At 36.4% G+C, this 91,037-nt stretch carries 80 protein-coding genes and 3 pseudogenes (1 of these 83 only partly in view); 25 read left to right on the top strand and 58 right to left on the bottom strand.

Annotated elements, in window-relative coordinates; all coding sequences use genetic code 11:
* Positions 1–222: 222 nt before the first annotated feature.
* A complete protein-coding gene (locus ACXYMZ_RS03160; RefSeq protein WP_458946896.1) occupies positions 223–816 on the top strand; it encodes a Gmad2 immunoglobulin-like domain-containing protein in 594 nt (197 codons plus the stop codon).
* Between the two features lie 466 nt (positions 817–1,282).
* Here the strand turns inward: ACXYMZ_RS03160 and ACXYMZ_RS03155 are convergent, their stop codons facing one another.
* Positions 1,283–2,014 (bottom strand): MBL fold metallo-hydrolase, encoded by a 732-nt coding sequence (locus ACXYMZ_RS03155; protein WP_458946895.1) that lies wholly within the window; start codon positions 2,012–2,014, stop codon positions 1,283–1,285.
* A 121-nt stretch (positions 2,015–2,135) separates the two neighbouring features.
* Between ACXYMZ_RS03155 and ACXYMZ_RS03150 the strand changes: the two genes are divergently transcribed.
* Positions 2,136–3,608: a glycine betaine uptake BCCT transporter gene (locus ACXYMZ_RS03150; protein ID WP_458946894.1), complete on the top strand. Its 1,473-nt coding sequence runs from the start codon at positions 2,136–2,138 to the stop codon at positions 3,606–3,608.
* Between the two features lie 56 nt (positions 3,609–3,664).
* Here ACXYMZ_RS03150 and ACXYMZ_RS03145 read toward each other — a convergent pair whose 3' ends face one another.
* Positions 3,665–6,031 (bottom strand): penicillin acylase family protein, encoded by a 2,367-nt coding sequence (locus tag ACXYMZ_RS03145; RefSeq protein ID WP_458946914.1) that lies wholly within the window; start codon positions 6,029–6,031, stop codon positions 3,665–3,667.
* 247 nt (positions 6,032–6,278) lie between these two features.
* On the opposite strand from ACXYMZ_RS03145, the gene ACXYMZ_RS03140 reads away from it, so the two are divergent.
* Positions 6,279–6,821: a GNAT family N-acetyltransferase gene (locus ACXYMZ_RS03140; protein WP_458946893.1), complete on the top strand. Its 543-nt coding sequence runs from the start codon at positions 6,279–6,281 to the stop codon at positions 6,819–6,821.
* Between the two features lie 49 nt (positions 6,822–6,870).
* Here the strand turns inward: ACXYMZ_RS03140 and ACXYMZ_RS03135 are convergent, their stop codons facing one another.
* From ACXYMZ_RS03135 to ACXYMZ_RS03095, 9 genes are all read right to left on the bottom strand, one after another.
* The gene (locus tag ACXYMZ_RS03135; protein ID WP_458946892.1) at positions 6,871–7,173 is read right to left on the bottom strand and encodes an AbrB/MazE/SpoVT family DNA-binding domain-containing protein; all 303 of its coding nucleotides are present in this window, start codon (positions 7,171–7,173) and stop codon (positions 6,871–6,873) included.
* 70 nt (positions 7,174–7,243) lie between these two features.
* Positions 7,244–8,404, bottom strand: coding sequence for a DUF4317 domain-containing protein (locus ACXYMZ_RS03130; RefSeq protein WP_458946891.1), 1,161 nt, complete (start codon positions 8,402–8,404; stop codon positions 7,244–7,246).
* A 139-nt stretch (positions 8,405–8,543) separates the two neighbouring features.
* Positions 8,544–8,741: a hypothetical protein gene (locus ACXYMZ_RS03125; protein ID WP_458946890.1), complete on the bottom strand. Its 198-nt coding sequence runs from the start codon at positions 8,739–8,741 to the stop codon at positions 8,544–8,546.
* 139 nt (positions 8,742–8,880) lie between these two features.
* Entirely contained in the window at positions 8,881–10,272 is a 1,392-nt protein-coding gene (locus ACXYMZ_RS03120; RefSeq protein ID WP_458946889.1) for an NAD-dependent succinate-semialdehyde dehydrogenase, read from the bottom strand.
* A 104-nt stretch (positions 10,273–10,376) separates the two neighbouring features.
* On the bottom strand, positions 10,377–10,826 hold the full coding sequence (locus ACXYMZ_RS03115; protein WP_458946913.1) for a molybdenum cofactor biosynthesis protein MoaE: 450 nt from the start codon (positions 10,824–10,826) through the stop codon (positions 10,377–10,379).
* Positions 10,827–10,834: 8 nt separating this feature from the next.
* Positions 10,835–12,118, bottom strand: coding sequence for a molybdopterin molybdotransferase MoeA (locus tag ACXYMZ_RS03110; RefSeq protein ID WP_458946888.1), 1,284 nt, complete (start codon positions 12,116–12,118; stop codon positions 10,835–10,837).
* Between the two features lie 12 nt (positions 12,119–12,130).
* Positions 12,131–13,141: a MoeB/ThiF family adenylyltransferase gene (locus ACXYMZ_RS03105; RefSeq protein ID WP_458946887.1), complete on the bottom strand. Its 1,011-nt coding sequence runs from the start codon at positions 13,139–13,141 to the stop codon at positions 12,131–12,133.
* 24 nt (positions 13,142–13,165) lie between these two features.
* Positions 13,166–14,176 carry a GTP 3',8-cyclase MoaA gene (moaA, locus tag ACXYMZ_RS03100; protein WP_458946886.1) on the bottom strand — a complete coding sequence of 337 codons (1,011 nt, stop codon included), beginning with the start codon at positions 14,174–14,176 and terminating at the stop codon, positions 13,166–13,168.
* Positions 14,177–14,416: 240 nt separating this feature from the next.
* Entirely contained in the window at positions 14,417–15,340 is a 924-nt protein-coding gene (locus ACXYMZ_RS03095) for a DsbA family oxidoreductase (RefSeq protein ID WP_458946885.1), read from the bottom strand.
* Between the two features lie 150 nt (positions 15,341–15,490).
* Here ACXYMZ_RS03095 and ACXYMZ_RS03090 point away from each other — a divergent pair, with 150 nt between their 5' ends.
* The gene (locus ACXYMZ_RS03090; protein WP_458946884.1) at positions 15,491–16,033 is read left to right on the top strand and encodes a TetR/AcrR family transcriptional regulator; all 543 of its coding nucleotides are present in this window, start codon (positions 15,491–15,493) and stop codon (positions 16,031–16,033) included.
* A gap of 69 nt (positions 16,034–16,102) precedes the next feature.
* On the opposite strand, the gene ACXYMZ_RS03085 is transcribed toward ACXYMZ_RS03090, so the two are convergent.
* The 4 genes from ACXYMZ_RS03085 to ACXYMZ_RS03070 form a co-directional block, all read right to left on the bottom strand.
* Positions 16,103–17,011, bottom strand: a complete 909-nt coding sequence (locus ACXYMZ_RS03085) for an RluA family pseudouridine synthase (protein ID WP_458946883.1) — start codon at positions 17,009–17,011, stop codon at positions 16,103–16,105.
* A gap of 99 nt (positions 17,012–17,110) precedes the next feature.
* On the bottom strand, positions 17,111–18,988 hold the full coding sequence (locus ACXYMZ_RS03080) for an SEC-C metal-binding domain-containing protein (RefSeq protein WP_458946882.1): 1,878 nt from the start codon (positions 18,986–18,988) through the stop codon (positions 17,111–17,113).
* A gap of 195 nt (positions 18,989–19,183) precedes the next feature.
* The gene (locus tag ACXYMZ_RS03075; protein ID WP_458946881.1) at positions 19,184–20,461 is read right to left on the bottom strand and encodes an Rpn family recombination-promoting nuclease/putative transposase; all 1,278 of its coding nucleotides are present in this window, start codon (positions 20,459–20,461) and stop codon (positions 19,184–19,186) included.
* A gap of 128 nt (positions 20,462–20,589) precedes the next feature.
* Positions 20,590–20,847 (bottom strand): hypothetical protein, encoded by a 258-nt coding sequence (locus ACXYMZ_RS03070; RefSeq protein ID WP_458946880.1) that lies wholly within the window; start codon positions 20,845–20,847, stop codon positions 20,590–20,592.
* A gap of 288 nt (positions 20,848–21,135) precedes the next feature.
* Here ACXYMZ_RS03070 and ACXYMZ_RS03065 point away from each other — a divergent pair, with 288 nt between their 5' ends.
* From ACXYMZ_RS03065 to ACXYMZ_RS03045, 5 genes are all read left to right on the top strand, one after another.
* On the top strand, positions 21,136–23,208 hold the full coding sequence (locus tag ACXYMZ_RS03065) for a methyl-accepting chemotaxis protein (protein ID WP_458946879.1): 2,073 nt from the start codon (positions 21,136–21,138) through the stop codon (positions 23,206–23,208).
* A 161-nt stretch (positions 23,209–23,369) separates the two neighbouring features.
* Complete coding sequence (locus ACXYMZ_RS03060) at positions 23,370–24,137, top strand: polysaccharide deacetylase family protein (RefSeq protein WP_458946878.1); 768 nt, start codon at positions 23,370–23,372, stop codon at positions 24,135–24,137.
* 394 nt (positions 24,138–24,531) lie between these two features.
* Positions 24,532–24,990 (top strand): chemotaxis protein CheX, encoded by a 459-nt coding sequence (locus ACXYMZ_RS03055; protein ID WP_458946877.1) that lies wholly within the window; start codon positions 24,532–24,534, stop codon positions 24,988–24,990.
* Between the two features lie 13 nt (positions 24,991–25,003).
* Positions 25,004–25,459 carry a chemotaxis protein CheW gene (locus tag ACXYMZ_RS03050; protein WP_458946912.1) on the top strand — a complete coding sequence of 152 codons (456 nt, stop codon included), beginning with the start codon at positions 25,004–25,006 and terminating at the stop codon, positions 25,457–25,459.
* A 25-nt stretch (positions 25,460–25,484) separates the two neighbouring features.
* A complete protein-coding gene (locus ACXYMZ_RS03045) occupies positions 25,485–27,182 on the top strand; it encodes a methyl-accepting chemotaxis protein (protein ID WP_458946876.1) in 1,698 nt (565 codons plus the stop codon).
* 146 nt (positions 27,183–27,328) lie between these two features.
* Here the strand turns inward: ACXYMZ_RS03045 and ACXYMZ_RS03040 are convergent, their stop codons facing one another.
* Complete coding sequence (locus tag ACXYMZ_RS03040; RefSeq protein ID WP_458946875.1) at positions 27,329–28,060, bottom strand: RQC-minor-1 family DNA-binding protein; 732 nt, start codon at positions 28,058–28,060, stop codon at positions 27,329–27,331.
* Positions 28,061–28,382: 322 nt separating this feature from the next.
* Here ACXYMZ_RS03040 and ACXYMZ_RS03035 point away from each other — a divergent pair, with 322 nt between their 5' ends.
* Both ACXYMZ_RS03035 and ACXYMZ_RS03030 read left to right on the top strand, forming a co-directional pair.
* Positions 28,383–28,532, top strand: coding sequence for a hypothetical protein (locus ACXYMZ_RS03035; RefSeq protein WP_458946874.1), 150 nt, complete (start codon positions 28,383–28,385; stop codon positions 28,530–28,532).
* Positions 28,516–28,962 (top strand): putative toxin-antitoxin system toxin component, PIN family, encoded by a 447-nt coding sequence (locus ACXYMZ_RS03030; protein ID WP_458946873.1) that lies wholly within the window; start codon positions 28,516–28,518, stop codon positions 28,960–28,962. Before ACXYMZ_RS03035 ends, ACXYMZ_RS03030 begins: the two co-directional genes overlap by 17 nt.
* A 226-nt stretch (positions 28,963–29,188) precedes the next feature.
* On the opposite strand, the gene ACXYMZ_RS03025 is transcribed toward ACXYMZ_RS03030, so the two are convergent.
* Positions 29,189–30,151 carry a DUF3895 domain-containing protein gene (locus tag ACXYMZ_RS03025; protein ID WP_458946872.1) on the bottom strand — a complete coding sequence of 321 codons (963 nt, stop codon included), beginning with the start codon at positions 30,149–30,151 and terminating at the stop codon, positions 29,189–29,191.
* 286 nt (positions 30,152–30,437) lie between these two features.
* Here ACXYMZ_RS03025 and ACXYMZ_RS03020 point away from each other — a divergent pair, with 286 nt between their 5' ends.
* The 3 genes from ACXYMZ_RS03020 to ACXYMZ_RS03010 all read left to right on the top strand — a co-directional run bounded on the left by ACXYMZ_RS03020 (position 30,438) and on the right by ACXYMZ_RS03010 (position 31,362).
* Positions 30,438–30,638, top strand: a complete 201-nt coding sequence (locus ACXYMZ_RS03020; RefSeq protein WP_458946871.1) for a helix-turn-helix transcriptional regulator — start codon at positions 30,438–30,440, stop codon at positions 30,636–30,638.
* Positions 30,638–31,027: a hypothetical protein gene (locus ACXYMZ_RS03015; protein WP_458946870.1), complete on the top strand. Its 390-nt coding sequence runs from the start codon at positions 30,638–30,640 to the stop codon at positions 31,025–31,027. The genes ACXYMZ_RS03020 and ACXYMZ_RS03015 overlap by 1 nt, the downstream gene beginning before the upstream one ends.
* A gap of 143 nt (positions 31,028–31,170) precedes the next feature.
* Positions 31,171–31,362, top strand: coding sequence for a hypothetical protein (locus ACXYMZ_RS03010; RefSeq protein WP_458946869.1), 192 nt, complete (start codon positions 31,171–31,173; stop codon positions 31,360–31,362).
* A 100-nt stretch (positions 31,363–31,462) separates the two neighbouring features.
* Here ACXYMZ_RS03010 and ACXYMZ_RS03005 read toward each other — a convergent pair whose 3' ends face one another.
* The 9 genes and pseudogenes from ACXYMZ_RS03005 to ACXYMZ_RS02965 all read right to left on the bottom strand — a co-directional run bounded on the left by ACXYMZ_RS03005 (position 31,463) and on the right by ACXYMZ_RS02965 (position 39,025).
* Complete coding sequence (locus ACXYMZ_RS03005) at positions 31,463–31,636, bottom strand: hypothetical protein (RefSeq protein WP_458946868.1); 174 nt, start codon at positions 31,634–31,636, stop codon at positions 31,463–31,465.
* A 144-nt stretch (positions 31,637–31,780) separates the two neighbouring features.
* The gene (locus ACXYMZ_RS03000; protein ID WP_458946867.1) at positions 31,781–32,845 is read right to left on the bottom strand and encodes an Rpn family recombination-promoting nuclease/putative transposase; all 1,065 of its coding nucleotides are present in this window, start codon (positions 32,843–32,845) and stop codon (positions 31,781–31,783) included.
* Between the two features lie 631 nt (positions 32,846–33,476).
* Positions 33,477–33,845, bottom strand: a complete 369-nt coding sequence (locus ACXYMZ_RS02995) for a hypothetical protein (RefSeq protein WP_458946866.1) — start codon at positions 33,843–33,845, stop codon at positions 33,477–33,479.
* Positions 33,846–33,895: 50 nt separating this feature from the next.
* Positions 33,896–34,138 (bottom strand): hypothetical protein, encoded by a 243-nt coding sequence (locus ACXYMZ_RS02990; protein ID WP_458946865.1) that lies wholly within the window; start codon positions 34,136–34,138, stop codon positions 33,896–33,898.
* A gap of 215 nt (positions 34,139–34,353) precedes the next feature.
* On the bottom strand, positions 34,354–35,892 hold the full coding sequence (locus ACXYMZ_RS02985; RefSeq protein ID WP_458946864.1) for a hypothetical protein: 1,539 nt from the start codon (positions 35,890–35,892) through the stop codon (positions 34,354–34,356).
* Between the two features lie 532 nt (positions 35,893–36,424).
* Positions 36,425–36,559: a flagellin gene (locus ACXYMZ_RS02980; protein ID WP_458946863.1), complete on the bottom strand. Its 135-nt coding sequence runs from the start codon at positions 36,557–36,559 to the stop codon at positions 36,425–36,427.
* Positions 36,560–36,902: 343 nt separating this feature from the next.
* Positions 36,903–37,400, bottom strand: a pseudogene (locus tag ACXYMZ_RS02975) (flagellin N-terminal helical domain-containing protein); the annotation flags it as partial.
* 282 nt (positions 37,401–37,682) lie between these two features.
* Positions 37,683–37,889: pseudogene (locus tag ACXYMZ_RS02970) on the bottom strand (flagellin N-terminal helical domain-containing protein); the annotation flags it as partial.
* Positions 37,890–38,311: 422 nt separating this feature from the next.
* Positions 38,312–39,025: a ferredoxin reductase domain-containing protein gene (locus ACXYMZ_RS02965; RefSeq protein WP_458946862.1), complete on the bottom strand. Its 714-nt coding sequence runs from the start codon at positions 39,023–39,025 to the stop codon at positions 38,312–38,314.
* A 161-nt stretch (positions 39,026–39,186) separates the two neighbouring features.
* Here ACXYMZ_RS02965 and ACXYMZ_RS02960 point away from each other — a divergent pair, with 161 nt between their 5' ends.
* Positions 39,187–39,510 carry a hypothetical protein gene (locus tag ACXYMZ_RS02960; protein WP_458946861.1) on the top strand — a complete coding sequence of 108 codons (324 nt, stop codon included), beginning with the start codon at positions 39,187–39,189 and terminating at the stop codon, positions 39,508–39,510.
* Positions 39,511–39,531: 21 nt separating this feature from the next.
* On the opposite strand, the gene ACXYMZ_RS02955 is transcribed toward ACXYMZ_RS02960, so the two are convergent.
* The 12 genes from ACXYMZ_RS02955 to ACXYMZ_RS02900 form a co-directional block, all read right to left on the bottom strand.
* Positions 39,532–40,287, bottom strand: coding sequence for a hypothetical protein (locus ACXYMZ_RS02955; RefSeq protein ID WP_458946860.1), 756 nt, complete (start codon positions 40,285–40,287; stop codon positions 39,532–39,534).
* 13 nt (positions 40,288–40,300) lie between these two features.
* Positions 40,301–43,945: a multicopper oxidase domain-containing protein gene (locus tag ACXYMZ_RS02950; protein WP_458946859.1), complete on the bottom strand. Its 3,645-nt coding sequence runs from the start codon at positions 43,943–43,945 to the stop codon at positions 40,301–40,303.
* 31 nt (positions 43,946–43,976) lie between these two features.
* Positions 43,977–44,276: a hypothetical protein gene (locus tag ACXYMZ_RS02945; protein ID WP_458946858.1), complete on the bottom strand. Its 300-nt coding sequence runs from the start codon at positions 44,274–44,276 to the stop codon at positions 43,977–43,979.
* Positions 44,277–44,296: 20 nt separating this feature from the next.
* Positions 44,297–44,593, bottom strand: coding sequence for a hypothetical protein (locus tag ACXYMZ_RS02940; RefSeq protein WP_458946857.1), 297 nt, complete (start codon positions 44,591–44,593; stop codon positions 44,297–44,299).
* 671 nt (positions 44,594–45,264) lie between these two features.
* On the bottom strand, positions 45,265–46,035 hold the full coding sequence (locus tag ACXYMZ_RS02935; protein ID WP_458946856.1) for a hypothetical protein: 771 nt from the start codon (positions 46,033–46,035) through the stop codon (positions 45,265–45,267).
* Between the two features lie 12 nt (positions 46,036–46,047).
* The gene (locus tag ACXYMZ_RS02930; RefSeq protein WP_458946855.1) at positions 46,048–46,647 is read right to left on the bottom strand and encodes an SCO family protein; all 600 of its coding nucleotides are present in this window, start codon (positions 46,645–46,647) and stop codon (positions 46,048–46,050) included.
* An 8-nt stretch (positions 46,648–46,655) separates the two neighbouring features.
* Positions 46,656–47,120: a hypothetical protein gene (locus ACXYMZ_RS02925; protein ID WP_458946854.1), complete on the bottom strand. Its 465-nt coding sequence runs from the start codon at positions 47,118–47,120 to the stop codon at positions 46,656–46,658.
* A gap of 14 nt (positions 47,121–47,134) precedes the next feature.
* Positions 47,135–47,554, bottom strand: coding sequence for a hypothetical protein (locus ACXYMZ_RS02920; RefSeq protein WP_458946853.1), 420 nt, complete (start codon positions 47,552–47,554; stop codon positions 47,135–47,137).
* Between the two features lie 64 nt (positions 47,555–47,618).
* The gene (locus ACXYMZ_RS02915; protein WP_458946852.1) at positions 47,619–48,542 is read right to left on the bottom strand and encodes a prenyltransferase; all 924 of its coding nucleotides are present in this window, start codon (positions 48,540–48,542) and stop codon (positions 47,619–47,621) included.
* A gap of 186 nt (positions 48,543–48,728) precedes the next feature.
* On the bottom strand, positions 48,729–48,941 hold the full coding sequence (locus tag ACXYMZ_RS02910) for a hypothetical protein (RefSeq protein WP_458946851.1): 213 nt from the start codon (positions 48,939–48,941) through the stop codon (positions 48,729–48,731).
* A gap of 115 nt (positions 48,942–49,056) precedes the next feature.
* Positions 49,057–50,466, bottom strand: coding sequence for a hypothetical protein (locus ACXYMZ_RS02905; RefSeq protein ID WP_458946850.1), 1,410 nt, complete (start codon positions 50,464–50,466; stop codon positions 49,057–49,059).
* Between the two features lie 185 nt (positions 50,467–50,651).
* Positions 50,652–52,049, bottom strand: coding sequence for an NAD-dependent succinate-semialdehyde dehydrogenase (locus ACXYMZ_RS02900; RefSeq protein WP_458946849.1), 1,398 nt, complete (start codon positions 52,047–52,049; stop codon positions 50,652–50,654).
* Between the two features lie 241 nt (positions 52,050–52,290).
* On the opposite strand from ACXYMZ_RS02900, the gene ACXYMZ_RS02895 reads away from it, so the two are divergent.
* Positions 52,291–53,289 carry a LacI family DNA-binding transcriptional regulator gene (locus tag ACXYMZ_RS02895; protein WP_458946848.1) on the top strand — a complete coding sequence of 333 codons (999 nt, stop codon included), beginning with the start codon at positions 52,291–52,293 and terminating at the stop codon, positions 53,287–53,289.
* Positions 53,290–53,368: 79 nt separating this feature from the next.
* Here ACXYMZ_RS02895 and ACXYMZ_RS02890 read toward each other — a convergent pair whose 3' ends face one another.
* The 10 genes from ACXYMZ_RS02890 to ACXYMZ_RS02845 form a co-directional block, all read right to left on the bottom strand.
* On the bottom strand, positions 53,369–54,499 hold the full coding sequence (locus ACXYMZ_RS02890; RefSeq protein ID WP_458946911.1) for a zinc-dependent alcohol dehydrogenase family protein: 1,131 nt from the start codon (positions 54,497–54,499) through the stop codon (positions 53,369–53,371).
* A 92-nt stretch (positions 54,500–54,591) separates the two neighbouring features.
* Positions 54,592–56,208: a class I adenylate-forming enzyme family protein gene (locus ACXYMZ_RS02885; RefSeq protein ID WP_458946847.1), complete on the bottom strand. Its 1,617-nt coding sequence runs from the start codon at positions 56,206–56,208 to the stop codon at positions 54,592–54,594.
* A gap of 20 nt (positions 56,209–56,228) precedes the next feature.
* Positions 56,229–57,008: an enoyl-CoA hydratase/isomerase family protein gene (locus ACXYMZ_RS02880; RefSeq protein WP_458946846.1), complete on the bottom strand. Its 780-nt coding sequence runs from the start codon at positions 57,006–57,008 to the stop codon at positions 56,229–56,231.
* Entirely contained in the window at positions 56,998–57,411 is a 414-nt protein-coding gene (locus tag ACXYMZ_RS02875) for an acyl-CoA thioesterase (RefSeq protein ID WP_458946845.1), read from the bottom strand. The genes ACXYMZ_RS02880 and ACXYMZ_RS02875 overlap by 11 nt, the downstream gene beginning before the upstream one ends.
* Positions 57,412–57,429: 18 nt before the next feature.
* A complete protein-coding gene (locus tag ACXYMZ_RS02870; protein ID WP_458946844.1) occupies positions 57,430–57,927 on the bottom strand; it encodes a TRAP transporter small permease in 498 nt (165 codons plus the stop codon).
* A gap of 21 nt (positions 57,928–57,948) precedes the next feature.
* Positions 57,949–59,259: a TRAP transporter large permease gene (locus ACXYMZ_RS02865; RefSeq protein WP_458946843.1), complete on the bottom strand. Its 1,311-nt coding sequence runs from the start codon at positions 59,257–59,259 to the stop codon at positions 57,949–57,951.
* Between the two features lie 171 nt (positions 59,260–59,430).
* On the bottom strand, positions 59,431–60,567 hold the full coding sequence (locus ACXYMZ_RS02860; RefSeq protein WP_458946842.1) for a type 2 periplasmic-binding domain-containing protein: 1,137 nt from the start codon (positions 60,565–60,567) through the stop codon (positions 59,431–59,433).
* A gap of 20 nt (positions 60,568–60,587) precedes the next feature.
* Positions 60,588–61,367 (bottom strand): enoyl-CoA hydratase/isomerase family protein, encoded by a 780-nt coding sequence (locus tag ACXYMZ_RS02855; RefSeq protein WP_458946841.1) that lies wholly within the window; start codon positions 61,365–61,367, stop codon positions 60,588–60,590.
* Between the two features lie 30 nt (positions 61,368–61,397).
* Positions 61,398–62,264, bottom strand: coding sequence for a 3-hydroxyacyl-CoA dehydrogenase family protein (locus ACXYMZ_RS02850; protein ID WP_458946840.1), 867 nt, complete (start codon positions 62,262–62,264; stop codon positions 61,398–61,400).
* A 15-nt stretch (positions 62,265–62,279) separates the two neighbouring features.
* Positions 62,280–63,443: a thiolase family protein gene (locus ACXYMZ_RS02845; protein WP_458946839.1), complete on the bottom strand. Its 1,164-nt coding sequence runs from the start codon at positions 63,441–63,443 to the stop codon at positions 62,280–62,282.
* 487 nt (positions 63,444–63,930) lie between these two features.
* Here ACXYMZ_RS02845 and ACXYMZ_RS02840 point away from each other — a divergent pair, with 487 nt between their 5' ends.
* Positions 63,931–65,115 carry a thiolase family protein gene (locus ACXYMZ_RS02840; RefSeq protein WP_458946838.1) on the top strand — a complete coding sequence of 395 codons (1,185 nt, stop codon included), beginning with the start codon at positions 63,931–63,933 and terminating at the stop codon, positions 65,113–65,115.
* A gap of 131 nt (positions 65,116–65,246) precedes the next feature.
* On the opposite strand, the gene ACXYMZ_RS02835 is transcribed toward ACXYMZ_RS02840, so the two are convergent.
* The 4 genes from ACXYMZ_RS02835 to ACXYMZ_RS02820 form a co-directional block, all read right to left on the bottom strand.
* Complete coding sequence (locus tag ACXYMZ_RS02835) at positions 65,247–66,605, bottom strand: tripartite tricarboxylate transporter permease (protein ID WP_458946837.1); 1,359 nt, start codon at positions 66,603–66,605, stop codon at positions 65,247–65,249.
* Positions 66,602–67,024, bottom strand: coding sequence for a hypothetical protein (locus ACXYMZ_RS02830; protein ID WP_458946836.1), 423 nt, complete (start codon positions 67,022–67,024; stop codon positions 66,602–66,604). The genes ACXYMZ_RS02835 and ACXYMZ_RS02830 overlap by 4 nt, the downstream gene beginning before the upstream one ends.
* 327 nt (positions 67,025–67,351) lie before the next feature.
* The gene (wecB, locus tag ACXYMZ_RS02825; protein WP_458946910.1) at positions 67,352–68,449 is read right to left on the bottom strand and encodes a non-hydrolyzing UDP-N-acetylglucosamine 2-epimerase; all 1,098 of its coding nucleotides are present in this window, start codon (positions 68,447–68,449) and stop codon (positions 67,352–67,354) included.
* Positions 68,450–68,496: 47 nt separating this feature from the next.
* Positions 68,497–69,231: a WecB/TagA/CpsF family glycosyltransferase gene (locus ACXYMZ_RS02820; RefSeq protein WP_458946835.1), complete on the bottom strand. Its 735-nt coding sequence runs from the start codon at positions 69,229–69,231 to the stop codon at positions 68,497–68,499.
* A 184-nt stretch (positions 69,232–69,415) separates the two neighbouring features.
* Between ACXYMZ_RS02820 and ACXYMZ_RS02815 the strand changes: the two genes are divergently transcribed.
* Positions 69,416–70,462 carry an LCP family protein gene (locus tag ACXYMZ_RS02815; protein ID WP_458946834.1) on the top strand — a complete coding sequence of 349 codons (1,047 nt, stop codon included), beginning with the start codon at positions 69,416–69,418 and terminating at the stop codon, positions 70,460–70,462.
* Between the two features lie 93 nt (positions 70,463–70,555).
* A complete protein-coding gene (locus ACXYMZ_RS02810) occupies positions 70,556–71,272 on the top strand; it encodes a glycerophosphodiester phosphodiesterase (RefSeq protein WP_458946833.1) in 717 nt (238 codons plus the stop codon).
* Between the two features lie 46 nt (positions 71,273–71,318).
* On the opposite strand, the gene tagH is transcribed toward ACXYMZ_RS02810, so the two are convergent.
* The 4 genes and pseudogenes from tagH to ACXYMZ_RS02790 all read right to left on the bottom strand — a co-directional run bounded on the left by tagH (position 71,319) and on the right by ACXYMZ_RS02790 (position 76,945).
* Entirely contained in the window at positions 71,319–72,656 is a 1,338-nt protein-coding gene (tagH, locus tag ACXYMZ_RS02805; protein ID WP_458946832.1) for a teichoic acids export ABC transporter ATP-binding subunit TagH, read from the bottom strand.
* Positions 72,643–73,464, bottom strand: a complete 822-nt coding sequence (locus ACXYMZ_RS02800) for an ABC transporter permease (protein WP_458946831.1) — start codon at positions 73,462–73,464, stop codon at positions 72,643–72,645. Before ACXYMZ_RS02800 ends, tagH begins: the two co-directional genes overlap by 14 nt.
* A gap of 127 nt (positions 73,465–73,591) precedes the next feature.
* Positions 73,592–74,767: pseudogene (locus tag ACXYMZ_RS02795) on the bottom strand (CDP-glycerol glycerophosphotransferase family protein); the annotation flags it as partial.
* Positions 74,768–74,809: 42 nt separating this feature from the next.
* The gene (locus ACXYMZ_RS02790; RefSeq protein ID WP_458946830.1) at positions 74,810–76,945 is read right to left on the bottom strand and encodes a bifunctional glycosyltransferase/CDP-glycerol:glycerophosphate glycerophosphotransferase; all 2,136 of its coding nucleotides are present in this window, start codon (positions 76,943–76,945) and stop codon (positions 74,810–74,812) included.
* Positions 76,946–77,112: 167 nt separating this feature from the next.
* Here ACXYMZ_RS02790 and ACXYMZ_RS02785 point away from each other — a divergent pair, with 167 nt between their 5' ends.
* Positions 77,113–78,657, top strand: coding sequence for a glycosyltransferase (locus ACXYMZ_RS02785; protein WP_458946829.1), 1,545 nt, complete (start codon positions 77,113–77,115; stop codon positions 78,655–78,657).
* Positions 78,658–78,734: 77 nt separating this feature from the next.
* Here ACXYMZ_RS02785 and ACXYMZ_RS02780 read toward each other — a convergent pair whose 3' ends face one another.
* On the bottom strand, positions 78,735–81,452 hold the full coding sequence (locus ACXYMZ_RS02780) for a GW dipeptide domain-containing protein (protein ID WP_458946828.1): 2,718 nt from the start codon (positions 81,450–81,452) through the stop codon (positions 78,735–78,737).
* A 152-nt stretch (positions 81,453–81,604) separates the two neighbouring features.
* Entirely contained in the window at positions 81,605–84,286 is a 2,682-nt protein-coding gene (locus tag ACXYMZ_RS02775; RefSeq protein WP_458946827.1) for an N-acetylglucosaminidase, read from the bottom strand.
* Positions 84,287–84,806: 520 nt separating this feature from the next.
* Between ACXYMZ_RS02775 and ACXYMZ_RS02770 the strand changes: the two genes are divergently transcribed.
* From ACXYMZ_RS02770 to ACXYMZ_RS02750, 5 genes are all read left to right on the top strand, one after another.
* Positions 84,807–85,916 (top strand): acyltransferase, encoded by a 1,110-nt coding sequence (locus ACXYMZ_RS02770; RefSeq protein WP_458946826.1) that lies wholly within the window; start codon positions 84,807–84,809, stop codon positions 85,914–85,916.
* Between the two features lie 231 nt (positions 85,917–86,147).
* On the top strand, positions 86,148–86,546 hold the full coding sequence (tagD, locus tag ACXYMZ_RS02765) for a glycerol-3-phosphate cytidylyltransferase (protein WP_458946825.1): 399 nt from the start codon (positions 86,148–86,150) through the stop codon (positions 86,544–86,546).
* Positions 86,539–87,720 carry a CDP-glycerol glycerophosphotransferase family protein gene (locus ACXYMZ_RS02760; RefSeq protein WP_458946824.1) on the top strand — a complete coding sequence of 394 codons (1,182 nt, stop codon included), beginning with the start codon at positions 86,539–86,541 and terminating at the stop codon, positions 87,718–87,720. Before tagD ends, ACXYMZ_RS02760 begins: the two co-directional genes overlap by 8 nt.
* A gap of 181 nt (positions 87,721–87,901) precedes the next feature.
* The gene (locus ACXYMZ_RS02755) at positions 87,902–89,434 is read left to right on the top strand and encodes a putative polysaccharide biosynthesis protein (protein ID WP_458946823.1); all 1,533 of its coding nucleotides are present in this window, start codon (positions 87,902–87,904) and stop codon (positions 89,432–89,434) included.
* 19 nt (positions 89,435–89,453) lie between these two features.
* On the top strand, positions 89,454–91,037 hold the 5' portion of the coding sequence (locus ACXYMZ_RS02750) for a DUF5693 family protein (RefSeq protein WP_458946822.1). Its footprint extends 273 nt past the window's final position; the window shows 1,584 of its 1,857 coding nt (coding positions 1–1,584); it begins with the start codon at positions 89,454–89,456; the stop codon falls past the right edge of the window.

The following is a 91,037-nucleotide window of genomic DNA, read 5'->3' as shown; positions in this document are numbered from 1 at the left end:
GGATTTGGACGGGTTACCACCTGACTATATCCATTATAAAGGACTTTTTCTTTGCATCATAGTAAATTAGTGAAGATTATGGGTATTTTAAATATTTCGTATTAATTAATGCAACGCTAGTGATTAAATTATCATTTAGTATTTCAAAATTCACTGTCGTTCAATACTAATCTGTTATATAATGTAAGTAAGCACTGAATAATTTCACAAGGGGGTTAGACGATGAGAAACAATCGATTATTTATATTACTAGCAAGTCTTCTCTTTGTAGCTTTTTTCTTAGTTGCTTGCGGCACTAGTAACGAACCTACGGAAAACGAACAAGGTAATGCCGATGAAGACGTTGAAGTAGAGGAGCCTGCTGAAGAGGAAGAAGTAGAAGAAGATGCTTCAAACGAAGAAGATACAGATGAAGAAAACACCTCTGAAGAAAGTGAAGAGGTAGATAATGAAGCAGAGGAATCGACAAGTACTGAAGATGAGACAGAGTCTGAACCTCAAGTTGTATTAGAAAATGATGCGTTTAGAATCTTTGAACCAGCACCTAACAGTGAGGTTGGAAATACGTTTACTGTTCGCGGGGAAGCTAGAGTTTTTGAAGCAGTTGTCACTTATGAATTTGAAGATGGTCACTTTATTTTAGACGAAGGAATTGCAATGACAGATCAAGGCGCACCTGACTGGGGAGAATTCGAAATAACGATTTCTTTCGATGAGTTGAGCAACGATCATGGTACAGTATTTCTATACGAACAAAGCCAGAAAGACGGCTCTAGACAGCATGAATTAGCGATACCTGTGAAACATAAAAAGTAAAATATAAAAGCTCCAAGAAAATGAGTAATCATCTTCTTGGAGCTTATTTATTTTCCCCGTCAATTTTATCTAGTTATACTATTTTGTCATAATAGCTTTAAACACAAAGTCACAACACTAGAAAAAAACCGACTAAAGTCTTTAAAAAAAGGAGAAGGACAAGGGAATATAATATGTCCTTGTAGAGGGCTGTTGAGGTCACTATGGGAAAATTCATTCAGGAGGGAAGGGAATCGTCGCGAATTATCCTTTACTAAGTGACTTGTTTTAGGAGCTTGAGGGAGCTTGCCCTTCTCTTAAAGCTAAGATACGAAAATTATAAATATCTGTCAAAAACAGTTTTTAAAATTTCAGAGTCTTTTTATGTCGAATCTTTTTAATTTAAAAATTTCAATAGCCTTTTTTCAATCAAAACTGTCTTTTCATGTCGAAAATAACCCCTATTTATAAAATAATGATGTTTTTTTTATATTTCTACAACCAGGCCTGGCTTCGCCAAAAATACTTCCTGATTTCCTTGACGTCTCGCGCTTTCTACGAGCTCTTCTAACTCACCAAAATGCGGTAAATGCGTTAACATCGTCTTTTTTACTTCTGCTTTTTTTGCGAGAACTCCAACTTCTTCTGCATTCATATGTCCTGCTACTTTCCCGTCCATTCCTTCATAAAAACTTGATTCGGCAATTAATAAATCGACATGCATTGCAAAATCGATATATTCTTCCATGAAGCTTGTATCTGCCGTATAAACGAGGGACTTATCTCCACCAATGATTTTCATTCCATATGTTTCTACGGAATGAATATTTTTTATAAAACTTATTTGGAATGGCCCAATGTTCAACGTTGATGCCTCATCAAAAGATTCGAACGTACTATTAGGAATCGATGTGATTTCTCTTTCCTTATCTTTATCCATTGGCCCGTAGATAGATAATTTTTGATTCGTCTTTCCTAGTTGCGTTTGGACGAGTCTTCCAAACATTAGTGCACCTAAATCACTTACATGATCGTAGTGATAATGGGATATAATAACGTGGTCAACTTCATGCAGCTCAATATGCTTTTGCAGATTCATCGCCACGCCGCTCCCACAATCAATTAATAAGCGAAATCCTTCGTGTTCTAATAAATATCCAGAGCATGCTCCATCACTTTTGGGGAATCCTCCCCATATGCCGACTACTGTTAGCTTCATTTAATTACCATCTTTCTGAATATATTTATTTAAATTATTCGCACCCTTTCAGTTTCTTTCAAATCTTAAAAGGGTATACTGATTTTTATATGTTATTAATTTATCATTAATAGGAGGATTTATGAAGAAAGTATCGATTGTTTTCTACATTGCCTTAGCAATTGTCATTGTGATGGTTATACTAGGAGCTACCTTCCCAGAAGAATTCAAAGATATAACTAGTTATGTACAAGGACTCGTATCCACTACTTTTGGATGGTATTATATGTTACTTATGACAGCTTTAGTAGTTGTCGCCCTAATTATTGCTTTCAGTCGGTTTGGTAAAATTCGCCTAGGAAAAGATAGTGATCGACCTGACTTTTCTACGATTACTTGGATTGGTATGTTATTCTCAGCTGGTATGGGTATTGGTCTTGTTTTCTATGGAGCTGCAGAACCATTAGCTCATTACATAGTTGATTCTCCCAATGCTGAAGTCGGATCAGATCAAGCCTTCAAAGATGCTCTTTCCTATTCCTATTTTCACTGGGGCTTACATGTATGGGCTATGTATGGAGTAGTTGCTTTATCCCTAGCATTTTTTCAGTTTAGAAAAGGTGAACCAGGTTTAATCTCGGCAACATTAAAGCCATTATTTGGAGACAGAATGAATGGACCATTTGGAGTTGCAGTTGATGTTCTTGCCGTATTTGCAACAGTATTTGGAGTTGCGACTTCATTAGGATTTGGTGCTTCTCAAATTAATGGTGGACTTTCGCATTTATTTGGTATTGATGTTGGATTTTGGCCGCAATTGATTATTATTATCGTTGCAACCATGTTATTTATTTTATCCGCATGGTCTGGTTTAAGCCGTGGAATCAGATACTTATCAAATACAAACGTTGTTTTAGCAGTTATTCTATTAATTATTGTTATTATTATTGGACCTACTGTATTAATTATGAATATGTTTACAGAGTCATTTGGTAATTATATTCAAAATATCGTGCAAATGAGTTTCCAAACAGCTCCACTTGCTGGTGATAATCGTGCTTGGCTTGATGGTTGGACAATATTTTATTGGGCATGGTGGGTTTCATGGGCTCCGTTTGTAGGAATGTTTATTGCCCGTGTATCACGCGGAAGAACAATTCGAGAGTTTTTACTTGGTGTGATGATTATACCAACTGTATTTATTTCAATCTGGTTTGCTGCGTTCGGAACTACTGCAGGTTTCTTCCAAGACTCTGGAGTAGATTTAGCGCAACATAGTACAGAGCTTGTGTTATTTAATATGTTTGACCAGCTACCTATGTCGTTTATCCTTTCGATATTAGCGATTCTGTTAATCGCATCATTCTTTATTACATCTGCCGACTCAGCTACATTTGTACTAGGTATGCAAACAAGTTTCGGATCACTAAGTCCTGCGAATACAATTAAAATCATCTGGGGCTTTGCACAGTCTGCTGTTGCTGTCATTTTACTCTATGTCGGCGGGCTTCAAGCTTTGCAGAATTCGATCATTATCGCCGCATTGCCATTCTCATTTGTCATCATTTTAATGGTAATAGCCCTCTATAAAGCATTGAAAAAAGAATTACCTTAATCAAAAAACTGGGTTTTGTGAAGATATATCACATCGCCCAGTTTTTCAATTTTATCTTATTCATTTTTGTTTATAAACCTTAAAACTTTTCCTTCCGTTTCATTTAAATTTGTTTCGTGAAAATTACCTTCCACCCAATCTTCAAACTGATTATGATAATAATCACTCTTAAAATGCCCACTTTGACCAGGCCCATTCAGATGGTAAGCAGTTTCTGTATCTGCAAGATCAATTACATATCGCCATGGTGCACCATGATTTACGATACCTGTTTCTTTATTATAAGCTGCAGCCATTACTGTATGCGCACTTCCATTCATCGGTTGGGGTTTCGTATTATTCAAGAAATATTCTAGGACGGGATGAATGTCTGATAATGGATGTCGGAATGCCACACGATGATGATCACCCCATTGCCAAGCATCCATTTCTTCTCCAAATGTAGTTTCAAGATGAGAGATCGCCTGCTCTAGACCTTGATGAACAACTTCTTGAATTCCCTCATTTTCTGCTAACCAAATGGAATCCTCACCTGTTAAACCTTTACGCAAAATAATATCTGTTGTTTGTCCTTTTACACTAAACATATCCATCATGGGTTCAGGTATATCAACATATAAAATACTTTCGATTTCTGTCATCCAACGTTGGAAGATAAGTGGTTCTGTTGTTTCTGCAAGATCAATATAATTCCATTTTTCTAGCATATCTAAGGCTGCTTGCTCCTTCTCCGTCAATGATGCATTTGAAAGCAACTGCGTAAATGCTGGAATAAACTCACGCGCTTGAAGGTTATGTGCATCCATTTGTAATTGTTGCATATCCTCAACAGCCAATGCTTCGCCTGTTTCTAAAACTTCGGCAATTCTCTCGTATCGGTAAGGTTGTGCCCACACATGACTAATATGATAAGGATAGTCATCTCCTACAACCTTGTTATTTGCGGTTGCTATATAACCTTTATCAGGATTAACTACTCGAGGCAATTCATCAAAAGGAATATAATCATTTAGCTCGTCCTCTGCAAGCCAGCCACGCATTGGCAGTAACGCTTGTTCAGGATTTTCATAAATCGGTATGTTCCCGTTTGCTTTATACGCAATCGTTCCATCATTTCCAGCAAAAACAAAATTCTGTGTTGGAACGAGGAATTTTTCCAAACCTCTTTCAAACTCCTCCCAATTGCTTGCTTTATTCATTTCTAAGATAGCTTCAAGCTCAGTTGTTGGTTCTAATGCCGTCCATTTTAAAGATAGGTCATGAGAGTTCCCTGCCTCCTCAGCAAATTCAGAAATAATAGGTCCGTGCCTTGTAACAACTACTTGATAATCCACCGTTTCTCCATCTTTAACCGCAATTGGTTCATCGATGATTTCTGCCTGCTCCCACTCATCTTCAAATAAAAACTCTTCAGGATTGTCAGGATTTCTTTCTTCAATATAAAGCTGTTGCACGTCTGGCCCTGTGTTTGTTACGCCCCAAGCAATTGATTCGTTATGACCTAGAATAATCCCTGGAACTCCAGCAAAGATAACGCCACTCACATTTACCTCAGGTGCCTCTAAATGCATTTGCAACCAAATCGATGGAGTTGCTAAGCCTAGATGAGGATCATTTGCTAGCAGAGGTTTGCCAGATGTCGTTTTTTCTCCACTAACAACCCAGTTATTACTCCCATTAAATTCATGCGGAATAACTACATGTTCAAAGCTTTTTACAATATCTATTTCCGTGTTATCAATAATTGTCGGTCTATTCTCGGGATAAACCGGAAAGAGCTCATAGGCTTTTTCCTCTGGAAATTGTTGAAGCGCATAATAATTAAATGCTTGCCTCTCCCAATTTCCACCCAAATCAAAGGCCATGAACTTTCCAATTGTTAGCGAATCAATCGGTGTCCATTCACCTGGTTCGATTCCCATCAACATAAATTCAGGCGGCAAACTATTTTGATCGATCGCATCTTCAATAAACGCATTGACTCCCGCCGCAAACCACTCAAGCACTTGCTTGCCTTCTTCACTATAAATTTCATAAGATTCCTCAGCAGCTCGTCTAAGACCTAACGTTCGGAAGTATTTATCCTGCTCAACCGCGCCTTCCCCAATAACTTCACTCAGCGTTCCAGAAGCTTGTCTCCGTGATAATTCCATTTGGAAAATTCGATGTTGCGCTTGCACATAACCTTGTGCCATATATAGATCCTGCTCATTTTCAGCCCTAATATGTGGGACACCACTCCCATCCGTTAAAACAGTAACTTCTTGCTTAAGAATCGGTAACGCAATCTCGCCCTCCACTTTTTCTACGGAACGACCAACATACCAATTTGCAAACAATGCAGCTAAAAGTATGACTAATAAAATAATTCCAAGCGTGATTAATATTATCTTTTTAATTGGTCTTTTTGTTTTTCTATTCATTATAGCTTCTTTGTTTTCCAATCAACTTCCCCCTTTTCCCTATACATTATATTTCTACATAAACTGCCAAGTTCCTTTAATGGAAGAAAAAAGATTATCTTTTCTGATTAGTGGAAGTGCGATAAAATATAGTGGGAGCGTGCCAATTCAGCTTTAATTATTTTCTCCCTAAATATTTTCCGAGGAAAGCCGATTCTATTAATAGAAACGAAAATTTTTGTAGCCTTTAGAAAAGAGGAAAGCCATAATGTATACAGACGAAGATTTAACAATTCGACCAATTAAAGAAAAAGACCTCCCACGTTTATGGGAATTAATTTACAAGGACGAGGCCCCAGAATGGAAGAAGTGGGATGCGCCATATTTTCCTCATCAATCAATGACTTTTGAAAACTTCCAAGCAAAAGCGAAAAACTGGATTGATACCGATGATATTTGGGCAGTAACGGTGAATGAAGAAGTTTGTGGAACTGTTTCTTATTATTACGAGGATGCCCAGAAAAACTGGTTGGAGATGGGAATCGTTCTTCACGAAGCCAAAAGTTGGTCAAAAGGACTTGGTACTCGAGCACTTCAATTATGGATGAAACATATTTTCAGCAATCTACCTGTTGTTCGCGTTGGGTTGACGACATGGTCGGGGAACAAGCGAATGATCCGAGTTGCAGAAAAATTACATATGCAGATGGAAGGCCGTATTCGAAAAGTTAGATTTTATGAAGGTGAATATTATGACTCTATTCGAATGGGGATTCTGCGCGAGGAATGGCAGGAGTTTTCACAGATCTAATCAGAGCATAACAAAAGGGACAGAAGATAATCTTCCATCCCTTTTTATATTAGGTCGTATCAATAATCAACCGATGATTTTCCGAGTCAATCATTTCAACATACGGACAACCTGCAAATAGCTTTCCTTGTTTTCTTAATTCTTTAGGTATGAGAACTTTCTTATCTCGATTAATATATCTTTGATTATTAAAACTTTCTCCCATTGAGGGTTCAATAATAATTTTTCTATCTTCATAATAAATATCAACTAAATCACCCGTCGTTAAATCCACTTCATTTAACCAAGTATTAGGTAGACGAACGAAGCCGTTTTTACTTAAGGTTTTTAATTTATAATCTGTCATCATCATATCCAACACTCCTTGAATTACGATACCCGAGGAGTATGGAATATAACATTAAACATTGATTACAAATATATTATTCTTCCGTTAACATTTCAAAGCCTTCGATAACGGTGTTCTCTTCTAACTCAATTACAAGGCAAAGTTTACCGTCCACTCGCATTTGACGAACGTAGCGAAGTTCTTGTGGACTTAATTTTAAATCAGCAACCTTTGTTTGAATTTTAATAGATTTTGAATTGTATTTTGGCATGACATTATTCGCCTTCAACTCGAAGCGCTCATCATCCGTGATTTTTTTAAAAGCTGCTTCAACACTTTCTGTATCGACGTCTTCCACACCACTGCTTTGTAAGACAGTTTGCACGTCTCGATAATCCAGTTTTGGCGTCTCTTCTGGATCTGTTTCCTCGATGACACGTTGGATTTCCTCGTACACATTCGCAAGTGTTTCCGTTGAAAGTTGATCTCCTGCGATATCTTTTACGACTTCTTCAAAAACAACTTTATCCTCTTCCGCAGTCATTGCTTCTTCAGCATTCAAAACATCCTCGACAAACGCGAAATCAAGTTCTTTGGATTTTCCTGTAGAATATAAAATATGGTTTACATCTGCAGCACCTTCAGAAAAACATGGGAAAAGAAAACCGCTGAGTGGTGCATTTAAATCAATAATTGGATCAACAACAAAATTATATTTGAATTCTTTTTCCACGTAGTCAAAGAGCAGTTCTTTTTTCGGATCCTGCGTGGTATTGATTGTGCACATGAGGAAGGAATGTGAATAAACCTTGTCACGATCGCTTTCTTCTGTGTTTTCACTAATTGGTTTGACCGTTTTTAAATATTCTCCACGAATAAAAGTGATGACGATATCCTGTTCATACTGTTTCACTGCTAGCATCTTATCTACCATTTCCAGCATACGAGCATTCCATTCTTCTGGGCTGTTGCTTTTTAATGCTTGATGTAAAATTAGTTGGCTGCTGTTTTCTACATCTTGGGCAAACTTTAATTCGAAAAGCTTTTGATCAAGCTGTCCTGCAAGTACTTTTTTAAAGTTATTCATAAATAATTCTTGTTGCTCTTTTTCTAGCATTTCAAAAGGAGTCTGGACTTGATGGTAGATTTCACTAGATTCCTTCATAATATATACATTAAAAATTTCTTTTATCGATAATAAATCATTTTCAACCTTCAACTGTCTGCGAAAGCTGGCTATATCTTTCTTATTCACTCAAACACTCCTTCTATAAATATATCTACTATATTATAACTGATTTCTAGAATAAGATAAGGGTGGGATGTGAAATCTTTTAAACTAGAAACATAGAAAAAGAACAAGCGCGTCTACGCCTGCTCCTTCCGTGAAAAGGTTAGTAATGTTTCGATGCTTTGCCGAACAGTGCTTTCAGTGCGAAGAACACAATGACTAGTGAAAACACGATTACGATGATTGTTCCAACGATAAATAGGATAAGCGACAATGTTGGTAACGGGATAAGAAAGCTTAACCCAATCAAAGCAAAGCCTGCAACAAGCGCTGCTAGATATAACCCTAGATAATTTGGCATGTGAATCCCCCTTTCCTTAATAACTTATGGAAATGGGACATGAAATGACTGTGTGAATGTATTCGGATACCAGCCAATATTTTTTTGAGATAAAAAAGACATCAGGAGAATTCCCCAATGCCTTTCATTTATTAAAATATTATAATCCACCAATCGAAAGATACTTTGTTTCTAAATAGGGTTCGATCCCCTCGATGCCGCCTTCTCTGCCAATTCCACTTTCCTTCATGCCACCAAATGGAGCATGCGCTGCGGACGGTGCACCATCATTCCAACCAAGAACTCCGAATTTGAGATGCTCATGCAAATAATTTCCTGTTCGGTAATCATTGGTGAAAAAGTATGCGGCAAGACCGAATGGTGTGCTGTTTGCAATCTCGACTGCTTCTTCAAGTGAGTCAAATGAAGTAAGTGGAAGCACAGGACCAAATGTTTCTTCCTGCATAATTTCCATCTCTGAAGTAACATTTTTTAGCACTGTTGGTTGAACAAAATAATATCCAGCCTCATCATTTGTATTAAATTCATTTCCTGCTAATACAGCTGCGCCTTTAGATACTGCATCTTCGATATGATGAACAACCTTATCAAAACCATCTTTATTTATTACTGGACCGACTTGAACGTCTTCCTCAAGACCGTTCCCTACTTTTAGCTCAGCTACCTTCTCCACAAGTTTTTCTGCAAAGGCCTCAAGAACTTCTTTCGCAACTAAAATTCGATTCGCGCTAATACATGTTTGACCAGCGTTTCTAAATTTCGTCGCAATTGTTTGTTCGACAGCATAATCAAGATCAGCATCCTTAGCGATGATAAGTGGCGCGTGACCACCTAATTCCATCGAAACATGTTTCATCGTATCTGCGCTATTTTTAATCAGATGTTTTCCAACAGATGTTGAGCCTGTAAAAGTAATTTTTCGGATGGTTGGATTGCTTGTGAAAATTTCTCCGACCTTTCTTCCCGAGCCATTCACATATTGTAGGGCATCCTCAGGAATTCCTGCTTCATAAGCTAATTCAACAAACTTTATCGTAGTAAGTGGCGTCTCGACAGCTGCTTTCACAATAAACGTACAACCTGCTGCGAGCGCTGGAGCTGCTTTTCGTGCCATCATCGCTGCTGGGAAATTCCAAGGTGTAATTGCTGCGACAACCCCGATTGGTTCCTTTGTAACAAGGATGCGCTTTGACTCCGTATTCGCTGGAATTGTTCGGCCATAGATGCGCTTCGCTTCTTCCGCATACCAATCAATATAGCTTGTCGCATAATCAACCTCTCCAAGCGACTCTTGCAAAGGCTTGCCACTCTCTAAAGTCATGATCCTAGCAATCTCGTCTTTATGCTTTTGAATATGAGTTGTCCAGTTTCTTAAGAGACGTGCTCGTTCGTGAGCGTTAACCTTTTTCCAGCTTTTAAAACCTGTAGCAACTTTCGCTATTTTCGCTTCGATTTCAGCTGTGGAATGTGCTTCGATTTCTTGGAAAATTTCACCAGTTGCTGGGTTTTTTACTTGAATTTTTTCTGTCATTTAGATACTCCTTTCGGTTGGTTGTTAGTGGATGTATGGGTTGGGAATTTAATTCGCGCATCTTGCGACTCAATTCGAGCAGTTGGCGTGACAATTCGCGCACTTTACTCTAATTCTGGTTTCCCATCTGGATAGCTTTTCTCACCCAATTGGTCGCCAATCCATGTTTCGCCGTCTTCCCAGTGTTCCTTTTTCCAAATAGGTACGATTTGCTTGATTCGTTCGATTACATACTCATTTGCCTCATAAGCAGCTTTTCGATGGGGAGAGGAGACGACGATAACAACTGCGGCTTCTGATATTTCCAAGCGGCCAATGCGATGGCTGATTGCAACGACTGTATCTGACCACTTTTCTTGGACCTCGTCACCTATTTCTGCGAGCTTTTTTACGGCCATTGGAATATATGCTTGATATTCTAAATATATGGTTCGGCGGCCGTGCGTCCATTCGCGCACTGCACCGATAAATGTTGTGATGGCACCTGCTTCAGGGCGTGTCACTTTTGCAATCATTTCTTCTACGTTTATTGGTGACTCAACGATTTGAAACATTTCACTTTTCACTCGCTTGCCTCCTCGATCTGTTCTGAAGAAAGCCATTCGGCGCTTCCATGTTGATCATCTAAAAATAGAGCGATAACTTTTTCTCCTTTTTCATATATGCGTTCCCCACTTGGGAGCACGATTAAACAATCTGCTCCAGCGAGGGAGGTTACGATGTTTGGCTTATCTAATCCTACAGCTGTCGCTTGAATTTCTCCGTTTTCTATATGTAATTGACCTCTGACAAAACGATAAAAGACATTTGGTTGCTTCATTTTTGCTCCAAGCACAACTTTTTCCTGACGTAAGAATGGATTTGATGTTTGGAGAAAACACCTGATAATTGGACGCGCAAATAATTCAAAACCGACATAGCAAGAAGATGGATTTCCCGATAAGCCGAAAAGAAGCTTTTCACCAACTTCTGCAACTGTTGTGACACTTCCAGGGCGCATGGCTACTTTGTTGAATAATACATTTGCATTTAATTTTTCTAACATCGCTGGAATATAATCATAATCACCGACTGAAACACCACCTGTTGTGAGAAGAATATCCACTTTTTCCAAAGACTTTACAACTTGTTCGTAGCAGATATCAAAATCATCGGCAAATTTCCCTAAGATGATCGGCACGCCGCCTGCTCTTTCGATTTGTCCGATTAGCATGGATGTGTTGCTGTCTCTAATTTTTCCCGGTTCTAATGGTTCTTCGACATCTAAAAGTTCACTTCCTGTAGAAAGTATTCCCACTTTTGGTTGCTCACTAACAAGAACTTGGCTGTAGCCAAATGTTGCAAGGAGCGCCATGATACCAGGGTTTATGTATGTACCTTTTTTAACGAGGATTTCACCTTTCTCCGTGTCCTCGCCGATTGGTGTTATGTTTTCCATATGTTTCAGAATTCTATCTATATGTATGAATTTTTTCCCATCGGCTTCCTGCTCTTTTACATCCTCGAGCATAATTACAGCGTCACAGCCTTCAGGAATCTGTGCTCCCGTCATGATACGAACGGCTTCTTGCTCCCCGACAACGCCATCAAAAACACTTCCTGCTCCAATTTCGCCGATTACTTTTAATTTTACGGGAGCTTTTTCCGTGTCGGCTGCTCGCAGTGCAAACCCATCATAAGGCGACCGATTAAAGTTTGGAACGTTGTGCGTAGCGATTAAATCCTCAGCAAGAAAACGCCCGAGACTTTTTTCGAGTCGGACGGTTGTTTTGGTTCCATTTTTTGCATGCTCCATCACTTTTGCTACTGCCTCTTGGACAGGAATTGGTTTTCTGATTTCTACCATAGTAACCTCCCCTTAACCTACAAGCTGGTAATATATTTTTTTCGCCAGCTCTAATGAATCTGTGCCATGAATAAATGCACGGCCATCATGAAAAATCACAACGCGATAGGAGTCATACTCGAGTGACATTAAAAATTCATTCACCTTAACTTCCCCTATATTTTGTAGATGTGCTGCTAATTCTTCAAGGACAACTTCGCGATTTGCTCTGATTTGCACCGTGTTTCTACCGCAGAGCACCTCTGTTTTCGTCTGCTCCTCATAATTTAAATAAGGATAAACAGGAAGTTCGCCACATGTTGGGCATGTATCTTTTTTCGCGCGGTCGACATTAATCATTTGATAATGATTTGACCAAAGATCAAACATGACAAGTTTTGTGCGTAGTGCTTGTTTATCTTCCACAAGAAGTTTCAGTGCTTCTGTCGTTTGATGTGCAACAACCATTTGCACGGCTGAAGAAATGACTCCGACAGAATCACAGGTTGCTCCAGACATTGAGGTTGTGTTCAAAAGACAATAAAGACAAGGAGTTTCACCAGGTAACACTGTATAGCTCATCCCTGTGCTCCCAACGCAGGAACCGAAAATCCAGGGAATATTGTATTTATGAATTAAGTCGTTCATGATAAAACGAATATCGAAATTATCTGTTGCATCGATTAACAAATCAACATCATGTAAAAGTGGGACGAGCGAAAGATTTGTCACGTCCATAACATGCGTAATAATTTCTACTTCTGAATTTATCTGTTGGAGTTTTTCTTTAGCTGCAACAACCTTTGGCACTTGGTTTTCAGCATCAGCTTCAGTAAAAAGTTTTTGCCTTTGTAGATTGCTATACTCCACATAATCACGATCGATCAACGTTATTTTTCCAATTCCAGCACGGACAAGATTATCTGCGTTCGATGTACCAAGCGCACCACAACCGAGAATCATCACATGTTTGTTGCGAATTTTTTCCTGACCTGAAGTGCCGATTGGTTTAAATAAAGACTGTCTCGAATATCTATCTTTCATTGGATTTGCTCCTTACTTCTTTTCTTAACCACCAATATAAGACATTTCAATTTTCTTCTTGTTTTTTGCTGTCATTTCTGTGCGTTCATCCGAGTAGCGGTCGCGACGTTTGCCCCAAATTCCAGCAATCGTTTCTTTTACTTTTGCATCATCTGCTTCTGAACGAACAAGCGCTTTGAGATCTATCCCGCCACTGGCAAATAAGCAAGTATAGAATTTCCCGTCCGCTGCAATTCTTGCCCGTGTGCATGTCGAACAGAAAGACTCCGAAACCGAGGTGATAAAGCCAACTTCTGTATCAGTTCCTTTATAGCGATAGCGCTTCGCAACTTCGCCGAGGTAATCAGGATCAACAGGTTCAAGCTCGAATTCCTCAGAGAGCATCGTGATGATTTCCTTTTTGCTTACGACTTTACTGAAATCCCAGCCATTGGTCGTCCCAACATCCATAAATTCAATATATCTTAGGGTAATCCCTTTTTCTTTGAAAAATTTCGCCATTGGAATGATTTCCTGCTCGTTCATTCCTTTTTTCACAACCATATTTACCTTTACTTCAAGTCCAACTTCCTGGGCCTTCTGAATTCCTTTTAACACGCGTTCTGTACTGATACCGCTATCATTGATAGCTTGGAAAAGATCATTATCGAGCGCGTCCAAGCTTACATTAATGCGTTTTAGCCCAGCTGCTTTGATTGCTTCCGCTTTATTTGGAAGGAGTGAAGCATTTGTCGTGAGCGCAATATCTTCAAGTCCAGGGATATTATTTAGCGCTTCAATCAGCTCTGGAAGGTCACGCCTCAATAGCGGCTCCCCACCTGTTAGTCGAATTTTATTTACTCCAAGCTCAACAAATGCAGTTGCTAATCGCACAATTTCTTCATTATTTAATAAATGCTCCTTTGGTAAGAAAGCATAATTTTTTCCAAAAATTTCTTTAGGCATGCAATACGTACAACGAAAATTACACCGATCCGTCACCGAAATCCGCAAATCCTGCAGTGGCCTACCCAACAAATCCTTAATGACCGACATCCAACCCCTCTTTTCTACCGAGTGATGGTGATACCACGCTTTGCAACGTGAGTGCAACATGGGGACGGTTCTCGTGTTGCAGTCTGCAATGAAACAGGAGAACCGTCCCCATGTTTCATTTTCATTATAAACCTTATGTCTTAAAATATCGAATACTTCGTATAATCGTTATGGAAGTTGGGAAAGGAAAAAGAGCTGAAGGATGGGAAGGGTGTCTTCTTGTCCGTCAGCTCTTGATTTTTATTTTGCTACTATATATTTTTCGCCTAAGATTTCATTTGTTTCGTAATTTGCGGTGTCTAGTTCTTTTGTTAGGAAATCTTCTAGTTGATTTTGTTCTAGGTCATACATTACTTCGATTTCTTTGGAGAATAGTAATTTTTCCTTTTTGATTAAATCAGCTACTGCTGGTGTTTCTTTTGCTTTTGGCTCTTCACCTAATACCTGCTCAAGTCCTTTTACATAATACTCAAACGGACGTCCACCAACAATCAGCACACCTTGATTCTCTTCATTTACAATGATAATTGACGGGAATCCACGTGCACCTAGACTTCTCGTTAGAGCAAAATCTTCTTGAAGTAGCTCATGGCCATTTTCGCCTTCCGCTTCTTTGATAATATCTGCACCTTCAAGTCCCATTTTATCAAGAATTTCAGTAAGCACTTCTGCTTCACCAATATTTTCGTTAAAAGCAAATAACTTTTCACGTGAACGACGAAGATATTCATATGCTTTTTCATCACCATGATGTTTCTGCACAATTTTAAAAACACGTGATGCTGGGAAAGAAGATTGTACAGGATTATCAACCATCAGCGAGCCATCAATCGGCATCCGGGACTGATCACCAACTTCTCTCCAATGTGGCGCGACATCTGCAGGTTTGTAAATTCCATTTGCAGGATCAATCGGGCCATCATGCCACTTCTCAAGCAAGCCACCCATCACCGTTTTCACATTAAAGTAATGACCATATTGTTCGATAAAGCGACGCAGCGTTGGTTCAATCGCCCAGCAATGCGAACAAATTGGGTCTGTCACATAATACAATTCAATCGTTTTCTTTTGTTTATTCAAATCAATCATCTCCATTTCTTCTCCTCCACCTTCTCCACATGTACCCGTTATTGGATCACAAGAAAAGCCATTATTATTTGTCATCTATTTCCCCTCCAATTAATTCTTAATACCGTTTACTTGATTCTAAGTGTAAGTTTAAATGATAATAGGATGAAGAGACACCATTAGCTTGTGCAAAATGTTGGATACCCAACACTTTTAATAGATTGTCGGAAAAGAGGGGGATTTTTCATGTCAGAGGTAAAAACGGACTTAAGAATTTTACGAACGCGAAAATTAATTATGGAATCATTTGTAGATCTATCAGGGAAAATGGAATTCAAAGATATTACAGTAAAAGATATCACAACAAAAGCGATGATAAATCGCTCAACTTTTTATTATCATTTCGAGGATATTTATGACCTCTTGGATAAAGCGTTGACAGAAGTATTGTTTGTTAACTTGAGCAGTGATGACTATGAAGGACGAACATTAAACGAAGAATCGATAACGAGTATATTCGAAGCAATTACAAGCTTTCAAGAATCACTATCGAATCGCTGCCACCGAGGATATGAAGATACCATCGCTCGCATTATTCGGGATCAACTTGAAGTAATTATTTTAAAAATGCTTAAAAGAGAATCTCCAGAAGCAGATGAAATCGCTCTAAATCGAACAGCAAACTTCCTAACATGGGGTCTCTATGGTACCTCAATGGAATGGAGAAAAACCAACCAAACCCAAACCCCCACAGAATTCATCAAACCAATCATGAAAATGTGGAAGTGATAATGCAACATGGGGACGGTTCTCCTGTTGCAATGAGTGCAACAAGAGAACCGTCCCCATGTTTCAGTCCTACCTTGAGTTTTTGAGGAAGGATTTTGGTATTTTTGTTTCGAAGGTCATTAGTTTATTTGTTGTTGGGTGGTGGAAGGCTAGTGTTTTGGCGTGTAGCCCGAGTCTTCCGATTGCATCGCGTTGTTTTGATCCGTATTTTTTATCTCCAACAACTGGATTTCCCATGTCTTGCATATGCACGCGGATTTGATTTTTTCTGCCTGTTTCAAGATTCACTTCTAATAAAGAAAAGTCTTCATTCCCCTGGATAAAGTTATAATACGTTTTAGCAAATAACCCATCATTCGGAGTCTGGCTTGAATACATCAGATGTGTTCTCGTTTCTCTTAACCAAGAAGTAATGTAGCCGGATTTTTTCGCGACTTTTCCTTCTACTAAAGCGACGTACGCTCTCTTTTTAGTAATTTCATGCCAATTGTCTTGTAACTTTCTTTTTATGTCTTCACTTTTAGCAAACATCATGACACCAGATGTATCTTTATCCAAACGGTGAACAACAAAAATGCGATTTTCTGGGTCTTCTTGCTTCACATATTTCATTAATTGATGCAATGCCGTCTGCTTTTTTTCTTTTTCTGTGGCAATTGACAGTAGGCCCGCCTCTTTGTTTATTACGATAATATCTTCATCTTCATGTAGGATTTCCATGCCAATTAATACTTCTTGTTTTACAGCAGCTTTATTCTTTAAAATTGTCACTTTCTGACCTGGACGCAATTGATAATTAAACTGCTTTTCAATATGGTCATCAATTGTCACTTGTCCTCTCGCAAGAATGGACTTAACCGAATTCCTACTTCTTTGATCCATCACGCGTAATAAAAATGCTAGTAACTCTTCAGGTTTTTTTACTTCGATTTGAATTGATTTTGCGTCTTTTCTATAGTTTGATTTATTTTTGGACATACATATTTGCTCCTTAAAAACTATTTGTCTGTATTCATTATGATGTTGTGTGAGGATTTGTACAAGAATTAGTAACCATTTGATTAACTAATGCACCTTTTAATTAGATTTTGCTAACTCATCTAATAATAATTCATGCTCATTCCAAAGATCTAAATGTCGGTCTACATAAGCAACAGCTTCACTTTCTGATCCGAAACCTTCACTTGCTCTTGTATTTTTTTTGAGATAATTATTACCTAATAAATCCTTTACTAATGGATGTTTATCGATAGCTTGCTTTAAAAACTTCTTTGTTTTTGCTGTTAATCCTTCTTGCAAATAAGCTATCAAAACTCGATTAAACATAAAGTTAGCACTAGCATCACCATCATATTGCTTAAGCAATCTTCCTGCAGATTTGATATCTCCTATTTCTAAGTAAATAGTTAATAAATGATACCTATTGCCCATGTTATCATTCGGATTCAATTCCAATAATTCTTTAAAATGCTTTATTGCCGAATCTTCTTCGCCATAATTATAAAGATGAATGGCAAACCCTGATTTCGCTCGCATATAAGGTCTAGTCTCTGTTAGCATCCAGAAATGACCCTTATTCTCTTTAATAAAAGCTTTACCTAGATCTTTTTCACCAGCGATTACTGCTTGATGAAGTAACTGGTATTCTTCATATTGTGATTTAGCGTTGCTAGCCTTCAGTAGATAAGCATCTGGGCTATTTGAATAAATTCTTAATGCGTCATCAATTAGTTTTTCCCGCTCCGCTCCCGTTGATTCAAAAGCTTCATAAAGCTTTTCCTGTGCAATATCTCTTGGGGAAGTCAGTTCCGGTATAAGTTGTTCCTCAGAATTTAATAATTCATCCAAATATGCATGGAGTTCCGCTTCAGATTCAAACTCTTTTTCACTCAAATGACGTTCAATATCACGCATCGATTTTTCCATATCAAATTGGGAAAGTTCCGGCAAATCCTCTGGAGAGTCATCTGCCATCATATGCTCAACAACGTCATAGATTTTATGGGCATTTTTTGAAACTGTAGTTGCGGTTACTCCATACTCATTTGCGAGTTCTTTTTGGGATTGCACATGCCCTTCAAAAAGTGCTTGTTGAATGACATAATCAAGCCCAGCTGCATAGGCCTCTGGTTTTCTTATAATCGGTTCTGCATATGATATGAAATCTTTCCAAAGCTCAATGCCCGTTCGGATATAGTTTTCATCCGAAGTTTTTAGCCGTAAATGCTCGGAAAACATTTCTGCTACAGCTTCATGAGTTCGATGTTCCCACTCATCCTCTTCCACTTGCCCAACTAATAAATCTGCTAATATTTCTGGATATCTTTTCTTAAATTCTAAATCAGTCAAGTTAGAGAATTTTTCATAATTTAGATGATTTTCTTTAAGTAAATGAATTTCCGTGAGTAAAAATTCATGATATTTTACAAAAGGAAGCAGAACACCTGTCAAAACACCATTATCTTCTAAAATGCGTTCTTCATGGGTTCTTAAATAGTAGGTTTCATTAGAACGTATATCTTGGAGGGTATACTTTTCATCTGTCACTTCGATAACCTTAAAGATTGAAAAAACTGCTTCTTTCCAATTAGAAAATGCATTTCTTACACTTTCATATTTTACTTTTTTCTGTTGTTCCTCATTGTAAATATCAAATATTGTTTGCCCATTCTGTACAGGTTGATTTAAAATAAACCAAATCGTGATACCTGAAAAGAACGAATCCACTAGTATTTGATTATCTATTAACCTTGGTTGAGGATGCTCCTGAAGAAAAGCTCCTATTTCAGTTTCGAAATATTCCAATGAGAAATCAATTAGACCCTGATGCAAATTATCTAACTCGTGATTATAGCGGTTAGGATTAATTTCTATTACATTACTAGCTCCATGACATTTTTTATACTTCTTTCCACTTCCGCATGGACACGGATCATTTCTTCCGACATTTTTCATTGATATTCACCTCATAGTGGCTAAGTTACATCCCATTATGAGGGGTAGTATGTATTTCTTCAAGGGTGGTAAAATTTTTCGGCAATTATGTTTGCAATTTATATCAAATCATTTACTTGTTGAAGAAGTCTATTGTTTTTTATGGAAAAAATAGAGAAACCCCTCTGATTAGAAGTTTCTCCGATAAATATCTTCTTATTTAAGTTGAATAGATTTGATTTCCTCGATAGATAATTTGGTAATTCTATGAACAAAGTCAATGTCCATTCCCTCTTGTAAAAGACGTTGAGCAGTTTCAATTTTTACTTCTGTTCTTCCTTTTTCTTGTGACTCACGCTTAGCTGCTTTAATCTTTTCCTTTGACTTGCGCTTGGTTGCTTTAATCTTTTCCTCTGACTCACGATTGGCTACTTTAATCTTTTCCTCTGACTCGCGCTTGGTTGCTTTAATCTTTTCCTCTGACTCACGCTTAGCTGCTTTAATCTTTTCTTCTGACTCACGTTTGGCTGCTTTAATCTTTTCGTCTGACTCGCGCTTGGTTGCTTTAATCATTTCCTCTGATTCACGATTGGCTGCCTCAAGCTTTAATTCTGATTCACGCTTCGCTGCCTCTTCATCTAAAATATGCTTTAATCTAGATTCATAGGCCAAAAACTCTTCTTGAGTCATGCTCAGTTCTTCCCAACCAGTAAATGCAGCCTTTAATGATTCATCCTTCATAGCAATCTCCTCCAATTCTTTATAAATATCGTCATAAATTTTATTGTTTCTGTGATCTACCATGCCAAGCATCAATAGCCAACGAGCAAGCACATCATTCCATGGATCAAGCTTGTCTTGCTTCCATGCTTTTAGCAGTTTTGACATTTCAATATAGTGAAACTCCATTATATTTGTTAGCTTAAATTTATCCTTATCTTCATATAAATGATAAGTTGTATGAAATTCTTCCGTTTGATCGAATAAGTTGAAATTTAAAATATTGATAGAGATTACCGTCTGTAGTTCACTATAAGCCATCGACTTTTGCAGATTACTTCGAAAGATACCAGACCAATAATAAAGAGATCGATTCACCATATCGTATTTGTTCGTAAATTGAATCTCAACATTAATTTTCTCTTGATTATCTGTCGTTACCAATAAATCTAGCCTCGACTGTTTATCATTAGAAAACTCGCCACCAGATTCTATATTTAAAAATGAAATATCCTTAATAGGCTCTCTTCCTGTCTTCTGTAAAATGGCATTTAAAAATACAATCGTAATTTCTTTATTTTTATCGAGACCAAAAAGCTGTTTAAAAGCATAATCAATTTTTAGATCCATTAATCGATGAAGAGGTATTCGTTTTAATAAATCTGTGCTAGATTTCTTCCGTTTACCATTTTTATATTTAGCGGGTTCTTCTAAAATAAATTCTTGAGCAAGAGTTTTTGAGGTGTTTTGTTTAATAAGTGATGTTAAAGGCATTTTAACACATCCCTTTGATTTTGTGAGGAGTATTCGTGAAGTTTATCTAGCTATATTATACCATTTACCAAATAAAAGAACAAGTGTTCTAATTTATATTTTAAAAAAGGACTCTCCTTCAATTAACATCAAGAAGAGTCACATTTATCGTTCTTTTCCAGTGTATTTTTTGTCCCACTGTACAAACCACTTGCTGATAAACCAAGCATTAACCCAACTATTATCCCAGCCCTTATATCACCAGGATAAAGAAAAAAGATGCCTCCAACTAGCCCAAAAACTAGCGAAATAAAGGGGAGATATTTTTTATTTAAGCCTGTTGTTTTTATTAATTGAACTAAGCCAATTATAAGTGGAATTAATGCCACCCCATAAATTTCAAACATAAGCCTCACCACCTAGTAATAAACTATGCATGTACAAGGTTGTAAAGAACGGCAGAAATACTAGGAGAATTTATAAAAGTTAGTGTTCAATAGATGAAGCATCATAACTTCATAATTGTAGCAAATTTGATTATCAGCAAACCTAAAAAAACACTATGTAAATAGATAAATTTCTAGCCCTCATTTTTCGATAACTGATAAATAGAATAAAACAAAACTAACCGATAATTTATATAGTGGATCGTTTACAAACATCCTCCAAACTACATAAGAGAGAAGGAATCACAAATGTCACTAAAACGAGAACCAAAACTTCAGAAAAAAGTTAGTTTTTTTAGAAGAAGTATGTCTACAAAAGTCGCTTCAACACTCTTTGTCGCCATACTCATCATCTTTTCACTTACTGGATTAATTATCTACGAATATACAAAATCTTTAATCCTCGAAAATGTAGAAGTAAATCTTTCCTCAAACAGTGATGCAATTGCTGACCAGGTAGATAGCCTCTTTAAAGACAAGGCAACAATTGTGCGTCAAATGGGTACGAATCAGGAATTGATTAAATTCTTGAATTCTACTAATTCAAGAGATGATGTATTAGAAAATGAATTCCATGATGGTGTCTCGGGTGCATTAGATAGTATTGTAGAAACAGATTCATCGATTGCAATGACTTGGGTTGCAAGTACAGGAGCTAATTTTTTAGTAGGAAGTAATAATGTACTTTCTGACCAGTCATTTAATATTACAGAAAGACCATGGTATGAACATGCAATGGCAGAAGATGATGTTTATTTTACAGCACCATATATGGATGAGATTTTTGGAGAGGTTATTTTAAGTGCGATGATGCCAGTGAAAGATAATGGAACAATTATTGGGATTGCAGCGATAGATATCTTCCTTACCGAACTACCAAATATGATGGAATCCTTTAAAATTGGAGAGACAGGATACTCTTTCCTTGTCACCGATGACGGGACATTCATGCATCATCCAGACCAATCGTATGTATTGGAGCAACAGATTCAACAACTTGACGGTGAACTTGGTAACATTGGAGAAAAGATGGTCACAGGTGAAAATGGATTAGAACTTGTAACTATCGATAATAATAGGGAATATATCGGCTATGCTCCAGTAAATACAACTGGATGGGCAATCGGAACATCTTTATCTGAAGACGAAGCTCTTGCTGGTATGGGTAGTTTTACAATAACCATGATTATTCTTTTCGGAATCTCTTGTTTAATCTTAGTTGTAGCTGTCATTCTTTTACTGAGATATATGCTTCGAGATATACCGAAAATCACTAGAGTTATGAATGAACTTGGCCAGGGGAATTTAGGTGTTGAAAATATAGAAACAAAATCTCAAGATGAGGTTGGTCAATTGGTATTCTCCATTAACCGTATGCAAACACAAATGCGTGAGGTTGTTGGTAAAATAACCGTCGTTTCCCAAACTGTGAGCGATAAGAGTGAAGAATTAACACAATCTGCAAATGATGTAAAAGCTGGCTCCGAACAAGTCGCGACAACGATGCAAGACCTCGCATTTGGTTCTGAAAGCCAAGCGAATACAACGAGTGATTTATCTTCTATCATGAGTTCATTCGCTGAAAAGACTGAGGAAGCTAACGATAACAGCCAGACCGTATACGATTCATCCATCGATGTGCTACACCACACAAATGAAGGTAGTCAGATGATGGAAAACTCTACAAAACAAATGGAAAAAGTTGACCAAGTAATCTATAATTCCGTACAAAAAGTAGAAACATTAGAAACGCACACACAGGAAATTTCACAGCTTATCGCAGTAATTAGAGATATTGCTGACCAAACAAACCTACTCTCACTTAATGCTTCTATCGAGGCCGCTAGAGCTGGTGAAGAAGGAAAAGGCTTTGCCGTTGTTGCAAATGAAGTTGGAAAACTAGCTCAACAAGTTGCAGCATCGATTACTGACATTACTGAAATCGTCAATACCATCCAAAGCGAAACGAGCGATGTTACAGCTACTTTGAATGAAGGATATAATGAAGTAGAGCAAGGAACAGAACAAATCAGAGAGACAAGAAAGACATTTGATATCATCAGTGAAAAAATTAACGATACTGTAGAAGGAATCAAAGTAGTCACAAATAACTTAGAAACAATCTCTCAGGACAGTGACAAAATGAATACATCTATCCAGGAAATCGCTGCAATTTCTGAAGAATCTGCAGCAGGCGTGGAAGAAACATCTGCATCATCTCAAGAAATCAGCAGTTCGATGGAGGAAGTTGCGTCAAGTTCAAATGAACTAGCAAAACTAGCTGAAGAATTAAATGATTTGGTGCAAGGATTTAAATTGTAGGTAAGACAATATTAGAAAGTACGTCAATCAGTTAACTGATTGACGTACTTTTTTTATTATTAAATATTTTTACTTAAAGAACTTTTTCTAACATAGTAACTACACTCACCCAAAAACCATATAGTAAGTTAGGCAAGTATGGAAATGGGGGTTTTATTTTTATGTACAATGATGATGAGCGTCCGTGGTTATTTTCGGAGAGAAGCAGTGTAAACTTTTCTCAAAGGCAGTTAGAAGGCGGACCGGAAAGTATTGGTAGAATGCCAAATTTAGTTTCGAATGCTATTTTGCAACGCGAATATCCTAATACAGTGGTAATCAGAGGTTCCTTGAATAGTAATGAAATTGCGTTAACATTTGATGATGGCCCAGATCCACGTTTCACCCCACAAATTTTAGATATCCTGAATACTTACCAGGCAAAAGCAACGTTTTTTCTCTTGGGAGCTAGGGCGGCAGTACACAGCGATATCGTCAGAAGAATAAATGCAGAAGGGCATGCGATTGGAAACCATACGTATTGGCACCCGAATTTAACAGAAGAAAGTATTGAAAGAGCTCGCTGGGAAATTACCACGGCAGAAGAAGCGATCGAACAAATTGTTGGCTACAGACCTCGGTTATTTCGCCCACCATATGGTGCACTCAACCGAGAAATTGTGGAGTTGAGCGAGCAACTAGGAAATGCCGTCATCCTTTGGAATGTTGATTCCCTAGATTGGACACAACCAGGAGCTGACATGATATCCGATATTATTATGGCAAACACCGCACCAGGCTCCATCATCCTCATGCATGACGGCGGCGATTGGACATTAGACCTATCAGGAACAGTCAACTCCCTCCACGACTTCATCCCCCGCCTCCAAGCAGAAGGCATGAAATTTGTAACCGTACCAGAACTAATCGGCATCAGTAAGGAAAAATGAATGAAACATGGGGACGGTTCTTGTGTTGCAGTGCGTGCAACATGAGAACCGTCCCCATGTTTCACTCTATTCCAAACTGAATAGGAAGTTATAACCATATTATTGACAAGTTTTCAACAAAACTCTGCCGGAATAGATAAAAAACATGCATTTTATACTCTAAGGTATCTAAATAAATTTTAATCTGCCGATATATAGATAGTGGATTGATAAATTAAATTAGAAAATATATTTATACAACCAACACTACATAAGAAAGAAGGCATTATTTCGCGCATTATTTTACATTCCTCTTGATATAGTTCTACTCTCAATCAATCATTCCTAAAGAGAACTATTCTAATTTCAAACCAAGAAATACCATAAAGTTAAAAAACATAAAGGAGCTTCACAAATGACAACGACATCTGTAAGAAATAGAACGATTACTGATTTATTAAATGGTACAAAAATAGCATTAGACGGAATTGTGCCTACGCCGTATCAAATGAGTAAACCTAAATTACTCGGAAAAAGTTTAAACATCCAATTTGGAGTATTGATTGGAGTTACTGGGGATGTTAAGGGGCGCTTGATTTTGGCTGGAGACTCTGTTGTTTTCGCTTCTATTGGAGAATTAATGTTTGGAATGCCAGTCGCAGGCGACATGTTAGCTTCTTTTAGCGGAGAATTAGGCAACATGCTAGCTGGCGGTATTTCGACTTCTATCGCGCAAAACAAACTCAAAACAGACATCACAGCCCCAACAATCATGGAAGGCAACACGACTTTATCCGGGTATGAAAATGCAATCCAGCTAACCGCAACTTTCGAGAACATTGGCGCACTGAATATTTACTTACTACTAAACTAGGAAAGGAAGAAAAATCATCAAAAAGTACATTACATTCAAGTTAAATGATCAATTCTTCGGCATCAAAATCAACTTTATCCGTTCGATTGAACGTCTCCGAACAATTACTCCTTTGCCAAAAACACATAATTACATCAAAGGAATTATCAATCAGCGCGACCAGTTGACACCAATTATTGATTTGAAAAAACGATTAAATATGGCTGAAAGCGAAGCATCAGAGCATAATCGATTCCTAATTGTTCAGAATGAGGACATACAAGTAGGACTACTTGTTGATGCAGCAACTGAAGTAATTGATATTTCAGCCTCTGTCATTCAAGCTGCTCCAGAAATTATCAGCAATGATTCCGAGTCATATATCTATGGCATTGCCAAATTAGAAGACTATTTATTAACTTTAATAGATATCGAACAATTATTAGATTTCAAAAAGATATTCGAAGTAAAAAAAGAATTTGTAGGATAAAACATACTAGAAAGGTGTTAAATAAATGAAGAATAAATTTAGTTTTAAAAGTATACGTTCAAAAATGATATTTGGTTTTTCTATTGTCTTAATCGGCCTGCTTTTCTTAGGGGGCTATACAATATACATTCTAAATAACGTCAATAATGCGACCGAAGAGGTTTTATATGAAGAACTTCCAATATTAATTGGTGATGAAAGACTAGCTTATACGATGGCGAACCGCTTATCTGTAGCTAGAGCATACATGTTAACTGGGGATCCAAACTTTAAGGAATTATTTAATGAATACACTGAGCAAGCAATCGAATATGAAACAATGATAAGAGATGCCGGTGGGAATACGGAAAGATTTAATACACTGATTGACCAGACAGTTGAATGGCGTCAAGACATTATTGATAATGTTTTGGACGTTTATGATAGAGGAAATGAGGAACTCGCAGTCTCTAACTTAAACAGCACTTACATAGTTGCCCGCGAACTCATGCAAGAGTACGAAAGTTTGGCAACAACTAGGGGCGATAATATTATTGACCGTCAAGAGGGAATTCTCGCCGATGGACTAGCAACATTTATCGTAGTAATTGTTGTTGTGTTAATCGTTTTAGTATTAACAGTTGTTACTGCACTATTAACCTCAAACTCTATCTCAAGACCAGTAGGCACCGTAATGAATCGTATGCAATTAATTGCTGACGGAGATTTAACGAGCAAGCCTTTAGAAGTAAAATCTGATGATGAGATAGGAAAACTAACGACTGCGACAAACGAAATGAGTAACAGCATGCGTGAAATCTTGAATCAAATCCAAGTAGTTTCCGAAACAGTTTCAAGTCAAAGTGAAGAGCTAACAAATTCATCGAATGAAGTGATGAATGGTTCAGAACAGATAGCATCCACCATGCAGGAAATTGCAGCAGGAACAGAATCACAAGCTAATAATGCAACAGACCTTTCCAGTAATATGCAGACATTTACCCTAAAAATCCAAGAAACTAATGAGTACGGTGAAAGTGTCCAGGAATCAACAAATGATGTATATGAAATGACAACTGAAGGTGCAGAGTTAATGCGATTATCAGTCGCACAAATGGCTAAAATTGATGAAACCGTTCATCAAGCAGTTGGAAAAGTTGAAGGATTGGACAAGCATACCCAAGAAATAACTGAACTAGTATCCGTGATCCAAGATATTGCCGAGCAAACAAATCTACTTGCATTAAACGCAGCAATTGAAGCAGCACGTGCAGGAGAACATGGAGCAGGCTTCGCAGTGGTTGCTGATGAGGTTAGAAAACTTGCCGAACAATCTTCAAGCTCGGTTACAAACATCACAGATATCGTGAGTCGCATCCAAAGTGAATCCACTCTTGTTGTCGAGTCATTGAAAGATGGATATCAGGATGTTACAGAAGGATCGCAACAAGTAACAACAACCGGAGAAACATTTGGTAGAATTCGCGAGGCTATTACTGAAACAGTAGCTCAAGTCGAACAGATTTCATCCAACCTAAATGAAATCGCAACAAATAACGAAAGAATGAATGGATCCGTCCAGGAAATTGCCGCTATCTCAGAAGAGTCTGCAGCAGGCGTAGAAGAAGTATCCGCATCAACAGAACAAACAAACTCAGCCATGCAAGAAGTCGCAGCAAGCTCCGAAGACCTATCAAAATTAGCAGAAGAACTACACGTACTCGTATCCAGATTTAAAATATAAGAACTTTTGAAACATGGGGACGGTTCTCGTGTTGCAGTGAATGCAAAACGAGAACCGTCCCCATGTTTCATTTTCTGGTAACTTCTGAATCTCTTCCATGAGTTCTTCCTCCTCTTCTTATAATTTTCATATCCAGCTAGCGAATTTCAATAATTTCGCTCTTCTCTGCATTCACCACATCGCTTTGGCAGTTGAAAGCCTTTCTGTTTAAAAAAATTCTGTTCTCCAACAGTAAATACAAAACGATTCCCACACTCCCAACATTTCAAGTGTAAATCTTCAGGAGCTAGTCCAATCAATGCTTCTTCTAATTCAGCTTCTCTTTGCTCAATTAATTCCAAATCAATCGGCGCACCTTCTTCAATTGAAGTAATAGTTTCGCGTATTTTCACACGTACCTTTTTATAATCTATCTTTTCCCATGCTTCTAGAAATGGAATGTACTTTGAATCGGCAGTTTCCCTAACCTTATCAAGGAACAGGAAAATCATATGACGGTTACGATCTTTTAAATATTCCATATTAGGAATTGGAGCATTCTCCAAAATTAACTTATCACATTCTTTTAAAAGTTCAGTTGCGCGTTGGTTTGCTTGAATTAACCAGCCACGTGAAGTGAACACAATCATCGGGAGTCTGCGTGAATACTCTATATCTAGAAAATCATTTTCAATCATCCAGTCTATTTTCTTCGTTATTTTTGCTAATGTTTCTGAGTTAAATGCTCCATATGCCGGAGATTTGTCCAGTTGATGTTGTAAAACTTTCTTATCACGTGACCCCTTTAGAATCTTAGCAAGAAGGCTTCTACCTCCTTGCATAATAATTTCATCTGCAGCCTTTAATATCACCAGTTTTTCATCTCTTGACAGGTTCATGCTAATCTCTCTCCTTTTAGAAAGCGTCTATATATTTATACGCACTTAATCATGTTACTTACAATATAATTTCAACTTCTATTTCTTGCAACTCCATCAATCATGCTAAATCGTTGTATTATATTGGATTACTGTATTCAGTTTCTACTGTTTTTTAAACGTTAGGACAAGGCAACTGTCCCTGAATACTCTCTATAGGTATCACTATTTTAATTTGTTAACACCACTCGGCGATGTTATAATAAACCTAGAAGGTGGAATACTGCATATACATACTAAAAAGGGTGTGATATGCATGTGTAACAATGAGGAGGAGAACAATATGCAAGCCCCTGTAAAAAATCAAACTACTCAGTCAAACTCTTTCTTAAAACTTAGACGAAAAATGCAAAACCAAATGAAGAAAAAAAACGTATCATATGAAGATGTACTAAAATGGACAAAGGAAATCAAAGATGACCAAAACAAATAGAATCGTTATAGATACCAATGTATTTATCGAAGCACTATTTGGTGAAGAGACATCAGATAGTGCTAATTTGTTTGCTTCATTAGATGAAGTCGGAGCCAGAATAGTATTTTCTCAAGAGTTAATTGGAGAGTTAATGTACATAATGAAGCGACATTGTAACAAATTAGAATTTGATTACGAAGAGACTAAAGAAATTCTTATGTTTGTCGTTGATTTCTTCCAGCTGGGCAAATCTATTAATACTAGACATCTAGATAAAAAGAATTTACCTAAGATAAACGATCCTGATGATCAAATGTTAGTTGAAGCCGCATATGCTTCAGATGCAGCCTACTTAATTACTTTAGACAAGAAAAGTGGAATTCTTACTCTAGAGGACACCCCATTTTATTGTTTTACACCAAGCGAATACTTAGCAAAAGATGATTGAACCTCGCAGGGAGAAAGATGCGGGGTATTTTATTTCAACCCTTGAATAATCTTCATAGAAAATTATGCCTTCCCTTCCTGAATTGTGATGAAGTTCTTATATAAATATCCAGTCAATTGATTATTGAGTTTTATCCTACTAAAGTATTAGCCATTGCAAACCGATCTCGTTCTTCTCGTGTTGCGGTATATGCAACACGAGAACCGTCCCCATGTTTCAAACATTTCTAACTCTCGAGTAACTTATATTCCCGATCAATTCCATTTCTTCTTCCAATAAACTCTAATTTCCCTTTAGGTATTAACTTCTCTAAGAATATACAGACATGGGAAAATATTTTATAACTTCCGCTGGAATACCTTTCATTTGAGGCGTCATGATAAGTTATCAAATAATCACAAACATCGCTCGCTAAAAATTGTGGTTCATATAAACTATCTAAATAGACCATAATTCCCGCTTGTAATTCGGCTGAAATCCCCAATTCATAATCCCAGATTTGACTCTGAAGCTTTTTCTTTCTAAGATTGCTTACTTCTAACTTCTTCTTTTCTGTTTCTTCTTTAATTTTCATTCTTTCTTTATGCAATCTCTCTTCTTCTTTATCTCTTAAATAGTCAGCAATTAATCGCTTAAGAGCAGTGATTTGTCGATTAAGAAGTGGAACATTATTATCAAAATGAAACTGTATATCGTTTGGAATCGTCACATCAATTGGAATTTCAAAGATTTGTTCATCTGCTAAGGTCCACCCGTTAGCGATTTTAATAAGAATCTCGTCACCTTCATAATCAATTTTAACGATTCCATTTATAATTTCCTTTACCAAATGTGCCGGAATTCCTATATGTTCTTCAAAATGAGTGATACCAAACTTTTTTACTTCTTTTGTTTGATTATTAAATACTACATATTGATACCTAAGGGCACGTCCACATTCACAAAATAATTGAGCATCCGCTCTCCAACCTGGACCTGCGTCGATAAAGTCCTGAAACTCCCACTCCTGGGCGACCTCCGTTATAGAGGCCTCGTCGACACCTGCAGCTTTATCTCTCGCTAAAACATTTGCAAAAGCTGTTTTCCTACCTCTTCTTAGGTATTCGTGAAAAAATTCCTTTTGCTTTTTATTTAGATTTAGTAATAACTTATCTCTTTCAGTTTGTGTAAGGTATTTGTTCTCGATCATTATTCTCCTCCACTTCAAATTATTGAGATTCATATAAATCTATTGTAATCCATCAGTTATAAAATTCTAGTAATAAATATGAAATCTATCACTCGGCAAATACGATATAACTCTTTGAGTGGCAATCACTTCAAATTAAACACCATCCGACACATCAATTACATCTAATAACTACTTCTAATATATCAAAGAACTTGTAAAACATATTTGACATCTAATCCACCTTATTTTATAATTTACCTGTAAAATAAGTTTTACACTATCTTCACTCAAAGGTGCTGTTCACATGAAAAATAAAATCAAAGAATATCGAGAAAAGAAAAACATTTCGCAGGGGAAATTAGCGGATTTATGTAATGTGAGTAGACAAACAATTAATGCGATTGAAAACAACAAATATGATCCAAGTTTGCAACTAGCATTTAACCTTGCGAAGACATTAGGGACTAAAGTTGATGATTTATTTAATGATGAGGGGGAGCGTTAATGAAGAAAAGAAATATAGGTGCATTTATAGTCGGGGCTGCTACTTTAATTACGATTGGTTTCTCCATTTACAAAATTCTTACAGGACAAGAAGTTGGATTCCAGGAAGTCGTCGCAATGGGAATGTTATTAATGGTTTTCTTTTCTGCAATTACTTGGGGAAGCAAAGAAGAAAAAGACGGAATATTAGTTGACGAAGAACTTGGACAAAAAATTACAGAAAAAAGCTCGAAGATAAGTTATTTTATTTTGATGGTAATAATTCTAGTTGCAGTAGCTGCTGATCAGTGGGTGAATGGAACGGTGAATGTTTTTCTGCTAGCGGTTCTGGGATTAGCAATGGTTGTATTACCTTTGGTTGAGTTTTTGGTGGCTAGGAAGTATCAATAGATTAACGAGAATTGCTACTTGAAACTGTCTGTTTAGTTACATAGAATTTTCGATTTCCTATTAAATGAGGAATAATGCAATTATACCCTGCAAATGCTATACTACTTACAATATACTGGGTAGTAAAAGGGAGTTAAAAGTAGATGAAATATTACACATCTCAAATGAAAAAATTGGTTATGCATAATAAGGAATTACAAGAAGATTTAAAGCGTATCATGAAGGAACATGATCTTGAAAAGAACTATGCGCTTAAAGCTCTATACCATGCGAAGGTTGTTTCAGGTGGAAAATATCAAGAGGCATATCGCGAACTAGACTTGCCCAATAGGTAAGTCTTTTTAATTTGCCAGTAAAAACTATTTTCCAAAGAAATCTCAGCACAAAAAAAGTACCGCCTCATATAAGACAATACTCTTAAAGTCTACTCATTCATTATCCACCCATTTTACGACGCGTTACACTCGGTCTTTTCGAGAGTTGGCTCTGCATTTGCTTTGCTGACCCTTTGCCGTTTATTGGATTATTATTATTTGCTTGTGCTTGTTTTTTACGTTCCAGCTGTTGCAATACAAGATCTCTTGCGCTAAGCTTTTTATCGTTAGACATATATTGTCTCCTTTTTGTTCGTCATATTCTTATTATAATATATTTTTGTTACATATAGCTATCTTTATTAATAAGTTCATTCGGAAGTGGCACCTAACCTATCCCCTAACTTAAGGGAGAAGAGGTTATTATTCTAGTAAAGTTTTATTTTTTCAAGCCTTTTTGAATTTTAATGATGTCTTCTTTTGATAAATCTGTTATTTGCTGCACATATTGAATCTCCGCATCATTTGTTAAGAGGCGTTGCGCGATTAATTCTTTTGTTTCTCTTTCTGCTTTTCTTTCTGCTTTTCTCTCTGCTTCCCTAACTCGTAGTTCCGCTTCCCGCTTTGCTGCTTCTTCATCCATAATGTGTTTCAGGCGTGATTCATAAGCCCAAAATTGTTCTGGGGTCATACTAAGCTCTTCCCAGTTATCAAAAGCCTTCCGTATTGTTTTATCCTCCATTGCAATCATCTCCAATTCATTAAAAATATCTTCATAAACTTTGTTTTTCCGATGATCGACCATACCAAGAAGTAATAACCATCTTGCTAAAATATCATTCCATGGATCTAGTTTATCTTCTTTCCATGACTTTAAAAGTTTAGGCATTTCCACAAAATGAAATTCCATAGCATTTGTTAGTTTGAATTTTTTCTCGTCTTCATATAAGTGATATGTCGTATGAAATTGATTCGTTTGCTCGAAAATATTAAAGTTCAGTATGTTGATTGAAATGACGGGGTTAAGCTCATTATAGCCCATTCCCGTTCTCAACTGATGACGGTAAATTCCTGACCAATAGTAAATAGAGCGTTTAACCATATTGTACTTATCAGTAAATTGTATTTCTACATGAATTCGTTCACCTGATAATGTAATAACTAATAAATTGAGTCTAGACCTTTTATCATCAACATATTCTCCGCCTGCTTCAATATTAGTGAAGGAAATATCTTTTATTGACTCTCGACCAGTTTTTTGCAAGATGGCATTTAAAAAAACGACGGTAATTTGTTTATTCTTTTCATTTCCAAATAGCTGCTTAAAAGCAAAATCGATTTTCAAATCCATTAACCGATGGAGTGCAACTCGTTTTAGTAACTTCAACTTTTTATTACTTTGGGATTTTGATTTATCTTTATTGTAGTCTGCTGGCTCATCTCTGACCTTATCAACCATACCGTAATTTAGAGGACTTTCTCGAAGTGATTTTGCTACTTGCATTATAACACATCCCTATACATTCATGAGGTCTTACTAAGATGTGATTCTAAATATACTATAACAAAATACGCAGAAGAGAACGAGTGTTCCTTCTTTTTATTTTATAAAATATGTACACATAAAGGCTCCATGCCAAGCGCTCGTTCAACTTACCAATAGTCCCCGAAGAAAACTTCTCCTTATTCGATAACTGTCATTCATGTTGTCATCCCTTCCCAAGTTTTATAACGATTAATTCCAAGTAACTTGCGGTCTAAGATTCTCATTGGGCTTTCTTGGATCAACATCTTGAGTTGCAGCCGACTTAATATTAATACGCCAGACTTGTGTCATGCAATTTCCTCCTTGATATTTTATAAAACCCGTGCATATAGACGGATGATCAAAATGCAACGAACAAAATAACAGTAGAATAGTATGCATGATGCATTAGTAATCTCACGAATAGGTTAAGTGTCCCAATTCTTGTTAAGCATATCAAAGCACCTACGCTTAAATAGTCTGGTTTTATTTTGATACAGCAAATAGACATACAACTTACTAATAATTAAGTGCTAAAAATAAAATCATAGGTAAAAAGCACATATTAGTTACTAAGTCGTATATCAATTAAAAACCTTTTATCAAACTCCTAATTCAAAATATACCCACCAAAAATCTCATCCAACAATCCCTTCCACTTCTTAAATTGCGGAATTAAATTAAACTGCATGATCTCCTGGACTGGCCCATACTTTTCATCTTCAAATTCGGTTACTACTAAATCTAATGCTTTACGAACTTTATTCGATTGCTCTTCAATTTGAACAGTTATGACTTCTTCAGCAAGCCTAGTTAAAGAAGATTCAATAGTTGAGAATCCTAACACAATATCACTAAATAGAATGGTTGCCTGCTCATATTTTCCTTCGTTCAATAATTGCTTTGCATGGACTAATCCTTCTTCTACTGTTTCGAGTAATGCACTTGCTTGTTTCATAATTTCAATTTGTTTTTCCACGTTTTATTACTCCCCTATTCATTGACTTACTTCGTGAACATCTTAATAGCTTAGTAATTGATATCAGAGTTCAACTGATTTTCTAAAACCAGTACTTCACCCTTCAAATCTGCCAGTCGCTCATTTAACTTACCAATCACTCCTGAAGAAAGTTTCTCTTCATAAGCGTACTCCGCTATACTTTTCATCTCGTAAAGCTTGAGTTCTATTTCCGCCAAAATATCATCTCGCTCTTTGCACCAGCGAAGTTGATCTTCTAGAATTTCTCTTTGTATTTGATAATTGTCACTCATATAGTCATCCCCCTACTAGTAATTATCACTAAGTAACAATTCAATTTTAATTAATAGACAAGCTCCTTTGCCTATTTATACTCAGCAAGTTAATGTTCTATATATTATATCGGCTATTTTAAACAATTCTTCAGTTTGCTACTGAGATAGAGTGCCACGTATTTACACTCCACTCATTACGACTACGAAGTAACTAGCTTAAAATCAATTTAACTTTAGCTTGTACCTATAAATTCTATAAGCAATGATTCTATCTGGTTCAAATCCTCTGGAAAAATCGCTACAAATTCATATTCCTTCAAACTCTTATAGAACTCTATTTTTCTAACCACTTTCTCTGTGTAACCGGGATAACGATTACTACCATACAGGCCAAAATATTCTACTATAATTTTTCTATTATCATATTGAATCATCCAATCTGGCAAATACACTTCATCATACTTCTCGTTTGTAAAACGATTCCCTTCTCGAGTGACTATTCCGCTTCGGAAAACATGAATTAATTCATTATGGACAAGCAACTCTTCGTGCGAATCACAAATTTGACCATCATCACCTACTAATAAGTTAAAATCTGCTAAAGAGAAATTATGTTCTGGAAATGCCTCGATTATCCACAAATGAATTTTGCTATCATAGTGTCGGTCGAGAACACTAACAAATCTTGGATGGTTCTTATTGAAATAAGCTCTACTTAGCTTGGTCAATTCCTGCTTAGTCTTTCGCTTGCTTTGACAATAAGATCGTAAAGCTTCTATTCTATTCTCTTTGCTATACCAATAACGGTTTGGGAGTCTTTTAAAATCAAGGATATCAAATTCATCTGGGAAGCAAGCTTGTATTATATTTATTGGTGAACCATCATATTGAGCAAGCAATCCACCATAACCTTGTGTCATAAGAAGTTTTTTCGTGAGGTGTTTTGGAATATCTGCATAAGGAATATCAACTTGTTTAATTAACTCTAGGATTGCTTTTCTAGCTATCTCCACATCATGCCAATATCTTTGGGGCTTATTAAAGTCTTTTATAGAAAATGCATTCGGAAACAAGTCCATTATAAATCTTGCGGGTGATTGGTTGTAGTAAGACAATGCACCGTTAAATTTATATTTATAAAGTAATTCTTGGGTAACTAATCTAGGAACGTCGCTGAAGGATATCTTCTCCATTTCAAGCATAATTAAAAAATGTCCTTTGAGTATTTCTTTGTTTTTTGCATAACCATTGGGAATTTTACGGAATTGGAATGGCCTAAAAGTATCTGGATATATTGCATTTATTAATTCAAATGGAGAGTCATGATATCGTTTCAGTGGATTAGAAAATCCCCACTTTATTAGCAAATCATATGTCACTATTTTAGGGACTTCCAATAAAGGGATATTATTATTGCGCAACATTTCTTCAAAACGCAACTTAACATTTTCAATATCTCCCCAATAACCCGCAGGGACACGGTGAAAATGGAATTCGTTAAATTCATTAAGATAAACAAATTGAAGTAATTTTTTTATTGATTTAAAACGGTTTAATGCTCCCCATAGTTTTAATTCCTTAATAGTAGGTCTATTGATTTTCGGAATATCTATTTTATTTAGTCCCTTCTTAATTTCTAAGGCATACCGAATAATAACGATGACATTCTGGTTACTTTGCCACGTTCCTTTGGGAAGACCCTTACGCTTACCAGTAAGTAATTCTTTATATATTAATATAATCGGTTGTATCTTAAGATCATCGTGATTCATCTTCCTATATGTTTTTAACATCTTTATCACCTGATATTATTATAACATATAATAGGAACGTTTGTTCTGTTTATGTGAATTTAATATACCTTATGTAGTTACTAATTAAAAAAAGACCCCAGCCTAAGCCAGAGTCTTTAAATATCAATATTACTGAAGTAACTGTAATACCCCTTGAGGCATTTGGTTGGCTTGCTTCGCCGCTACGTCTTTCAATCGTAGAATAGACTATATCTTCACCCTTAATTTCCTTAAGGGGCTGGGCACTTCGAATGATCGACTTCTGATCACCCTACGAATCTCATTGCCGTGAGCTTGAGCCTTTAGGCAGTGCATTCTAGTCGTTGAACCTTCGCCAGAGTTTCCTCGTAGGCGCTTGGCTGCTGATTATCCATTGTTGCATTGTTTTGTTTTTCGAACCATCACGCTTACCGTTTCCAGTTACGTTGTGGTACAAAACACTTTAGGAACTTCCAGCAATTCACCCAGTGGTAATCTAATCCGTTACCAGATTAGACGCCCTGCTCAACAATTACTGTAAGAGTTGTAATACTCCTTGAGGCATTTGTTGAGATTGAGCTAACATTGATTGTGCCGCTTGTGAAAGGATATTGTTCTTAGTGAACTCCATCATTTCTTTCGCCATCGTGCGAACATTTACTCTCATAAATGACTAGACTATATCTTCACCCTCTAATTCTAGTAGGGGCTGGGAGCTTCGGATTCTGATAGATTTGCGGCTCTATCATTCACCTATGAATTTCATCACCATTGCATTTGCGTTAGGTGGTCTATTCTAGTCGTTGAACCTTCTCCAGAGTTTCCTCACAGGAGCTCGGCTGCTGATTGCCCAATCTCGTCTTTTTTCTGACCTTCACATCTGCTGTTTCCAGCTCTGTTGTGGTAAGACAAGCTCTAAGGGTTTTCCAGCAATTCACCCAGTAGTTATCTCTAACCGTTACCAGTTAGGACGACTGTGACTATTCCTGCTATTAAGCAGCTAAGTCATAATCAACGTCACGGATACGTGATTCTGCAGCAGTTAGGTTTTCTTGAGAAGCACCTAAGTTGTTAATTGTATGTTCTAAACGGTTTTGATTCGCACCTAGTTTTGCACGTTCAGCAGACACAGCACTAATTGCAGCATCAACAAGGTCTAAGTTAGCATCATGCGCTGCTGCTCCAGTAGAAACATTAACACCATCTACTGTCAAATTAGTTGCACCCATATCCGCTATAGAAATTTCAAGTGTTTGACCAGTGTTCGCACCAATTTGTAATACTTGCGTAGTAAAATTACCATCTAAAAGTTTTTTACCGTTAAACTCAGTACGATCTTGAATTCCATCAAGTTCTTTAACTAATTCATCAATTTCATTTTGGATCGCTGTTAAGTCTTCTGTTTCTTGTGTTGCACCGTTACCTGATTGAACAGTAAGTTCACGCATACGTTGTAAAATAGCATGAGTTTCAGTTAAAGCACCTTCAGCAGTTTGGATTAGAGAAATCAAATTTGTTATCGTATCGGCGTTTAATCCACTACTTCTTTATGTTTCCATAAAGTTCAGATCATATCATCATCCACTTGGGATGCCCCGCGCTCGTGGGTAGGTTATCGGTCTGTATCCTCACTACCTGATCGTTACACCTTCCTAGTTACTTCTTACATACAATTCACTAGGCTTGGCTCGGTATTGCCCACCATCCACACTGCTTGTTTGGTTTGGGGTTCCACCGAATTCACGGAGTTATCATCTAAGTATTACTACTTAGAGCGGCATTTCTAGTTTACCGTCTTGAGCGTTTTTACCCGCCATTTCTAATCCATTGATTTGAGCACGCATTTTCTCAGAGATTGCAAGACCTGCTGCGTCATCTCCTGCTTTGTTAATACGAAGACCTGAAGAAAGTTTCTCCAATGAACCTTGTACTGCGTTTTGGTTTGCTCCTAATTGGCGATGTGCGTTAAGAGCTGAAATATTGTGATTAATAATCATGTTTTCCTTACCTCCATGTGTTTGTTTTCTAGCAAGTCACATCCTTGTGTCTTGCTGATCTATAGTTATTCCTTTTTCAAAGAACTACTATCAAAATAATTACCCACGATTTGTGAGTATGTACCTTGGCACTTTGAAATTAATTCATAACTGAAATTTCTTCCTATTGCTAGGACTTGGCCATAGTTATAAACTATTTCTGATGCTCTGATAGTTATATCGGCATGGGTTTAGAAATGTTTAATTCTTTTTATATCTTTTTTTAAAATTTTTATATAAATATAGTTTTAATTCTTAATTTCAATGATGAGTAATTTTCTCTTCCTATAGTAATTACAGTTAATTATATTTCTTATTGAATAAAAAAGAGACAGCAAAGATTTAATCCGTGCTGACTCAATGAATTTTTATTTAGTTTAGTTTTACAAAGCAACCTGCCCCAAAAACTCCGGCAACTGCCTCTCATTCTTATCCAACATAATCTGCCCCGGCTCAATCCCCTGCTCCCGCAGTACCTCAAGATTCTGCACAAGAAACTCATCACTACCAACAACATAAAAAATCCCATCTTTATCCGACGCAAGTTCTTTTACTCTTTCATAATAGTCCTTACGATTATCAACGAACTCCGATATAAACTTTTTATCATCTGAAGTCTCAAAGATATTCTTAAACAAGAAATCCTTTGATGAATCAACGTTTAGTGAATGAATCTGGTTAACATTGTCCCCATTCTCGAAATAATCAAGTACAAGCGGACGGAATGTTGCAAGTCCAACTCCTGCTGAAAGCAAGTAAACATTTTTATTTTCTCTTCGAAGTGGTACGTTCACACGCGTTTTAAAAACTGCAACTTTATCACCGATTTTATGCGTTCTTAAAGTTGCTTTGAACTCCGAACAATTTTCTCTGATGCGTGTAGTAATACCAATTGAGTTTTCCGTTGGTATCGTAGAGATTGACATATGACGAACTAGGGCACGGTTTGGTTTCTCTCCGGCATTAAAACCTTCCAGTCCCAAATGAATGTAAGAACCCTCTTCCCAAGTAAAGTCTTCTGGGCAGTCGAGCATATATGTTTTCACTTCTGGTGTTTCATCTATAATCTGATTTATTTTCGTCCAATATATTTGCAAGGTAAATTCTCCTCATCCTTTAAAGTTTTCTTCTACATCTAATATACATTAATTGATAATCATTCTCAATAAATTAGTTTATATTTATGCTTTTACCCACTTCCGAAGGTTACTTGAAAACATATACTAATATAAGATTGTAAATACTGAGGGATGATAAAATGCTCGATATAAAACACCTAAGTAGGGAAATCTTTGAAAACTGTAATTGCTCCGATCATCAAAATTCTAACTGCCGTTGTAGCCACGCTTTATGCGCTAATCGTTTTCGAATCCGTCTCAGCGGTCTAAAAGATAACTTGAATTATCGTCTGCGCAAGCTTGTTGGTCGAGTGGTGATATTAGAATTGGAGAATGCTAAAGATATTGAAGCGAGGATTTGTTTTGTTGGTTCTGATTTTATAGAAGTGGATATTGTCAGATTGGGGAAAGTGCTTATCCTTCCATTCGCAGAAATTAATGATATTAGATTTAAAGACGCTTAACATAAAGCAACTGCCAGAAGGTCAATCCCTGACAGTTGCTTTTTTCTTACTATTTTCAAGTATGGAGATGCTACAGATATCCGCAATCTTTACTTCTATTTTATCCTTACCAGCTCTTAGCGTAATCCTATCCTTATAAACATTCATTAGCTCGCCTTTCACCGAGTAATTCTCTAGTGCAACTCGAACCCGCTTATTTACCATAAGCAATAAATAAGCGCTCAAACTCAATCGGAAAAAGATTTGAATTAACTCTGGCGACACTGCGACAGTTTTTCCAAATTGAAAAGCTAGGCGCCTTCTAAAGCAAGGCTCAATTTTTTCTAATTCTGCTTCATCTTCCGGTGCTCGATATCGTCCCCTTAATTTTAACTTCATTATTTTTTCGTAAGGAATGATTATTTCTGTTTCTGATTTCGTCTCCAATAAGACAAAATCAAAGCCTACTAAAATTACCCTGCCCCATCTGGATTGTTTTTTACCCGAGCTGCTATGAAGTTTTACTTTCACTGCTTGCCCTTGCAATCCATCAAATGCATTTTGAAAAACTTCATTAACTCCTCTTTCACCTGAAAGTGCCAAATTGAGTAATTTTTGATTGGCTTTATTTATTCTTGCTTCGAGTAAATCTGTTTCGTCACTCGACATACATGTAGTTGGTGAAGGAAAGCTTGGCTGGTCAATTTTTTCAGGACAATCACAATGGGGAATACAAAAATCATCAGCCGCTCCGACTGGAACATATTCACCACATGTTATACATGTTTCTTTTTCCATACGTTCACCACCTTTATTTATCCAACGCCTTCAAATGCCGCTGCAGCCTCTCATGAATCCGCATAATCCCCCACATACCAAGCTCAATATCCCACATCACATTTCCAGAACGATACATATAATCACCCGGACGATGAAACAAGCCGCCTGCTCCGCCAATCAAATCTAAATTCGCTTTTTTCCCCAACACATTATGACCAACAAAGGATTCTACTCGAGAATTAATATCATTTGCATCGAAGTTCCAGGAGTGGCCGTGCAGATGAAAAGTATGTGCACGTCTTCGTTCTGCAGGGACCGCAAGCCTGACAACTACAGGGTCTCCAGCGTATGCTTCAAATAGTGGTGTCGCAGGATCACCAAATACCTCCGAATTAAACATATCCTCTAATTGCTTATGCGTTTTATAGCGATTAACCAGTCGCTCCGATTTATAGTTAAAGCCCCGCGATCCATCATCATACGTGTCAGCTAAATCATCATTTTCCTCGTCCGTTCCAAGTAATACTCCGTCTAACGGATCAATAATTACTTCATTATTTGCATCCCGTAAGCGCAGTCCATCATGCATAATCATGACAAACTCTCTTACGCTCGGAAGAAATGGATTTTTGAGAATAGCAGTCGCCCCTGTTTGAATTGTTTTTAACGTATATGGATCAAGCCATTCCGTCCCCCTAGGCTCTGCAATAAACACACCAAATGCCCCTTGCGAACGATGGTTGCGAATGTCTGCCATATCCCATAACCCGCATGCACCATGCGCCCCGTCGACAAACCAGCGATACGTGATTTCGTCCCCAGGTCCAACCGTTTGATCAGGATTAAATCCGACCGTCTCACCAGCTGAGGTTTGCACATCATAATCAAGCATTTGAGGATGTAGGGAAATGCGTAGGGACGACGGGTAAAATGCCTGCTCCTTCACTCGTGGATAAGGATAAATTCCGTTCTCGAACTCAAACAGCTCTTTTTTCAACATGCTTGTTAATTTTATCTCAACTGTTTCTCCAACTCTTCCTCGTAATATAAGTGGTTCTGGTGATTTTTTTCCCTCGAGAATTGCTTGGCGGTCTTCTTCAAGCGCAAAAATAATTCCGTATGGATCATGGTCACCATATTTGTTGTACTGAATCGGTGTTTGAAATGCGACGACATCATAGCGACGAATTTTACTATGTGGAGGACCAACACTCCAAACGTCCTTCGCTTTTTCTGGAGGTTTTCCTGTAGGATTTGGCAGGTCTTTCGTTCTTTCGTGTGGAGGTGTGCGATCTGCTAAATGAATCAGGTCTGGCACTTTCGCGTCGTATGCTCTGATTAATCCCCACAATCCATTCCAAAGGTCTTCTTCCGTTTCAAATGTCCATAAATAATCGCCAGCTCTCGGAATATACGTGTCAAAAGTAAAGGATTCCGAAATACCGATATGCTTCTGGGCTTCACTTTCAGAATCTAAATCTTGGCGCTCTCTCAGCCATTTAAGTCCATGAAGATTAAAACTATGCGACTCTTCCTGCGCACCTTGAAGCAAACGAATGCGAATCGTATCTCCTTCATATGCTTTGAAAACTGGCGTAATCGGATCCCCCTTCACATAGGAACTAAAGGAATACGCTGGGTCATGATCGTCACCAAGCCTGAACTGTAGTGGTTCATTTTTATAATTCACACCGAACACACCTGGGTCATCTTGAGAACCTGGGAAATTCGGGGGACTTAACGGAATACCGTCTTTATTAAATAACAGGGTAAAATCTTGGACAAATAAAGCATAATCACGATAATCGGGAATGAGTGGGTGTGTTACCGTAATCTCCGTCCCTTGGCTCACTTTTTCTCCAGTTTCGGAATCTAAAAAGCTAGAAAACCGCGGATGAATCACTCCACTGCCAAATACCCCGCGTTGCTGATGGATCGTCGCAAATAAATGATCATGGAAAAACCATGCTTTTAACTCAGAATCTGCATAGTATTCGTAGCGAATCGTCTCGCCAGGTAAAACTCCTGAATCATAATTCCAGCCAACATTTGCACCATCATTCACTAATACATCGAATTTTACAAAGTGGATATGGAGGCCATTTTCATATGTCCTTGTGACAAGCTGAAAAGCATCGCCATCAGATACATGCGGCACTCGGTTTGTGTAATTAATTCTTAGGCAAGACCCTGCAGGTGTATGGAAAACAAGTGGTTCAGGTTCTTTTTTCCCCGAGCAAACATCCTCGATATCTTCATCAAACACGAATATCCGCGCTTTTGGGTCATGCCAGCCTTCGCGGTTATAAACGATTGGTAATTCAATTAGCGAAACATTAAACTCATGAACGACTGCATTTTGTAAAACGGGATCAGAGAAAACTGCTCCAGGCCGAGGATTTGGAATCGCAGCATTTTCTTCAAGCTCTGTCATCCCCCTGCCACCAACAATTCCAAGGGGTGGACGCGGTGCTTTATACCCTACTTTTCCAGGGATAAAATTCGGAAAGCCTGGACGTTCTTTTGTTGGTTTTGGTGGTGCTTTTCTATCTGGTAAAGGTTGCAGCGCTTTAATTGGCACTCCATTTGGATAACATTGCGAGCCGTCTTGTAGTGTGTCAAAGAGCCGGTTCATTCCCCACATCCCCGCACCGAAATGTGGATAAAGGTGACAGTGAATAATCGCATCACCAATTGCCCCATGCAGGCTACCAAGCCCATACAATGGTTGAATATCATAATGTGATTGCGGACTTATCGACTGGGAATCGAGTATTTCTGAATTCGTATTTTGCGGGTCTTTAAACCATTGATGCACATGATAATGGAAGACATGCGTTTCCTTCACGCCGCCATGGATAACCCGAATTAACGCGGGATCACCAACATATCCTCTGAGAATTGGTGTCGCTGGATCTCCATACACCCATGAATCATGATGCACTTCCTCCCCGTCAGCGTCAGGAGCAACAACAGCTTCATCGATTAACTGCTTCCTGCGCCATTCGGGTTCATAACGATAATTTACCCCATGGAAAGACTCCGCCTCTTGTCCTGTCACAGGATTTAGCGGGCGATTTCCCGTCAGATCGTCGACTTCCATTTCATCTGTGAAAAACCAACCATACTCCCTGAACGATGGCAAAAACGGATGATGAATATCAGCAAACATGCCACTTTTAATTGGTCCGCCAGTAACTGGATCTGTCCAAGAGGAACCACGCTTCTGTACGAAAATTGCACCTGCGAGCCCATTTCCATTCGATCCCTTTTCTGAACTAGAAACATTCCCTAAATCCGAAAAGAAATGGACACCTTCATGTATGAGTTTTAAGTTGTACTGGATTTTTTCACCTTGTTTAACGAGTGTATTTGGATTGTATCCGACATTTGCGCCATCTGAAGTTCGTACGTCATATTCTGCTTCTTGAAAATGCATGCCAGCTTGAAAAGGGAGTTCGTTTTCGAAAAGGATCTCAATTTCATCCCCTTTATTTGCACGGATTACAAGGGGTTCGACGAGGTCTACTGGTGTGAACGGATTTTTCTTGACAAGTTTTTTTATTTTCTTTTCATTTTCCTTCAAAACATACATCATCCCATTCGGATTGTGGTCGCCGAAATTATTGACTACAATCCGTATAGAGATCGCAACGATATGAAATTTTCGCTTCATTTGGTTCGCCTCCTTTCTTTGTGGAGTGTGGTTAATCTTTTAATATCGGAATCTTAGGCCCGACTTCCCCTTCAATAAAGAAAACTTCAATGGCATGAATATGCACCTGCCACACGCGCTTTTCAAAAATCGCTTGCGTCGAAGTCTCGACATCTATTTCGACATGGTCATCAATCACTTGCTTGATCCTACCGATTAACATGAAAGGAAAATTAGGAATGAGTAAGAATATCTTGCTTCCTACTCCATTAATAAAATGCTGTATAAGTGCTTCATCATGAATATCATTAATCGATACATTTCCAGCCGTTGTGAAAATATCGCGTTTCATTTTTGTCCTCCTTTATGGTTTTATGTTAATGGAAAGACCGTTTCGCCGTCCCAATTTGCAGTGAATGCTGCGATTTTTTCAAATGGAATACTCAAAGGAATTGGATATTTAAAAAACGGTGCGTTCACCATCTTGATCGTCACTGGGAAAAGCGTGATATGCCCGAGTTCGACTTCCTCAATTGTTCCCGTGAATACTGGTCTGAATGTTTGACCAAGCAAGTTTAGTTGCGGGGATTCGGTAACAATTAAAATCTCTTTCTTTAAAAGCCCCATAAATTCCCGGTAAAGCTCATCATCGTATTGTTCATTACTCATTGAATGTCCTCCTTGTTTTTGAGGGTTATTTTATTGTATGCAGATTATATAGGATTCGATTGTTGGGGTAATTAGTTGGATTGGGTTTTGTGATTAGTTGGAATTGTGTATCGGTTGCCAAAAATGACTGGGCCTATTTTGATGGCCAATAAAGCCAATCTATCGGTCGACAAAAACGGCGATGCTAATTTTGATGGCCGATAAAACCAGTCTATCGGTCGACAAAAACGGCGATGCTAATTTTGATGGCCGATAAAACCAGTCTATCGGTCAACAAAAACGGCGATGCTAATTTTGATGGCCGATAAAACCAGTCTATCGGTCGACAAAAACGACGTTACCTATTTTGATGGCCGATAAAACCAGTCTATCAGTCGATAAAAACGACGTTGCCTATTTTGATAGCCGATAAAACCAGTCTATCGGTCGACAAAAACGACGTTGCCTATTTTGATGGCCGATAAAACCAGTCTATCGGTTGACAAAAACGGCGATGCTAATTTTGATGGCCGATAAAGACGGGATATTGGTCCGTAAAACCCACTAGTGGCATTTAGCGACCAATAAAGACGGGATATTGGCCCGTAAAATCCATTAGCAGCATTTAGCGACCGATAAAAATAGTTTATCGGTCCATAAAATTGATTAGCACCTTTTAGCGACCAATAAAATCACTTCTCGAATATCGAATCCGTTATCTGAGTTATAATCTTAAGAAAACGCAATGACTTCACGAGTTCTACACGATTTAAAGGAACGCTCAAGCGATGCTTCCAACCTCGCAATGTAATAGACTCTTTCGTCGTCTCATCAATTTTCCCAAAAAACTTTTTACCATCATCACACCCAACCTCAACCCAAGTATTTTTCCATCTAGCAAGATTTGTACGGAGCGTTTCTTCATGAAATTGTTGGATGAGAATTTCTCGTTGCGAAACCGTGGCGCCAAAGTTCTGGAGTAGCTTCATTCGAAGGTCATTATCGTAAATATAATGTTGGTGGGCGTTTGAGTAGTTTGGAATCCCGTAAGGCACATTCGCTGAGTCGATTTTCTCATACGGAATCCAGATGCGATTCTTCAAGTTCGTAATCATGACAAAGTCTCTCCCAATCGCATTCACTTTTCCCTCTGTATACTGCGACTCTCCATGCACCTGGTGATAGACTTCCACCTGCTGATTCCGCTTCATTTTAAAAAAACGCTTCAATGTTAATGCTTTTTTCAGATGTGGTCTTGCTTCTGTCACTTGAAATAAATTTTTCTGATCCATATATTGTTTAAATACCTTTGTTTCTTCCGTCGTTGCGAGATTCGTTGGCGATGTCAGTCCTTCCCCTTTTGCTAGATTTCGCTCATTGATTGGATCCTTCGTTGCCTCTTCCTTTTTCCTCTGCTCCAATAATTCCTTCACATATGCATCATGCCTGATTTCTTCCCCCATGCCGTCCTCCCTTTATTCATCAAGTAAACGACTGATATTTTCCATTAACTTCTCCGTGTTCACCTGCTTCCCCGCGATATTCATCGCATGTGTCGCGCGAATTTGATTCTCTCTATCTACTAAATACATATTCGTACTATGCGTGACAAAACCATTTTCATCCTTCATATAATACATCCCAAACTGCTCAGCAATCTCTTTCGTTTCACCTTTCGTTCCTCGTAAAATATACCAACCAGTAGAATCGACGCTAAAATTCGCCGCATAGTTTTTTAATACTTCCTCCGTATCAACTTCCGGATCAAGCGTAATTGTGACAATATCTACATCTGTACCAAACATCGCTTCCACTTTTAACTGCTCCTGAAGCACAGCTAAATCAACCATCGTCATCGGGCAAATATCTGGACAGTTCGTAAAAATAAACGCGACAATTTTTATGCTCTCATTATCAAAACTATATTCTTCAGTTAGTACTGAATCGAGCTCATTAGCATTTACCTCGGCGATATATGGTAAGCGGTTATTAATCTCAAAAAGCTTAATAACGAGAAAGGCTCCAAGCAAAACGATCAATCCGAGTATGGCGCGCTTCGTATGCTTTGTGATCATGCTATGCTTCACACCCTTATGGAATAAATAATTATCCGAAAAGCTAACAGAAAAACCACCGTCATAAAGATGCTAAAAATAATCATGTTTGTTTCGATAATCCCAGCGCTTGTTAAGGGCAATCCGCATAAAGTGGGATCTAGTACAACTGCTCCAACCATCGCACCGGTCATGCCACCCATCGTTCCGCCAAAAAAACCTGACAGCACCGAATGAAGTTTTACCATGGAACCGAAGAGAATCCCAATTACTCCCCCGAAACTCGTAAACACAATTGCTAAAATAGAAAAAGAAAATGGTAAAATAAAAGTTCCAATTAAACTAAGAACAAGTCCAACAACCATTGAAGCACTTAGCGAGATTACCATTGCATAACGATCACTAAATAATTTTCGTGAACGCCTTAAAATAGTGTAGCTTTTCCAACTGACGAAAATATTCACGACTAAGGCAATGCTCAAAAATAGCGTCATCCCATCACTCCTTGCTAGGAACTTTTCCTAGAGATAACCACCAAAGCAATGGACACACCAAGAAGAATTTCTACGAAAACAAGGAAGATGCGACTGTTATCCATAACTGCACCAATCATCGGTGCCATAATACCAATTAGTAATCCATTCGTGAAACCCGTCACAAAGGTTTGGTAATCAAACATCGCACCGAATGCGCCACCAACGATCATGCCAATAACTGCCGAGATAATTGTAATTTCCGTGAAGTGAAAGGGATATTGCAAACTTAGGATTACACCGGAAGCGAGCGCGACCATGCCGCCCATCAACATTGCGATATTCATGCCAAGCTGAAAACCAATCAACTTTCTTATGCGATAAAGATAAAAATAAAGCACAGCTATTACGAGGAAATTTCCATAAAAAAATAGAACAGTATAAATACTATTCATTTAGTTCACCTCTTATTTAGCTTATGCTTAAAATTTGAAAAGAGTATACAAACGTATACCCTTTTTATAAAATTCCGAGAGTAACTCCAACAATAATCGCAATTAGGAGTAATATTTTTTCTACATTTGTTACTTGATTTACATCTTCGGGGTTCACTTTCAACACGAGAAAGATACCAATTAAAAGTACGGCAGCTACAATTCCTGCTGCAAACGGCCTGTCTACTCCGACCCACACGGCACATAGTACAGCGAGAAATAAATAGAGAAAAGCTGGAACGAAGGCATATTTTACCCCAAACTTTTCAGTAATCCACACAACGGTAGTGTTTTTCTTCGGAGTCGCTTGCTTGTCAGCTTCCATATCAGGAATATGATGCACCATCACCCACCCCATGCAAATGAGCGCATTGATGATGGCATGTTGGTAAGCCCAAAGTGGAATTGTGTCCAAAAGAATCCACGGGCCAGCGATGCCTAGGAAGAAAATTGCAGGGAATAGACTGAGCCATTCACCGAGAAATGGGCGGTAGCTATAGCTAAATGGTGGAAGCGAATAGGATATCGCAGCCCAGACTCCAGCGACGATTAGGATTGTGATTTCAACTCTTCCTAAAAGTGCCATAATAAAACCAAATAGAAGCAATGCAGCTGCAACCCATTTGCCGAGTTTATAAACATGGGCTGGTTCTAGCATTCCTTCCTGGATCACACGACTTCCCCCTGATAAAACGGCAGGGCTATGTTCATCGGTGCCTGAAAGGAAATCAGCATAATCATTAAATAAATGTGTTAAGCCACCATGAACAGTCAGAGCGCCAAAACTAAGAAAGAGAAACATCAACACTAAATGCATGGTAGGAATCGATGTATGTAGAAAAAGTGGAAGTAAGCTTGCGAGAATAGCAACAAAACTTGAAGACACAACAGCAATGATTCGAAGTACCATCCATCCGCTCCGCAAACTTTTACTTATTGAACTTTCCATTGGAATTCCTCCTGCTACGAATTAATAGTAGTTTTTCACTAAATGTTTGCGTTCAAACCCTGAAGAAGTTAAAAAGTGAAGCATTGGATAGAGGTAATGGAAGAAATGGTTTGAGTGGCATAACGATATGTATGAATATTGAGAGATAGCTTCTAATTTGCTAAACGGTCAAGATTGGTTAATCCATCATTCCTCACCTTTTCCGAACACTTCATCAAAAGTAAAATACTCACCCTTTTCATATTCATCAAGTGATTTTTCCAGCTCGTCTTTAGATTCTTTATCTAGAAACGCTTCTTCAAGATTTATAAGCTTATCTAGATAGCTCTTTATTTCCGCGTATTTTTCATCTGGCAATTTCTCAATTAGTTTAAATAAATCCCATTTTGAAACGCCCATCATTCGGACCTCCCATTACAGAAATATTTAGATGCTCTAACCTAATTATATTAAATTCATTTTAATAGATTATCAGTATAATCGCAAAATACAATTAAAACATTTTCATAACTACCTACCACACCATAATCTGCACATAAACCTGCACTACAACATACAACACCACCGCATACTTCCAGTTATACCCAACACCATTTTTAAACACACTGAGTCCATTTGCGCCGCTCAATGTAATGACTGGCATAATTAATGGCGACAACAGAATCGATATTGCGCTTCCTGAAGTAATTGCTAGCACGATAACCTCTGGTGGATACGGCAAATCGATACTTCCCAAAATCCCACCAACGAGCGCCATTACTGTTAGTGGTCCAAGGCCGAAGAATCCTAAGATAATAATAATAAATGGTAAGAAATATAATAAATTCAGGAATGGGAACGTTGCTTGAAGCTCATAAATTCCGTCCACAACCATGACCGCAAAGCCAGTCTGATTCAAGGCATAAATCATTGTACCTGCACCAAGCATGACACAAAGCTGATACGAACTAGATACTATCCCATCTTTAAAATGCTCTCGTGTTTGTTTCCATAGTTTATGAGGTCGTTTTTTATAGAGAAAATAACTAATAATCCACACAACTACAACGAGCGGAATCAATACAAGTAATTCAATTTCCACAAATGCTTGCACAATAAAAATCGTTCCAAATAGCGAAACGAACAATACAACGAATTCGATTAGATCCCTTTTCATCCGACGATAATTTAATTTACTTTCACCGAGCACCTCTGCAAACTCCGATTGCAGTCCTGCCGTTAAGTCCACACCATATTTTTTCTCTTCAAAGTAGGAAAAAATCATTGCAATCACAACACCGACAATCGCTGCGCCTAACCCTTGTAAAATTGAAATATATAAAGAAGCATCCATAATTTCTACAATGAAAACAAAGCTCGGAATACTTACGACCCAAAGCGTTGATAATGCAAATCCCCGTAGTAACGCTGTCCCTTTAAAATTTTCCCAAGCCTCGCCTTTCTTATCTTCCAAAATTTGATCAACGAAATGATACACCATCTGTATGGAACCAAACAAAAGAAAATACGCGATGACTTGTGTAAATGAGATCACGCCTAGATAAAACCTACGACTTGTATTCAATAATTTATGTCCGAAGCCGACAATTGCTTCCATATAAGGTTCTTCGCGCAATACCCAACTAATCAGCGGTACGATAATCAGTAATCCAACCATATTACGCATGAAAACCAGGCCATGATAAAGTCCTTCAACTAGTGAAGTTCCTGATATGAGCAAGATTACAATCCCAACAGAGACCAATGCTAAAGGTAATTTTAGTTTTTTCACGGATAAAATCAGTACACTAAAAATCAGGATACCGAAACCTGATAGCGATAAAATTGTATGTAGCAAAGCATTTTCATAAAAATAAGTAAAAAAATGCAATACAGCATATACAATAATTGATAAGCTTAAACCCGTTTTATTAAAGCTAAGCATTGGCAAGACTCCCTGTTGCGACGATAGTTTGATATATTAATTTTGACATAAACGGGTGGGAAAAGCTAGGGAGTGGGGCAATTCCTGAAAGTTTTCAAAAAAATAGAAGACAGCTCTAAACTGTCCCCAATTGTTAATATTTACTCTTGAATGTTATTCTCTTTCCTGTACAATTGAAGAATATATTAAAAATTCAAATTCCCCATTGATACATATTTCGTTTCAAGATACGCTTCGATTCCTTCCGTTCCACCTTCTCTTCCAAGACCACTTTCTTTCATTCCACCAAAAGGTACATGCGCTGCTGAAACAGCGCCATCATTCCATCCAATAATGCCATACTCTAAGTTCTCGGACAAATAATGACCAATTTTATAGTCGTTTGTAAAGAAGTATGCAGCTAGACCATACGGTGTATCATTCGCAATTTTAATAGCTTCATCGAGATCTGAAAATGAAATAATAGGTGCGACTGGTCCAAACGTTTCTTCATGCATAATTTGCATGTCATCCGTAGCATTAGCTAAGACCGTTGGCGAAATAAAAAAGTATCCTTTATCTTCATCTGTATTATATTCTGCACCAGTTAATACTTTTGCACCTTTTCTTTCCGCATCATCAATTTGTTCAACAATCTTATCAAATGCTTTTTTATTGATCACAGGTCCGATTGTCGTCTCTTCTTCTAACCCATTTCCGACAACTAACTTTTTTGTTTCAGCAACGAAGGCTTTTGAAAATTCTTCTAAAATGGATTCGTGTACGATAATTCGATTCGCACAGACACAGGTTTGTCCGGCATTTCGAAACTTAGAGAGAACTGCTTGTTTAGCTGCGTGCTCGATGTCTGCATCTTCGGCAACAATAATCGGAGCGTGGCCACCTAATTCCATCGTTACAGACTTCACCGTTTCTGCACTGGATTTGATCAGACTTTTTCCTATTGATGTAGATCCCGTAAAAGTAATCTTTCGAATCAATTTACTCTCCGTAAAAATATCTCCAACGACACTTCCTCTTCCATTCACGCATTGCAGAACGTCTTTTGGAATACCTGCTTCATGTGCTAGTTCAATTAATCTAATTGTCGTTAGCGGCGTCTCTTCAGCTGGCTTAACAAGGAAAGTACATCCAGCAGCAAGTGCTGGAGCTGCTTTTCTTGTCATCATTGCAGCTGGAAAGTTCCACGGTGTAATTGCTGCAACGACACCAATTGGATGCTTCGTTACTTCTAATTTTTTTGCATTATCATGACTTGGAATAATCCGACCATAAATTCGCTTTGCTTCTTCCGCATACCAATCAATATAGCTTGTCGCATAATCTACTTCTCCGCGTGATTCAAAAATCGGTTTCCCATTTTCCCTGGTCATTAACTCCGCAATCTCTTCTTTATTCTCTTGAATTAATTGAGACCATTTTTTCAATAAACTTGAACGGTCATGAGCATTTCTTTTTTTCCAAGAAGAAAATGCAACATGTGCATCTTCTATCTTATTTTCAATTTCTTCTACAGAATCCCTTTCCACCGTATTTACAATTTCACCTGTCGCGGGATTTTTAACAGTTAACAAGTCTACCATTTTTACAACTCCCTCTATATTTGAGCTTAGAAGTTAATACATACGTTTTCATAAAATATTTAGTTTCATAGATTAATCTTTGTAAAAACACAATAAATTTATTACGTATTTTTATTGATTTAATAGTATATTTATTAATACAAAAATGCTAAGACATATCTAATCAACATTTATTGACAATGAATACGTTTTCACATAATATTAAATTTAATAAATATTGTTTGTCAAAGGAGGCTCATATATGGTTTCTTCAAAAGATGTTGCTAGAATTGCGAATGTATCACAATCAACTGTATCAAGAGTATTAAATCAACCACATAAAGTAAATCCAGTTACGAAACAAAAAGTACTTGAAGTAATTAAAAGTTTAGATTATCGGCCAAACTCTATTGCTCGTTCTTTAGTAAGTAAAGAAACGAGGTCAATTGCATTAATCTCTGGGCAATTACATAACCCATTTTTTGCCGAATCTACTACATCAATTGTAAGGTTTGCAAATTCTAAAGGATTTAGTATAAACGTACATTTTGACGATTTAGGTGATAATTTTAATGTGTATCAAGATGTCTTGAGCCATCAAGTTGATGGCATTATTTTATCTTCAATTTTATATGAAGATCCTGTCTATGAAAAGCTCATCAATCATAATATTCCTTTTGTAATGTTTAACCGTAAGCATAAAAAGGAAGGTAATTTTGTTGAAATAGATAACTTTAAAGCAGGTTTCTTAGCAGCTGAATGCCTAATTAACAACAATCATCAAGAAATTGTATGGATAGGTGGTACGCTATCAACCTCTACTTTTTATAATAGACATAGAGGATTCTTGAAAGCTTTACATAATTATGAACTACCTATTAAAGAAGAAAACACTATTATTACAGATACTACTGAAAAGGATGTCCATCAGAAAACAATTCAAGTAATTGCTAGAAAAAATCGTCCAACCGCGATATTTGCTGCTACTGATTCAATCGCATTTTATGTTATGGATATACTAATTAAAAATGGCTTTAAAATCCCAGAAGATATAAGTATCATCGGTATTGATAATGTAAACTTTAGTGCACATCAAACAATTCAATTAAGCACTGTTGGAACTGTAGATGATGATAATATAGGAAGAATAGCTATCGAATATTTAATCGATTTAATCAATAATAAAGATAATTCTTCTGGTGTAATACATAAAACTATAGATACAAAACTAATCAATCGTGGTACAGTACGAAAAATTTAAAATTGTAGTTTGGAAAAATAAAGTTGAAACAATATCTTTTATTGTATCTTACTTTATTTTTTCTTTTAAAAGATAGTTGCTATTCATCCATTTTGACTACTAATCTTGCTACATCACCTGTTGCTAAACGATCAAACCCCTCATTAATTTCATCCAATGATATGGTATCGGTTAACAATTTATCAATTGGTAGTCTTCCTTGTTTATAAAGCTCAATAAATCTTGGAATATCTCTGGTCGGAACACAACTACCTACGTACGACCCTTTAATTGTCCTTTCTTCAGCTGTAAGCGTGACTTGCGGAAAGGCAAATTTATGCTCCGGATCTGGAAGTCCTGTTGTCACGGTTGTTCCACCTCTTTTCGTCACTTGATAAGCAACCTCCATCGCTGGAACAACACCAGCTGTTTCAAATGCATAGTCAACTCCACCATCATATTTCTCTTTTATTTGTTGCACAATGCTTTCATCCTTTGAGTTGTATACGTCAGTAGCACCTAATTTTTTTGCAGTTTCTAATTTACTATCGTTAATATCAATTGCAATAATATCACGTGCACCAGCAAGTTTAGCACCTAGTAAACTATTTAATCCGATTCCACCCATACCTACTACCGCCACTGTACTTCCCATACTAATATTAGCAGTATTCGTTACTGCTCCAACGCCAGTAATTACAGCACAGCCAAAAACAGCAAGCTTTTCGAATGGAATATCCCGATCAACTTTAACGATTGAATTCGTAGAAACTACAGCATATTCAGCAAACCCGGAGACACCTAGGTGGTGGTGTAAATAATCTTGATTACGATTGAATCTATTTCCTCCCTCTAACATTTCCCCCTTGTTATTTGCGACCGATCCGTTTTCACAGAGAGCAGGTCTACCCTCTCTACAAAAATCACAATAGCCGCAGCTTGGTATAAAGGTACAAACGACATGGTCCCCAATCTCAAAATCCTTTACACTTTCACCTAACTGCACGATTTTACCTGCAGCCTCATGGCCTAAGACCATCGGAGTTGGACGTGGTCGACTACCATTAATAACTGACAAATCAGAATGACATAATCCGATTGCTTTAATTTTAATTAATACCTCATTTGCTCTTGGTTCTTGTAATTCTACTGTTTCAATTTGAAGTGGCCTACTTTCCGAATAGGGGGTAGGTAAACCAGCTTCATAAAGTATTGCAACTTTTGTTTTTATTTTAAACACCACTTTCCATTACTAAATTTTAAAGCTAGGTTAAAGTACAAAATGATCGTCATCTATTATTTCATCCATCATTTTTAAATTAATTATTGCTCTTCTTGCTTATTTTTAAGTAACCTTCTTAATAACTTTCCAGTACTTGTTTTTGGTAATTCCGAAACTATAGATACTTCTCTAGGATATTTATAAGCTGACATTCTTTCTTTAGCCCAGCTGATGATTTCAGCTTCTGTAATTTCTGTCCCACTATTTGATAAAACCACAAACGCCTTTACAGACTCGCCTCTTTTTTCATCAGGAATACCAATTACTGCTGCAGCTTCAATACTTGGATGTTTTATCAACATTTTCTCTACTTCTTCCGGATATACGCTATACCCAGAGCATTTAATCATTTCTTTTACTCTTCCTAAAAATATTAAATAACCATCTTCATCAAATTTACCTATATCACCAGTTAAAAACCATCCGTTTTTTAATGATTCCTCCGTTGCTTCTGGCCGATTTAAATAACCTTTAAAAACACTAGGACTTTTCAGGATAATTTCTCCTTCTTCTCCACTTGCTACTTCCTTTGTATAATCATTTGGGTCAACAATTTTTATCTCTGTCATGTATGTTGGTTTCCCATGTGTACCATATTTAATTTCATTTGGGCGCATTAAAGAATTCCCAGTATGAGCTTCACTCATGCCATATGCCCATTCAAATAATGGTACGTTTGCGTATTTCTCCCATTGATCAGATATATCTTTATTGATTTGAATCCCAAAACTAGTTGTCATATTTAAGCGCAACGAAGAGAGATCAAAATCGCTAATATTTTCGATTTTCAACATTTCTACGTTCATCGGTGGGGTTGTGTATAATACTGAAACCTTATATTTTGCAATACATTGGAGCAATTTCTTAGGATCAAATCTACTTAATAAAATTATCGTACTCCCCACCGCTAAAGGCGACAGCATTCCTTGTACCATCCCAGCGATATGAAAAATTGGCATCACACTTAAGAATATATCGTTTTTATCAAAAGAATAAGTTTGAATTAAACAGTTAGTCTTAAATTCAGAATTTTTATAAGTTAACATCGCACCCTTAGGGGATCCTGTCGTACCAGATGTATATATGATTAAAGCCGTGTCATTTACCATATCAATCTCAGGAGATTCTATATTTCCAAGAAGATCAGATTTAATTATGTCCTCTAAATGACTAATGATATGATCTTCCTTATAATCCTTACCCTTAGGCTCTGAAAAATTTTTAATTGCATTTTCATCTAGAAAAGTCTCATAATCTACTATTACTGCTTTCTGTATACTTGTTTCTTCAATCACACTAGATAGGATAGGCATTAAATTATTCGCAATGAATATTACTTTCGTTTTTAAATCATTCAGTTGATATTGGAGTTCCCACTCTTTAAACATTGGATTGCAAGGTGCAGGAATTGCCCCTATTTTTTGAGCTGCAAAGTAACCAATTATAAATTGAGGACTATTCTGCATAAAAAGCGCTACTGCATCACCTTTCTGGATACCATTCGCTACTAAGAAGCTTGCAGTTCGATTAATATACGTATTTAATTCATGATAAGTAATTTCTGTCCCATAAAAGTTAATAGCTACCTTATTAGGATGTTCCAACGCATTTTCTTCCAAGTATTCATGAATTGGTTTATTTTTCATTTGTAATTCCATTTAATCACCTTCCAATGTATTTACTTACCTTTAAAATTAGCTTCTCTTTTTTCTTTAAATGCATTGATTCCTTCCGCGTAATCTTCTGTTTGAAATGATAAAGTAGTTGCAAGCACTTGCTCCTGAAAAGCTACATGCATTGATTGATTTTCCCCATTATTTAAAGAAGCTTTCATTAAGCCAATTGCTCTCGTCGCGCCTTTGCTAAGTTTTTCAGCCATTGTTTGAACTTCTGCATCTAACATTACTTCATCAACAACTTTATTCACGATGCCCCACTCTTTTGCTTTCTGCGCTGTAAGCATATCCCCCGTAAACAATAGCTCAGTAGCACGATGATAACCAATAAACTTTTGTAAGAGATATGTACCAGAAGCCATACCCCTTAATACAAATGGTAACCCAAATTTCGTATCTTCCCTTGCAATAATCATGTCTGAAGCTAATGCAATTTCAAAACCTGCTCCTAAAGCATATTTGTGAACCTTACAAATTACAGGTTTAGGTACACTTCTAATTTGCTCTACTAACATGGGGTATCCTTGTCTTAGTTCAAGAACTTTATCAGTGGGATTTGGGCGGTCTTCAGTAGCCATTGTTACAAGATCATCACCAGAGCAAAATGCTTTCCCATTCCCTTCGATAACGATTACTCTCACGTCGTCATTTACTTTACAGGTTTCGAGAAAATCATAGATTCCCCAAATCATGTCATTATCCAAAGCATTTAATGCGTCCGTTCGGTTTAACGTTATCGTCGCGATATTATTTGAAATATTATAGATAACTTTATTCTTCATTATTTTTTCCATCCTTATAATAATGTATTGCTAGCTCTTCACGAATAACATCTGAGATTGGTTCAGATTTTCCTAGTTGTTTATTAAAATTCACATAAACTGTTTCACTTGTTACGCAAAGCGTGTCATTTTGCCAAATCTCTTCATATAATTCCAAACTAGAATTTCCAATCTTTTTAACCCATACCTTAACTTCTGCATCTAGCCCGAAATAAATTTGGTTCTTGTAATTGACGGTTGATTTTATAATCACCATGCGCCAATTATCAAATGAATGATCAGGATTAAAAATCTTAAATAGTTCGTTCCTTCCAGCCTCCAACCACACTGGAATAAAAGTGTTATTTATATGGCCAACCCCATCGGTTTCAGAAACTCTTGGAGTAATGACTGTCCTAAACATAGTTACCTCCCTATATAATTACTTATAAATGGTTTTCAATAATTGAAATATAATTTCCACAAATACCATCAATAATCCAAGTGGTACAAATAAAATAACTGGCCATAAAGGAAAATTATTTCCCCCAGCCGTAAAAGATTGACCAGATTCAATGGCTTGTATCATATATTGCGTACCGTAAACAATTAAAAGTAAAATTAAAATTAATTCAATAACGAATAAAATTACATGTATTAATTTTTGTTTGTTTTTACTAAACTTCTCTACAATAAAATCAATTCTTGGCATAATTCCAGTACTGAATGCAAAAGCCAGACCCGGAAAAATTATAAGCGGCATGAAATAACTCTGTGAAATTTCATATGCGTAAAGCGGAGAAAATCCTTGGATATTTCGATATACAACATCGGCACAAGTGTAAAGCATCATAATAAAGACGATGAACCCACTCAAATACATACCTAAATCTCTCACTTTTCCAAAGGAATGATAATACTTTTCAATTTTCGCATGCATATTTTCATCTCCTCTCCATTTTTACATTCTATTTGGTAACCACGTTACAATTTCCGGGAACACTACCATAATAGCAAATATTACTACCGTTATAATAAGAGCATAAGGAAGCGCATACCTGAAAATCACAGTATTTTTTATGCCTGTTACACCTGCTACGGAATAAACACTTAGTCCAACCGGTGGTGTTAATAAACCTATCGTACATAAAATTCCTACTAATACACCAAACCAAATCAAATCAGTACCTATTTCATTGATTAGCGGTAATACAATCGGCGCAGTCATAACAATAACCGCAGCACCCTCAATAAACATGAATAGAATAAAATATACTGCTGCAATAATTATTAAAATAAGAATTGGATACTCAATGAGTGCACTCAATGCACTTATTAATTTCCTAGGTAATAGTGATAACGATACAAATCTACCGAAAATTTGTGCTCCAATCATAATCATTAATATCATTGCAGTTATTTTTACTGTTTCCGTAAATGAGTCTTTTAAAAAATCGAGATTTACTTTTCCTATGAATAGTGCCACAAGAAAACCTGCGAATGCTCCAACCGCCCCAGCCTCTGTAGGTGTGAAAAAGCCTAAATATATCCCACCAAATACGATTACTACTATCATTCCAGTGAGACCTAGTGCTACAAATACTTTGGATGTAGGAAGCGTTTCTTTTACAAAAGCAGTACTCTGGAGATCCTCTTTCTTACCATTATAAAATCTCAAAAAAATCAGCATCACAATCGATATAATCACCATTATAATAATGCCTGGAATGACAGAACCAATAAATAATTTTCCTATTGGAGTTTCAGTAGCAACTCCCCATAAAATCAGGACAATACTTGGTGGAATAACACTAGATAATGAACCTGCTGCTGCAACGGTTGCTCCAGCAATTCCTTCATTGTACCCACGCTTTATTAACTGCGGGACGGCTACTTGTCCCATTGCTGCTGCAGAAGCATTTGTTGAACCCGAGACAGCTCCAAGAAAGCCACCTGCAATAATAGTCAATATGCCTAAAAGACCTCTCTTCCCCTTTGACACGTTAAAAACAAAATTGTATAGGTCTTCAACAATGCCTGCTTTAACAACGAACTGGGCCATAATAACGAATAAAGGGATCGTGGTAAGCGTGTAACTCGTTGTTCTCAAAAAAGGATCGGATTGAAGGAAACCAACTATATAAGAAGGACCTTCTAACAAAGCAATTCCAATTATTCCTGCCGCGAGTAATATGGAGTGTATGTACATGCCAAACGCCAAAAATACTATAAAAAGAATAATGACGATTGTAAATATTAGACCTATCGACACATGATAACCTCCTAACATTTTTCTGAAAATTGAACCCATAAAATCAATGAAATATTAGCTAGTTTTTACTTAAAATTAAATGTTGGAAAGTATGTAATGTCTTTATGAATATTATTAAATCCTACATACTTTCCAACAGAGTTAATATTTTATTTATTATTCTCTTATTAATTACTCAATATCTAAGATAGGTCCATGTACTTCTCCACCATGCTTGATGAGTAAGTCTCTCCATAACTTAGCAGCTTCTTTACCTGGATGACCTTCTTGTTCTTTTGACTCAATCCAAGCATGCCATGTATTAATAGATGCTGTTTCTAATAATTCCTGGGCATCTTCATCAAGTGTATCTACATGAACAAATTTAATTCCTTTTTCAACTGCTTTATCATATGCTGCTGCTTGTGCTTCTAATTTCACATCAGTTTCTGCAAGTTCATATGCTACGTCTTCCATAATTGTTTGAAGTTCTTCAGGAAGTTCGTTCCATTTCTCTTCATCCATTAACCAAATGAATGGGAAGTTTCCTAAACTAATACCTTCTAGCGCTTGATTAATTAATTCATCAAATCCATATGGTTCGTAATCATTAACAGATCTTACGTTACCATCAACTGCTCCTCTACTAAGTGCTTCGAATTCCTCACTCCACGGCATAGATACTGAGCCAGATCCTAGTTCACTAACGAATATTTCATGAGCTCTTCCACCGGTTCTTAAAGAAAGGTTTTGTAAGTCAGAAGCAGATTTAATTTCATCTTTTGTTACGAATCCAATTGTATAGTCTGCAATCGGCTGCACTGGTAATGCTTTCATACCATGTCTACCATACTCATATTCTACAAATGTTTGTCCGTCAACTAATTCAACATCACTAGCTATTAAATCTGCAAATGCTCGTGCCACAACTTTGGAGTCCCCACTAATTAATGGGAGCATCGTAATATCAGATAATGGAAATTGATCAGGGTTGTACGTCGGTAATACAGGAGCTGCAATATCTATTGTACCGTCTTTTAGGGCTCTTACTTCTTCTCCCATGTTCACTAGTTCTTGAGAATAAAACTCATCAAATGTTATTTTCCCATCCGTTCTATTTTTTACTTCTTCAATCCATGGTGCAGTGAAGGCAGCTACGTTATTATCCTCAGAGGAAAGCCCAGCGTTAATTCTAAATTTCTGTTCTGTTATATTACTTGAACCATCCTGCGCTTGTGCATTATCAGGTGTCTCATCATCAGATCCACAAGCTACTAATAAAATCATTGCAAACATAAGGCTAAATAAAATACTTTTACTGATTTTCATAATTAATCCCCATTTCATTTTTATTTTCCTACAAAATTTGGCTTTCTTTTTTCAATAAACGATTCCATACCTTCTTTTTTATCTTCTGTTGTGAACAACAAAGCTTGAGAAATCTTTTCTAATATAAGTCCTACATCATTACTTGCATCCACCCCTTTTTTAACTGATATTTTCGCTAATTTTAAAGCTATTGAACTTTTATTAGCTAAATTTTTAGTGATATCGTTAACCACTTCTTCCAAGTTCTCCTTTGCTACTACTTCGTTTACTAATCCCATCTCTTTTGCTTCCTTAGCAGTAACTTTCTTACCAGTCAAAATCATATATAATGCATTTCCAGCACCCACTAGTTTTGCTAGTCTTTGTGTACCGCCTGCTGCAGGAATAATGGATAAGTTGAGTTCTGGTAAGGCAAATATAGATGCTTCTGTCGCCACTCTAATATCGCAAGCCAACGCCAACTCACATCCACCACCTAATGCAAGCCCGTCTATCGCCGCAATAGTCGGCTTTTCATATTCATCAATAAAATTGAATAAATCTTGAAAACCCTCATTTTTGAGCATTGAAATCATATCTTTTTCTTTTAATTCTTTTATATCTGCACCAGCTACAAAAGCCTTATCTCCAGCTCCTTTGAAAACTATAGAACTCACTGAGTCATTTTCTAGACATTTTATTAAGGCATTCTTTATTTCAGATAAACTTTCAAAGTTTAATGCATTTAACGATTTAGGTCTATCGATCGTTATGGTAGCGTAGGAATCTACGTATTCTAGTAATATATGTGAATACTCCACGCATACAACTCCTCTCTTTTTTCATGGAAGTTACTTGTAATTGTAAAAACCAATTCCAGATTTTTTACCCCATTCTTTTTTGCGGTATTTTTCAGTCAATGATTGAGAAGGTTTATCCTTCTCGTCTTGGGTTTCACTATAGATGTATTCTTTGATATGATAATTTAAATCGATACCAGTTAAATCTAGTAATTCAAATGGACCTATCGGATGGTTCAACCCTTTTTTACAAGCGATATCAATTTCTTCCAGTGAAGCATATCCATTTTCATAGAGATAAAGTGCTTCATCAAAGATTGCTGTTAAGATACGATTCGTAACAAAACCAAGAATTTCTTTTTTAATTAAGATTGGAGTTTTATTTAACCGTTTTGCTAACTCCAGTGACACATTTACTGTTTCTTCTGAAGTGTGCTCTCCTTTCACCACTTCTACCAATTCCATGACTAAAGCTGGATTGAAAAAGTGAAAGTTACAAACCTTTTCTGGTCTATTCGTATGTTCAGCCATTTTTGAGCTTACAATTGTTGAACTATTTGATGCGATAATTGTATGTTCTGGTGCTAATTTATCAATTTGGCTAAACAGCTCTTGCTTTACCTCTACTTTCTCAACAATTGCTTCAATAACATAATCTGTATCGTTTACAGAACTTTCTAGGTCTGTATTAAAAGTTATTTTACTGAATACGCTTTCAAATTCTTCTCTAGTAAATTTACCTTTTTCTACCCTTCTATGCATTCGTTTTTCTAGCATATTTTTTGCTTCATCTAATTTTCCTTGATCAATGTCATTAATTGTTACTCTATAGCCAGCTAGTGCACATACCATGCCAATTTGTGACCCCATGAGTCCAGATCCTATGACCGTAATTTTATTAATATCTTTAATGTCCATTATTATCCCCCGTAACTACCTTATATTTTCTAAAATAACTGCTATCCCTTGACCACCACCTATACAAGCCGTTAAAAGTCCGTATCTTTGATTTCTTCTTTTTAATTCATAAATTAGTTTTGTAGCTAAAATTGTTCCAGTTGCTGCAATAGGGTGGCCATGTGCGATTGCACCACCATTAACATTTACTTTTTCCATATCAAAGTTTAACTCTTTATGGCAGGCAAGTACTTGAGCAGCAAATGCTTCATTAATTTCAATTAAATCCATTTCTTCTAAAGCTAAATTTGTGTTTGCAAGTACTTTTCGTACTGCAGGCACAGGCCCAATTCCCATATAATTAGGATCAACCCCTGTCACTGCATAGCCAACTACACGTACCAATGGTACTAGTCCTCTATTAATCGCTTCGTCTTCAACCATCATTACGACAGCAGCTGCTCCATCATTTATTCCTGAGGAACTTCCTGCCGTCACAGTTCCACCCACTTTAAAAATCGGTTTCAAACTGTTAAGTTGTTCCAAAGATATATTTCTTCTTGGGTGTTCATCCTCGTAAAAATTAATCGGACCTTTTTTCGTATGTATCTCTATAGGGATAATTTGGTCCTCAAAATAACCTTTTGACATCGCTCGATCCATTTTCTTTTGACTTTCTAGTGCATACAGATTTTGTTCTTCAAAGCTTATGTTGTATTTCTCAGCTAGATTTTCTGCTGTAATGCCCATTGGAGGATCCCCAATTTCTTCAGGACTTAAATTTCTACTCAGAAACTTGGGTGGATGCTGATTAAAAGGTTTCGATTGTTTTTCTAGTAGGTATGGTTCTAGTGTCATACTTTCTATTCCACCAGCGACGTATATTCCACCATCAGCTTTAATCATTTGAGCCGCCATCATGATACTATTTATACCTGAACCACATTGTCGATCAATTGTAACTCCAGGAACGGAAACATCTAGCTGTGCCTCTAACGCTGACATTCGAGCTATGTTCCCTACATTAGATAAACAATTTCCCATGATGACATCTGTTATTTCACGAGAGTCCAATTTTGTTTTATTAACTGCTTCTCTTATGACTTCTCCTCCATATTTATAAGGATGTAAATCTTTCAGAGCTCCTCCTCTCTTTCCTATTGCCGTTCTAACAGCTGATACAATTACAGGAACATTCATCTTAAACCTCCTAAAAGTTTTATAAAATTGAGAACCAAACCAGCTTATGAATACGTAACCAATTTTGAACACACTTAAGAAAAGCTCATAGGACTAGCATAAATATAGTACTTATACACTTTTATACATATTATCCTTTTGTTAATTGTGAAATCGTATTCATAAATCACTGAAAGTGAGTTTTTGATATTGTCGCTAAACTTTACTGATAATTTTCTTAATTTTTTATATAAAATAAAGTCTAAAACAATTTAGTACAGTTGTCAATAACTTTTTATTCAGAATATAAATCAATTATGATAAACCACTCATTACAAACACATAAGTGAAAGTTAAATAGTTACAGCAAACGTGTGCTTGCTCTCTATTTAACCTACTCTACTTGTATTTACATTTATCTGATGATAAAGTTTATACAAATATAATAATTTAATGTATTCTAAAAACGAGATTGATAGCAATAAAAACTATTATTGGAGGGTAACGAATGGCAAAAGCTTTTATTTTAGATGGTGCTAGAACTGCTTTAACATCTTTTGGGGGATCTTTTTCACAGCTAACTACTACAAGCTTAGCAACATTCACTGCAAAAGAAGCTATGTTACGCGCTTCTGTTGACCCAGCGCAAATTGATCACTTGATATATGGGAATGTAATTCATTCTGAGCCAAACGCTGCGTATATAGCACGTCACGTTGGTTTAGAAAGTGAACTCTCCTACGAAGTTCCTGCGTATAATTTAAATCGATTATGCGGATCTGGATTACAAGCAATTATTTCAGGCGTCCAAGAAATCCTATTGAATGAGGCTGACTTTACGCTCGTAGGCGGAACAGAAAACATGTCCCAAGCACCATATGCAAACTTTGAACAACGTTTTAGTCGTTCAAAAATGGGAGGACTGAAATTCCAGGATATGCTTCAAGCAACATTACTTGATGAATACACTGGCTTTGGCATGGGAGTAACAGCAGAGAATCTCGCAGAAAAATACAACATAATGCGAAAAGAGCAAGACGAATACGCTGTACTATCTCATCAAAGAGCAGCAAAAGCTCAAAAGATTGGTGTTTTTGCTGAAGAAATTGTTCCAGTCGAAGTGAAGTCACGTAAAGGTTCAAATATCATTGATAAAGATGAACATATTAAACCTGAAACTACTCTTGAGAGCATCAGTAACTTACCAACAGTTTTCAAGAAGGATGGAACGGTTACCGCAGCAAATTCTTCTGGAATTAACGACGGTGCAGCGAGTCTAATAATTGCAAGTGAAAAAGCGGTAAAAGACAATAGCTTAAAGCCAATAGCTGAAATCCTATCTTGGTCAGTAAAAGGTGTCGATCCCAATATAATGGGAATTGGACCAGCTCCAGCTATCAAAGACGCTTTACAAAAAGCAAATTTAAAACTTGAAGACGTGGACTTAGTGGAAGTAAATGAAGCATTCGCTGCACAGTATCTGGCTGTGGAAAAAGAACTTGGACTAAACCGTGAAATAACAAATGTAAATGGAGGAGCAATTGCACTAGGTCATCCAGTCGGTATGAGTGGAGCTAGACTAGCATTAACTGCTGCCTATGAATTAAGAAGAAGGAATGGCAAATACGCTGTCATTAGTCTATGTATTGGTGGTGGCCAAGGGATTGCAATGGTAATTAAGAATTCCAATTAAATATTTTTATAGAATCACACAATTACATTGCTTTTTTTATTCTATTCTCCATTATTATTTTAACTGCAACATGGGGACGGTTCTCTTGTCGCACTCACAGTGCAACAAGAGAACCGTCCCTATGTCTCATTCTATAAACCCAATAACGTCCCAATAATCCACCCAGACCCATAAAAGATCATAAACTGTACACCAACGCCTACTCCAAGGAATCGATTCAGCAATCCACCAACCATCGCAATCGCAAATGTGACTACAACACCTACGAGTCCCCCCTCATAAAAGGCAAGCAAGACAACGACTCCGATGAACATTCCAATAATCGCTTCTTGATTGATTTTCTTCAAAACGAAGACCGTAGCTTTACGTGCAAAATTCATGGAAAATGGATAGGCAATTAATGCAGCGATTATCAACCCAATCAAACCATATATCAAGAAATCAATTGGCTGCAGGAGTGTATGCAAATTATGAATTTCTGGTTCTGTTGTAAATACTGGTGGCGCATTAAATAACGCCAGTGCAGGTCCAATTGCAACCGGACTCAAAGGAATTCCGAAAGCAACGAGCGGAATAATTGTTTCTGCGACATAAGTTGATTCTGTCACAGCATTCATCGTCGACAAACTCGTCGTCGACTTTTTGTACTGTCCCTTTACTCTAGAACCTACAAGCTCACCCATTAGTGCCGTCATACCTACTGGACTAAGTGCAAATGTTAAAGAAGAAAGAAATGACGTCCCACCTACAGCTGCCGTTTGTTTTTTCGTTAACACTTTAAACGGATTCGGAAAATAGCCAGCCCACGACTTCTGTTCAGGCGCGAGTTTATATTCATTCGCTTGCTTTCTCTCAATTAGCGGACGAGCACTGCTTGATGTCGCAAGTAAAATATCAGTAAGCATTGGTCCAATCGCTATACCTAAGAAGAAGCTGATCGTTAGCGGGTTGCCAAGTATTGTCGTACTCACCAAGTTCAGACCTTGAATCACCAACGCCAAAGGCACAATAAGTAAAATACTTGCCCAACGACCTTTGGAAAAATAACCAATCAAAACTGCGGCACCTGTGAAAATTATGCCGGAGTTTTCTTTGAAAAACTCTCCAAATTGACTCAAGAATACTGCAAATAAAATAGCAATTGGCAGTGCAATAAACGCACCAATAATTCCGCCTGAAATCATTTTTCTTAAAGCTATATGCGGCAGCCCAATCCTACGTAAAAAGTTCGCATGGTCCAACATCGGAGCCGCCGTCGTATCCCCAGGTACTCCCATTAGCGCGGTGGGAATCGCATGTGTTAAATGTTTCGCTAAAATTGCTGACATAAAGAATGCAAAAATTGCTTCTGGAGGAGCGCCAAGTAATACAACAATTAACGTTGCAGGCACTAGAACTGCTGTCTCATCTGAGCCTGAGACTAGTCCAATTAGAGTAAAAATAACTCCTCCAACAACCGCTAGGAGAATCGCAATTAATAGTACGTTCATTTTTGCTTGTCCTCCTCATTCTTAATAAACATCTCATAAATTCCTTGTTCCTTCATTTCTTGCATAATCACAGGATCATTCATTATTGATTCCCGCTCCACTTCCATATCGAGGCCGAGCTTTTTATATACCTCTTCCAATTCATCACTCGTGTTAGGCACTTCATTTAGTGTTCGCTTTGGTTTGAATAAAAATGTATTAATAACTAAAGCTAATAAACTTCCCGCTATTCCTAGCATTAATGAATAAGAACGAATCATTTGCTCTGGAGCGAACAACGGGAAGATTTGACTTCCTATGAGATACCCAATCAAACTTGCACTGATACTTATCGCTATTGTAAAAATCAGATGCTTGCCATAGACGGTATCGCCAATAACCTCAACGTATGTACCCGACTTTTCTTCTGTATTGCTCATTTATAATTGCCTCCTTCGTGTAAAAATCTCATTAGTTTATTATGTTCTTTTGCAGATTTGTTAGACGTAATGCAACGCGCATTCATTTGTGGTAAAATAAAAGCCACAGCAAGGTACTTTACTACTCATTCAACATGATTGAATATTGCGAAACTTTGTTGAATTATGCATTTTATGAATTTGTTGCGAACGATATAATTATACATAGCTTCAATAAAGAATTCTAGTTATATTGAAGATTTCATTTGAATTAAATATATTGAGAAAATTATATAGAACAAAAAAGGAACTTCCTTGTTAAATCGGAAGTTCCTTTTTTATATAAGTCTATTTTTCTTCAAAGTAATTTATAATAGCATCCGCAATTCGTCTCGATGCTTCCCCATCTCCATATGGGTTCGTCGCTTTTGCCATTTTGGAATGTTCTTCATCGTTACTCAATAACTCATGAGCCACATCAAAAATCACATCTTCATCTGTACCGACTAACTTCAAGGTCCCAGCCTCTATCCCCTCTGGGCGTTCTGTTGTATCTCTTAACACGAGAACAGGAACTCCAAGAGATGGCGCTTCTTCCTGAATTCCACCTGAATCCGTTAAAATTAGATGAGCTCGACTAGCATAATTGTGAAAATCGACAACGTCTAATGGTTCAATCAACTGGATCCGATCGTCCCGCCCAAGAATCGCTTCTGCTGTTTCCCGCACAACTGGATTTAAATGAACAGGGTAGATCACATGAATATCATCATGCGTTTCAACCAAGCGCTTAATCGCGCGAAACATCTGGTTCATATTTTCTCCTAGATTCTCACGCCTATGTGCTGTCATCAGAACAAGGCGTTTCTCGCCAATCGCATCAAGTACTGGACTTGAATAATCTTCATTTACCGTCGTTTTCAGAGCATCAATTGCTGTGTTGCCAGTTATGTAAATACGCTCAGACGCAATATTTTCTTTCAGCAAATTCTCTTTTGACTTTTCTGTCGGTGAAAAATGTAAATCGGCTAATACAGTTGTTAGCTGACGATTCATTTCTTCTGGAAACGGCGAATATTTATTCCACGTACGAAGGCCTGCTTCTACATGTCCAACAGCTATTTGATTATAATAAGCTGCTAGACTTGCTACAAAAGTTGTACTCGTATCGCCGTGCACCAACACGATATCTGGCTTTGAATTCTTCATTAATTCATCAAGGCCTTCAAGCGCACGTGTTGCAATTTCGGCCAGCGATTGTTTTTGTTTCATAATATTTAAATCAAAATCAGGAGTTATTTTAAATATATCAAGCACTTGGTCAAGCATTTCTCTATGTTGCGCCGTTACTGTAACAATCGTTTCAAACTCTTCCGGTCGCCTCTTTAACTCTAGTACGAGAGGAGCCATCTTAATTGCTTCAGGTCTCGTTCCGAAGATAGCCATCACTTTAATTGGTTTATTCACTGTCGTCACTCCAATTTTTTAAGGAATTAATACTTTTTAAATAAAATTCTAATCATAAATTCAAATGCTTTCAATATTCGTTTCGCTCGAAAAGGCTGTTCTATAATTCTATATAACCATTCCAAATTTAATTTTATCCAAGCTTCTGGTGCTCGTTTTACTTCACCAGCTAATACATCAAAGCTGCCGCCGACACCAATGAACAATCCTTTTTCACATTCGTCTAGCATCATTGTAATCCACTCTTCTTGCTTAGGGAATCCTAATGCTGCAAAAATAATATCCGGATTTGCTGCTAGCACTTCTTTTTTCACTGCCTCGTCTTCTAATTCAAAAAAACCATGATGGCGCCCTGCGATGATAAGCTCTGGATGTTTCTTTTTCACTTCTGCAATAACTTTTGCATTCACTTCTTCAGTTGCACCTAGGAAATAACAACTTAAATTCTTTTCTTCTGCATGGTCTAATAAATCGAGCATCAATTCAAACCCTGCGATTCTTTCTTGTAAAGGTTGTTTTTTTATCTTTGAGGCTATTACAATTCCAATGCCATCAGGTACAACATAATCCGCTGACTGTAAAATAGATTTATAACTTTCATTTTCTCTCGCATACATGACAATTTCAGGGTTTGCAGTTACGAGGAAGGTTTTTTTCTGTTCGATTAATCTCGGTGAAAGATAATGTTGTAAAAAATCTTTTTTAGTTAAATTTACAAAGTCAACATCCATTATCTCTACTGTATTCAATGCCTTTTCCATCTTTTTCAGCCTTTCCTTGTTCACAATCTATCTTTACAAAATTAATATACCGTTAATATTGTTTACGAAACTTGATATTCATAGTAAAATATAGTGTAATGAAAAAATCTGTTTTTTATTCTAATGAAAAATAATAATACGAATAATTTAAAAAGTTATTTATAAATTTCGGGGAGAATCAACTATGTCAAAGTATAACACACCACAATCTCGTGTGGTCAAACGAAACAAACGGGCTCGCCGCAGACGCATCTATCTTATACTCCTACCATTTTGCCTGTTACTATTAGGTGTATTAGGTTACGGAGCATATCTATATACGACAGCCGATTCTGTACTATCAGAGTCCTATGAGAACGATGAAAGAGAAAAATCCGAATTACGTAAAACTGCAGTAGACCCTAGCTCAGACAATGTATCTATTTTGATTATGGGATTAGACGCAAGTAACATAAGAGCGAATGCTGATAATTCTAGAACGGATACACTCATGGTAGCGACACTGAACAAATCTGATAAAAGTGTTAAGCTTTTGAGTATTCCTAGAGACACACTCACTTATATTCCAGAAGTCGGTTATGAAACAAAAATTAATCACGCACATGCATATGGTGGAACAAGAGCAACGATTGATACGGTAGAAAATCTATTAGAAGTGCCGATCGACTATTATGTAAAGTTAAATTTCGAAGCCTTTATTGATGTCGTTGATGCAGTTAATGGAATTACAGTAGAAGTTCCGTATGAATTATATGAAATGGATTCTCAAGATCGAAAAGGTGCCATTCACTTACTACCTGGAGAACAGGATCTTAATGGTGAAGAAGCATTGGCATTAGCACGTACTAGAAAGCTAGATAACGATATTCAACGTGGAAAGAGACAGCAAGAGATCATCAAAGCTATCGTTAAAAAAGCTGTCTCCGTCAATTCAATCTTGAAATACGATGATATTATTCAAGCAGTTGGTAGCAACATGACAACGAGTATGTCATTCAGCGAAATGAAGAGCTTCATTTCTTACGGAACAGAAGGCACTAACCTAGACATCGAAACATTAACACTTGAAGGTACAGATTACTGGCCAAATGGCGTATATTACTGGAAACTCGATGAAGATGCTTTAAATGAAACGAAAATCACACTTAAAGATCATTTGGAGATTTCAAGAGCAAACGGCCCAATGAAATCAAGTGAAATTGCCGGTGAAGAAAAACGCACACCTTATTAATTATTTAAACTGCTGTCCACATTGGGCAGCAGTTTTTTCATTTCAAATCTTATGTTATGCTGAAATTATTATTAGCTTAAGGGAGGATTCCAATTGCCACTTAACTTTGCCCACCGAGGCTCTCTAACAGAAGCACCAGAAAACACACTACCAGCTTTTCAAAAAGCAATCGACCATGGCGCAAGAGCATTAGAACTCGATGTTCAACTGACAAAAGATAATCATTTAGTAGTTTGTCATGACCATAAACTAACTCGATTCAATTCTAATTCCACAAAATTAATAAAAGATTATACACTAGAAGAAATTAAAAGAATTGATGTTGGCGCGTCATTTAGCGAGCAATATGTTGGGACTGCTCTTCCCACTCTCGAAGAAGTTCTACATATTTGTCCAGACGATCTCATTTTAAATATTGAAATTAAAAATATCCCTGTTATTTATGAAGGGATTGAACAAATTTTATTAAACTGCTTGAAGGATCACGAGCGTTTGGAAAATGTCATCGTATCTTCTTTTGATCATATGGCTCTCAAAAAAATACACCAACTTGCACCAGAAATTCCTTTAGGCATGTTATTTCATTATAGAATATTAAACACCTGGGAATATGTCGCAAATAGCGGACTGCCAATTTCAAGCATTCATCCAAATCATGTTTATGTCGATAGAGAGTTTGTGGAGAATTGTAAACGTCTAGGCTATAAAGTTTATCCATACACTGTTAGCTCTAAAGATCGGTATGAGGAATTAATCGATTATGGGGTTGATGGGGTGTTTTCAAATGAGCCTGGGATATTTACAAAATAGCTCCTGCCTAAAAAATCAGCAGGAGCTTTTTCGTATTACACATATTTTATGAGGCTTCTTCCTCGACAAGTACTTGCGAAGAATGAAGCCAGACTTCTTTATCGTTTAATATACCGTTATACCAAACGTTTTTCCCAACCATTTCTAATTTCATTACTTGGAAAGGCTGGTCTTTAAATTCATTTAAATCCTCGTAAACAAGGTTTTTCTTTCCACCCCATGGTCTGCTGAATGCAGAACCGTTACCTGTTATGGAAAGCGTTTTAGATATTTCTTCGATGGATAAATGAACATGTAGGGAAAGATCATTTGATTTCATCCAACCTATCGTCCCTTTTTCTGCGCTTGGTTCTTCACTCAACAAGTAATACTTATTCCCTTGATAGACAGCTTGTTTCTTAATATAATATACACTATTTTTAAATTCATCTGATGGCTCTTTGTTTTCTTTCATTGGGGAAGAATAGATATATGATTTAGCGCCTCTTAAATGCCCGAGCATGCTTGTATATTCTTCCTCATAGGTCTCGTCAGTTTCGACTTTATGTAATAACTCTTCAACATCTTCGGTTGGACCATCAGCTATTACATTCTCTCGATATGCTTCACGTTCTTCTTTCGGAAGTTTTTCCCACTTCTCTAGAAATGCTTCGTAGCGTGGCAAGACGTCTCCAACATCTCCGTAAGCTTTTACTCTTCCATATTCAAGCCATAGTATTTTTTCACAAAACTTCTTCATTTGCCCTAACGAATGGCTGACGAAAATCATTGTCTTGCCATTTTCTTTGAACTCTAACATCTTATTAAGACTTTTCGTTGCAAAAGCTTTATCTCCAACAGATAGAGCTTCATCAATAATTAATATGTCTGGATCTACGTTAACCGAAATTGCAAAACCTAATCTTGATTTCATTCCACTAGAATATGATTTCACAGGCTGATCAATAAACTTCTCTAGCTCAGCAAATTCAATAATATGTGGTTCTAACTCGCTAATCTCTTCTTTATTGAACCCTAGCATGAGAAGCTTAAGTTCTATATTTTCTCGACCAGACAAATCACCTTTTAGACCAGATGCAACCGCAATTAAGGCTGCTTGTCCGTTAATCTCAATTTTCCCAGATGTTTGTGGTACAATACCAGCAATAATATTTGATAAGGTGGATTTACCAGAACCATTTGTTCCAACGAACCCAATAATATCGCCTTTTTCTGCTTCGAAATCAACATCTTTTAATGCAAAAAACTCTTCTCCAATTCTATTTGGAAAAATTAAATCGAGGATGCGTTCTTTCGACCCTGTAAAGAGTCTATATTTTTTTGAAACATTCTTAACTACAATTGCTTTATCCATATTTTTCACAAGCCCTTTATAAATAATCAATAAAATGTCTACGGAACTTCATGTGTAGAAACGCACCAAAAATCAGCAAGACGATGACTACACCCCAGAAATAGAGGGTATATTCCCAATTTGTAATGAAATGCAGTTCTGAACTAAAGAATGCAGCACGGTAGCCTTCAATTAGATAATATAACGGATTCAACTTCATGAGATTCATGATGGTTGGAAAATCGGCTAATATCGTTATCGGCCATAACACCCCTGATAAATATAAAAGCATTCGAAGTGTTGAATTAAGGAACATATGAATATCTCTGATTATCGTAGACAATGTTGAGGTAATAAGTGATAATGCAAAAATGAGTGCAACTGCTCCAAACATATAATAAAAGATTTGTAATGTGTATGCGTTCAAATGATACCCGCTAATATGAAGAATCGTCGCTGATATCGCAACCATTAGTAAATGAACATAGAAATGCGAGAAAATCACATAACTTGGGATAATACTCATGGGAAAATTCATTTTGGATAGCATTCTAAGTCTCGAATAAATTGACTTTGACCCTTGGATTGTTCCTTGATAAAAGAAGATCCACAGGAAAAATGCTGCGACTAACCAACTAAAGAATTCTACCTCTACCCCAGCAACCTCTACAGGTGCACGTGACCTTAGTGTGCCAAAGACAAACCAATAAATTAAAAGCTGAATCGCTGGATTAATTAGCTCCCAAGCCACCCCCAAATAATTATTTTTATTTTTACTTTTTAATTCGTATATTGAAAGCCTCCGAATTAGATAAAAGTGATTTATTTGCTCTTGAATTACCTTAAATGCAGATTTCATAGATATTTCCTTTCAACGCTAACTACTTACATATGTCGTTAATAACTAGTTATAAATTATACAAGTAATTATAGTAAAACACAATGAAGAAGCAGACTTAGCGCCTACCTAAACCTGCTTCTCCATCTTATTTCTGAAACAATTCCTCAACAACTCTTTTACTTGCATTACCATCCTCAAGATAGCAAAACTTCTCATAAAATGCTTCTTCTATTTCTGATGGTGCAAATCCATTTCTATCAATACTTACAATCTCATTGATAATCTCTTCCGTTGTTTTAACCAAAGGACCTGGAGCCTTCTCTTCAAATTCAAAATAAAAGCCTCGCAGATTATCACGATACTCTTCAATGTCATAAACGAAAAACAGCATTGGTCGTTTAAGATTCGCATAATCAAAGAATACGGATGAGTAATCGGTTATCAGCATATCTGCGATTATATAAAGCTCACGTATATCTTCATGGTAAGATAAGTCATATACAAAGCCCTCGTATTCTGATAGATCTAGGTTCTCAGCTACTAAGTAATGAAGTCTTAAAATAATAATATACTCTTCCCCTAGTTTTTCTTTCATTCTATTAAGGTCCATTTCCAAATCAAACTTGTATTTACCTTTAGAGTAAAATTGGTTATCACGCCATGTTGGTGCATATAGAATAATCTTCTTATCTAAAGGTAAATTGGCTAAGCGTTTTACTTTATTTTTATTCTCATCGTTATTTGAGTTAATTAAATAGTCATTCCTAGGATAACCTGATTCAATCATTTTCTTATCAAATTGAAAGGCTCTTTTAAAAATTTCCGTTGAATAAGCATTTGGCGAGACTAAGTAATCCCACTTACTAGATTCGCTTAAAAAGTTCTTCTTATACTTTTCGGTATTTGTGCCAGGCATATGAACTTCATCCATATCTATTGCCAATCGTTTTAGTGGCGTACCATGCCAAGTTTGTACATAGATTGTACGATTTGGCTTAGTGATCCATAAAGGCAATCGGCTATTTATTACCCAATATTTAGCTCTAGTCATTAATAACATCCATTTAATCGAAAAACGTCTCACATATTTAATATCATAACCATTAAAATCTTTTAAATGTCTTCGATCTGCGCTCCAATACATCTTATATTGAGAATGATTCTTCTTTATATATTCATATAACGCTCTAGGATTGTCACTATATTGTTTTCCATGAAAGCTTTCAAACATTATTAATTTGTCGTCTTTTGGTAGAACCAATCCTAAATAATAGAATATTTTTTTATATATTTTTGATAAACTATTTTTCAATTTTTTCTTCATACTACCACCATATCTTATATTTGTGGGCCATTTATTCCATTAACTATCTTCAAAGACTCTTTCGACGGTTTTCTTACTAGCTTGACCATCATCCCATAAGCAAAATTTATTATAGAATGTCTCATACTTAGCTTCATATTCTTTGATGACATTATCTACATCTTTAATTGTCTCTACAACCTCATCGGTAGTCATCAGTAATGGACCTGGAACTTCCTCTTCCATATCTAAATACATACCTCTTAATTGGTCACGGTATTTCTCTAGATCATACGTATAGAATAATATAGGACGTCTTAAATGTGCATAGTCAAAGAACACCGAAGAATAATCAGTAATAAGCATATCAGAAATCAAGTAAAGCTCTGCAATGTCATCATATTTACTCAGATCATATACGAAACCTTTATATTTGGATACATCAATTTGGTTAGCGATATGATAATGCGATCTAAGTAAGAGTATATATTCGTCTCCAAATTCTTTTTGCATTTTCTTTAAATCTAAATGCAGGGTGAATTTATAGTTTCCTCTTGAGAAAAATTCATCATCGCGCCAAGTTGGTGCATATAGAATAATTTTTTTATCTAGAGGGACTCTTATATTTTTCTTTAACTTCATAATATCTTCTGCATTATTTTTATTATATAAAATATCATTCCTAGGGTAGCCAAACTCAAGCATTTCTTTTTCGTATTTAAAAGCACTTCTAAAAATATCCGAAGAATATTGATTTGGTGAGTTCAAATAGTCCCATCTTCGAGATTGCTCGTAAAAATTCGGTTTATAGTTTGGATCAGCTGAATGTATATCGTTTATATCAAACACCAATGTTTTTAACGGAGTACCATGCCACGTTTGTAAGTATACATTCCCAGGACGCTTATCGAGATATTTAGGCATTCTAGAATTACTCACCCAGTATTTTGCTGTTGCTAAATAATAAAAGTACTTTAGGCTAAATCTTTCGACTTGTATCGGCTTACCAGGCATATCATCTTTCTTTTCTCTCATGCTCCATACAAATTTATAATTCATATTATTATTTAACATATATTCATAAATATGCTTTGGATTATCAGAATAAGATTTAGCTAAAAAGCTTTCAAAAAACACAACATTTTCTTTCATTTTTAATTTCATAAACACTCTTCTGTATAGAAAAATGTAAAATTTACGCCTTGTTTTTAAACCATCTCTAATATCTCGTAAAAATTGATGCCTATTATTTATTTTTTTGTATTTTTTTACGTTACCACTACGAAGGGCAGCAAGTTCTTTTTTGAACAGCCAATCATAATCTCCAATCGTATCGTTGCTCACCTTTTTCATGGAGCTTAATATATTTGGATAAAGTTCATCTATTTTTTCGCCTTCTTTAAAGTATGGAACGATTGTCTTTCTATAGAAATTTAATAATTCCTTATCCAAGTACTCAATCACTAATAAATTATCATATTTATCTCTTAATTGGTTAAATACAAATAAGAAATCCCTTATAACCTTAGTCTCTTCATACTGTATTAATGATGGATTCGAAATCGGATCATTTCTCTTTCGTCTAAAATAAACTGCTTCCTTTAAGTAAAAAATAACTTCATTTTTCATCAGAGCTGGAATCATAAAACTTAAATCAGAAAATACTTCAACTTCCTCGGAGAAAACTAGACCCTCATCCTCTATAAAGTCTCTTCTAATTAAAAAGTTCAGTGCAGATCTATTTTCAATTAATTTATATCTATTATCCGTATAGTGCTTTACTTTAAATAGACCATCAAAAATAATTGCCATGCTATTACTAAAATTAGTATTTCTAACGCTACCTTTTATTAGAGCATTATCCTTTATATGCGTAATTAAAATTTCTAGAGTTTTCTCTGGTAAATAATCATCACTATCGAGGAAATATATAAATTCTCCAGTTGATTTTTCAATACCAAAATTCCTTGCAGCACCTACTCCTTTTCTTTCACTAAAATGAAACAACTTTGTATTTTCATTGCCACTTGCTATATGCTCAAGTAGATTCGTACAATCGTTATCACTATTATCGTTAATTAAAATTATCTCTATATTTTTGTATGTTTGATTTTCCAATGAATCAATACATTCTTCTATAAATTCTGCTGTATTATAAACAGGTATTATAACTGAAATTTTACCTTTATTAATCATGTTTATCTCCTTTAAAAGCTTGATTAAATATAGACTTATAAATTATAACATAAAATTTATACAAACAAAATCCAGTCTCTTTTTATATATGGGTTTAATTATACAACTATAATATATATCTGATATAATATGGAATGATTGATTTTGACTTTAAGGGAGAGCTTTAAATGAAACCAACGATCTATCTGTTAATGAGTAACATCGGTCTTGTGCGGGGTGGAATAACAAAAGCTTCATTAAAGCAAGCTTCTTTGTTTGCAGAGTTGGGATTCGATACCAATATTTTAACCTTTAATTTTAACCCGCGATATCCTTTGATTAGGGAAGAACTATTGAAAATGAATAAAATTCATAAAGATGTAAATATAGTGAATATTTATGAGCACATGGAAGGTTTTACTTCCCCTGAAAAAGTGAAAAAGAAAAAGTCTAAGTTTTCATTAACGAAGTTTACTAAAGGCTTCGCTTATGATAAAAGACCAGAACATAATGCTTATAGAATATATGAAAACGGCATTTACAGAAAATACATTTCATTAGAAAATGATGATACAATTGATTTTATCGACTATCATGATGAAAATCAATATCGGACAAAAAGAGAAATTTATGACCCTTGGGGTAATGTTCGAAAAGTTGAGTATATGGACCTTTCTTTAAACAAGCCAAGGCAATCTGTCTTTTATAACACCAAAGGGGAAGCATATTTAACAATTTGGACGGAACCTAAAACAGGCGAATTCATAAGAATGCTCTTCTTTAATAAAGACTCACTTGAAAAAGTATATGTAAAGGACGATTTCAATTATAAAGTTGATTGGGTTAATAGTATCGTGAAGGATAAGTCCATCGTAATTTCGGATACAAGAACAACAGATAAATTATTATTGAACATAGATGATGAGAAGGTAGCTAAAGTATGGAGATTACATAGTAATCATTTAGGTCCACCTTATCCCGGTGGTACAGAAATAGCACCCAAAGTAAAAACGGGATATAAAAACATAGATAAATTTGACGTGGCAATCTTTCTTTCTGAAGAACAAAGAGCTGATATCACGAATCAAATTGGTATAAAAACAACTTACTGTGTTGTTCCTCATTATCATGAGGTGAAACTAAATAATAGATTATTTAATAATTTTTATAAAAATAAAGATAAAAATTTAGCTGTAATCGTGAGTAGATATAGTTCGATAAAAAGAATCGATCATTCTATAAAGGCTTTTGCTAAGGTAGTGCAAGAAGTTCCCAATGCCCGATTGGAAATATGGGGTTCAGGTAGACAAAAAGATAATTATATATCTTTAATTAACGAACTCGGATTGGAAAATCATGTTTTCCTAAAAGGATTCACACATGATTCCGATGCTGCTTTTCAAAAAGGACTTTTCTCATTATTTACTTCGAAAACAGAAGGTTTTGGTTTATCCTGTTTGGAAAGTATGAGTAATGAAACACCAGTTATTAGCTATGATTTTAAATATGGCCCTAGAGATATGATTGTAAATAATGATAATGGGTTTCTAATAAATAATGGGGACAATGATGAACTTGCGTCAAAAATGATTTATTTATTCAAGAATCCAACTGATGCAATCAAAATGGGTAAAAGAGCTAGGAAATATGTTTCTAAGAACTTCAGTTTAAAGGTTAACAAAGAAAAATGGCTAGAGGTAATTAACAAAGCCATAGAAATCAAATTTAAATAAGTAATTATTATTATATTAAAGTCAGTCCACACCTAAGATATAGATGTGGACTGACTTTGCTTTCTTTATTCTATTTTTTATTCAACATAAGAATTGTGTAACCAAATTCTTTCTCCATTAAAGTCACCACGGTACCAGATATTGTTTCCTACTTTCTCAGTTAGGTGGACATTAAATTGCTGTCCTTTGTATGCTGATAGACTGTTGAAAACTAAATCTTCAGCACCGCCCCATGCTTTGCTGTAGGCTTTTCCTGTCCCTTTGAAAGTGAATGATTTTCTAGCTTTATCTACACCTACATGTGTGTGTGATGACATATCATTCGATTTTACCCAACCAATGACGCCATTCGTTCTGCTTGGTTGTGTGCTAATCAAATAATAGGTTTGACCGTTTAATTTTGCTTGCTTTTTAATATAATAAACTGCATTTAAATGGTTATCTGCATTGAAGCTTGAATTCTCAACACCAATTGTTTTATAGATTGTTGCGTCGGCTCTCAAATGCCCTAAACGACTTGTATTGCTTTCTTCTTTTGTCGTGAGATAGCTTGAATGTAACCAGATCGTTTCACCATTGAAGTTTCCGCGGTACCAAGTGTTACTTCCTACTTTTTCAGTCAAGTGAACGCGGAATTCTTGATTGGCAAACTGTGACATACTGTTATGGACTAAATCTTGAGCGCCGCCCCATGCTTTACTATAAGCTTTTCCTGTGCCTTTGAAATAAAAAGTTTTAGACTTTTTATCAACGCCTGAATGGTTATGAGTAGAAAGATCTCTTGCGTTTACCCAACCAACAACTCCTGACGTACGACTAGGTAACGTACTAATTAAATAATACGTTTGACCTTTGGCCTTTGCTTGCTGCTTAATGTAGTATGCAATATTTGTATATTCTGTGCCTGCTTTAAATGATGGTGCGTTTGTGTATAAGTCTGAGTATATGGTAACATCAGCATTTCTAATATGACCTAGCTTGCTTGTGTTACTCTTTTCAATCAAATAACTTGAATGAATCCAAGCACGCTCTCCATTTAATGTGCCACGGTACCAAGTATTATTTCCTACTTTTTCTGTAAGGTTTACTCTAAATGTTGACCCAGCATGATTAGCTAAGTTATCAACCAAGTCTTTTGAACCGCCCCATGCCTTCGTAAAGGCTTGACCTTGACCTGTAATTGTAAGTGTCTTCGCTCGCTTATCAACACCTGTATGATTATGCGTACTTAAGTCTCTAGCATGTACCCAACCAATCACACCTCTTGAGCTGCTTGGTTCCTCACTAATAAGATAGAATGTGTCACCGTTTGCTTTTGCTTCGCGTTTAATATAATAAACTTTATTTGTTCTTTCTGTACCAGCAGTAAATGACGTTGAGTCATCATAGATCTCTTTAAAGACAGTTACATTTGCATTTTTTAAATGGCCTAACTTACTTGTGCTTGATTCTTGTATGTTTGATAAATGGCTAGAAGAAATCCAGACCGTTTTACCATTTAAATTTCCGCGGTACCAAGTAGTGTTTCCTACTTTTTCCGTTAAGTGAACACGGAAGGTATTGCCAGCATGTGCTGATAAATCATTATATACTAAGTTCTTAGATCCGCCCCAAGCTTTATCATAGGCTTCTCCAGTACCTTTAAAAATAAGTGATTTACTCTTTTTATCAACACCAGTATGCGCATTAGCTGTAACATCCGATGCTCTTACCCAACCAATAACACCATTTCTATTGCTTGGCTGTCTACTTAGTAAGTAATAAGTGTTTCCAGCTATTTTTGCTTCTGCTTTAATATAAAAGACTTCGTTTAAGTTCGTATTACCAGCCGTTGAATAACTCGTTAAATTAAGTGGACTTTGATAAACGCGCGCATTACTAGAATTGATATGTGCTAGTTTACTTGTGTTTGCTTTTCTGCTTTCAACTAACTGATTATGTTTTTGCGTTACGAGACTTACAAACTGACTCCAGTTATAACCCCATTTTGCGAAGTAACCATGTGGATCCACGTGGTTTGTTCCACCTAAGTGAACACTTACAGCACGGTGTGACCACAATGTTCCTCTTCCATTATTATCAGCGCTTGTAACTCCTAATCCATAATCATACAAAATATTTGCGATATAATCTGCATAGTTATTGATAGAGCGCGCGAAATGATCGAAGGTGTGTACTCTCGTTAATTCAACATGGACAAATCGCTGGTTGGCATAGCGTCCACCGCCCCATGCTCCATAATCTAATGGATGGATCTCAATAATATGATTATGATCAACGAATGCATGTACAAATGCATTTCGATGGTTTCTCTCCATATAACTTATTTCTGAATGAATAGTTGAACGATCGTTCGCTGTCTCATGTGCTACTACACCCTCTACAGCGCCATGACCATATCTGTAATTAAACTTTGTAAATTGACTTTTATAATCATAAGCAACACTTGGAACGCTCATGTTACGAATATAATTATTAACATTAGGATAAACATTTCTCGATAGAACAGAGAAAGGTTGCATCTCTACTGTAGGCTCTTCTTCAAGTTCTTCTTGAATAAGTTTCTCATGATGTTCATCTTCAACAACACCATCTCTCCAGCCTTCTGGAATATATTGAAGTTCTTCTTCGCTTAATTTACTAATATCTTCACCATAAACTTCTGTCCCAATCCTGATACCAAGCTCATTGTATTCATCATTTCCCGTTTCGTCTTTTTGCTCTGCCGATAAATATACTGGGAATAACAATGTGAATAGCAATGAAGAAACAATAAAAAATAATGTTTTTCTCATTAAAATCCTCTTTTCTGAAATATAAAAATTACGATGGAACAAAATCTATTAACTATATATGTATCGGCATCTTCTAGTTGAGTTTAAACTTGATTTGTTTGTAAAAAATATGCATATAGCTCACAGTATAGTGAACTATATGCTATTTGGTCTTACCTCTTATATACTGGTATTTCTAGATTTAAATTGTAAATTCCTATCGTTTGATAAAGATTGTACATCGTACTTACTTGCTTTGAAGCCCAACCTATATCTGTAGCGTATTGTCTGCCATATTTTCCTGTCAACGCCATTGCCGCTGGATTCCAACGCATTTTATACAATGTGTTTTGACCATTTCTAACATAGCTGCTTCCAATAAATTTTGCTCCGCCAACGATTGCTAGTGCTGGTGTTGTCCAGCCCTCTTCATATGCTCTCTGTGCCCCACAGTTCACAGGACAAGAATCATATGCACCAATTCCAAACATGTTATAGACCGTTACACCATTGTATTGAACACCTTGTGCTAATGTAGAAGCTCCATGACCAGTTTCTAAAATCGCATGAGAAATTAAATAGATGTCGTTTATACCATGTGTACGGCTAGCGTCAATAAATGCTTGTCCTTGACCATGCAAGGTTCCTTTACCACGCAAGTAATTATTTAATACTGTTGCAGATGCATTACTTGATTTCGTTAAATCCAAGAATTGGAATTTCTGTCTATCGTCATTGATGAAGCTATTTGGATTTAAATAATACGCAACATCTGCAGGACTTGGATTTACCCACTGATGTTTTCTTGTATATTCAATTTGATACCATCCGCCAACTTCTCCAAGTACAGAAACTGTTGCACCTTTTTTCAACTGACCAACAACCCAGAAGTTTGTTCCTGCTCCGCCTCTTACGTTTAACGTATCAGCAGTCACTTTATTGTTACTATCAATATAAGCTTTAGAAACAAATGTGTTGTAGTGTTTGTCTGTTTGTGGTCTAGCGGTTAATTGAATGTCTAATGCCTCATTCAATGTTAGATCATAGTTTTGGTAGTTCGTTATTTGTTCTGCTACGTGAGCACTATGAATCCACATTGTTTCACCATTCATTACACCACGATACCAAGTGTTATTTCCAACTTTTTCTGTTAGGTTAACATCGAAGTATTCACCTGCATGTACAGATAAATCTTCATAGACAAGATCTCGCGCTCCGCCCCATGCTTTCGTATAGGAACTGCCAAGACCGTTCGCATAAAATACTTTCGATTTCTTATCAACCGTTCTATGAGTGTGGGTTGATAGTTCCTTTGCATTGACCCATCCTACTGTACCATTTGTGCTACTTGGTTGATTACTAATCAAATAGAATGTTTCGTTGTGAACTTTTGCTTCTTTTTTAATATAATAGACAGCATTTTGTAGATTTTCAGAGTCTACTATTGTGTTCGCATCTCCAAATGTTTTGAAGATTGTCGCATTCGCTCGTAGATGGCCTAATCTGCTAGTATTACTTTCTGATTTAGTCGTTAAATAACTCGAATGTAACCAGATTGTTTCGCCTCTATGAACACCACGATACCAAGTGTTGTTGCCGACTGTCTCTGTTAAATTAATTTTGAATACTTCACCTGCAAAAGGAGACATGCTCGGGTGAACTGCATCCTGCGAACCGCCCCATGCTTTTGTAAAAGCACTTCCTGTTCCTTTGAAGTAAAGCGTCTTCGCTTTTTTATCTACTGTTCTATGATTATGTGTTGATAGTTCGTTTGATTTTACCCAACCAATCGTTCCATTTGTGCTACTTGGAAGTGTACTAATTAAATAGTATTTTTGATTGTTAAATGTTGCTTCTCTCTTAATATAATAAACAGCATTTAAATATGGAGCCGTATCAATAACAGACGAGGGATCGCCTATTCGTTCATAGATTGTAGCATTGCTTCGTAAATGACCTAGTTTACTTACAGATTTATGGTCAATTCCTTCGGTTGCTACATATGCTGAGTGTAACCAAATTCTTTCACCGTTGATATACCCACGATACCATGTATTATTTCCAACTTTTTCCGTGAGATTAACTTTGAAAGGATAGCCTGTGAACTTAGACATGTCTTGGTAGACTCTATCTTTAGAACCGCCCCATGCTTTTTCAAACGCACTTCCTGTACCTTTAACATATAAGTTCTTTGTTTGTTTATCTAAAGTACTATGTGCATGTGTCGACAGATCTGAGGATTTCGCCCAACCTACAACCCCATTTACCGCACTCGGTAAAGTACTAAGTAAATAGTATGTCTGCCCATTAACTACTGCTTGTCTTTTTATATAATAAACAGCGTTTGTGTGCGTTTCACCAGCTTTAAATGAAATTGATAGATTGTTAATATTCTCATATAAATCAACATCTGCATTTCGAATATGCCCGAGTCTACTAGTTGAAGACTCTTGAACTGTTAGAGCTGCGGCACTTGATACATTTGCTTGAACTTCTTCTTCATTAATTTCTATGTCTTGTTCTATGTTTGTGTCTTCATTGTCTTTTTCTTCTACTTCTTCTGTTACTTCTTTGTTATTTTGATCATTTTCTTCAGTAGCAGGAGTTGGGTTTGCTTTCGCATCATCCACTTCCTCTATCTCTGAATCCTCTGATTCTATAACATCTAAGCTATCTTCCTCATATGTACCTGTCTTATCCTCATCTATATCTATTGAGTCATTTTCTGAATCGTATTCGATGAACTCATTCGTATCCGCTTCCTCACTGAAGTCTAGACTTTGAGCAGACAAATTATAAGGAGATACCATGCTGAAAAGTAGCAAACTAATTAAAAATAAAGCTGTCTTTCTCATGAAGTGCCTCCGTAATATATAATTTTATTTCTTTCTCGAACGAATATTTCACCTCCACATTCTTACTATGTTTCCACTTTTATATATCGACAAATTTCTCATAATATAAAGCGGTAACTCTACTAACCATTTTAACAACTTTCTGGGTATTGTCTATAGTTGAGTGGATTATTAGATATATAGAACTAGACTAGTAATCTATTCGTGTACTTGACGTAGCCAAAAAAATGAATTCCCTTTGTCTAAACAGAGTCTCCTTTAGGTTTAAAGGATTATTTATTTTTGACGATTGTTAAACATAGTTCTAAAGTTTGGTAAAGTTAGATAGTAGAAAGAAATAAAACAATTAATTGTCGAAAATTAAATGACAAATATTGCCGTTAATTCTTTCTCGCAATCGATTGTAAGCTAATTGTTACAATTTATTATATTTCTTGTAAATAAGGTTGAAACAATTCTATATACCTACTATCATGGGTTGGGTGTTAAAATTTTAAAGACTAGTAAAGGAAGTTTAATAATGTACAAGGGTAAGAAACAATATTTTTTTGAAGTTAGTTTTATTCGTGCAATTGCATGTTTATGTATTGTGATGGTTCATGTTTCCGCAGGTTTTTATTATGAAAATGGGAATACATTTGATTCATTCACGCAATTTTTCAATCAAATCACTCGCTTTGGAACTCCTGCTTTTGCAATGATAAGTGGATTCCTTCTATATAATCAGGTGATTAATCGTTCTTTCAAACTCCGTTTCTTTTGGAAGTCGAGAATCACCAAGGTCGTCACTCCTTTTATTGTCTGGAGTGTTTTTTACTTAATTCTAAAGTATTTCTATGGCCAGTTTACTTTGCCTACATTTAGTACTGTAGATGAAACAAAGAATTTTATTTACTTTTTCTTTACGGGTGATAGTAATTATCATCTCTATTTCATTATGATTGTTGTACAATTCTACGTGCTTTTTTCGTTCATTCATAAATTTAAATCGAGAAACCAACTTATTATTTTAACTTTAATTGCCTTCTTTATTAATTATTTTTTTGTCCAGCATTCATTTGATATAAGAGATGGTTATGTAAATATCCTGCTGAATGACCGCGTTTTTCTTTTCCACTGGATTTATTATTTCTTCATTGGTGGACTTCTTGTACATGTTTGGAATCCTTTAATGGAATGGGTGAAGAAAAACTTATTATTTAGCTTATCATTAGGATTAATTGTGGTAATTGGTGGTATAGTTGAGTATCAAATTGTGGATTGGGTAGCAACTAACCGAGTAATTAATATGATAAACTTACCCATACTCTTCATTGCTGGTGCGAGTATTTATTATCTGTTGAAAGCCGCTCCGACCCTTAGAAATGGCATGCTTCAAATTGGAAATTTATCCATGGGAATTTATCTCGTTCACCCGATGATTCTATTTTTTATTAGAAGATACGAGATCTTTACCTGGGTTTACGATTATTCATTCATGCTACCTATCTTATTCCTATTTACAATGGCAATGTCGATTGCTGTAGTTAAGTTAATTCAAGAGTTACCTTTTGGCCAATATATTGTAACTGTAGCTAAACCGATAAAAACGGAGGTCCCTGCTGCCGAGCGTAAACAACGAGTTTCCTAGTATATTAGTCAAATTTCCTCTTATCTTAAGAATAGCTCCTATTATTCTAAGTAACAGTACAATAGACGCATCAAGTTTCATAATTTGACAATAAATACATGTTCCAATAACAATTAATCTGTTGTATAATAAACTAGTGCTCTATTGTTAAGGGCTTGTTAATTATTGATAAAATTAAATTTACGATATATGTTATAATACTAGATAAGTAATTGAACGGAGGTTGTACTAATGAAGAAAGTAATCACTTATGGAACATTCGATTTACTCCATACTGGACATATAAATATTCTTCGTCGTGCAAAAGAATACGGCGATCACCTAACTGTGGCAATTTCTTCTGATGAATTTAACGAACTTAAAGGCAAGAAAGCATATTATACTTTCGAACAGCGTAAATCTATTTTAGAAGCAATTCGCTATGTTGATGAAGTGATTCCTGAGCATAATTGGGAACAAAAGGTAGAAGACGTGAAGAATCATGATATCGATATCTTTGTTATGGGTGATGACTGGAAAGGGAAATTTGACCACTTAAAAGATTTATGTGAAGTTGTCTATTTACCTCGTACAGTAGGCATCTCTACTACGAAGATAAAACAAGATTTAAATGTTGCGAACAATGGCTAGAGAGATAGTAATATCAATCTACCTTTTTGTTTTCCAACTTCTATTTAATATGTTTAAAATATTTCCCCAAAAGAACAAAACCATTGGTGTTGCTTCGTTTGGGGATAATATTTTTTATGCGACAAAAGCTTTAAGAAGTTTATCAGAAGAAGAGATTGTTATTTTAAAAGATTCATCAAGTAACTATACATTTGATGAGTCACAAGCAAAAGTTATTTCCTTTCAATTGAAAAGTCCCTTCGCTTATTTAAAGTCTATTTATCATCTTGCAACAGCTACAACAGTTATGGTAGATACCTATCAAGCTTTTTTAGCTGTCACAAACTTTAGACCTGGAACGACTTGTATCCAGCTTTGGCATGCTGCTGGCGCGATTAAACATTTTGGCTTGAAAGATCCTTCGAATGCAGCGAGATCGCAACGAGCGATGGAACGTTTTCAAAAAGTATATGATAGTTTCGATTATACAGTTGTAGGTTCTGAGAATATGGTAGATGTATTTAAAGAAAGCTTTGGACTAACGGATGACAGAGTTTTAAGAACTGGTATTCCGCGCACAGACGCTTTATTTGATAGTTATAAGAAGCATGATGTTTTAAAAGACATGAAGAAAAAGTATCCGCAAATTCGCGAGCGCAAGATAATTTTATATACACCAACTTTTCGTAAACAACAGCTTTCGGGTTATCAATTAGAACTTGATATATCATCACTTTATCAGGAGTTATCTGATCAATATGTCTTACTCGTCAAACTACATCCTGCTGTATCAGGAGCAATTACAAATCAGTTTGAGGATTTTGTAATTGATGTCTCGAACTACAAAGATACTAACGAACTGCTTCTCATTACGGATTTATTAATTAGTGATTACTCGTCCATTCCATTTGAATTTGCCTTACTTGAAAAGCCAATGATTTTCTTCGCTTATGATATCGACACGTATAGAATTGAAAGTGGCTTGATTGAAGGTTATGAAGATCAAATGCCTGGACCAGTTGTTTTAACAACAACAGAATTGATAAATGTCATACAGCAAGAAGCTTTTGAGTTCGATCGACTACGAACTTTTAAAAATCAATGGAATGAGTATTCTGATGGGAATTCAAGTTTGAAGCTAGCTCAATTTATTACTAAAACAGATGAAAAATCAAAAAAAGCAATTCTCGTATAACACCTTTACCTTAGATCATATCTTAAGTGAAGGTGTTTTTTGTATGGAGTTTTTGTAAATACTACTACTTATCACGGATTTATGTACTACGATAGATGGTAAATAAGGATAGGTGTATAAACAGATAGAGTCGGGTGGCAAACTAATATACACGATATATTTATTTTAAGGAGTTCTTTGAATGAGCCAATCAAGCCTTATTAGGAGCACTTTCATACTAACAATCGCCGCCTTCATTTCCAAGCTCGTTGGAAGTGCTTTTCGAATTCCCCTACAAAATATTGCTGGCGATGAGGTGCTAGGAATTTTCAGCCTTGTCTTTCCAGTTTACATGGTTGCACTTCTCCTGTCCGTTGCAGGAATCCCTCTGGCCATTTCTAAATTGATTGCTGAGTCAAATCAACCGTCCGCAATTAATGAAATATATATTACAGCAAAAATTCTTGCTCTCACATTTGGTGTGATAAGTTTTAGTGGAATTTATGTCTTCTCCGGAGAAATCGCAAATCTTTTAGGTGGGCCTAAGACAGAACTAGCATTAATTGTTGTTGCTCTTACGTTGCTTGTTGCTCCTTACATGGCTGTGTACCGAGGCTTTTTCCAAGGACATGACGACATGCGACCAACAGCGATTTCTCAAGTAATCGAACAATTAACTCGTGTTAGTTTCACCCTGATTATTGCTTATTTATTAGTAGCGAGAAATTATTCGAACGAACGAATTGTCGGATATATGATGATCGGTTCAGTAGTAGGTGCAGTTGCCTCTCTTTTATATTTAAAAGTAAAACATTATCAAACAGGCTTCCGCATAACTACTCAAAAAAAATATACTTTTTCCATCTTCACACGTTATAGCAAAACAATTTTAAACCTTTCCATTCCCATTGCGATTGGTAGTCTGGCAATGGCTTTATTTAATGTTGTCGATTCCTTTACGATTTCCTATGCCCTTCGTTCAATTGGAACAGAAATTGAGACTGTGAATTATTTATATGGCATTTATGGGCGTGGACTAACGATATCTCAAATGACCACGATCTTTGCAACTTCCATCGTCCTTCCAATCGTCCCTTTAATCTCAACAAAATTAGCTGAAAAAGACTCGGGTGCTGTGAAAAGAATCATTGAAAAGGTTCATTATATGACTCATCTAATTTCTTGGCCCGCTGCAGTTGGCTTAGTTGCTTTAACCTTGCCACTTAACTTGGCTCTGTTCACCAACCTTGAGGGTAGTTCGGTAATAGCGATGATGAGTTTTAGTTCAGTCTTTGCCGCTTTATCCATCATTGGTACAGGAATTTTGCAAGGGACGAATTTTGCTAAGCTTGCTGCTTTCATTATTATTGGGGCTGCTCTAGGGAAAGCGCTAATGAATATTTACCTAGTGCCTCATTTCGGTTTAAATGGGGCAGCATTATCTACATTATTGGTGTATTTTTTAATGTTTTTGCTAAATACTATTTATATATTTAAGCACTTCAAATATTCGTTCTTATCTCCAGCTATTCTTAAAATTGGTATCTCTTCATTAGTAATAGGAGTCGTAGTTGGAGTTCCTACATTTTATATTAATTTTGCAAGCTCGGGACGGGGATTCTCGTTACTTTATGTTTCGGTAGCTCTCATCATTGGAGGAGCAATTTATCTAGCATTGTTACTTATGTTTAAAGTAGTTGATAAGCAAGACTTTCGATTGTTAAAGCGATGGTAAAGAGAAAGGGAGTTACCAGATGAATAAACGGATTATAATATGGACTATTCTAATTGTTCTTCTTCTCATTACTTTACCTGGAATTATGGAGAGATGGGCTGTTGAAAGGGAGAATAATACTTATGAAATTGCTGTAGCTTATGAAGAAATTGCTGACCTCGCGACAAGGGGAAATATCACTTTAGATGAGGTTATCCAGCTACTCAAGGAGGCTGGTTTGACTGCAATAAGCCTAGAACCTTCAACACTTCAGCAGTTAGAGGAACAGGGGATTATCACTATTTTTAGGAATACAGATTTAGAAAATATCCTACGATTTACTGAGGGATTTAGCTCTTATATTTTGGTCGAAGGAACTTATCTAACAAGACCTACAGATGAACTTTATATTGAAAAATTAGTTGAAATTTTAAACCCTGAAAAAATAAAAATTGCTGGAGAGTCATTATATTTTATTCCGTATGGCAAAAAATTTCTTGAGACCAGAAGTATTGGATATGATCATACTTCCATAAAACAAATAAAAAATCATCAGCTACAAATTATTTTAAGAGTAGATAATGACACTCAAACAGATATAATCCCTGATCGAACGGATTTTAACCAGAGACTATTGTTTACTGGCGAAGAAGTTTACGGATACCCAGATGGTAATCAAATCAATCAATTTGCAAGTGAGCTTTATGCTGAGGGTTATCACTTTTATACAATCGAATTTGCGAATCAATTGGGGAGTAAAAATGTAGCAGAATCCACGAATTATGATGTTATTCGTTTACATAGTATTCACTTAGATAACAAGTCCTTATCTGAAAATATCAACCAAGCTGTTCGTGCTGTTAAAGAACGAAATATACGGTCTATCTTTTTCCGCCTCCAAACTAAGGATAATGCTAGGGGGATTTTAGAGAACGCGATTCAATTTGTCGCAGGTGTGAAAAATAAAATGCCTGCTTCCTTCGAATTGGCTAGCCCCTATCCTTTTCAAACAATTGACTTACCTATTTGGAGAACCCTATTCGTCTTCGTTGCTGGTATTTTATTTACCTATTTGACTTCTCGAATTCTCGAGAAAAAGTGGATTCGATTATTCGCTAGCATTTTCATGTTGGCCTTGACGATAGCTTACTTTCTTACCGAAAATTTACTTGTACTACAACTTTTCGGATTAATCATTGCGATAATAACTCCAATATTTAGCATCTTAGCAACTTCACAAAAAGGTAATACCAACTTCACCTGGCAATTTATAAAAGCAATTTTGATTAACTTTCTCGGAATTTTTATTGTTGTAGGTTTATTTAATGGAAATGCCTTTATCACAGGCGAGGAAATATTTCGAGGTGTGAAATTAATCTACGTTGCTCCACTATTATTTGTCACTTTATTTATTTTTTATCAAGATGGGTGGCCGACTTTCAAAACAAAGTGGAAGGATATTTTTCAAAATGAAGTGAAGTATTGGCATTTAATCATACTAGGATTTGTTGGGCTTATCGCCTATTACTATTTGAGTCGTACTGGAAATGCTGGAGTAGTAAGTGAGTTAGAATTAACGCTACGTAACTTTCTAGAAGATACCTTATATGTAAGACCTAGAACA

This window comes from Oceanobacillus sp. CAU 1775 (assembly GCF_054482815.1).
This window is presented reverse-complemented; position numbering and strand designations above follow the sequence as displayed.

Coding starts and splice junctions, on each gene's coding strand:
- ACXYMZ_RS03160 (WP_458946896.1), top strand. CDS start 223: ATGAGAAACAATCGATTATTTATATTACTAGCAAGTCTTCTCTTTGTA.
- ACXYMZ_RS03155 (WP_458946895.1), bottom strand. CDS start 2,014: ATGAAGCTAACAGTAGTCGGCATATGGGGAGGATTCCCCAAAAGTGAT.
- ACXYMZ_RS03150 (WP_458946894.1), top strand. CDS start 2,136: ATGAAGAAAGTATCGATTGTTTTCTACATTGCCTTAGCAATTGTCATT.
- ACXYMZ_RS03145 (WP_458946914.1), bottom strand. CDS start 6,031: ATGAATAGAAAAACAAAAAGACCAATTAAAAAGATAATATTAATCACG.
- ACXYMZ_RS03140 (WP_458946893.1), top strand. CDS start 6,279: ATGTATACAGACGAAGATTTAACAATTCGACCAATTAAAGAAAAAGAC.
- ACXYMZ_RS03135 (WP_458946892.1), bottom strand. CDS start 7,173: ATGATGATGACAGATTATAAATTAAAAACCTTAAGTAAAAACGGCTTC.
- ACXYMZ_RS03125 (WP_458946890.1), bottom strand. CDS start 8,741: ATGCCAAATTATCTAGGGTTATATCTAGCAGCGCTTGTTGCAGGCTTT.
- ACXYMZ_RS03120 (WP_458946889.1), bottom strand. CDS start 10,272: ATGACAGAAAAAATTCAAGTAAAAAACCCAGCAACTGGTGAAATTTTC.
- ACXYMZ_RS03115 (WP_458946913.1), bottom strand. CDS start 10,826: ATGTTTCAAATCGTTGAGTCACCAATAAACGTAGAAGAAATGATTGCA.
- ACXYMZ_RS03110 (WP_458946888.1), bottom strand. CDS start 12,118: ATGGTAGAAATCAGAAAACCAATTCCTGTCCAAGAGGCAGTAGCAAAA.
- ACXYMZ_RS03105 (WP_458946887.1), bottom strand. CDS start 13,141: ATGAAAGATAGATATTCGAGACAGTCTTTATTTAAACCAATCGGCACT.
- moaA (WP_458946886.1), bottom strand. CDS start 14,176: ATGTCGGTCATTAAGGATTTGTTGGGTAGGCCACTGCAGGATTTGCGG.
- ACXYMZ_RS03095 (WP_458946885.1), bottom strand. CDS start 15,340: ATGACAAATAATAATGGCTTTTCTTGTGATCCAATAACGGGTACATGT.
- ACXYMZ_RS03090 (WP_458946884.1), top strand. CDS start 15,491: ATGTCAGAGGTAAAAACGGACTTAAGAATTTTACGAACGCGAAAATTA.
- ACXYMZ_RS03085 (WP_458946883.1), bottom strand. CDS start 17,011: ATGTCCAAAAATAAATCAAACTATAGAAAAGACGCAAAATCAATTCAA.
- ACXYMZ_RS03080 (WP_458946882.1), bottom strand. CDS start 18,988: ATGAAAAATGTCGGAAGAAATGATCCGTGTCCATGCGGAAGTGGAAAG.
- ACXYMZ_RS03075 (WP_458946881.1), bottom strand. CDS start 20,461: ATGCCTTTAACATCACTTATTAAACAAAACACCTCAAAAACTCTTGCT.
- ACXYMZ_RS03070 (WP_458946880.1), bottom strand. CDS start 20,847: ATGTTTGAAATTTATGGGGTGGCATTAATTCCACTTATAATTGGCTTA.
- ACXYMZ_RS03065 (WP_458946879.1), top strand. CDS start 21,136: ATGTCACTAAAACGAGAACCAAAACTTCAGAAAAAAGTTAGTTTTTTT.
- ACXYMZ_RS03060 (WP_458946878.1), top strand. CDS start 23,370: ATGTACAATGATGATGAGCGTCCGTGGTTATTTTCGGAGAGAAGCAGT.
- ACXYMZ_RS03055 (WP_458946877.1), top strand. CDS start 24,532: ATGACAACGACATCTGTAAGAAATAGAACGATTACTGATTTATTAAAT.
- ACXYMZ_RS03045 (WP_458946876.1), top strand. CDS start 25,485: ATGAAGAATAAATTTAGTTTTAAAAGTATACGTTCAAAAATGATATTT.
- ACXYMZ_RS03040 (WP_458946875.1), bottom strand. CDS start 28,060: ATGAACCTGTCAAGAGATGAAAAACTGGTGATATTAAAGGCTGCAGAT.
- ACXYMZ_RS03035 (WP_458946874.1), top strand. CDS start 28,383: ATGCAAGCCCCTGTAAAAAATCAAACTACTCAGTCAAACTCTTTCTTA.
- ACXYMZ_RS03030 (WP_458946873.1), top strand. CDS start 28,516: ATGACCAAAACAAATAGAATCGTTATAGATACCAATGTATTTATCGAA.
- ACXYMZ_RS03025 (WP_458946872.1), bottom strand. CDS start 30,151: ATGATCGAGAACAAATACCTTACACAAACTGAAAGAGATAAGTTATTA.
- ACXYMZ_RS03020 (WP_458946871.1), top strand. CDS start 30,438: ATGAAAAATAAAATCAAAGAATATCGAGAAAAGAAAAACATTTCGCAG.
- ACXYMZ_RS03015 (WP_458946870.1), top strand. CDS start 30,638: ATGAAGAAAAGAAATATAGGTGCATTTATAGTCGGGGCTGCTACTTTA.
- ACXYMZ_RS03010 (WP_458946869.1), top strand. CDS start 31,171: ATGAAATATTACACATCTCAAATGAAAAAATTGGTTATGCATAATAAG.
- ACXYMZ_RS03005 (WP_458946868.1), bottom strand. CDS start 31,636: ATGTCTAACGATAAAAAGCTTAGCGCAAGAGATCTTGTATTGCAACAG.
- ACXYMZ_RS03000 (WP_458946867.1), bottom strand. CDS start 32,845: ATGCAAGTAGCAAAATCACTTCGAGAAAGTCCTCTAAATTACGGTATG.
- ACXYMZ_RS02990 (WP_458946865.1), bottom strand. CDS start 34,138: ATGAGTGACAATTATCAAATACAAAGAGAAATTCTAGAAGATCAACTT.
- ACXYMZ_RS02985 (WP_458946864.1), bottom strand. CDS start 35,892: ATGAATCACGATGATCTTAAGATACAACCGATTATATTAATATATAAA.
- ACXYMZ_RS02980 (WP_458946863.1), bottom strand. CDS start 36,559: ATGAGAGTAAATGTTCGCACGATGGCGAAAGAAATGATGGAGTTCACT.
- ACXYMZ_RS02960 (WP_458946861.1), top strand. CDS start 39,187: ATGCTCGATATAAAACACCTAAGTAGGGAAATCTTTGAAAACTGTAAT.
- ACXYMZ_RS02955 (WP_458946860.1), bottom strand. CDS start 40,287: ATGGAAAAAGAAACATGTATAACATGTGGTGAATATGTTCCAGTCGGA.
- ACXYMZ_RS02950 (WP_458946859.1), bottom strand. CDS start 43,945: ATGAAGCGAAAATTTCATATCGTTGCGATCTCTATACGGATTGTAGTC.
- ACXYMZ_RS02945 (WP_458946858.1), bottom strand. CDS start 44,276: ATGAAACGCGATATTTTCACAACGGCTGGAAATGTATCGATTAATGAT.
- ACXYMZ_RS02940 (WP_458946857.1), bottom strand. CDS start 44,593: ATGAGTAATGAACAATACGATGATGAGCTTTACCGGGAATTTATGGGG.
- ACXYMZ_RS02935 (WP_458946856.1), bottom strand. CDS start 46,035: ATGGGGGAAGAAATCAGGCATGATGCATATGTGAAGGAATTATTGGAG.
- ACXYMZ_RS02930 (WP_458946855.1), bottom strand. CDS start 46,647: ATGATCACAAAGCATACGAAGCGCGCCATACTCGGATTGATCGTTTTG.
- ACXYMZ_RS02925 (WP_458946854.1), bottom strand. CDS start 47,120: ATGACGCTATTTTTGAGCATTGCCTTAGTCGTGAATATTTTCGTCAGT.
- ACXYMZ_RS02920 (WP_458946853.1), bottom strand. CDS start 47,554: ATGAATAGTATTTATACTGTTCTATTTTTTTATGGAAATTTCCTCGTA.
- ACXYMZ_RS02915 (WP_458946852.1), bottom strand. CDS start 48,542: ATGGAAAGTTCAATAAGTAAAAGTTTGCGGAGCGGATGGATGGTACTT.
- ACXYMZ_RS02910 (WP_458946851.1), bottom strand. CDS start 48,941: ATGGGCGTTTCAAAATGGGATTTATTTAAACTAATTGAGAAATTGCCA.
- ACXYMZ_RS02905 (WP_458946850.1), bottom strand. CDS start 50,466: ATGCTTAGCTTTAATAAAACGGGTTTAAGCTTATCAATTATTGTATAT.
- ACXYMZ_RS02900 (WP_458946849.1), bottom strand. CDS start 52,049: ATGGTAGACTTGTTAACTGTTAAAAATCCCGCGACAGGTGAAATTGTA.
- ACXYMZ_RS02895 (WP_458946848.1), top strand. CDS start 52,291: ATGGTTTCTTCAAAAGATGTTGCTAGAATTGCGAATGTATCACAATCA.
- ACXYMZ_RS02885 (WP_458946847.1), bottom strand. CDS start 56,208: ATGGAATTACAAATGAAAAATAAACCAATTCATGAATACTTGGAAGAA.
- ACXYMZ_RS02880 (WP_458946846.1), bottom strand. CDS start 57,008: ATGAAGAATAAAGTTATCTATAATATTTCAAATAATATCGCGACGATA.
- ACXYMZ_RS02875 (WP_458946845.1), bottom strand. CDS start 57,411: ATGTTTAGGACAGTCATTACTCCAAGAGTTTCTGAAACCGATGGGGTT.
- ACXYMZ_RS02870 (WP_458946844.1), bottom strand. CDS start 57,927: ATGCATGCGAAAATTGAAAAGTATTATCATTCCTTTGGAAAAGTGAGA.
- ACXYMZ_RS02860 (WP_458946842.1), bottom strand. CDS start 60,567: ATGAAAATCAGTAAAAGTATTTTATTTAGCCTTATGTTTGCAATGATT.
- ACXYMZ_RS02850 (WP_458946840.1), bottom strand. CDS start 62,264: ATGGACATTAAAGATATTAATAAAATTACGGTCATAGGATCTGGACTC.
- ACXYMZ_RS02845 (WP_458946839.1), bottom strand. CDS start 63,443: ATGAATGTTCCTGTAATTGTATCAGCTGTTAGAACGGCAATAGGAAAG.
- ACXYMZ_RS02840 (WP_458946838.1), top strand. CDS start 63,931: ATGGCAAAAGCTTTTATTTTAGATGGTGCTAGAACTGCTTTAACATCT.
- ACXYMZ_RS02835 (WP_458946837.1), bottom strand. CDS start 66,605: ATGAACGTACTATTAATTGCGATTCTCCTAGCGGTTGTTGGAGGAGTT.
- ACXYMZ_RS02830 (WP_458946836.1), bottom strand. CDS start 67,024: ATGAGCAATACAGAAGAAAAGTCGGGTACATACGTTGAGGTTATTGGC.
- wecB (WP_458946910.1), bottom strand. CDS start 68,449: ATGGCTATCTTCGGAACGAGACCTGAAGCAATTAAGATGGCTCCTCTC.
- ACXYMZ_RS02820 (WP_458946835.1), bottom strand. CDS start 69,231: ATGGAAAAGGCATTGAATACAGTAGAGATAATGGATGTTGACTTTGTA.
- ACXYMZ_RS02815 (WP_458946834.1), top strand. CDS start 69,416: ATGTCAAAGTATAACACACCACAATCTCGTGTGGTCAAACGAAACAAA.
- ACXYMZ_RS02800 (WP_458946831.1), bottom strand. CDS start 73,464: ATGAAATCTGCATTTAAGGTAATTCAAGAGCAAATAAATCACTTTTAT.
- ACXYMZ_RS02790 (WP_458946830.1), bottom strand. CDS start 76,945: ATGATTAATAAAGGTAAAATTTCAGTTATAATACCTGTTTATAATACA.
- ACXYMZ_RS02785 (WP_458946829.1), top strand. CDS start 77,113: ATGAAACCAACGATCTATCTGTTAATGAGTAACATCGGTCTTGTGCGG.
- ACXYMZ_RS02780 (WP_458946828.1), bottom strand. CDS start 81,452: ATGAGAAAAACATTATTTTTTATTGTTTCTTCATTGCTATTCACATTG.
- ACXYMZ_RS02775 (WP_458946827.1), bottom strand. CDS start 84,286: ATGAGAAAGACAGCTTTATTTTTAATTAGTTTGCTACTTTTCAGCATG.
- ACXYMZ_RS02770 (WP_458946826.1), top strand. CDS start 84,807: ATGTACAAGGGTAAGAAACAATATTTTTTTGAAGTTAGTTTTATTCGT.
- tagD (WP_458946825.1), top strand. CDS start 86,148: ATGAAGAAAGTAATCACTTATGGAACATTCGATTTACTCCATACTGGA.
- ACXYMZ_RS02760 (WP_458946824.1), top strand. CDS start 86,539: ATGGCTAGAGAGATAGTAATATCAATCTACCTTTTTGTTTTCCAACTT.
- ACXYMZ_RS02755 (WP_458946823.1), top strand. CDS start 87,902: ATGAGCCAATCAAGCCTTATTAGGAGCACTTTCATACTAACAATCGCC.